The organism is Streptomyces sp. NPDC001606 (assembly GCF_053596835.1).
Genome location: NZ_JBSFHC010000012.1, coordinates 169,990 through 258,866 on the forward strand (window position 1 = coordinate 169,990; position 88,877 = coordinate 258,866).

At 72.3% G+C, this 88,877-nt stretch carries 95 protein-coding genes, 1 rRNA gene, 1 pseudogene and 1 riboswitch (1 of these 98 running past the window's edge); of the genes and pseudogenes, 42 read left to right on the top strand and 55 right to left on the bottom strand.

Annotated elements, in window-relative coordinates; genetic code table 11:
- The 4 genes from ACWCV9_RS22475 to ACWCV9_RS22490 all read left to right on the top strand — a co-directional run.
- Positions 1 to 659 carry the 3' portion of a hypothetical protein gene (locus ACWCV9_RS22475; protein ID WP_450788953.1) on the top strand. It extends 19 nt beyond the left edge of the window, so the window shows 659 of its 678 coding nt (coding positions 20-678); its start codon lies off the left edge, out of view; its stop codon occupies positions 657 to 659.
- 168 nt (positions 660 to 827) lie between these two features.
- Entirely contained in the window at positions 828 to 1,058 is a 231-nt protein-coding gene (locus tag ACWCV9_RS22480; RefSeq protein ID WP_385844208.1) for a ferredoxin, read from the top strand.
- Complete coding sequence (locus tag ACWCV9_RS22485; protein ID WP_450788955.1) at positions 1,048 to 2,439, top strand: NAD(P)/FAD-dependent oxidoreductase; 1,392 nt, start codon at positions 1,048 to 1,050, stop codon at positions 2,437 to 2,439. The genes ACWCV9_RS22480 and ACWCV9_RS22485 overlap by 11 nt, the downstream gene beginning before the upstream one ends.
- 33 nt (positions 2,440 to 2,472) lie before the next feature.
- Complete coding sequence (locus ACWCV9_RS22490; RefSeq protein ID WP_450788957.1) at positions 2,473 to 3,711, top strand: cytochrome P450; 1,239 nt, start codon at positions 2,473 to 2,475, stop codon at positions 3,709 to 3,711.
- 12 nt (positions 3,712 to 3,723) lie between these two features.
- Here the strand turns inward: ACWCV9_RS22490 and ACWCV9_RS22495 are convergent, their stop codons facing one another.
- Positions 3,724 to 4,239 (bottom strand): immunity 21 family protein, encoded by a 516-nt coding sequence (locus tag ACWCV9_RS22495; RefSeq protein WP_450788958.1) that lies wholly within the window; start codon positions 4,237 to 4,239, stop codon positions 3,724 to 3,726.
- A 26-nt stretch (positions 4,240 to 4,265) separates the two neighbouring features.
- On the bottom strand, positions 4,266 to 4,742 hold the full coding sequence (locus tag ACWCV9_RS22500; RefSeq protein WP_450788960.1) for a rhodanese-like domain-containing protein: 477 nt from the start codon (positions 4,740 to 4,742) through the stop codon (positions 4,266 to 4,268).
- Between the two features lie 94 nt (positions 4,743 to 4,836).
- Between ACWCV9_RS22500 and ACWCV9_RS22505 the strand changes: the two genes are divergently transcribed.
- A complete protein-coding gene (locus ACWCV9_RS22505) occupies positions 4,837 to 5,283 on the top strand; it encodes an Lrp/AsnC family transcriptional regulator (RefSeq protein WP_450788962.1) in 447 nt (148 codons plus the stop codon).
- A 9-nt stretch (positions 5,284 to 5,292) separates the two neighbouring features.
- Here the strand turns inward: ACWCV9_RS22505 and ACWCV9_RS22510 are convergent, their stop codons facing one another.
- The 5 genes from ACWCV9_RS22510 to ACWCV9_RS22530 all read right to left on the bottom strand — a co-directional run bounded on the left by ACWCV9_RS22510 (position 5,293) and on the right by ACWCV9_RS22530 (position 11,588).
- Positions 5,293 to 8,295 carry an AAA family ATPase gene (locus tag ACWCV9_RS22510; protein ID WP_450788964.1) on the bottom strand — a complete coding sequence of 1,001 codons (3,003 nt, stop codon included), beginning with the start codon at positions 8,293 to 8,295 and terminating at the stop codon, positions 5,293 to 5,295.
- Complete coding sequence (locus ACWCV9_RS22515; RefSeq protein ID WP_450788966.1) at positions 8,292 to 9,455, bottom strand: exonuclease SbcCD subunit D; 1,164 nt, start codon at positions 9,453 to 9,455, stop codon at positions 8,292 to 8,294. Before ACWCV9_RS22515 ends, ACWCV9_RS22510 begins: the two co-directional genes overlap by 4 nt.
- A 107-nt stretch (positions 9,456 to 9,562) precedes the next feature.
- On the bottom strand, positions 9,563 to 10,189 hold the full coding sequence (locus ACWCV9_RS22520; protein ID WP_450788968.1) for a YigZ family protein: 627 nt from the start codon (positions 10,187 to 10,189) through the stop codon (positions 9,563 to 9,565).
- Positions 10,190 to 10,228: 39 nt separating this feature from the next.
- The gene (locus ACWCV9_RS22525; protein ID WP_450788970.1) at positions 10,229 to 10,771 is read right to left on the bottom strand and encodes a SixA phosphatase family protein; all 543 of its coding nucleotides are present in this window, start codon (positions 10,769 to 10,771) and stop codon (positions 10,229 to 10,231) included.
- An 85-nt stretch (positions 10,772 to 10,856) separates the two neighbouring features.
- A complete protein-coding gene (locus ACWCV9_RS22530) occupies positions 10,857 to 11,588 on the bottom strand; it encodes a hypothetical protein (RefSeq protein WP_450788972.1) in 732 nt (243 codons plus the stop codon).
- Between the two features lie 140 nt (positions 11,589 to 11,728).
- On the opposite strand from ACWCV9_RS22530, the gene ACWCV9_RS22535 reads away from it, so the two are divergent.
- The gene (locus ACWCV9_RS22535) at positions 11,729 to 12,139 is read left to right on the top strand and encodes a CoA-binding protein (RefSeq protein ID WP_450788974.1); all 411 of its coding nucleotides are present in this window, start codon (positions 11,729 to 11,731) and stop codon (positions 12,137 to 12,139) included.
- A gap of 199 nt (positions 12,140 to 12,338) precedes the next feature.
- Positions 12,339 to 13,979 (top strand): APC family permease, encoded by a 1,641-nt coding sequence (locus tag ACWCV9_RS22540; protein WP_450788976.1) that lies wholly within the window; start codon positions 12,339 to 12,341, stop codon positions 13,977 to 13,979.
- Between the two features lie 112 nt (positions 13,980 to 14,091).
- Here ACWCV9_RS22540 and ACWCV9_RS22545 read toward each other — a convergent pair whose 3' ends face one another.
- Entirely contained in the window at positions 14,092 to 14,442 is a 351-nt protein-coding gene (locus ACWCV9_RS22545) for an ArsR/SmtB family transcription factor (RefSeq protein ID WP_450788978.1), read from the bottom strand.
- A 61-nt stretch (positions 14,443 to 14,503) separates the two neighbouring features.
- Here ACWCV9_RS22545 and ACWCV9_RS22550 point away from each other — a divergent pair, with 61 nt between their 5' ends.
- Complete coding sequence (locus tag ACWCV9_RS22550; RefSeq protein WP_450788980.1) at positions 14,504 to 15,646, top strand: cation diffusion facilitator family transporter; 1,143 nt, start codon at positions 14,504 to 14,506, stop codon at positions 15,644 to 15,646.
- A 36-nt stretch (positions 15,647 to 15,682) separates the two neighbouring features.
- Here ACWCV9_RS22550 and ACWCV9_RS22555 read toward each other — a convergent pair whose 3' ends face one another.
- A complete protein-coding gene (locus ACWCV9_RS22555; RefSeq protein WP_450788982.1) occupies positions 15,683 to 16,255 on the bottom strand; it encodes a helix-turn-helix domain-containing protein in 573 nt (190 codons plus the stop codon).
- Between the two features lie 122 nt (positions 16,256 to 16,377).
- Here ACWCV9_RS22555 and ACWCV9_RS22560 point away from each other — a divergent pair, with 122 nt between their 5' ends.
- Complete coding sequence (locus ACWCV9_RS22560) at positions 16,378 to 17,235, top strand: EamA family transporter (RefSeq protein WP_450788984.1); 858 nt, start codon at positions 16,378 to 16,380, stop codon at positions 17,233 to 17,235.
- Positions 17,236 to 17,246: 11 nt separating this feature from the next.
- Here ACWCV9_RS22560 and ACWCV9_RS22565 read toward each other — a convergent pair whose 3' ends face one another.
- Positions 17,247 to 18,011, bottom strand: a complete 765-nt coding sequence (locus ACWCV9_RS22565) for an acyltransferase (protein ID WP_450788986.1) — start codon at positions 18,009 to 18,011, stop codon at positions 17,247 to 17,249.
- 118 nt (positions 18,012 to 18,129) lie between these two features.
- On the opposite strand from ACWCV9_RS22565, the gene ACWCV9_RS22570 reads away from it, so the two are divergent.
- The gene (locus ACWCV9_RS22570) at positions 18,130 to 18,657 is read left to right on the top strand and encodes a gamma carbonic anhydrase family protein (RefSeq protein WP_385844184.1); all 528 of its coding nucleotides are present in this window, start codon (positions 18,130 to 18,132) and stop codon (positions 18,655 to 18,657) included.
- Positions 18,658 to 18,693: 36 nt separating this feature from the next.
- Here ACWCV9_RS22570 and ACWCV9_RS22575 read toward each other — a convergent pair whose 3' ends face one another.
- Positions 18,694 to 19,341, bottom strand: a complete 648-nt coding sequence (locus ACWCV9_RS22575; protein WP_450788988.1) for a DedA family protein — start codon at positions 19,339 to 19,341, stop codon at positions 18,694 to 18,696.
- 153 nt (positions 19,342 to 19,494) lie between these two features.
- Positions 19,495 to 20,559, bottom strand: coding sequence for a hypothetical protein (locus ACWCV9_RS22580; protein ID WP_450788990.1), 1,065 nt, complete (start codon positions 20,557 to 20,559; stop codon positions 19,495 to 19,497).
- 412 nt (positions 20,560 to 20,971) lie between these two features.
- On the opposite strand from ACWCV9_RS22580, the gene ACWCV9_RS22585 reads away from it, so the two are divergent.
- The gene (locus ACWCV9_RS22585) at positions 20,972 to 21,292 is read left to right on the top strand and encodes a hypothetical protein (protein WP_450788992.1); all 321 of its coding nucleotides are present in this window, start codon (positions 20,972 to 20,974) and stop codon (positions 21,290 to 21,292) included.
- 201 nt (positions 21,293 to 21,493) lie between these two features.
- Here the strand turns inward: ACWCV9_RS22585 and ACWCV9_RS22590 are convergent, their stop codons facing one another.
- Complete coding sequence (locus tag ACWCV9_RS22590; protein ID WP_450788993.1) at positions 21,494 to 21,946, bottom strand: DUF4442 domain-containing protein; 453 nt, start codon at positions 21,944 to 21,946, stop codon at positions 21,494 to 21,496.
- Positions 21,947 to 22,074: 128 nt separating this feature from the next.
- Between ACWCV9_RS22590 and ACWCV9_RS22595 the strand changes: the two genes are divergently transcribed.
- Both ACWCV9_RS22595 and ACWCV9_RS22600 read left to right on the top strand, forming a co-directional pair.
- Complete coding sequence (locus ACWCV9_RS22595) at positions 22,075 to 23,109, top strand: hypothetical protein (RefSeq protein ID WP_450788995.1); 1,035 nt, start codon at positions 22,075 to 22,077, stop codon at positions 23,107 to 23,109.
- Positions 23,110 to 23,158: 49 nt separating this feature from the next.
- On the top strand, positions 23,159 to 24,457 hold the full coding sequence (locus tag ACWCV9_RS22600; RefSeq protein ID WP_450788997.1) for an MFS transporter: 1,299 nt from the start codon (positions 23,159 to 23,161) through the stop codon (positions 24,455 to 24,457).
- A 41-nt stretch (positions 24,458 to 24,498) separates the two neighbouring features.
- On the opposite strand, the gene ACWCV9_RS22605 is transcribed toward ACWCV9_RS22600, so the two are convergent.
- Together ACWCV9_RS22605 and tuf are read right to left on the bottom strand one after the other, a co-directional pair.
- Positions 24,499 to 25,344: a spermidine synthase gene (locus ACWCV9_RS22605; RefSeq protein WP_450788999.1), complete on the bottom strand. Its 846-nt coding sequence runs from the start codon at positions 25,342 to 25,344 to the stop codon at positions 24,499 to 24,501.
- A gap of 57 nt (positions 25,345 to 25,401) precedes the next feature.
- Positions 25,402 to 26,577 carry an elongation factor Tu gene (gene tuf, locus ACWCV9_RS22610; RefSeq protein ID WP_450789001.1) on the bottom strand — a complete coding sequence of 392 codons (1,176 nt, stop codon included), beginning with the start codon at positions 26,575 to 26,577 and terminating at the stop codon, positions 25,402 to 25,404.
- A gap of 315 nt (positions 26,578 to 26,892) precedes the next feature.
- Between tuf and ACWCV9_RS22615 the strand changes: the two genes are divergently transcribed.
- Positions 26,893 to 27,633: a TVP38/TMEM64 family protein gene (locus ACWCV9_RS22615; RefSeq protein ID WP_385844175.1), complete on the top strand. Its 741-nt coding sequence runs from the start codon at positions 26,893 to 26,895 to the stop codon at positions 27,631 to 27,633.
- A 53-nt stretch (positions 27,634 to 27,686) separates the two neighbouring features.
- Positions 27,687 to 28,157, top strand: a complete 471-nt coding sequence (locus ACWCV9_RS22620; RefSeq protein ID WP_450789004.1) for a winged helix-turn-helix transcriptional regulator — start codon at positions 27,687 to 27,689, stop codon at positions 28,155 to 28,157.
- 22 nt (positions 28,158 to 28,179) lie between these two features.
- On the opposite strand, the gene ACWCV9_RS22625 is transcribed toward ACWCV9_RS22620, so the two are convergent.
- Genes ACWCV9_RS22625 through ACWCV9_RS22635 form a run of 3 tightly spaced genes read right to left on the bottom strand, consistent with a single transcriptional unit; the run spans position 28,180 to position 30,976 of the window.
- Positions 28,180 to 28,905 carry a cupin domain-containing protein gene (locus ACWCV9_RS22625; protein ID WP_450789006.1) on the bottom strand — a complete coding sequence of 242 codons (726 nt, stop codon included), beginning with the start codon at positions 28,903 to 28,905 and terminating at the stop codon, positions 28,180 to 28,182.
- Complete coding sequence (locus ACWCV9_RS22630; RefSeq protein ID WP_450789008.1) at positions 28,902 to 29,831, bottom strand: DUF6807 domain-containing protein; 930 nt, start codon at positions 29,829 to 29,831, stop codon at positions 28,902 to 28,904. The genes ACWCV9_RS22625 and ACWCV9_RS22630 overlap by 4 nt, the downstream gene beginning before the upstream one ends.
- Complete coding sequence (locus ACWCV9_RS22635; protein ID WP_450789010.1) at positions 29,828 to 30,976, bottom strand: Gfo/Idh/MocA family protein; 1,149 nt, start codon at positions 30,974 to 30,976, stop codon at positions 29,828 to 29,830. The genes ACWCV9_RS22630 and ACWCV9_RS22635 overlap by 4 nt, the downstream gene beginning before the upstream one ends.
- A gap of 388 nt (positions 30,977 to 31,364) precedes the next feature.
- On the opposite strand from ACWCV9_RS22635, the gene ACWCV9_RS22640 reads away from it, so the two are divergent.
- Positions 31,365 to 31,880 carry a GNAT family N-acetyltransferase gene (locus ACWCV9_RS22640; RefSeq protein ID WP_450789012.1) on the top strand — a complete coding sequence of 172 codons (516 nt, stop codon included), beginning with the start codon at positions 31,365 to 31,367 and terminating at the stop codon, positions 31,878 to 31,880.
- A gap of 337 nt (positions 31,881 to 32,217) precedes the next feature.
- Positions 32,218 to 32,397 carry a hypothetical protein gene (locus ACWCV9_RS22645; RefSeq protein WP_385844167.1) on the top strand — a complete coding sequence of 60 codons (180 nt, stop codon included), beginning with the start codon at positions 32,218 to 32,220 and terminating at the stop codon, positions 32,395 to 32,397.
- Positions 32,398 to 32,433: 36 nt separating this feature from the next.
- Here the strand turns inward: ACWCV9_RS22645 and ACWCV9_RS22650 are convergent, their stop codons facing one another.
- Positions 32,434 to 33,072, bottom strand: coding sequence for a DUF4291 domain-containing protein (locus tag ACWCV9_RS22650; protein ID WP_450789014.1), 639 nt, complete (start codon positions 33,070 to 33,072; stop codon positions 32,434 to 32,436).
- 95 nt (positions 33,073 to 33,167) lie between these two features.
- On the opposite strand from ACWCV9_RS22650, the gene ACWCV9_RS22655 reads away from it, so the two are divergent.
- Positions 33,168 to 33,650 carry a nuclear transport factor 2 family protein gene (locus ACWCV9_RS22655; RefSeq protein WP_450789016.1) on the top strand — a complete coding sequence of 161 codons (483 nt, stop codon included), beginning with the start codon at positions 33,168 to 33,170 and terminating at the stop codon, positions 33,648 to 33,650.
- A gap of 6 nt (positions 33,651 to 33,656) precedes the next feature.
- Here ACWCV9_RS22655 and ACWCV9_RS22660 read toward each other — a convergent pair whose 3' ends face one another.
- A complete protein-coding gene (locus tag ACWCV9_RS22660) occupies positions 33,657 to 34,070 on the bottom strand; it encodes a GNAT family N-acetyltransferase (protein WP_450789018.1) in 414 nt (137 codons plus the stop codon).
- A gap of 134 nt (positions 34,071 to 34,204) precedes the next feature.
- Here ACWCV9_RS22660 and lnt point away from each other — a divergent pair, with 134 nt between their 5' ends.
- Positions 34,205 to 35,797, top strand: coding sequence for an apolipoprotein N-acyltransferase (gene lnt / locus ACWCV9_RS22665; protein ID WP_450789020.1), 1,593 nt, complete (start codon positions 34,205 to 34,207; stop codon positions 35,795 to 35,797).
- Here the strand turns inward: lnt and ACWCV9_RS22670 are convergent.
- Positions 35,715 to 36,626, bottom strand: a complete 912-nt coding sequence (locus ACWCV9_RS22670) for a Gfo/Idh/MocA family protein (protein WP_450789022.1) — start codon at positions 36,624 to 36,626, stop codon at positions 35,715 to 35,717. The two genes, lnt and ACWCV9_RS22670, sit on opposite strands and share 83 nt — an antisense overlap.
- Entirely contained in the window at positions 36,623 to 37,816 is a 1,194-nt protein-coding gene (locus ACWCV9_RS22675; protein ID WP_450789024.1) for an FAD-dependent monooxygenase, read from the bottom strand. Before ACWCV9_RS22675 ends, ACWCV9_RS22670 begins: the two co-directional genes overlap by 4 nt.
- Before the next feature lie 84 nt (positions 37,817 to 37,900).
- Here ACWCV9_RS22675 and ACWCV9_RS22680 point away from each other — a divergent pair, with 84 nt between their 5' ends.
- The 3 genes from ACWCV9_RS22680 to ACWCV9_RS22690 all read left to right on the top strand — a co-directional run bounded on the left by ACWCV9_RS22680 (position 37,901) and on the right by ACWCV9_RS22690 (position 39,680).
- On the top strand, positions 37,901 to 38,491 hold the full coding sequence (locus tag ACWCV9_RS22680; RefSeq protein ID WP_450789026.1) for a TetR/AcrR family transcriptional regulator: 591 nt from the start codon (positions 37,901 to 37,903) through the stop codon (positions 38,489 to 38,491).
- Positions 38,492 to 38,549: 58 nt separating this feature from the next.
- A complete protein-coding gene (locus ACWCV9_RS22685; RefSeq protein ID WP_450789028.1) occupies positions 38,550 to 39,062 on the top strand; it encodes a DinB family protein in 513 nt (170 codons plus the stop codon).
- 114 nt (positions 39,063 to 39,176) lie between these two features.
- Positions 39,177 to 39,680 (top strand): hypothetical protein, encoded by a 504-nt coding sequence (locus tag ACWCV9_RS22690; RefSeq protein ID WP_450789030.1) that lies wholly within the window; start codon positions 39,177 to 39,179, stop codon positions 39,678 to 39,680.
- Between the two features lie 31 nt (positions 39,681 to 39,711).
- On the opposite strand, the gene ACWCV9_RS22695 is transcribed toward ACWCV9_RS22690, so the two are convergent.
- The 7 genes from ACWCV9_RS22695 to ACWCV9_RS22725 all read right to left on the bottom strand — a co-directional run bounded on the left by ACWCV9_RS22695 (position 39,712) and on the right by ACWCV9_RS22725 (position 45,816).
- The gene (locus ACWCV9_RS22695) at positions 39,712 to 40,212 is read right to left on the bottom strand and encodes a hypothetical protein (protein ID WP_450789032.1); all 501 of its coding nucleotides are present in this window, start codon (positions 40,210 to 40,212) and stop codon (positions 39,712 to 39,714) included.
- A 169-nt stretch (positions 40,213 to 40,381) separates the two neighbouring features.
- On the bottom strand, positions 40,382 to 41,065 hold the full coding sequence (locus tag ACWCV9_RS22700; RefSeq protein WP_450789034.1) for a uracil-DNA glycosylase: 684 nt from the start codon (positions 41,063 to 41,065) through the stop codon (positions 40,382 to 40,384).
- 91 nt (positions 41,066 to 41,156) lie between these two features.
- On the bottom strand, positions 41,157 to 42,734 hold the full coding sequence (locus ACWCV9_RS22705; RefSeq protein ID WP_450789035.1) for an ABC transporter substrate-binding protein: 1,578 nt from the start codon (positions 42,732 to 42,734) through the stop codon (positions 41,157 to 41,159).
- 188 nt (positions 42,735 to 42,922) lie between these two features.
- Positions 42,923 to 43,681: an SDR family oxidoreductase gene (locus ACWCV9_RS22710; protein WP_385844153.1), complete on the bottom strand. Its 759-nt coding sequence runs from the start codon at positions 43,679 to 43,681 to the stop codon at positions 42,923 to 42,925.
- 12 nt (positions 43,682 to 43,693) lie between these two features.
- Positions 43,694 to 44,455: a 3-oxoacyl-ACP reductase FabG gene (gene fabG / locus ACWCV9_RS22715; protein WP_385844152.1), complete on the bottom strand. Its 762-nt coding sequence runs from the start codon at positions 44,453 to 44,455 to the stop codon at positions 43,694 to 43,696.
- 150 nt (positions 44,456 to 44,605) lie between these two features.
- Positions 44,606 to 45,055 (bottom strand): DUF3037 domain-containing protein, encoded by a 450-nt coding sequence (locus tag ACWCV9_RS22720; RefSeq protein ID WP_450789038.1) that lies wholly within the window; start codon positions 45,053 to 45,055, stop codon positions 44,606 to 44,608.
- Positions 45,052 to 45,816 carry a HipA family kinase gene (locus ACWCV9_RS22725; protein ID WP_450789040.1) on the bottom strand — a complete coding sequence of 255 codons (765 nt, stop codon included), beginning with the start codon at positions 45,814 to 45,816 and terminating at the stop codon, positions 45,052 to 45,054. Before ACWCV9_RS22725 ends, ACWCV9_RS22720 begins: the two co-directional genes overlap by 4 nt.
- A gap of 150 nt (positions 45,817 to 45,966) precedes the next feature.
- Here ACWCV9_RS22725 and ACWCV9_RS22730 point away from each other — a divergent pair, with 150 nt between their 5' ends.
- Positions 45,967 to 46,395 (top strand): Rieske (2Fe-2S) protein, encoded by a 429-nt coding sequence (locus ACWCV9_RS22730; RefSeq protein WP_385844149.1) that lies wholly within the window; start codon positions 45,967 to 45,969, stop codon positions 46,393 to 46,395.
- Here the strand turns inward: ACWCV9_RS22730 and ACWCV9_RS22735 are convergent.
- On the bottom strand, positions 46,382 to 47,023 hold the full coding sequence (locus ACWCV9_RS22735) for a cysteine hydrolase family protein (protein WP_450789042.1): 642 nt from the start codon (positions 47,021 to 47,023) through the stop codon (positions 46,382 to 46,384). The two genes, ACWCV9_RS22730 and ACWCV9_RS22735, sit on opposite strands and share 14 nt — an antisense overlap.
- A gap of 88 nt (positions 47,024 to 47,111) precedes the next feature.
- On the opposite strand from ACWCV9_RS22735, the gene ACWCV9_RS22740 reads away from it, so the two are divergent.
- On the top strand, positions 47,112 to 47,582 hold the full coding sequence (locus tag ACWCV9_RS22740; protein WP_450789044.1) for a pyridoxamine 5'-phosphate oxidase family protein: 471 nt from the start codon (positions 47,112 to 47,114) through the stop codon (positions 47,580 to 47,582).
- 4 nt (positions 47,583 to 47,586) lie between these two features.
- Here the strand turns inward: ACWCV9_RS22740 and ACWCV9_RS22745 are convergent, their stop codons facing one another.
- Positions 47,587 to 48,495 carry a LysR family transcriptional regulator gene (locus tag ACWCV9_RS22745; RefSeq protein ID WP_450789046.1) on the bottom strand — a complete coding sequence of 303 codons (909 nt, stop codon included), beginning with the start codon at positions 48,493 to 48,495 and terminating at the stop codon, positions 47,587 to 47,589.
- A gap of 38 nt (positions 48,496 to 48,533) precedes the next feature.
- On the opposite strand from ACWCV9_RS22745, the gene ACWCV9_RS22750 reads away from it, so the two are divergent.
- Positions 48,534 to 49,544: a DMT family transporter gene (locus ACWCV9_RS22750; RefSeq protein WP_450789048.1), complete on the top strand. Its 1,011-nt coding sequence runs from the start codon at positions 48,534 to 48,536 to the stop codon at positions 49,542 to 49,544.
- 29 nt (positions 49,545 to 49,573) lie between these two features.
- Here ACWCV9_RS22750 and ACWCV9_RS22755 read toward each other — a convergent pair whose 3' ends face one another.
- Positions 49,574 to 50,905: an aminotransferase class I/II-fold pyridoxal phosphate-dependent enzyme gene (locus ACWCV9_RS22755; protein WP_450789050.1), complete on the bottom strand. Its 1,332-nt coding sequence runs from the start codon at positions 50,903 to 50,905 to the stop codon at positions 49,574 to 49,576.
- Positions 50,906 to 50,952: 47 nt separating this feature from the next.
- On the opposite strand from ACWCV9_RS22755, the gene ACWCV9_RS22760 reads away from it, so the two are divergent.
- Entirely contained in the window at positions 50,953 to 51,633 is a 681-nt protein-coding gene (locus tag ACWCV9_RS22760) for a pyridoxamine 5'-phosphate oxidase family protein (protein WP_450789052.1), read from the top strand.
- 87 nt (positions 51,634 to 51,720) lie between these two features.
- On the opposite strand, the gene ACWCV9_RS22765 is transcribed toward ACWCV9_RS22760, so the two are convergent.
- Entirely contained in the window at positions 51,721 to 52,725 is a 1,005-nt protein-coding gene (locus ACWCV9_RS22765; protein ID WP_450789054.1) for an EamA family transporter, read from the bottom strand.
- Positions 52,726 to 52,807: 82 nt separating this feature from the next.
- Complete coding sequence (locus ACWCV9_RS22770) at positions 52,808 to 53,407, bottom strand: Clp protease N-terminal domain-containing protein (protein WP_450789056.1); 600 nt, start codon at positions 53,405 to 53,407, stop codon at positions 52,808 to 52,810.
- Between the two features lie 226 nt (positions 53,408 to 53,633).
- On the opposite strand from ACWCV9_RS22770, the gene ACWCV9_RS22775 reads away from it, so the two are divergent.
- Together ACWCV9_RS22775 and ACWCV9_RS22780 are read left to right on the top strand one after the other, a co-directional pair.
- Complete coding sequence (locus tag ACWCV9_RS22775) at positions 53,634 to 53,828, top strand: hypothetical protein (RefSeq protein ID WP_450789117.1); 195 nt, start codon at positions 53,634 to 53,636, stop codon at positions 53,826 to 53,828.
- Positions 53,829 to 53,926: 98 nt separating this feature from the next.
- Positions 53,927 to 54,355 (top strand): type II toxin-antitoxin system Rv0910 family toxin, encoded by a 429-nt coding sequence (locus ACWCV9_RS22780; RefSeq protein WP_450789058.1) that lies wholly within the window; start codon positions 53,927 to 53,929, stop codon positions 54,353 to 54,355.
- Between the two features lie 70 nt (positions 54,356 to 54,425).
- Here ACWCV9_RS22780 and ACWCV9_RS22785 read toward each other — a convergent pair whose 3' ends face one another.
- On the bottom strand, positions 54,426 to 55,073 hold the full coding sequence (locus tag ACWCV9_RS22785) for a PadR family transcriptional regulator (protein WP_450789060.1): 648 nt from the start codon (positions 55,071 to 55,073) through the stop codon (positions 54,426 to 54,428).
- A gap of 120 nt (positions 55,074 to 55,193) precedes the next feature.
- Positions 55,194 to 55,649: a nuclear transport factor 2 family protein gene (locus ACWCV9_RS22790; protein ID WP_450789062.1), complete on the bottom strand. Its 456-nt coding sequence runs from the start codon at positions 55,647 to 55,649 to the stop codon at positions 55,194 to 55,196.
- On the opposite strand from ACWCV9_RS22790, the gene ACWCV9_RS22795 reads away from it, so the two are divergent.
- Positions 55,624 to 56,463: an AAA family ATPase gene (locus ACWCV9_RS22795; protein WP_450789064.1), complete on the top strand. Its 840-nt coding sequence runs from the start codon at positions 55,624 to 55,626 to the stop codon at positions 56,461 to 56,463. The genes ACWCV9_RS22790 and ACWCV9_RS22795 overlap by 26 nt on opposite strands.
- A gap of 31 nt (positions 56,464 to 56,494) precedes the next feature.
- Positions 56,495 to 56,911 carry a DUF6193 family natural product biosynthesis protein gene (locus ACWCV9_RS22800; protein WP_450789066.1) on the top strand — a complete coding sequence of 139 codons (417 nt, stop codon included), beginning with the start codon at positions 56,495 to 56,497 and terminating at the stop codon, positions 56,909 to 56,911.
- Positions 56,912 to 56,945: 34 nt separating this feature from the next.
- On the opposite strand, the gene ACWCV9_RS22805 is transcribed toward ACWCV9_RS22800, so the two are convergent.
- Entirely contained in the window at positions 56,946 to 57,311 is a 366-nt protein-coding gene (locus ACWCV9_RS22805) for a MerR family transcriptional regulator (protein WP_450789068.1), read from the bottom strand.
- A gap of 92 nt (positions 57,312 to 57,403) precedes the next feature.
- Between ACWCV9_RS22805 and ACWCV9_RS22810 the strand changes: the two genes are divergently transcribed.
- Together ACWCV9_RS22810 and ACWCV9_RS22815 are read left to right on the top strand one after the other, a co-directional pair.
- Positions 57,404 to 57,838 (top strand): hypothetical protein, encoded by a 435-nt coding sequence (locus ACWCV9_RS22810; protein WP_450789070.1) that lies wholly within the window; start codon positions 57,404 to 57,406, stop codon positions 57,836 to 57,838.
- Positions 57,839 to 57,882: 44 nt separating this feature from the next.
- Positions 57,883 to 58,698, top strand: coding sequence for a PhzF family phenazine biosynthesis protein (locus tag ACWCV9_RS22815; protein WP_450789072.1), 816 nt, complete (start codon positions 57,883 to 57,885; stop codon positions 58,696 to 58,698).
- Between the two features lie 20 nt (positions 58,699 to 58,718).
- On the opposite strand, the gene ACWCV9_RS22820 is transcribed toward ACWCV9_RS22815, so the two are convergent.
- Together ACWCV9_RS22820 and ACWCV9_RS22825 are read right to left on the bottom strand one after the other, a co-directional pair.
- The gene (locus ACWCV9_RS22820; protein WP_450789074.1) at positions 58,719 to 59,519 is read right to left on the bottom strand and encodes a CPBP family intramembrane glutamic endopeptidase; all 801 of its coding nucleotides are present in this window, start codon (positions 59,517 to 59,519) and stop codon (positions 58,719 to 58,721) included.
- Between the two features lie 225 nt (positions 59,520 to 59,744).
- A complete protein-coding gene (locus ACWCV9_RS22825; protein ID WP_450789076.1) occupies positions 59,745 to 61,262 on the bottom strand; it encodes a glutamate--cysteine ligase in 1,518 nt (505 codons plus the stop codon).
- Positions 61,263 to 61,829: 567 nt separating this feature from the next.
- On the opposite strand from ACWCV9_RS22825, the gene ACWCV9_RS22830 reads away from it, so the two are divergent.
- Together ACWCV9_RS22830 and ACWCV9_RS22835 are read left to right on the top strand one after the other, a co-directional pair.
- The gene (locus tag ACWCV9_RS22830) at positions 61,830 to 62,432 is read left to right on the top strand and encodes a hypothetical protein (protein WP_385844130.1); all 603 of its coding nucleotides are present in this window, start codon (positions 61,830 to 61,832) and stop codon (positions 62,430 to 62,432) included.
- A gap of 323 nt (positions 62,433 to 62,755) precedes the next feature.
- Complete coding sequence (locus ACWCV9_RS22835; protein WP_317447797.1) at positions 62,756 to 62,962, top strand: DUF5999 family protein; 207 nt, start codon at positions 62,756 to 62,758, stop codon at positions 62,960 to 62,962.
- A 52-nt stretch (positions 62,963 to 63,014) separates the two neighbouring features.
- Here ACWCV9_RS22835 and ACWCV9_RS22840 read toward each other — a convergent pair whose 3' ends face one another.
- The 4 genes from ACWCV9_RS22840 to ACWCV9_RS22855 are packed head-to-tail and all read right to left on the bottom strand — an operon-like array spanning position 63,015 to position 67,259.
- Positions 63,015 to 64,073: an endo-1,4-beta-xylanase gene (locus ACWCV9_RS22840; protein WP_450789078.1), complete on the bottom strand. Its 1,059-nt coding sequence runs from the start codon at positions 64,071 to 64,073 to the stop codon at positions 63,015 to 63,017.
- A 29-nt stretch (positions 64,074 to 64,102) separates the two neighbouring features.
- Positions 64,103 to 64,933 carry a carbohydrate ABC transporter permease gene (locus tag ACWCV9_RS22845; protein WP_450789080.1) on the bottom strand — a complete coding sequence of 277 codons (831 nt, stop codon included), beginning with the start codon at positions 64,931 to 64,933 and terminating at the stop codon, positions 64,103 to 64,105.
- Positions 64,930 to 65,928 (bottom strand): carbohydrate ABC transporter permease, encoded by a 999-nt coding sequence (locus ACWCV9_RS22850; protein WP_450789082.1) that lies wholly within the window; start codon positions 65,926 to 65,928, stop codon positions 64,930 to 64,932. Before ACWCV9_RS22850 ends, ACWCV9_RS22845 begins: the two co-directional genes overlap by 4 nt.
- 38 nt (positions 65,929 to 65,966) lie before the next feature.
- The gene (locus tag ACWCV9_RS22855; RefSeq protein WP_450789084.1) at positions 65,967 to 67,259 is read right to left on the bottom strand and encodes an extracellular solute-binding protein; all 1,293 of its coding nucleotides are present in this window, start codon (positions 67,257 to 67,259) and stop codon (positions 65,967 to 65,969) included.
- 437 nt (positions 67,260 to 67,696) lie between these two features.
- On the opposite strand from ACWCV9_RS22855, the gene ACWCV9_RS22860 reads away from it, so the two are divergent.
- From ACWCV9_RS22860 to ACWCV9_RS22890, 7 genes are all read left to right on the top strand, one after another.
- Positions 67,697 to 68,227 (top strand): universal stress protein, encoded by a 531-nt coding sequence (locus tag ACWCV9_RS22860; RefSeq protein ID WP_385844125.1) that lies wholly within the window; start codon positions 67,697 to 67,699, stop codon positions 68,225 to 68,227.
- 419 nt (positions 68,228 to 68,646) lie between these two features.
- Positions 68,647 to 70,605, top strand: coding sequence for an amino acid transporter (locus ACWCV9_RS22865; protein ID WP_450789086.1), 1,959 nt, complete (start codon positions 68,647 to 68,649; stop codon positions 70,603 to 70,605).
- 100 nt (positions 70,606 to 70,705) lie between these two features.
- A complete protein-coding gene (locus ACWCV9_RS22870; RefSeq protein ID WP_385844123.1) occupies positions 70,706 to 71,101 on the top strand; it encodes a TOBE domain-containing protein in 396 nt (131 codons plus the stop codon).
- A gap of 237 nt (positions 71,102 to 71,338) precedes the next feature.
- Positions 71,339 to 72,154 carry a molybdate ABC transporter substrate-binding protein gene (gene modA / locus ACWCV9_RS22875; protein ID WP_450789088.1) on the top strand — a complete coding sequence of 272 codons (816 nt, stop codon included), beginning with the start codon at positions 71,339 to 71,341 and terminating at the stop codon, positions 72,152 to 72,154.
- On the top strand, positions 72,151 to 73,020 hold the full coding sequence (locus ACWCV9_RS22880; RefSeq protein ID WP_450789090.1) for an ABC transporter permease: 870 nt from the start codon (positions 72,151 to 72,153) through the stop codon (positions 73,018 to 73,020). The genes modA and ACWCV9_RS22880 overlap by 4 nt, the downstream gene beginning before the upstream one ends.
- Positions 73,017 to 74,159, top strand: coding sequence for an ABC transporter ATP-binding protein (locus ACWCV9_RS22885; protein ID WP_450789092.1), 1,143 nt, complete (start codon positions 73,017 to 73,019; stop codon positions 74,157 to 74,159). The genes ACWCV9_RS22880 and ACWCV9_RS22885 overlap by 4 nt, the downstream gene beginning before the upstream one ends.
- A 26-nt stretch (positions 74,160 to 74,185) precedes the next feature.
- Entirely contained in the window at positions 74,186 to 74,605 is a 420-nt protein-coding gene (locus ACWCV9_RS22890; protein ID WP_385844120.1) for a TOBE domain-containing protein, read from the top strand.
- Between the two features lie 67 nt (positions 74,606 to 74,672).
- On the opposite strand, the gene gcvP is transcribed toward ACWCV9_RS22890, so the two are convergent.
- Positions 74,673 to 77,558, bottom strand: a complete 2,886-nt coding sequence (gene gcvP, locus ACWCV9_RS22895; protein WP_450789094.1) for an aminomethyl-transferring glycine dehydrogenase — start codon at positions 77,556 to 77,558, stop codon at positions 74,673 to 74,675.
- A gap of 166 nt (positions 77,559 to 77,724) precedes the next feature.
- A riboswitch (glycine riboswitch) is annotated at positions 77,725 to 77,819 on the bottom strand.
- A gap of 119 nt (positions 77,820 to 77,938) precedes the next feature.
- Here gcvP and ACWCV9_RS22900 point away from each other — a divergent pair.
- On the top strand, positions 77,939 to 78,310 hold the full coding sequence (locus ACWCV9_RS22900; RefSeq protein WP_385844118.1) for a PRC-barrel domain-containing protein: 372 nt from the start codon (positions 77,939 to 77,941) through the stop codon (positions 78,308 to 78,310).
- Here the strand turns inward: ACWCV9_RS22900 and ACWCV9_RS22905 are convergent.
- The 11 genes and pseudogenes from ACWCV9_RS22905 to rrf all read right to left on the bottom strand — a co-directional run.
- A pseudogene (locus ACWCV9_RS22905) lies at positions 78,232 to 79,828 on the bottom strand (DNA polymerase IV). The gene ACWCV9_RS22900 and the pseudogene ACWCV9_RS22905 overlap by 79 nt on opposite strands.
- A 70-nt stretch (positions 79,829 to 79,898) precedes the next feature.
- A complete protein-coding gene (locus ACWCV9_RS22910) occupies positions 79,899 to 80,582 on the bottom strand; it encodes a MerR family transcriptional regulator (RefSeq protein ID WP_385844117.1) in 684 nt (227 codons plus the stop codon).
- A gap of 259 nt (positions 80,583 to 80,841) precedes the next feature.
- Positions 80,842 to 81,315: a bifunctional nuclease family protein gene (locus tag ACWCV9_RS22915; RefSeq protein ID WP_026253112.1), complete on the bottom strand. Its 474-nt coding sequence runs from the start codon at positions 81,313 to 81,315 to the stop codon at positions 80,842 to 80,844.
- An 85-nt stretch (positions 81,316 to 81,400) separates the two neighbouring features.
- Positions 81,401 to 82,138, bottom strand: coding sequence for a transcriptional regulator FtsR (ftsR, locus tag ACWCV9_RS22920; RefSeq protein WP_450789097.1), 738 nt, complete (start codon positions 82,136 to 82,138; stop codon positions 81,401 to 81,403).
- A 42-nt stretch (positions 82,139 to 82,180) separates the two neighbouring features.
- The gene (locus ACWCV9_RS22925) at positions 82,181 to 83,011 is read right to left on the bottom strand and encodes an FHA domain-containing protein (protein WP_450789099.1); all 831 of its coding nucleotides are present in this window, start codon (positions 83,009 to 83,011) and stop codon (positions 82,181 to 82,183) included.
- A 190-nt stretch (positions 83,012 to 83,201) separates the two neighbouring features.
- Positions 83,202 to 84,047 (bottom strand): DUF881 domain-containing protein, encoded by an 846-nt coding sequence (locus tag ACWCV9_RS22930; RefSeq protein ID WP_450789101.1) that lies wholly within the window; start codon positions 84,045 to 84,047, stop codon positions 83,202 to 83,204.
- 5 nt (positions 84,048 to 84,052) lie between these two features.
- Complete coding sequence (locus tag ACWCV9_RS22935; RefSeq protein ID WP_003988855.1) at positions 84,053 to 84,385, bottom strand: small basic family protein; 333 nt, start codon at positions 84,383 to 84,385, stop codon at positions 84,053 to 84,055.
- Entirely contained in the window at positions 84,382 to 85,290 is a 909-nt protein-coding gene (locus tag ACWCV9_RS22940; RefSeq protein ID WP_450789103.1) for a DUF881 domain-containing protein, read from the bottom strand. Before ACWCV9_RS22940 ends, ACWCV9_RS22935 begins: the two co-directional genes overlap by 4 nt.
- 166 nt (positions 85,291 to 85,456) lie before the next feature.
- The gene (locus tag ACWCV9_RS22945) at positions 85,457 to 87,952 is read right to left on the bottom strand and encodes a sugar phosphate nucleotidyltransferase (RefSeq protein WP_450789105.1); all 2,496 of its coding nucleotides are present in this window, start codon (positions 87,950 to 87,952) and stop codon (positions 85,457 to 85,459) included.
- A 114-nt stretch (positions 87,953 to 88,066) separates the two neighbouring features.
- The gene (locus tag ACWCV9_RS22950; RefSeq protein WP_385844111.1) at positions 88,067 to 88,675 is read right to left on the bottom strand and encodes a CDP-alcohol phosphatidyltransferase family protein; all 609 of its coding nucleotides are present in this window, start codon (positions 88,673 to 88,675) and stop codon (positions 88,067 to 88,069) included.
- A 107-nt stretch (positions 88,676 to 88,782) separates the two neighbouring features.
- Positions 88,783 to 88,877: ribosomal RNA gene (gene rrf, locus ACWCV9_RS22955) — 5S ribosomal RNA — on the bottom strand; the annotation flags it as partial.

Below are 88,877 nucleotides of genomic sequence, written 5' to 3' on the forward strand. Positions count from 1 at the left end.
GGCAGCGCCAACTGGAGACGCCGCGTGCCGCCGGGCTGGCGGGAGTCGTCTTCGCGCTGCTGCTGGCGGCGGCGATCGTGCTGATCCGGCTGGCCATTCCGCAGGGCGCCGACGCGGTCACCGCCCAGGGGTTCACGAACTCCACGCGGCGCAGCGCGGTGCAGACGGCCCTCGCGCTGGTGCCGTTCGCCGGCATCTTCTTCCTGTGGTTCATGGGCGCCGTACGGGCACATGTCGGGGCGGCCGAGGACAGGTTCCTCGCCACGGTGTTCCTCGGCAGCGGTCTGGTCTTCACGGCCACGCTGTTCGGCGCCGGCGCGGCGGCCGATGCCGTCCTCTCGCTGGCGCACCCGAGCGGCAGCGCGCCGCCGACCGCTGCCTGGGACTTCGGCCGCCACTTCGCCTACACGCTGATGGTGGGGTACGGGATGCGGATGGCGGCCGTCTTCGTGTCCGTCGTCTCGGCCATCGGCCGCCGGCTCGGCGTGCTGCCGCGCGGGCTCACCGTCCTGGGCTACGTCACCTCCCTGACCCTGCTGTTCGTCTCGCCGAACGTGCCGTGGGCGGAGCTGGTCTTCCCGGCGTGGTCCCTGGTGCTCAGCCTGTACATCCTGGTGGCGAGCGGCCGTGACCGGTCGGGTGGCGCGGGACGGGCGTGACGGGTCGGGGGTGCGTGCCCCCGGTGGCCGTTCGTCCGGCCGGGCCTCCCGGCGCGCGATCTCGCCGTACCCGGCTCATGCTGGCCAACGGGACATGACCGCCGTCCGGAAGCGCCCGCGCGACAGGGTGGCCCGCACCGGACCTGGCCATCGGAAGGCGGAGCGCCGATGAGGCTCGTCGTCGATCTCAACAAATGTCAGGGGTACGCCCAGTGCGCGTTCCTCGCCCCGGACGTCTTCGCCATGCACGGCGACGAGGCGCTGGTGTACAACCCGCACGCCCCCGAGGAGCAGCGGGAGCGGCTGGCCCGCGCGGTGGCCGCGTGCCCGGTGCAGGCGATCACGGCGGACGGCCTGGACGGCGCGGGAGACGCAGCGGGGGCGTCCGATGGCCGCTGACTACATCGACTGGCTCAGGCGCGAGGGCCGGATCGTGATCGTGGGCGCCTCGCTGGCGGGGCTGCGCGCCGCCGAGACGCTGCGCGCCGAGGGCTTCGCCGGGGAGCTGACCCTGATCGGCGACGAGCCGCACGAGCCGTACGACCGGCCGCCGCTGTCCAAGTCCGTCCTGCTCGGCATGGCGTCCCCGCACCACACCGAGCTGCCGCACCGCTGGGACATCGACGCCAAGTGGCGGCTCGGCGTCGCCGCGACCGGCCTGGATCTGACGGCCAAGCGGGTGCGGCTGGCGGACGGGGACGAGGTGGAGTACGACCGGCTGCTCATCGCGACCGGTGTCCGCGCCCGTCCGTGGCCGAAGGAGGAGGAGGCCCGGCTGGACGGCGTGTGCCTGCTGCGCACCCGGGAGGACGCGGCGGGGCTGTACCGGCGGCTGAAGGCGGGGCCGCGCCGGGTGGTGGTGATCGGCGCCGGGTTCGCCGGGTCGGAGGTCGCCTCGGCGTGCCGCGAGATGGGACTTCCGGTCACCGTGGCGGAGCGTGCGGGGGCGCCGCTGGTGGGCGCGCTCGGCGGGGTGGTGGGCGCGGTCGCGGCCGACCTCCAGATCGAGAACGGTGTCGATCTGCGCACCCATGTCACGGTGACCGCGCTGGAGGGCGATTCGGTCGGCCGGGTCCGGGCCGTCCATCTGTCGGACGAGAGCACCGTCGAGGCGGACGTGGTCGTGGTCTCGCTGGGCTCGCTGCGGAACACGGACTGGCTGGCCGGGTCGGGGCTGGGCGCCGGGCCCCGCGGCATCGCCTGCGACGCGGGCTGCCGGGCCTTCGACTTCCGGGGCATCGTCACCGACGACGTGTTCGTGGCCGGTGACGTGGCGCGGTCGCCGCACGCGCTGTTCGGCTACCAGTTCCTGTCGCTGGAGCACTGGGGCAATGCCGTCGCCCAGGCGGAGACGGCCGCGCACAACATGATCTGCCACGGCCCCGACCGGCGCCCGCACCTGTGGATGCCGGCCTTCTGGTCCTCGATGTTCGGTGTGAACATCAAGTCGGTCGGGGTCCCGCCGATGGGCGACCAGATCATGATCACGCAAGGCTCCCCGACGGAGCGCCGGTTCGTCGGCGTGTACGGCCACCAGGGCCGGGTCGTCGCCGCCGTGACCTTCGACAACGCCCGGTGGCTGGAGTTCTACGCACGGCAGATCGAACGCGGCGCGCCGTTCCCGGTGGAGTACCCGACGATGGACCGCCGTCCCGAGGGCAGGCAGCCGGTGTCCGCCGACTTCCCCGACCCGTCCTTGCCGACCCATGGCCCGACCGTGACCCTCAGCGGTTACTCACCGGCCGAGCAGCAGCTGGTCTTCCACCCCGCCCGGCACTGACCGCCGTCCGGCCCGACGCCCCAAGGACCCGTCATGACGCAAGCCTCACTGGTGCGCCAGATCACCGACTTCGCCCACCGCGCCAACCCGTATCCGCTGTACGAGGAGCTCCGCAGGACTCCGGTGCTGCACGAGGAGGAGGGCGGCCCCTACGTCATCAGCTCCTACTACGACATCGAGGCCCTGCTGCACGATCCGCGGATCAGCTCCGACGCCGCGAATCTCGCTGCCGCCGGGGACGACGAGACCGGCCAGGCGGAGGACACCGGGCTGCCGCCGTCCTTCCTGCGGCTCGACCCGCCGGAGCACGACCGGCTCCGGCGCATCGCCAACAGCGCCTTCGGGCCGCCGCACCGGCCGCGCCGGGTCGAGAACATGCGGGATGACATGGCGGCCGTGGTCGGCGGTCTGATCGACGGGTTCGGCGAGGCGCGGGAGATCGATCTGGTCGACCAGTTCGCGTATCCGTTCCCGGTGACGGTGATCTGCCGGCTGCTGGGCGTGCCCCGGGAGGACGAGCCCCGCTTCCGCGCCTGGGTCGACCCGCTGGTCGCCAGCCTCGACCCGGAGACGCGCCAGAACGCGGACGCCGAGTCCGTGAAGACGGCGCAGGAGGCGCGGATGCAGCTCGGGATGTACCTGGCGGGGCTGGTCGAGCAGCGCACCAAGGACCCCCAGGACGACCTGCTGTCCGACCTGGTCAACAGCCGTGGCCCGGACGGTGCCATGACGATGATGGAGGTGCTCAGCACCGCGGTGCTGCTGCTGATCGCCGGGCACGAGACGACGGTCAACCTGATCACGAACGGCATGCTGACGCTGTTGCGCCACCCGGACGTGCTGCGGCGGCTGCGCGAGGACCCGGCGCTGTCGGTGCGGATCGTGGAGGAGCTGCTGCGCTACGAGCCGCCGGTGCAGATCGTGCCCCAGCGCACCTGTATCGCCGACATCGAGGTGCGCGGGGTCACCATTCCCAAGGGCTCGCGGCTCTGGCTGGTCCTGGCCGCGGGCAACCGCGACCCGGAGCGGTTCAAGGACCCGCAGCGCTTCGACCCGGACCGCGAGGACATCCAGCACCTGGGCTTCGGCAGCGGCATCCACAGCTGCTTCGGCGCTCCGCTGGCCCGGCTGGAGACCCAGATCGCCCTGTCCGAACTGGCCCGGCGGCTGGAGAATCCGCGGCTGGTCGAGGACCCGCCGCCGTACCGGCAGAACGTGGTGCTGCGCGGTCCCCGGCATCTGACCATCGCCTTCGACGGTCTCAGGCCCTGAGCGGCCGGACGCTCAGCCGGTGATCCTGCTGATCTGCACCAGTCCCAGCCAGGTCTCCGGGCCCGGCTGGGCGTAGGCCGCGCGGACCGCGTAGCTGCCCGCGGTCAGCGGGATGCGCAGGTGTTCGGTGCCGGGGGCCTCGGCGCCCGGCCAGGCCGAGTCGAACAGCAGCACCGGGCCGGGTACGTGCCAGCGCAGCTCCGCTTCCCAGGCGGCCGTCCGCAGCGCGGCGGGGACCCCGGCGAGGAGTTCGTCCTCGGAGTTCGCGGCCGACCAGCGGACCAGGGTGCCGTGCTCGGGCAGATAGGAGGTGGCCGCCGGTTCGTCGCCGAGGACGAGGGCCGCGCTGTCGCCGACCGGGAGCAGGCCGGCGAATCCGGCGACCTCGCATGCCCGGTCGTAGTCCGTGTCGAGATCCTCGCTGTCGGCGCCCGCCCAGAACGGCAGCACCGCCTCCGGGACGGCTATCAGCGGGCCGCCGCCCGACTCCACCCACTCCAGTACGCCTGGGTCCGCATATCGCGCCATGGGCCCAGAACCTACACGGCCCGGCGTCAGCAGCCGCACTCGCCGTCGACGGGCGCGGTCAGCGGGTCGGCGTCGCGGCGCGCCGGGCCCTGCCAGGTCTCGTACGCGAAGCCCTCGCGTGCCCAGTACTCGAAGCCGCCGAGCATCTCCTTGACCTGGTAGCCGAGTTCGGCGAGGGCCAGGGCGGCGCGGGTGGCGCCGTTGCAGCCGGGGCCCCAGCAGTACGTCACCACCGGCACGGATCTGTCGAGGAGTTGTGCGGCCTGCTCGGGGATGAGTGCGGTGGGCAGGTGGACGGCGCCGGGGACGTGGCCCTGGTCCCAGGACTCGGTGGAGCGGGTGTCCACCAGGACGAAGCCGGGGTCGCCGCCGGCCGCGAGGGCGGCGGCCACGTCGGAGACATCGGCGTGGAAGGCGAGGCTCGCCCGGAAGTAGGCGGCGGCCTCGGCGGGGGCGGCGGGAGCGACCCGCAGCACGGGGTTCACGGAGTTCGTAGTGATCATGGCTTAAATTCTGCGAGCGGACCGCGGCCCGTTGAAGGGGCGATCCCCGGGCCTGCTCTTGATCGGCCGGTGATTTCCCTGCTATCCATCCCGGATGACCGTGTATTCCCCGGACGCCACCGACTGGCGCATACTCGACGTCCTCCAGCGCGACGGCCGTGTCAGCTACGCCGAGCTGGCGCGGGCCGTGTCGATGTCGCCGAGCGCCGTCACCGAGCGGGTCCGCCGGCTGGAGGAGGCCGGGGTGATCCAGGGCTACGCGGCGGTCGTGGACCCCGAGCGGCTCGGCCTGCCGATCCTGGCCTTCGTGCGGCTGCGGTATCCCAACGGCAACTACAAGCCGTTCCACGACCTGGTGGCCGCCACCCCGGAGATCCTGGAGGCCCACCATGTCACCGGGGACGACTGCTTCGTCATCAAGGTCGCCGCGCGCTCGATGCCGCACCTGGAGGAGATCTCCGGGAAGATCGGCGCGCTGGGCTCGGTGACCACGAGCGTCGTGTACTCCTCTCCCCTGCCCCGGCGGCCGCTCGGGCACTGACCCGGGCGCTCAGCCGGTGCCGCGCTGTCTGAGTGTGGAGCCGGAGCGGCCCTTGACGACCTCCAGCTGGGCGTGGACCCGGCGGCGCAGATCGGCGACATGGCTGACGATGCCGACGCTGCGGTCGCGTTCGCGCAGGGAGTCGAGAACGTCCAGGACCTCGTCCAGGGTCTGGTCGTCCAGGCTGCCGAAGCCCTCGTCGATGAAGAGGGTGTCGAGGCGAACGCCGCCCGCCTCGTCGGTGACCACGTCGGCGAGGCCGAGGGCGAGCGCCAGGGAGGCGAAGAAGGTCTCGCCGCCGGACAGGGTGGCGGTGTCGCGTTCGCGGCCGGTCCAGGCGTCGACGACATGGAGTCCCAGTCCGCTGCGGCCGCGTCCGGTGCGGTCGTCGGAGTGGACGAGGGTGTAGCGGCCGGAGGACATCCGCTGGAGCCGCACGGTCGCGGCGGCGGCCACCTGTTCCAGGCGGGCGGCCAGCACATACGACTCCAGGCGCATCTTGCGTTCGTTGTCGGCGGAGGTGCCGGCGGTGAGCGCGGCGAGCCGGGCGACCCGGTCGTACTCCTCGCGCAGCGGCGCCAGTCGGCGTACGGCCTCGGCGGCCCGCGCGGAGAGGCGGTCGAGTTCGGCGCACGCGCGGGCGGCGGCGTCGCGCGCGGAGGCCGCCTCACGCAGCCGGCGCTCCGCGTCGGCCGCCGTCCGTTCGGCCGCGGCCAGGTCGGCGGGCGGCTGCCGGTCGGCCGCGGCGGTGTCGGCCTCGGCCAGCAGCGTGCGGACGGCGGCCTCCTCCGTCTGCCAGGCGTCCAGCCGGTGTTGCAGCTCGCGGTGGGCCGCGGGGTCCAGCAGCGCGGCGGCCGCGGCCTGCGGGGTGTCGAAGCCGGCCCGGTAGGCGGCGTCGGCGAGGCGGGCGTCGGCGGCCTTCAGACGCTGGGCCGCGTCCTCGGCGGCGCGCGCGGCGTCGGCGGCCTCGGTGAGCAGCGCCGCCTGCCGTTCCAGCTGCGCGGCGCGCGCGGCCACGCTCGCGGCGGTGCCGCGGGCCTCGGCCAACTCGGCTTCCAGCAGCGCCTGTTCGCGTTCCAGGGTGTCGCGCCGGGTGAGCCGGGAGGCGGCCCGTACGGCGGCCTGCTGGCGGTCGGCGAGGCGTTGCTCGCGCTCCTGCTCGGCGCGCCGCAGCTCCTCGTGGGCGGCGTGCAGCGCGGAGGCGGCGCGCCGGGCGCGGGTGTACTCCTGCTCCAACTCGGCCGCTTCGGCTTCGAGTTGCGCGGTCGTGGTGTCTCCGGCCTCGGCGCTGGCGGCGGCGAGGGCCTCCCGTACGGCGCCCAGCCGGCCTTCGTCCTCGGTGTGCCGCTCCTCGGCGCGCCGGCAGGCGGCCAGGGCGCGGTCCTCGGTCTCCCGGTCGACGTGTCCGGCGACCTTGCGGGCCGGTGCGGGGTGTTCGGTGGCGCCGCAGACCGCGCAGGGCTCGCCGTCGCTCAGGTGGGCGGCCAGCTCGGCGGCGATGCCGTTGAGTCGCTGTTCCTTGAGGTCGAGCCAGTGCGCGCGGGCGTCCAGGGCCGCTTGCGCGGAGATGCGCGCGCGTTCCCGGGCCGCGTCCAGGTCGGCGGCGAGGGCGTCGCGGGTGCGGGCCGCCGCGAGCCGCTGCTCCATGGGTTCGCGCCGGACGGCGAGCTGCTCGGCGCGGGTGGCGGCCTCCTGGGCGGAGTCGATGCGGGACTGGAGAGCGGCGCGGCTGGTGTCCCAGCCGTCGAGCCAGGCGTCGGCCTCGCGCAGGACGTCCTCGTCGGCGCGCTCCTGCCGGTCGAGTAGGGCGCGCTCCTCGGCGAGGCGGTCGAGGCGCCGCTCGGCGCGCCGGGCCGCGTCCAGTCCGCCCAGTTCCTCGGCCGCCCGGCGGGCGGCGGCGGCGAGTCCGGCCGCACCGGCGTCGGCGTGCGCGGCGCAGGGGCCGTCGAGCATGCCGCGCGCGCGTGCCTCGGCGCGGGCGGCCCCGCGGTGCTCCTGCTCGGCGGCCTCACGCAGCTCCAGCGCGGGGGCGACCGCCTCCGCCCGGCGGGCCCGCTCCATCCGCTGGCGGGCCTCGGCGTGCGCGCCGGCCCGCTCCTGGAGCCTCGCGGCGCGCTGCCGGGCCTCGGCGAACCGGGCCTGGAGCCGGGCGAGTTCCCGGGTGTCGTCCAGCGCGACGCGAGCCTGGGCGTGGGCGGCCTCGGCGGCGGTGAGGCGGCAGTGGGCGAGGGTGAGGCGTTCGCGGGCGGTGCTGCGGGCGACGGCGGCGGCGCCGAGCACGGCGTCGGCGAGGCCCGGGTCGCCGGGGGCCAGGTCGGGCAGCTCCATGGCGTCGCCGGCCTCCTGCTGCATGCGGTGGGCGTCGGCGAGCAGCGCCGCGTCGCCCTCGCGCACGCGTGCCTCGGTGGCGCGGCGGCGGTCGGCGAGGCGCTTCTCCACGTCGGCGAAGCGCTGGGTGTCGAAGAGGCGGCCGAGCAGCCGGCCGCGGGCCTCCGCGTCGGCGCGCAGGAAGCGGGCGAAGTCGCCCTGGGGCAACAGCACCACCTGGCAGAACTGCTCGCGGCTCATGCCGAGCAGCTGGGTGATCTCCTCGCCTATCTCCTGGTGCGAGCGGCTGCGGTCCTTCCAGACGCCCGCCGTGCTGTCGTACTCGCGCAGCCAGGTCTGGGCCTTGTCCACGGTGGTGCCCTTGCCGCGCAGCTTGGGCCGCTCCCAGGGCGGCTGCCGGGTGATCTCCAGGCGGCGTCCGGCGACGGTCAGGTCCAGGCGGACCTCGGTGCGGGTGCGGGGCTCGGCATGGTCGCTGCGCAGGTTCATGCCCTGGCCGGTCTGCCGGGCGCCGGGGACGGCGCCGTACAGGGCGTAGCAGACGGCGTCCAGGACGGAGGTCTTGCCGGCGCCGGTGGCGCCGTGCAGCAGGAAGAGCCCGGCGCCGGAGAGGGCGTCGAAGTCGACGCCCTGGGTGCCGCCGAAGGGGCCGAAGGCGGTGAGGTCCAGCCGGTGCAGCCTCATCGGGCCACCTCCCGTACGGCGTCGTCGGCGCGGGCGGCGTCGAAGGCGTCGCGGAGCACGGCCGTCTCCCGCTCGTCCGGTCCGGCGCCGCGGACATGGGCGACGAAGTCCTCGGCGATCTGCTGGTCGCTGCGGCCCGCGAGGCGGCGGGCGTAGGAGACCTGGGGGTCGTCCGGCGCGCGCTCGGGGGCGAAGACGAGGCTGAGGGTGTGCGGGAAGCGCTCGGTGAGCCGGGCCATCGGGTCGGCGGGGCGGACCGGGTCGGTGAGGGTGGCCTCGACCCAGGCGTCCTCGTGGCGGGCGAGCGCGGGGTCGGCGAGCAGGTCCTCCAGGGTGCCCCGGAGGCGGGCCAGCGGGCGGGGCACCGGGCAGTCGACGCGCTCCGCGGTGACGGATCCGTCGGCGCCGAGGTCGACCAGCCACATGGTCTTGCGGTGCTCGGCCTCGGAGAAGGAGTAGGCGAGCGGGGAGCCGGAGTAGCGCACCCGCTCGGTGATGGTCTGGCAGCCGTGCAGATGGCCGAGGGCCGCGTAGTCGACGCCGTCGAAGACGCCGGCCGGTACGGCGGCGACCCCGCCGACGGTGATGTCGCGCTCGCTGTCGCTGGCCCGGCCGCCGGTGACGAAGGCGTGGGCGAGGACGACGGAACGCGTGCCGGGCGGTCGGGCGGCGAGGTCGGCGCGGACACGGTCCATGGCGGCGCCGAGCACGGCCTCGTGCCCCGCCTTCTCCACCGCGAACTCCTCCCGCACCAGGGCGGGTTCGAGGTAGGGCAGGCCGTAGAAGGCGACGTCCCCGTGGGCGTCGCGCAGCACGACCGGGGTGCCGACGGCGGCGGGCTCGGTGCGCAGATGGATGCCGGCGCGGCCGATGAGTCCGGCGCCGACGCCCAGGCGGCGGGCCGAGTCGTGGTTGCCGGAGATCATCACCGTGGGCACGCCGAGGTCCGCGAGACGGTGCAGGGCGTCGTCGAACAGCTCGACCGCGGCGAGCGGCGGCACCGCGCGGTCGTACACGTCGCCGGAGACGACCACCGCGTCGACCTCGCGCTCACGCACGGTGGTGACGAGGTGACCGATGAACTCGGCCTGGGCCCCGAGCATGTTCACCCGGTGGAAGGCCCGGCCGAGGTGCCAGTCGGACGTGTGCAGCAGTCTCATGGCCCCCGAGACTATCGGCCGGGTCCGACATCACGGGCCGTCACTCCGGTACCGGGCCGTCACACCCCGTTGAGATTCGCCCTGTTATGTCCGATCCGAGACGAACATCACGCGTCGCCGTAGGCCTCTCCGCCCAGTGCGAAGCCGGCCGTGCCCGCCGTCACATCGGCGAGCCAGGCGCGGAAGGCGTCCACGTCGGCGTCCGGCAGGCCGATCTCGATGGTGACGGCCTCGCCGTAGCGGACGTCCCGCACCTCGCGGCCGGTGGCGCGCAGGTCGTTCTGCACCTTGCCCGCACGCTGGTGGTCGACGGTCACGGTGGCCAGCCGGAAGCGGCGCCGGGTGAGGGTGCCGAGGGTGTCCAGGGCCTCGCCGACGGCTCCGCCATAGGCGCGGATCAGCCCGCCGGCGCCGAGCTTGACCCCGCCGTAGTAGCGGGTGACGACGGCGACCACGTACCGCATCTCACGGCGCAGCAGCATCTGGAGCATGGGGACACCGGCGGTGCCGCCCGGCTCGCCGTCGTCACTGGCCTTCTGCACGGAGGCGTCGGCGCCGATGACGTACGCCCAGCAGTTGTGGGTGGCGTCGGCGTGCTCCTTGCGCACGGACGCGATGAAGTCCTGCGCCTCCTGCTCGGTGGCGGCCGGGGCGAGCGCGCACAGGAAGCGGGAGCGATTGACCTCGGTCTCGTGCACGCCCGCGCGGGCGACTGTGCGGTACTCGTCCTGCATCCCGTAAGCCTAGGGCCTTGACCGGTGCACCCTGCCCGGTCAGCTCTTCCTGCCGCGCGGCACCGTGAACCAGGTCAGCAGGGCCACGCCCGGGGCGAGGGCCGGCCAGCCGGTGCCGCGCCAGGCCAGGACGGCGAGCGCGGCGGTCGGGAACTTGGTCCGCACCCGGTCCAGGGTGTCGTCCAGGCCGTCCCCGGCCAGCGCCAGGACGAGGTCCTCCAGGCCCGGGTTGTGTCCGATCAGCAGCAGCGTCTCCACCTCGGCCGGCACCTCGCGCACCACCTCGAGGAGGTCCGGTACGGCGGCCCCGTACAGCCGGCGGTCGTAGCGCACCGGCGGCGGGGTGCCCCACTCGGCCGAGGCCAGCTGCCAGGTCTGCCGGGCGCGTACGGCGGTGGAGCACAGGGCGAGGTCGGGCAGGAAGTCGGCCTCGGCGAGGGCCCGGCCGGCCGCCGGGGCGTCGCGCAGACCGCGCGGGGCGAGCGGTCTGCGGTGGTCCTCCACGCCCTCGGGCCAGGCGGACTTCGCATGCCGCAGCACGATCAGCCGCCGCAGCGGCCCCGCACCGGCCCGCTCCCTCACCTGCGCCTCCCGAGGCCGGCGGAGCGCACGCGTGCCTCGGCAGTCACCCCGCGCCTCCCGCTCGCCGGCGAGGCCGTCGCCCGGCTCATGCGGGCCTGCCGAGGTCGCCGGTCAGGTCCAGGGCGAGGAGACGGTCGGCGTAGGCGTAGGTCTCGAAGCGGGCGCCGTCGGGCAGGTCCGGCGTGTGCGCCACGTCGTGCAGCACGGCCAGTACGGCGGGCAGGTCCAGGTCGTCCTGCCAGGCGGCCCGCAGCCGCCCCCGTACCTCGTCGGGCACCGGCCGGGAGGGCCGGCGCGCCCACTCGGCCACGGCTCGCCGCCACCCGCCGAGCCGGAGCGCGGCCTCGTCCAGCGCGGCGGTGTCCAGCCGGGCGGGTTCGCCGCGCGGGACGGCGAGGAGGGCCAGGCGCAGCGCGGCGGGGTCGCCGAGGAGGACCGGGAGGGGGCAGGCGGTGACCACGGGGGCCACGGCCGCGACCGGGCCGGCATCGGAGACCTCCTCCGTGTCCTGGCGGACCACGTGGATGGCCTGGGCCTCGCCCAGTCCGGAGGCGAGGTCGTGCCCGTCCTCGAAGGGACGGATGGCGAGGGCGGTACCCGCCGCACGGAGTTCCGGCTGGTCGCGGGGGGCGGTGAGGGTCGCCCAGACCGGGGTTCCGCCCAGTTCCAGGGCACGGACGAGCAGATCGGCGGTGAGCAGCACCCGCAGGGCCGACGGGTCGAGGCCGAAGGCGTGGGCCTCGATACGGGTCAGGCCACGGCGGGCGGGCGCGGCGGCGATGTGCTCACCGGTTCGGGCGTCGAGGATGCGCAGCACGGGCCGAGCGTAGGCGGGCGGACGGCCGTGCGCAGGCACCTTGCGCCGATTCCGGTCACCGTGGCGGGGTACCGGGGGGAATCGGCACCGCCGGAGCGCTGTTGCCCAGGCGAAGGATCCCCCGACACGAGGAGGCGGCCATGTACGGCGACGAGGCGACGATCCGCAGGATCCTGACCGAGCTGGGCGACACCTGGGCGGTGGTCGGCCTGTCCGGCAACCGGAACCGGGCCGCCTACGGGGTGGCGCAGGTGCTCCAGCGGTTCGGCAAGCGGATCGTGCCGGTGCACCCGAAGGCCGAGACGGTGCACGGCGAGCGCGGCTACGCGTCGCTGGCGGACATCCCCTTCCCCGTGGACGTGGTCGACGTCTTCGTCAACAGCGAACTGGCGGGTGCGGTGGCCGACGAAGCCGTGACAAAGGGGGCCAAGGCGGTCTGGTTCCAGCTGGGGGTCGTCGACGTCGCGGCCTACGAGAGGACCCGCACCGCCGGACTTGACATGGTCATGAACCGCTGCCCGGCGATCGAAATTCCGCTCCTGGCTGGCTGATACTTCTCCTACATCACAATTACGCGCTGAATATCTACATTCGCAGAGCGTGCCTGACCTGTACGAAGACTTGTGTATAAGACATGTAAGATCCAGGGTCAAGATTTGGTATCACGTCTTCTGCCAGGGCCTCACGCCTACCTAATCTGTGGCCTCCTTCCCCGTTAAATCTCCGTTCACATGTGAGAGGCCACTTGACATGGCGAATGTCGACCAGGCTAAGCCCTCGGTAGCCACAAGCGACACCGGTGGGCTCCGCCGCGACGTCGGACTGATCGGCCTGATGTGGGCCTCCGTGGGGTCCATCATCGGTTCAGGCTGGCTCTTCGGCGCCGAGAAGGCCGTGGTGGCAGCAGGCCCCGCCGCGATCATCTCGTGGGTGATCGGCGCGGTGGCCATCGTGCTGCTGGCGCTCGTGCACGCCGAACTCGGCGGCATGTTCCCGGTCGCGGGCGGCACCGCCCGTTATCCCCACTACGCCTTCGGCGGCCTGGCCGGCATGTCCTTCGGCTGGTTCTCCTGGCTCCAGGCAGCCACCGTGGCCCCGATCGAGGTCGAGGCCATGATCGGCTATGCCAAGCACTGGAAGTTCGCCGAAGGGCTCCAGAACGCCAACGGCACGCTGACGACCAGCGGCATCGTGGTGGCAGTACTCCTCATGGCCGTGTTCGTCGCGGTCAACTTCCTCGGTGTCCGCGTCCTCGCCCACACCAACAGCGCCGCCACCTGGTGGAAGATCGCCGTCCCGCTCGCCGCGATCTTCGTCATCGCCATCGGCAACTTCCACCCGGCCAACTTCACCTCCGAGGGCTTCGCACCGTTCGGCGCCAAGGGCGTCCTGACCGCGATCAGCTCCAGCGGCATCATCTTCGCGCTGCTCGGCTTCGAGCAGGCGATCCAGCTGGCCGGTGAGAGCCGCAACCCGAAGCGTGACCTGCCCCGCGCGACGCTCGGCTCGGTCGCCATCGGTGCCGTGATCTACGTCCTGCTCCAGGTCGTCTTCATCGCCGCCCTGCCGCACGCCTCCTTCGCGAAGGGCTGGGCGCACCTGAACTACGCCGGCATCAGCGGCCCCTGGGCCGGTCTCGCCACGCTGGTCGGTCTGGGCTGGCTGGCCTGGATCCTGTACGCCGACGCGATCATCTCCCCCGGTGGCACCGGCCTGATCTACACCACCGCCACCTCCCGCATCTCCTACGGCCTCGCCAAGAACGGCTACGCGCCGAAGGTGTTCGCCAAGACGGACTCCCGCGGTGTGCCGTGGTTCGGTCTCGCCATCTCCTTCGTGACCGGCGTGATCTGCTTCCTGCCCTTCCCGAGCTGGCAGACCCTGGTCAGCTTCATCACCTCGGCGAGCGTGCTGATGTACGCGGGCGCCCCGCTGGCCTACGGCGTCTTCAAGGACCGGCTGCCGAACCTGGAGCGCCCGTACCGGCTCCCCGGCGGCAAGTTCATCTCGCCGCTGTCCTTCGTGGTCGCCAACCTGATCATCTTCTGGTCCGGCTGGGACACCCTGTGGCGGCTGGGCTGCGCCATCCTCATCGGCTACGTCCTGCTCGGCTCCTACGCCGCGTACGCGATCAGCAAGAACCTGCCCAACGCGCCGCGGCTGGACTTCAAGGCCGCGCAGTGGCTGCTGCCCTACCTGCTGGGCATCGGCGTGATCTCCTACCTGAGCACCTTCGGTGGCACGGGCACCCTGCCGCTGTGGTGGGACATCCTGGTCGTGGCGGTCTTCTCCCTCGGCATCTACTACTGGGCCAAGGCGACCGCCTCCGCCCCCGAGGCGATCGAGCGCAGCATCGACGAGGTCGTGGTCACCGACGCTCCGGCGCACTGACCACCCCCCTCACCCAACTCCGGTGTCCCGTCAGCAGAGCCCTGCTGACGGGACACCGTCGTGTTTACGGGGGATTGCTCACCGAGACCCGGCCACGCATGGGCGGTCCTGATCAGCGCCCTTCGGTGAGCAGGTGGTCGGCCGTCCGCAGCGCCTCCTGGACCAGCCGGGGCACATGCGCGTGCCGCAGCGAGTAGATCACCCGGCGGCCCTCCTTGCGGGTGCCCACGAGACCCGCGAGGCGCAGCCTGGCCAGATGCTGGCTGACGGCCGGGCGGGCGGCGCCGCAGGCCTCGGTGAGCGTGCCGACGTCGGCCGGGCCGGCGGTCAGGGCATGCAGCAGGGCGAGGCGGGTGCGGTCGCCGAGCAGGGCCAGGAGGTCGGCGGCGAGCGCGAACTGCTCCTCGCCCGGGGTGCGCGGATGCGCATGGTGCGCAGGTGATAGGTGCATGCGTGCGCTCATACGCACATAATGGCTCCGTGGACGTCTCGCGTCCACTCCCGCACACCGGAAGGGGACCGACGTGAGCGACCGGCAGCCGCACCGGCACGGGTCGGACGACCACGGGGCACAGGGACGCGCAGCTCATGGCCAGGAGCGACAGCAGCACCAGCACGCGCACGGCGAGGACGGACACTCCCACGCGCACCAGCACCCCCACCCCCACCAGACCGGCCGCCCCGGGCTCAAGCACCGGCTCGGCCATCTCCTCACCCCGCACTCCCACGAGACCGCCGACAAGCTCGACCCCGCGCTGGAGTCCTCGGCGCGCGGGATGCGGGCGCTGTGGGTGTCCCTGCTCGTGCTGGGGGCGACCGCGCTGGCGCAGGGGGTGGTGGTGGCCCTCTCCGGCTCGGTGGCGCTGCTCGGCGACACGGTGCACAACGCCGCCGACGCGCTGACCGCCGTACCGCTCGGCATCGCCTTCGTGCTGGGGCGGCGGGCGGCGACCCGGCGGTTCACCTACGGCTACGGCCGCGCCGAGGACCTGGCGGGGCTGGCGATCGTGCTGACCATCGCCGGCTCGGCCGCGTTCGCCGCCTGGGCGGCCGTGGGACGGCTGCTCGAGCCGCGCCCGGTCGCGCAGCTGCCGGCGGTCGCGGTGGCCGCGCTGGTCGGCTTCGCCGGCAACGAGTGGGTGGCCCGGTACCGGATCCGGGTGGGGCGGGAGATCGGCTCGGCCGCGCTGGTCGCCGACGGGCTGCACGCCCGTACCGACGGGTTCACCTCGCTGGCCGTGCTGCTGGGCGCGGGCGGATCCGCGCTGGGCTGGCAGGCGGCCGACCCGGTCGTGGGGTTGGCGATCACGGCCGCGATCGTCCTGGTGCTGCGGGACGCGGCGCGCGAGGTGTTCCGGCGGATGCTGGACGCCGTCGACCCGGCGCTGGTGGACCGGGCCGAGCGGGCGGTGCGGGCGGTGCCCGGCGTGCGTGGGGTGGGTGAGCTGCGGCTGCGCTGGATCGGGCACCGGCTGCGGGCCGAACTGGCGGTGATCGTGGACGGGGAGGCGACGGTACGGCAGGCGCACGCGATCGCCGTCGAGGCCGAACACGCCCTGCTGCACGCCCTGCCCCGGCTGACGGCCGCCCTGGTGCACGCGGACCCGGCACCGGTGCCGGGCGGGCCGGATCCGCATCTGGCGCTCGCCCACCACCTCACGACGTGATCAGGCGCCGCCCGGGTCCGAGGGTGAGCAGGGCGTTCAGCGGACCGGGGGAACCGAGACGGCCATCACCATCTCCATCGGGACCTCGCCCTCGTTGCCGTACTCGTGCGGGACGTCCGCCTCGAAGGAGGCGCTGGCGCCCGCCGGGACGAGGTGCCGTACCCCCTCGACGGTGAGGGTCAGTTCGCCGGCGGTGACATGGAGGAGTTCCACCGTGCCGGCCGGGTGCGGGTCCGAGGGGCTCCGCTCGCCGGGCATCAGCCGCCAGTCCCACATCTCCAGCGGGCCGGGGGCCTCCGCGCCGGCCAGCAGCCGGTTGTAGCCGCCGGCCTCGCTGTGCCACAGCCGTACGGCCTGGTCGGCCGGGACGACACGGACCCGGGGGCCCTGTTCGTAGTCGAGCAGGGTGGTGATGCTGACGCCGAGCGCGTCGCCGATCTTGACGACGGTGCCGATGCTCGGGTTGGTGCGGGCCTGCTCGATCTGGATGAGCATGCCGCGGCTGACCCCGGCCCGGGCGGCCAGCGCGTCCAGGGTGAAGCCGCGCTCGGTGCGCCAGCGCTTGACGTTGCGCGCAAGGGACTGGGTCAGCAGGTCGAGGTCCGACACATTCCGTCCAGGGTCCGGGGTCCAGTATACGAGATGGTCCACTGCGATGGATGACGGGGTTCAGTTCATTGAACTACCGTGGGGCGTACCCCTTCGTCCAACAAACTGTACTGCGAGGTGCCGTGACAGCATTCTTCGCCCTGACCACCAGCCTGTTGTGGGGGCTGGCCGACTTCGGCGGCGGGCTGCTGACACGGCGCACCCCGGCGCTCACGGTGGTGGTGGTCTCGCAGACGGTCGCGGCCGCCGTGCTGGGCGCGATCGTCGTCGCCACGGGCGGCTGGGGCGAGGCCGGGCCCCGGCTGTGGTTCGCCGCCGCGGCCGGCGTGATCGGCCCGGTGGCGGTGCTCTGCTTCTACCAGGCGCTCGCGCGCGGCCCGATGGGCGTGGTGTCGCCGCTCGCCACGCTCAGCGTGGCCGTGCCCGTCGGCGTGGGGCTGGTGCTCGGCGAGCGTCCGGGGCTGCTCCAGGTCGCGGGCATCGCGGTCGCGGTCACCGGGGTCGTGCTGGCCGGCGGCCCGCAGCTGCGGGGTGCGCCCGTCCAGCGGCGGACGATCCTGCTCACCCTGGTCGCGGCGCTCGGCTTCGGCGCGGTGTTCGCGCTGATCTCGCAGGCCTCGACGAATGTCACCGGGCTGTTCCTCGCCCTGTTCGTGCAGCGGCTGACGAACATCGCGGTGGGCGGTGCCGCGCTCGCCGTCTCGGCCCGGCGGGGCGTCCCCGTCGTACCGCAGGGCGGTTTCCCCTGGACCTCGCTGCCCGCGCTGGCCTTCGTCGGCCTCGCCGATGTGGCGGCCAACGGCACCTACGCCGTCGCCGCCCAGCACGGCCCGGTCACCGTGGCGGCCGTCCTGGCCTCGCTGTATCCGGTGGTCACGGCGCTGGCCGCGCGCGGCTTCCTCAGCGAGCGGCTGCGCGCCGTCCAGGCGGCGGGAGCGGGGCTGGCGCTGCTGGGCACCCTGCTGCTGGCGACCGGCTGAGCCCGGCCGGGTCAGCCCTCGGGCTCCAGCTCGGCGAGGCGGGCGACGGCGGCCTCGTCCAGCTCCGCCAGGGAGCGCAGCTGCTCCGGCGTCGTCCCGTCCGGGATCGGCACCGGCGCCGGGGTCCGCAGGGGCGGCTGCCAGCCGTCGTCGGGGGTCCAGCGCCGTACGACCCGGGCCGGGGCCCCGGCCACCACGGCATGGTCGGGCACCGTGCCGCGCACCACCGCACCGGCCGCCACGACCACGTTCCGGCCGATCCGGGCGCCCGGCAGGATCACCGCGCCGGTGCCGATCCAGCAGCCCGGGCCGATCTCGACCGGCTCCATCCGCGGCCACTGCTTGCCGATCGGCTCGTGCGGGTCGTCGTAGGAGTGGTTGGTGGAGGTGACGTAGACGTACGGGCCGAAGTAGCAGTCGTTGCCGATCGTGACCGTGGTGTCCGCGATGACATGGCTGCCGCGGCCGAGGACCACGCCGTCGCCGATCCGCAGGATGGGGTCCGGACCGAGGTCGAGGTCCGGCATCAGACCGGCGGTGAGGGTGACCCGTTCGCCGATGATGCAGTAGGAGCCGATGCGGATCCACGGCTCGCCGAAGACCGTGCCGAGCGGGAAGGCCAGACGGGTGGCCTCGCCGAGCGCGCCGAAGCGGAAGGCCGCCGGGTGCTCGGCCGTGACGGAACCCGCGCGCTGGGCCCAGGCCCAGGCCCGGTGGACCGCGCGCTGGGCGAGGCCCCGGCGCCAGGATGAGAACGTGTTCTTGCGCTTCGGCACGGGGTCACGTTACTCATCGGTCGCCCGGGGCGAGAGGCCGGGCTGCTGTGATCTTTGCCCCAACCGGTGCCGTACCGTTCACCCCACGTTCGCGGGCTACGGATGCGAGGAGACGGTGATGACCCGGCAGGCGCTGATCGTGGGTATCGGGGGCAGGGAGCCCCAGGTCGATCCGGAGGCGTTCGTCGCGCCCACGGCCTCGGTGATCGGAGACGTCACCCTGCACGCGGGGGCCAGTGTCTGGTACGGCGCGGTGGTGCGCGGTGACGTGGAGCGGATCACCGTGGGCGCGGCCGCCAACGTCCAGGACAACGTCACCCTCCATGCCGACCCCGGGTTTCCGGTGAGCGTCGGCGAGCGGGTGTCCATCGGGCACAACGCCGTGGTCCACGGGGCGACGGTCGAGGACGACTGCCTGATCGGGATGGGGGCCACCGTGCTGAACGGCGCGGTGATCGGGGCCGGGTCGCTGGTCGCGGCGCAGGCCCTGGTGCCGCAGGGGATGGTGGTGCCGCCGGGGTCGCTGGTGGCGGGGGTGCCGGCGAAGGTGCGGCGGGAGCTGAGCGAGGAGGAGCGCCAGGGCGTGACCCTCAACGGCACGATGTACGCGGAGCTGGCCCGGGCACATCGGGCGGTGCACGAGTAGTCCGGCCGGGCCGCGGGCGGCCGTCCCCGTTACGCCTTACTCCCCGGCGCGCACGGCTTCCGCCTCCGGGGCGGGAGCCTGGGCGGCCTTCTTCGCCTTGCGCTTGACGATCAGCACGGACGCCAGGCCGATCAGGACCGCGACGCCCAGGCCCACGTAGGAGAACTTCTTCAGCCAGCCCTCGGCGACCACGCCGACGTAGTAGATGACGGCCGTCGTACCGCCCGCCCAGCAGATGCCGCCGAGGACGTTGGCGATCAGGAACTTCCAGTACGGCATGTGCAGCACGCCCGCGAGCGGTCCGGCGAAGATGCGCAGCAGGGCGACGAAGCGGCCGAAGAAGACGGCCCACATGCCCCACTTCTCGAAGGACCGCTCGGCGGTGGCGACATGGCCCTCGCCGAAGTGCTTCGGGAACTTCCTGCCGAGCCAGGCCAGCAGCGGCCGGCCGCCCTTGCGGCCGATCGCGTAGCCGATGGAGTCGCCGATCACCGCGCCCGCGGTCGCACAGGCGCCGAGGACGACCGGGTTGATGCCCGAGTTGTGGGAGGACATCAGCGCGGCCGAGACCAGGATGATCTCGCCCGGCAGCGGGATGCCCACGCTCTCCAGACCGATCACCAGGGCCACCACGCCGTAGACGGCCACCGCGGGCACCGAGTCGAGCCATTCCTGCACGTGCACCGCAGGTTCCTCCCCTGTCGCCGTCCCTGACTCGTGGACCGCCGCGCGTAAAGGGCGTCCCAAGGGAAGGCTACCTGCTCGGCCCGGAAGCACCGCAGGCGTACGGCGGCCACGGCACCGCGGGCGGAGCAGGGCGGGCCGGCAGGGTGCGGGTCAGCAGGGCGGCGGCCCCGGTGAGCAGGAGTGCGCGGCGCAGCTGCGGCCGGGCGTGGGGACAGCGTTGTCAGCGGACCAGGCACGGGCCACGAGGACGGTGGCGAGCAGGACGAGCGCGGTGAGCCCGGCACCGAGGACAACGGCCGTGCGATGCCGGCTCACCGTTCCACGGCCTCCGGCTCCATGGCCGCCGGGGTGTGTGCCCGACGGTCGGGGCGGCGGTGCGGGCCAGTCCCGGGCGGCACCGCGGCCGGGCCGTGTGTCGAGATAGCGGCGGGCGCCCCAGCCGAGCACGGTCTCGGCCAGCAGCAGGCCCAGTTGCTCCTCGAAGGCGCCGAGCTGTTCGGCGGCGTGGCGGCAGTGGGCACAGCCGGACAGATGGCGTCGTACGTCCGGCAGCAGATCGCCGCCGCGGCGCAGGGGGATGTCGAGGAGGCGGTTGTAGAAACGGCATTCTCTGGAGGGGGCGAGTTCCAGGTGGGCGCGTACACACCCGGTCCGGAATTGCTCACGTGCCCGCTCCAGGGCGGCCGCGGCGGTGGCCGGGTCCACACCCAGAAGAGCGGCGGGTGTGTTTATGGGTTCGGCTTCGACCTCGGTGTGCCAGAGAAGGCATCGAGAGGCGGCGGGAAGCGAATGGAAAGCGCGTTCGGCCAGCCGCCGCCTTTCCGGTGTCCCGGCGTTTGCCGCGCGCAGTCCGCGGGCTCCGGTGGTACGGCGCAATTCCGGCAGTGCGACACAGGCCGCGGGGTCGGCGGCCCAGGTGCGGGCGGTGTCGCGGACGGCCACCAGCAGCCGGGGGCGCAGCGCCCCGTCCACCGGCCGGCCGAGCACCTGGTGGAAGGCGGCGATGGCCACGAGTTGGGCCGCGGAGCCCGCGGAGGCCAGGCAGACCATCGCGTAGTCGTGGGTGGCCCGCCAGTGCCGGGTGAGCAGCAGGGCGACGGCATGGTGGTGGGCGTCGTCCGGGCCGCGGAGCCGGGCGACGAGATCACGGTCGGACTCCCCCGTCGATCCGGGGCGAGGCGGGTACGGCGGGCGTGGGGGGTTGGAGGACTGCACGGACTTTTCCTTTCCAGCCGCAGGGCGGGGCGAATTGGCGCCCTGTGGAAAGCAGTGCGTGATTGGTGCGTACCTTCGGGGCCGGCCTTTGCCGCGCGATGCCGGCCTTTGCCCTCCCGCGGGGTGGCTCACTTTCGCACACGCGCGTCACGGGAAACAAGGAGTTGGAATGACGGAACGTCAAAGAGACTTGTACGCCCGATGGTTACCGCCGGTATCCCTATCAACTCGCACGGGAAAAGCGGATGGACGAGAACTCTCCGGGCGAATTCCCGGTTTTCCGCCGCGGCCCAGCTCGGCGACGACCTGATCGACGCGCACGTCCGGCGAGGGGGACGCCGTCCGGCCGGCCGACGCCCGCCAGGCCGCGGCCCCGAATTCACCGACCGACTCAGGGGGTTCGTGGCCGGATTTGACGGACGGCGACCTGCCACGGAAGGGCCGCAGCGGGCCGCGTGAGGCGCTGCGGCGCAGGCGTGCGGCGGCCGGACGGGACCGGCGGGGTCCGGTTTGTAACGGGGGTGACCCGCATCCGCTCCAGCTGCATGCCGCCTACGGCACGGTCGCGCTCCCCCTGAAGAGCGCCACCTTCTCCGTGATCGGCCGCGCCCTGCCCGCACATGTCCGCGCCCTCAACGACGGTGGCCACACCTGGGCGCTCTACGCCCTCGCCATCGGCGCCACACTCGTCGCCGTACGCCGGCTCCGGCTCGCCCCGCCCTCGGCCCGCTAGTCCGCCCTCGTCCGGCGCGACGGCGGCGCCCACCGCCTGAGCCGGCGCATCCCGGGGCCTGCACCTGGACCGGCACCCGGCCGCGCTGTCCATCCCCGAGACCACCCCCGGCACGCCCCGCTCACTCGGCCTGGATGAAACCCGGCTCGCCGACGTCCGAGACACCCCGAGACCCCGCACGGTCTCGGGGCCGGGCCTGCCTCAGCCGTTCAGGCGCAGCGTCCAGACGACGGTCATCTCGCCCGTGACCGCACCGTCCGCGCGCTGGAGGGCGATCGCCACCGGGAACTCCGGCCGCCCGCCCGCGTCGAGTTCGGCGACGACCTCGGCCGCCGGGCGCCCCAGGGTCGCGGTGGCCGTCACCGCGCCCATCGCCAGCTTCTTGTAGTCGATCTCGGCGCGCACCGCGAGCGGCACCGCCCGGGAGAGCTGGTCGCCGAAGGCCTCCAGGACGATGGCCCCGCTGGCGGACTCGGCCAGGGTGAACATGGCGCCGGCGTGCGGGCCGCCGATGTGGTTGTGGAACTCGGACTGGTCGGGCAGCCGCAGGACGGCACGTTCCGCGGTGACCTCGATGAATTCCAGGTTCAGGGTGCGCACCATGGGGACGGCGGCGGCCAGCATGTTGCCTCGCGAGGCGTTCTCAACGGTCATGCGCGCGATGTTACCGATGAGTAGCCACAGCTGGCCAGCATGGTTTCACTCGCTCTCTCCCTTTTCGCTACGACTCTGACGAGATCCGGTGACCGAACCGTGCCGCCACGGCACTAGGGTTGTCGGCCATGTGGCCAGATCAGCAGCCGCCCGGGGGCGCGCAGAACCCGCAGCAGAACCCGTACCAGCAGCCGGGTTACCAGCAGCCGAACCCGTACCAGCAGCCCGGGTACCAGCAGTACCCGCAGGCAGGGCAGTACGGGCAGCAGGCCGGACCGTACGGACAGCAGTCCGAGTGGACGCAGGCGCCCACCATGGCCGGCGGTCCGCAGCCTCCGCAGGGCGGCGGTGGCGGCCGTACCAAGCTGATCGCGATCATCGCCGCCGCGGCGGTCGTGGTCGCCGCCGGTGTGACCGGCTTCCTGGTACTCGGCGGCTCGAAGGACGACAAGGCGGAGAACGGCAAGGGCGCCCCGCACCCGAGCCAGTCGGCGACGCAGAAGCAGCCCACCGCGACCGCGTCCACGACCGACAACCCGCGCGGCAACGAGACCGAGAAGCCGACCGTCGCCGGCTGGCAGGTGGTGGTGAACCCCAAGTGGGGCATCGCCTTCGACGTGCCGGCCGACTGGGAGGTGCAGTCCCCCGGCCTGGAGATCGGCTTCGAGGACAAGAAGTCCACCAGCCTCAAGCCGATCATCGTGATGTCGGGCACGGCCAAGGACAAGCCGCAGTGGTGCACGTCCGACGACGACAAGGACGGCCGTACCGACGACACCCCGCTGGCGGTCGTGGGCACCAAGGGGGCCAGCGGCGCCAAGAGCGCGGACCAGATCGCGATCAACACGCCGGCCTGGTGGGTCTACGGCGGCTACACCCAGCCGGACAAGAAGAGCGTCTCCTTCGACAAGAAGGCCACGCCCTTCACGACCGCCTCGGGCATCAAGGGCAGCTACGCGTGGGCCCGGTCGACCAACACCCCCAGCAAGGGCAAGTGCGCGAGCGACGGCAAGGCGCTCACGTTCGGCTTCCAGAACTCGGCGCACGACTATGTGTCGTTCAACTTCTACGGGGCCAAGGGCGTGAAGGACGAGGTCCCCAACGCGACCGTGCTGAAGATCCTCAGCACCGTCCGGCTGCACGGCACCCCGACCGGCAGCTGAGCACCGCAATTGGTTTGAAAGCACGGCCCGGGCGAGCCATAGTCGCCCGGTGAAGTCCACCGCCCCCCGCCCCCGTCACCCGCGCCCGCCCCGCTGGGCAGGCCGCAACTACTCGCTGCTGACCGCGGCGGCCGTCATCACCGGTCTCGGCGCGAGCGGCTCGCTGGTCGCCGCCGCGTTCGCCGTACTGGACGCGGGCGGCGACGGCGGGGACGTGGGGCTGGTGGCCGCGGCCCGCACCCTGCCACTGGTGGTGTTCCTGCTCATCGGCGGGGCGCTCGCGGACCGGGTGCCCCGGCACCGGGTGATGGTCGCGGCCAACGTCCTCAACTGCCTCTCCCAGGCGGCCTTCGCCGCGCTCGTGCTGCTCGGGGAGCCCCGGCTGTGGCAGATGATGCTGCTCAGCGCGCTGGCCGGCACCGGCCAGGCGTTCTTCGGCCCGGCGGCCGAGGGCATGCTGATGTCCTCCGTCGAGGGCGAGCAGGCGGGCCGGGCGTTCGCCGTCTTCCGCATGGCCACCCAGGGTGCAGCCCTCGCCGGCGCGGCGCTCGGCGGCGCCCTGGTCGCGGCCGTCGGCCCCGGCTGGGTCCTCGCGTTCGACGCGGCCGCCTTCGCCGTCGCCGGCGCCCTGCGCTCCTGCCTCGACGTCTCCCACATCCCGGCCCGCACTCCCGGCGGGGGCATGCTGGCCGACCTCCGGGAGGGGTGGCGGGAGTTCATCGGCAGGCCGTGGCTGTGGGGCATCGTCGTACAGTTCTCGATCGCCAACGCGGTGGTCGCCGCGGCGGAGGCGGTCTACGGTCCGCTCGTCGCCCGCGAGAGCCTCGGCGGGGCGCGGCCCTGGGGGCTGGCGCTGGCCGCGTTCGGCGCGGGCACGGTGGCCGGTGCCCTGCTGATGACCCGCTGGCGGCCCCGCCGGCTGCTGCTCGCCGGCACCCTGTGCGTCTTCCCGCTGGCGCTGCCCTCGGCCGCGCTGGCGGTACCGGTGCCGGCCGGCGTGCTGTACCTGGTGATGTTCGCCGCCGGTACGACGGTGGAGGTGTTCGGCGTCTCCTGGATGACCGCGCTGCACCAGGAGATCCCCGAGGAGAAACTCTCCCGGGTCTCGGCGTACGACTGGTTCGGCTCGGTCTCCTTCATTCCCCTGGCCACCGCGCTGGCCGGCCCGGTGGAGAGTGCCGTCGGCCGGACGGCCGCCCTGTGGGGCTGCGCCGGTCTGGTCGTCCTGGTCACGGCGCTGGTACTGCTGGTCCCGGACGTGCGTACGCTGACCCGCCACAGCCGCCCGGTCACCGCCACCCCGGCCGCCTCGGCCGACGCCGAACACGCCGTCGGGGGGCACGGGTAAAGGCACCACATCCGCCCCCCGGCCTCAGGACGGCCCCCGGCTCAGCCGATACCGAACGCCCCGTCCGGAGGCACCGGTGAAGGCACCGCGTCCGCGTCCTCGACCGGCCGCGCCGAGCCGATGAACTCCCGTACCGCCGACCCGTGTTCCACCCGGGCCGGGAACGCGTCGGCCGCCGTCCGCCGGGACAGCGCGGCGATGTCGGTCTGCCGGTGGGCGGCGACGAGCACCGCGTTGCCGAACCTCCGGCCGCGCAGCACGCCCGGCTCGGCGATCAGGGTCAGCTCCTCGAACACCGCGGCCAAGTTGGCCAGTTGGGAGCGGAGGAAGCCGAACGGCGCCCCGTCGGCGAGGTTGGCCACATAGACCCCGCCGGGCCGCAGCACCCGCTCGGCGGTGCGGGCGTAGGCGAGGGTGGTGAGGTGGGCCGGGATCCGGGAGCCGCCGAACACGTCACCGACGAGCACGTCGGCCGAGTCGTCCGGCGCGCCCTCCAGCCAGGCCCGGGCGTCGGCCGCGTGCAGCGCGATGCCCGAGCCCGCCGGCAACGGCAGCTGCTCGGTGACCAGCTCCAGCAGCCCACCGTCCAGCTCGACGACGTCCTGCCGGGAGCCGGGCCGGGTGGCGGCCACATAGCGGGGCAGGGTCAGCGCACCCCCGCCGAGGTGCACCACGTCCAGCGCCCGTCCCGGCTCGGCCACGACGTCCAGCACATGCCCGAGCCGCCGCGCGTACTCGAACTCCAGATGCGTCGGCTCGTCCAGGTCGACGTACGACTGCGGTGCTCCGTCGACCGTGAGCAGCCAGGCCCGCTCACGGTCGACGTCGGGCATGAGCTTGACGGTGCCGTGGTCGGTGGTGCGGAGGACGGGGATGGCTTCGTTCACCGCACCATTGTCACCGGCGGGCGCCGGCACCGGGCACCCGGAACCGGCGCCGGCCCGCTACGCCTCCACGGAGACGACCGTCCCCGCTCCGACGGTCCTGCCGCCCTCCCGGACGGCGAACCCCAGCCCCGGCTCCAACGGCACCTCCCGCCCCAGCTCGACGGCCATCTCCACCGTCTGCCCGGGCCGGGCGACACCCGCCTCGCCGAGGTCCACGGAGCCGACCACGTCCGCCGTGCGGATGTAGAACTGCGGCCGGTACCCGGTCACGATCGGCGTCGTACGACCGCCCTCGCGCCCGGACAGCACATACACCCGGGCCGTGAACCGCCGGGCCGGCACCACGCTCCCCGGCGCCGCGACGACGTGCCCGCGCCGGACGGCGTCCCGCGGCACACCCCGCAGCAGCACGGCGACGTTGTCCCCGGCCTGCGCGTCCTGCATCGGCTTGCCGAAGGTCTCCAGCCCGGTGACGACGGTCTCCACGTCCGCGCCGAGCACCGACACCCGGTCGCCCAGGCGAAGCGTGCCGCGTTCCACGGCGCCCGTGACGACCGTGCCCCGGCCGGTGATGGTGAGCACGTTCTCCACCGGCAGCAGGAACGGCGCGTCCAGGTACCGCTCGGGCATCGGCACATAGGTGTCGACGGCGTCGAGCAGCGCCTCGATGGACGCCGTCCAGCGCGGGTCGCCCGCCAGCGCCCGGAGGCCGGAGACCCGTACCACGGGAACCGAGTCGCCCGGGTAACCCTGCGCGGTGAGCAGGTCGCGGATCTCCAGCTCGACCAGGTCGGTCAGCTCCTCGTCGGCCGCGCCGTCGGCCTTGTTGAGGGCGACGACGATGTGGTCGACGCCCACCTGCCGGGCGAGCAGCACGTGTTCGGCGGTCTGCGGCATGACCCCGTCGAGCGCGGAGACGACGAGGATCGCCCCGTCGAGCTGCGCGGCGCCGGTGACCATGTTCTTGACGTAGTCGGCGTGGCCGGGCATGTCGACATGGGCGTAGTGCCGGGTGTCGGTCTCGTACTCGACGTGCGCGATGTTGATGGTGATGCCGCGGGCGGCCTCCTCCGGGGCGCGGTCGATCCGGTCGAACGGCACGAAGGTGCCGGTGCCGCGCTCGGCGAGGACCTTGGTGATGGCGGCGGTCAGGGTGGTCTTGCCGTGGTCGACATGACCCATGGTGCCGATGTTCAGGTGCGGCTTGGTGCGCACGTAGGCCGTTTTGGACATGGGTGTACCTCGGAGCCTCTCCGGTCGTACGGGATGCGGGACCCCAAGGAGTGGGCCGACCCTCCCCCTGCGGGGTCCGCCGGTCTGTCCGGAGAGGGTCAGCTTCGGGCGCCGTCGACAGCGGCCGGCAGAAGCGGGACGGCAGCCTTCGGCGCATCCGCGACGGCGGACGCTGCGAGGAGGAAGGCATACCGGAACATGGCGTCGATCATCGCCGACACCGCCCCCCGCGTCGAACGGTTTTCCGCGGTGCGCCAGGGTCGCCCCGCCCCGACCCGGCGGCGATCACGGCCCGGTGTCGGTTAGTGTCACCGGATGCTCGATGCCACCAGCACCGTCGCCGAGGCGCCCGCTCCGGCGGCGATACCGCTCCCCCGCACCGGGTTCGCCGCCCGCTGCACGCGTGCGCTGCTGTCGCCGTACGCCCGGCTGTCGCTGCTGCTGGCGCTGCTCGCGGGGGCGGCCGTGGCCGTGCTGGTGTTCGAGCCGCAGCGGCTGCTGACGCGGGGCTGGCCGCCGCAGCTGAGCGGGGCCGCGGCGGCGCTGGTGTTCGCGGGGGCGTACGGGCTGTGCAGCGTGGCGTTCGTCCCGCGTCCCCTGCTGAACCTGGCGGCGGGCGCGCTGTTCGGCGCGCCGCTCGGGCTGGCGACGGCGCTGGCGGGGACGGTGCTGGGGGCGGGCGTGTCGTTCGGTCTGGGCCGGGTGCTCGGGCAGGACGCGTTGCGCCCGCTGCTGCGCGGCCGGTGGCTGAAGGCGGCCGACGGACAGCTCAGCCGGCACGGTTTCCGGTCGATGCTGGCGGCGCGGCTCTTCCCGGGGCTGCCGTTCGCGGCGGTGAACTACTGCGCGGCCGTGTCCCGGATGGGCTGGCTGCCGTTCCTGCTGGCCACGGCGCTCGGCTCGGTCCCCAACACGGCCGCCTACGCGGTGGCCGGGGCCCGCGCCTCGGCGCCGACGTCCCCCGCCTTCCTGCTCGCGCTGGCGGGCATCGCCGTACCGGCGCTCGCGGGGGCGCTGGTGGCCTGGCGCAAGCGCCACCAGCTGCGCGCCCGCTGAGCACACCGACCCTTCGAGGGTTGGAAAACCGAACCCGCCACTAGACTGGGCGCATGGCCGCCACGAAGGATCCGCGCCCCTGCTCCATCGCCGACGCCCTCGCGCTCGTCGGCGAGAAGTACTCCCTGCTCGTGCTGCGCGAGGTGTTCCTGGGCAACGGCCGCTTCGACCAGCTCGTGCGCAACATCGGCGCCCCGCGCGACATCCTGGCCACCCGGCTGCGCCGCCTGGTGGACGCCGGGATCCTCGCCAAGCACGTCTACAGCGAGCGCCCGCAGCGCTTCGAGTACCGGGCGACACCGGCGGGCCTGGAGCTGGAGCCGGTCCTGATGACGCTCAAGGAGTGGGGCGACCGCCATCTCCGCAAGGGCGTCGACCTGCCCATGGTCGTCGAGCACAGCTGCGGCGCCGAACTGGTCCCGGCCGTCACCTGCCGGGCCTGCGGGGAGGAGGTCCGGCACGAGGACCTCACGGCACATCCGCAGGCGCCGGGCTGGACACTCACCGGCCCGACGGCGGCCTGACGGCACGGCGGCGCCACCGCGCCTACAGCGGCGGCCCGTACACGTCCAGCCGCCCGCACATTCCGAACCGGCCGCGCTCGGCAGGCAGTTCGGCCCGTACGACGGCCTCGGCCAGGTGTCCGGGATCGCCCTCCGCCAGCCGGTCCAGATGCCGCCCCGTGGCCTCGGCCGCCGCCAGCGCACCCTGGCGCCACCGCTCTCTCCACTCGGCGACCCGGGGCCGTACGAGCGCCACAGCGGCCCGGTGGAAGGCGGCCAGCGCTTCCGGCTCCCGAGCGGCCCGCAGGGCTCGGTATCCCTCCAGAGCCAGGTCGCGCCGAGCCCGGGCGACCCGCTCCCGCTCCGCCTCCGGCGCGTCCGCCGGGATCGTGGTCGCGGCGGCGTACCGCTCCGGGTCGGCGAGGTACTCGGGCGGCAGTGTGAGCACCGCGTCCCCGGCCTCGGGCAGCCCGCTGTTCTGCATGAGGACGGTGATGCGCAGATCGCCGTCGTTGACCAGCCGGTGGATGGTGCCCGGCGTGAACCAGGCCACCGTGCCGGGCGCGAGCGGGGTGACCTCGTAGCCGGACGTGGTCAGGGTCTGCACGGCACCCCGGCCGCCGGTGACGACGTACGCCTCCGAACAGGCCAGATGCACATGGGGAGTTCCGCCACGCGCCCCGTCGGCGGCGGGCCAGTCGTACACGCACAGCCGGGACACGGCGACCCCGCCCGGCAGGCCCGGGAACCCGCTCCCTGCGGCGCTCACCACGGGTGCGCCGCCAGGTACGCGACGACGTCCTCGCGCTGCCAGGCGCCGTCCGCGACGACGACCCGGTAGCGCCGGCGGAGGGTGTCGCCGGGGGCGAGTTCCAGTTCCTCGAAGAAGGCCCAGGAGGGGGCGACGGCGGCGAACGGGTCGTTGCGGACGAACCAGTGCGCCGGGTGGGTGCCGGCGGCGCCGGAGTGGTCGTTCTCGGGGGCGTGGGCGAACACCAGGGTGGCGTGGCCGTCGGTGCCGTCGTGCTCGCCGGAGTACGCCAGCCACGGCGCCCGGGTGCCCATCAGGTCGGGCCCCTCGCCCTCGGGTGCGAGGATCCGGCCGTCCCGGAAGGATCGCGGGCCGCGCCAGAACAGGCCGGTGTAGCCCGCGAGTTCGCGTCCGGCGGTGGTGGGGCTGCCGAACCGCAGCGGCTCGGCACGGCGGTTGGTGATCGCGCTGGTCCAGGTGAGCGCCCAGGAACCGGCGTCCGGGTCGACGTCGTGGACCTCGATCCGCCGTTCCTCCTCGGCCCACAGCTCACCGTCGTGCGGGTGCCAGGTCAGCCGCTCGGCGATCAGTGCCCGGCCGTCGTCCGCAGCGATCTCGTCGAAGCCGGCGTGCCGCATCGAGCCGACCCGCTCGGGGAGTTCCAGATAGCCCTGCCCGGGCACATAGGTGTTGCCGCCCCACAGGTTGGCCCCGGACAGGTGCGAGGCGGTCAGGGACAGGCCCTTGTGCCAGCGGTGGTCGTGCGGGCGGTAGCCGGTGACCACGTCACCGGCGAGGGTGCGCACCGGGTGGAGATAGGGCCGGGGTGCCTCCCAGGCCGCCTCGGGACGGTAGACGTAGGCGAACAGCTCGACACCGGTGGCGGGTTCGGCGACCGTGATCCGGTCGCCGAGGACGTGCGCCGTGCGCAGTCCGCCGCTCACGCCAGGGCCCCCTCGGCGGTCACCGGCGCCCAGCCGGGGGCGCCACCGTGCAGGGCGGCGTAGTACGGGTCGCCGGGCCCGATCTCCCCCGCGCGCACGGTCGTGTCCGTGAACGCCGCCTTGTACAGCGCCGTGATCAGCTCCAGGCTGGTCCGGCCGTCCGCGCCGCTGCTGCGCGGGCGCTCACCGGCGCGCATGTCGGCGATCAGCTCGCGCAGCTGGGCGAGGTGCGAGCTGGGCACGTCCGGCCCGAAGTCCCGCCACTGCTCAGCCTGTTCGGCGGGGACACCGGGGGCCGGGGTGATGCGCCAGTCGTCGTTGGCGTGGCCGTAGAGGTGGGTCAGCTCCACCGTGGCGCGCTCGCAGTCGATCCGGATCCGGCTGACCTCGTCGGGGCTCAGCACGCTGTTCACCACGGTGGCGAGGGCGCCGTTGTCAAACCGGACCAGCGCGGTGGAGACGTCCTCGGTCTCCACGTCGTGCACCAGCCGCCCGGCCATCGCCCGCACCTCGCGCCACGGCCCGAGCAGATCGAGGAGCAGGTCCATCTGGTGGATGCCGTGGCCCATGGCCGGTCCGCCGCCCTCGGTGTGCCAGCGGCCCCGCCAGGGCACGGCGTAGTAGGCGGTGTCCCGGTACCAGGTGGTCTGGCAGTGCGCCACCAGCGGCCGCCCGAAGGCGCCTTCGGCGAGCAGCCGGCGCAGATGGGCGGAGCCGGAGCCGAAGCGGTGCTGGAAGACGATCGCCGCGTACGGACCCCCGTCGGTGCCCTCCTCGGCCTCGATCGCGTCGAAGTCGGCGAGCGAGGGCACCGGCGGCTTCTCGCACCACACCCAGGCACCGGCGCGCAGCGCGGCCACGGTCTGCGCGCGGTGCAGGGTGGGCGGGGTGCAGATGGTGACGAGGTCGGGCCGCTGCTCGGCGAGCATCCGGTCGAGGTCGGTGTAGGCGTGCGGAACGCCGGCCTCGGCGCAGAGGGCTTCGACGGCGTCCCGGTCGATGTCGACGGCGGCGACGACCTCCGTCTCGCCCTCCTCGGCGAGCCGCGCCAGCGCGGGCAGATGGGAGCCGCGCCCGATGGCACCGGCGCCGACGACCGCGGCCCGGATGCGCCGGCCGGCGAAGGGAAGTGAAGAGCGGGGCATGGGCGGGTTCAGCACTCCTCCGAACGCGGCGGGCGCGCAGCCGGCCCAGAGACCCAGCAAGCGCTTTCTCCTGCGCTGCAACGTAAGCGGCGGCGCCCGGAACGGTCAACAGCGCGGACCGCTTTGCAGGCCAGGGGCGTCGTCGGCGTCTCCGTAGACTAGGGGCTGTCTTTCGGATCAGGTCGGCTGCGGCGCCGGCGCCTTCTGACCGACCCGAGCGGGCTCTGGTGCGTGCAGATGCAAGGCGGAGGAGGGAAGCGACGCGGAGCGATGGGGGTCCCCCCGCGCGAGCGCAGCCGAGCGTGGGGGAGACCGACGACAACGCAGCAGATGTGCGTGCCAGAGCCCGCGACGCCGGCAAGATCCGAAAGAGAGGCCCTAGGGGCTCGTGATCACTCTCCGGCCCGGCCTCATCCGTACCGAGCGGCTGACCCTGCTGCCCCTGCGGGTCGAACACGCCGAGGAGATGGCCGCGGGGCTGTCCGATCCCGGCCTGCACGCCTTCATCGGCGGCACCCCGCACACCGCTAGGTCGCTGCGGGCCCGCTACAAGCGCCTCGTCGCGGGCTCGCCCGACCCGGCCATCTCCTGGTGCAACTGGGTGATCCGGCTGCGCGACGCGGCCTGCCTGACCGGCACGGTCCAGGCGACCGTCAGCGGCGACGACCGCGGAGCCGTCGCGGAGATCGCCTGGGTGGTGGGAACTCCCTGGCAGCGGCGCGGTATCGGCACCGAGGCGGCCCGGGGTCTGGTCGCCTGGCTGCGCGGGCAGCCGGTGCACACGGTCACCGCGCACATCCACCCGGACCACACGGCGTCCGCCGCCGTCGCCACCGCCGCGGGCCTGGCCCCGACCGACCAGTGGCACGACGGAGAGGTCAGGTGGCAGATGGCGGTCGGCTGAGCCCCGGGGCGCGCCCCCCGTCCGGCTCCGCCGCCGTTTCCGGACATCTCCCGGGCGCCGGGGCGGCGCCGCGACGACAGGCCCAGGGAGACGGCCGCGACGGTCCGCGCGGTGGCCGCCGCCTGCGGATACGCGGCTCCAGGGGTGGCGTACGGGCCGGTCGCCCGGCGCGGCCGGCCTCCGCCTGCGCCGGACCCAACGGGCGGTCGCGTCGGGCATATGCACCCTGGGCTGGTTCGACCCCGCGCGTGGCCCTCCCTCGGCGGTGACCAAGCCCATACGGTCTGCGTAGCCGAGCGGTAGCGCAGTGTCAGTGCTTGCCCCTAGGCTGGCCCGCATGTCCCCCGATTTCATGCCCCTTGGTTCCGTGCGGTCTGCCGCCGAAGTGAACGAGCAGATCCGGGCGTTATGGCTGCGTGCGGGCGGCACCCTGTCGGCCCAGGAGCGCGCGGAGTACGAGTTGTTGGTGATCGAGTGGGCGAGGGCGGTCCGCGACGGGATCATCGAGGCGGCCTGAGATGAGCCGACGACTCCGGCCGGCCGGGCCGCGGGGTCACGCCCGCAGATGCGCGAGCGCCTCCTCGGCGATCGGGTACGGCCGCTCCTCGGGCAACAGCCATGCCGCCGCCTCCTCTTCACCGGCCCGCACCAGCGCGTGGATCTCCGTGGCCAGCGGGGTGACGTCCTCGATGCCGACGATCCACTCGTCGGCGTACCGGGCCGCCGCGGCGCCGGCGAGGCCGAGCTGCAAGGAGCGGTACGGCAGCGGGTTGTGGTGCAGATCGCGCTCGGGGTCCCACTGGACCCGCGCCGGGGACTGCCGCAACTGCCGCTGCCAGTCGGCCTTCTCACCGTGCAGCTCCGCGACGTGATGCGACAGGCAGGCGTGGCGCAGCGCCCACTCGAAGCCCCCGCGGTCGATCTCGACGGCCAGGACCGTCTCCTGGCCCTCCTTGGTGCCCCAGCCGCAGCGGTACATCATCCACAGGAAGGACGGCTTGATCCAGGTCATGCGGTCCCGCTTCCAGGAGGCCGGGAAGCGACCGGTGCGGGCCGCCGGCCCGCCGATCTCCGGGCGGTATGCCTGGTAGACGGTGACCGTGGACTCGGTGTGCCGGGCCCGGATGCGGAACGTCGGTTCGGGGGCGACGGCTTGGTCGTTCGTGGCGTTCGTGTCGTTCTGATCGTTCACAGGGACAGGTTCGGCGCTCGGCGCCGCCCCGCACCACCGAATATCGGGCGCGCACGCCTCTTGGCTCCGCGCCGCGCGTGCCCAACACTTGGCCGATGACGCAGCGTGTGGAACTCGCGACCGTGCGGGACCGGATGGCCGTGGACGAGCTGATCACCGAGTACGCGGCGGCGGTGGATGACGGTGACTGGGCGGCGTACCGGGGGCTGTTCACGGCGGACGGGCGCGCCGACTACCGTTCGGCGGGCGGCGTCGAGGGCGACGCGGGGCAAGTCGCCGGATGGCTCGCCGAAAGCCTGGGGCTGTTCGCCGTACGGCAGCATCTCATCGTCAATCGCCGCATCCGGTTCGAGGTCCTGGAGCAGGACACCGGGGACACGGCCCGGGTCCGGGCCGACTATGTGAACCCGATGCGGTTCACGGACGCCGGCCGGTCCGGCGCCCCCGACCTGGTGTGCGGCGGCCGGTACGCGTTCGCGCTGCTGCGCACGGCCGAGGGATGGCGGCTGCGTGAGGTGGTCGTGCAGGAGAAGTGGCGCCGGCTGCCGGACCGTGGCGCCGCGCCGCTGCCCGGCTGAGCGCAGCTACCCGGCCGCCGTCGCCGAAAGGTCGAGCAGCCCCGCCTCCGTCGGCCGGAAACCGCAGCCCTCCAGATAGAAGGGGCGCAGGTGGGCCTCGTAGTCGGCGTGCAGCCAGGCGCAGTCCGCCGCACGGGCGGAGCGTGCCGCGGTGGCCACCAGGCCGCTGCCGACACCGCTGCGGCGCAGGTCGGCGGCGACCATCGTGTCGAGCAGAAAGGCGTGGGCGCCGCCGTCCCAGGCGACGTTGACGAATCCGACCAGTCGGCCCTCCGCCCGGGCGCAGACCCAGCCGAGGCTGTGCCGGTGCAGGCGCGTGTGCCAGTCGACGGGGGCCGGAGGATGCCCGAACGCCTCGGCGTGCAGGGCGTCGACGGCGGCGTTGTCGAAGGCGCCGCGCCATTCGTACATGATCGTCATGGGCCGCATCGTAGAGCGCGGCCGGTCCGCGCCGGCGGGGATTCCCGCAGGTCCCGGGCTGTCCCACCGGCCCCTCTGTCGGAGATCGGCGTGGGCGCGCACACTGGGAACCTGCCTGGGTAGGGAGAGTCCGTATGAGGATGATCGACCACTGGCTGACCTCCCCCTGGCGGCGCTCCTGCGCCGCCGCGCTCGCGGGCGCGCTGCCCGTGCTCGCGTTCCCGGCACCGGCGCTGTGGTGGTTCGCCTATGTCGCCCTGGTCCCCTGGATCCTGCTGGCCCGCTCGGCGCCGACGGGGCGGCGGGCGGCGTACGACGGCTGGTGCGGCGGCTTCGGCTTCATGGTCGCCATGCACCACTGGCTGCTGCCGAGTCTGCACGTCTTCATCTTCCTGATCGGCGCGCTGCTGGGCGCGCTCTGGGCGCCGTGGGGCTGGCTGGTGCGCCGGTACCTCGGCGGGCTGCCCTCGCCGGGCCGGTGCGCGGCCGCGCTGCTGGTGCTGCCCTCGGGCTGGCTGCTGGCGGAGCTGGTGCGGTCCTGGCAGGGGCTCGGCGGGCCGTGGGGGCTGCTGGGCGCCAGCCAGTGGCAGGTGGGCCCGGCGCTGCGGCTGGCCTCGGTCGGCGGGGTGTGGCTGCTCAGCTTCCTGGTGGTGGCCGTGAATGTGGCGGTCGCGGTGCTGCTGGCCGTGCGCGCCGCGCGGCTGCCCGCCGTGGCCTCGCTGGTCGCCGTGGCGTCACTGGTCGCCGCGGCGGCCGCGACCTCCGCGGTCTGGGCGTGGGCGCCGCGTCCCCGGATCGACGGGCGGGTGCGGATCGCCGTCGTACAGCCGGGTGTCGTGGGCGGGCGGGACAGCGCCGAGCGGCGGTTCGACCGCGAGGAGCAGCTGACCCGGCGGCTCGCCGGGCGGGGCGTGGGCCTGGTGGTGTGGGGCGAGTCCAGTGTCGGCTTCGATCTGGCGGACCGGCCCGACCTGGCCCGGCGGATCACCGCGCTGTCCCGGCGGACCGGTGCGGACGTGCTGGTGAACGTGGACGCCCGCCGCTCCGACCGGCCCGGCATCTACAAGAGTTCGGTGCTGATCGGCCCGGACGGCCCGACCGGCGCGCGGTACGACAAGATGCGGCTGGTGCCGTTCGGGGAGTACATACCGGCGCGTTCGCTGTTCGGCTGGGCCACCTCCGTGGGCAAGGCGGCCGGCGAGGACCGCCGGCGCGGCACCGCGCAGGTGGTCATGGAGGCCGGGCACGGGCTGCGGATCGGCCCGCTGGTCTGCTTCGAGACCGCCTTCCCCGACATGAGCCGGCATCTCGCCGCGGACGGCGCCGACATCCTCCTCGGCCAGTCCTCCACCTCCACCTTCCAGGACAGCTGGGCACCGGCGCAGCACGCGTCGCTGGCCGCGCTGCGCGCCGCGGAGACCGGCCGGCCGATGGTGCACGCGACCCTGACCGGGGTCTCCGCCGTGTACGGGCCGGGCGGGCAGCGGCTCGGACCGTGGCTCGGTACCGCCGCGAGCACCGCCCGGGTGTACGACGTACCGCTCGCGCACGGTGTCACGCCGTACGTCCGCTACGGCGACTGGCCGGTGCACGGCGCGCTGCTGGTGCTGGTGGTGGTGTGCGCGGCGGAGGGGACACGGGCGCTCAGGCTGCGCCGGAACGCTCCTGAACCGCTCGTACCACCCGCTCGCACAGCTCATGGGTCGCCAGCGCGTCCCGGGCGTTGAGCACCTTGCCGGCCCGCACGGCGTCCAGGAAGGCGAGGACCGCCTGCTCGATGCCGCGCTGCCGGGCGACCGGCACCCAGTCGCCGCGCCGGCGCACGGTCGGCTGGCCCTTGTGGTCGACGACCTCGGCGAGGTTGAGCACCTGGCGCTTGGTGTCCTGGCCGGAGACCTCCAGGATCTCCTCGGTGGAGCCGCTGAGCCGGTTCATCACGCCGAGCGCGGTGAAGCCGTCCCCGCCGAGCTGGAGCACCACGTGGTGCAGGAGACCGTCCCGGACGCGGGCGCGGACCGTGATGTCGTCGACCGGGCCCGGCACCAGGAAGCGCAGGGTGTCGACGACATGGATGAAGTCGTCCAGGATCAGCGAGCGCGGCTCCTCGGGCAGTCCGATCCGGTTCTTCTGCATGAGGATCAGCTCGCGCGGATGGTCCAGGCACTGCGTGTATCCGGGGGCGTGGCGCCGGTTGAAGCCGACGCAGAGGGAGACGCCGCGCCGCTCGGCGAGGTCCACCAGCCGTTCGGAGTCGGCGAGTTCGTAGGCCAGCGGCTTGTCGACGTAGGTCGGGACGCCCGCCTCCAGCAGCCGGGTGACGATCTCGGGGTGGACGGCGGTGGGCGCGTGCACGAAGGCGGCGTCGAGGCCGGCGGCGAGCAGCGAGTCCAGGTCCGCGTGCCGCTGCTCCCGCGGCAGGTGCAGGGCGTCGGCGACCCGGTGGAGGGTCGCGGGGGTACGGGTCTGGAGGTGGAGTTCGGTTCCCGGCTGGGTGCCGAGCACCGGCAGATACGCCTTCTGGGCGATGTCCCCGAGTCCGATGCAGCCGATCTTCACCTGTGTCTCCCCTGCCGCTGTCCGGCGTGTGCCTGCTCGGAAGCATACGGGGGCCGCCAGTCGGCGATGCCGTCGAAGCCACGCAGGAACAGCGCGGGTCCGGCCACCGACAGCGCGGCGATCGCGGTGTCGCGTACGGCGACGGCGGCGCGGCCGCGGGCCAGGTTCACGCGGGCGACCCTGACGGCCCGGCGGGCGATCCCGGTGGTCCGCGGCAGCCGGTCCGCGCTGTAGGCGGCGAGGTCGGGCGCGTGATGGGCGAGCACCACCGCGTCCTCGATGGCCTGGTTGCCGCCCTGGCCGAGGGTGGGCGGCATGGCGTGGGCGGCGTCGCCGAGGAGGGCGGTGCGGCCCAGGTGGTAGGCGGGCAGGGGCGTGGCGATGTGGTGGACGTCGTGCCGGAGGACGTCCTCGGGGCGGGCGGCGGCGAGGACGGCGGGAATCGGGTCGTGCCAGTCGCCGAAGCGGCGCAGCAGTTCGGCCCTCTCGTCGTCGGCGGCCCGCTCGCCGGCCGGGGCCAGGGCGGCCGCGTACGCGTAGACCCGACCGTCCTTGAGCGGGTGGGTGCCCCAGATCCGGCCGCGGCCCCAGGTCTCGTGGGAGGCGAATCGCGCGCCGGGCAGGGGGAGCAGCAGCCGCCAGGTGGTGAACCCGGCGTAGGCCGGCCCGGGGTGGCGGGGGAACAGTGCGGCGCGCACCCGGGAGTTGATGCCGTCCGCGGCGACGACGAGGTCCGCTTCCCGTTCGGTGTCGCCGGTGGTGACCCGGGCGGGCCGGTCGCGGTCGCCGGGGTCGGTGAGGGTCGCGGCGGAGGCGGTCCGGACGGCGCCGGGCGGTAGCAGGGCGGCGAGCCGGTCGACCAGGGTGGCGCGGGGCAGCAGGACCAGAGGTCCGCCGAAGCGGTCGGCGGCGGCCCGGGCACTGGACCGGGACAGCCAGCGGCCGCTCGGGGTGCGCAGCCCGCCGTCGCCCTGCCAGGCGGCCAGGTCCCGGATCTCCTCGCCGACGCCGAGGACGTCCAGGGCGGCGAGGGCGTTCGGGGCCAGCGAGATGGCCGCGCCGACGGGCTCCAGCGAGCGGGCCCGCTCCAGCACGGTCACCTCCCAGCCGCGCCGGTGCAGGGCCGCGGCGGCGGTCAGGCCGCCGATCCCGCCCCCGATGACCACCGCACGCGCCGACCGCTTCGCCATGACCCCTCCACGCAATCACTACAGATGTAGTTAACCGATGTGTCGACCGTACTACAGAAGTAGTGACTCGGGTAGGGTCACCCCATGCCCGCAAGCAGCCCGAACGCCTCCCGCGCCGAACTCGTCGCCGACGCCGCCCTCGCCCTGCTCGCCGAACGCGGGATGCGCGGGCTGACCCACCGGGCGGTGGACGAGACGGCCGGTCTGCCGTCGGGCTCGACGTCGAACGTGGCGCGCACCCGGCAGGCCCTGCTGGAACTCGCGGTACGGCGGCACGCCGAGCGGGAGGCGCGGGTGCTGGCCCTGGACGAGACCCCGGACCCCGGGGACGGACTCGACGCGCTGGCCGAGGGGCTGGCCCTCGCGCTGCACCGCTCCCTGACCCGCAACCGCGAGCTGCTCATCGCCCGCTACGAACTGGCCCTGGAGGCCACCCGCCGCCCCGAACTCCGCGCCTTCTACGACGCGACCGGCGCCGTCTTCAAGGAGCAGCTGGCCGCACTGCTCACCGCCGCCGGCTCCCCCGACCCGGACCGGCATGTGCTGTCGCTGGTCGCCTGGGCGGACGGGCTGATGTTCTCCTGCGCGGCGGGCTCCTTCGGCGCACAGACCCCGGGCCTGGCCGAGATCCGCACCGGCCTGCGCGAGCTGCTCACCGGCATGCTGGGCCGCTGAGCCCTGGAGCCGATAAATCCGGTGGTTTCCCCTGTCCGCACCGGGTGAGGATGCCGTCATGACCATGGAACGCCGGGAACCCGCGACCACCGCCGACGAACGCACCATGCTGGAGGGCTGGCTCGAATACCATCGCCAGACCCTGGCCCACAAGTGCGAGGGCCTGACCGACGCCCAGCTCCGGACCGCATCCGCCGAGCCGTCCATGCTGTCCCTGATGGGGCTGGTGCGGCACATGGCGGAGGTCGAGCGGGCCTGGTTCCGCAGGGTCCTGGCGGGCGAGCAGGCCGGGCCGATCTACTACACCGAAGAGGACCCCGACGGCGACTTCCGCGTCACCGAGTCGGACACCTGGAAGGACGCCCACGCCACCTGGCAGGCCGAGATCGAGGCGGCCCGGCGGCACGCGGCCGACTTCGCTCTGGACGACCTCTCCAAGGGCCGGCACCGGCGCAGGAACGAGTCGTTCAACCTGCGCTGGATCTACACGCACATGATCGAGGAGTACGCCCGGCACAACGGCCACGCCGATCTGCTCCGCGAGCGCATCGACGGCGTCACCGGCGACTGAACGTCAGCCCCGAGCCTCTAAAACCCCTCGTCCGGGGCACGCAATCACCCGTGCGGGGGCCTGAACCATCGCTCCCCGGTGCGAAACGAGGGGCCGACCCAGCATTCTTGCGCGGTGCACCGAACGACCATCACCGCAGCGCTCCTGGTCACCGTGGCCGTATCGGCCCTCACGGGCTGTGTGACGGTACCGCGCCCGGCACCTCCCGGGCCTCCGCCCGCATCGGCGACCTCGCTGCCGCCGGTGCCCCGGCCGGACGGCAGCGGGGAGCCCCGGGTGGTGCAGGCACCGGCCCGTGAGGCGCTGGAGATGGTCGGGCCGTACCCCCCGCCCCCGAAGCGCTCCGCGCCGGCGACTCCGCACCGGCCCGCCGCCGCGCCCCCGGCCGCCCACCGCCCGCGGATCCCGGCGGCTCCGGCCGCTCCGGCGGCACCGCCGCGCCCGCGCACTCGGCGGCATCACCCGTACCACCACCACCGGCGCACCCACATCCGCGTTCCGGGCCTGCCCCGGACGATCCCGAAGACCCCGGACGTCTGCGCGCTGGGCAAGCAGTACGGCGGCTGGCGCAAGGACAGCCCGGAGGCGGTGATCTGCGAGGAGACCTACGGCCGCTGACCGGCGCCGCCGATCGGCAGCGCCCCGCCGGCTACCGCTGGCGCGGCGGCCCGCAGCTGCCGTCGCCGTCCTCCTCCAGCCGCACCGCCAGGCGCCTGATCGCCGCCCGCACACCGGCCCCGTACCCGTCGTCCGTGAGCGTGCCCGCCGCACTGCGGGCACGGCGGAGGTGGCTGCGGGCGGCCTCGGTGCGGCCCAGCTTGGCGTAGTCCGCGGCCAGGTTCAGATGCAGGGAGGGAAAGAAGCCCCGGACGGTCAGCGGATCGCCGCCGCGCCCGTCGGCCAGCTCCTCCGCCGCGGACAAGGCCCGCAGGTCCCAGGCGAGTTCGTCCGCCGGATCGTCCTGGGTGTCGGCGAGGTAGTGGGCGAGGGTGCAGCGGTGCAGCGGGGCGCCGTGCTCGCCGACCTCCGCCCACAGGTCGAGGAAGCGACTGCGGGCCTCCTCCCGGTCGCCGCCGTGGTGCAGCATCACGACCTGGCCGATCCGCGTCAGCAGGGCGTCCGGCGCCGCCTGGTCCTGTCGCTCCGCCACCGCGTCCTCCGGGCCGTCGTCAGGTGTCTGTCTCCGACGCTAGATGGCGCCGCCGGTTTTGCGAGGCAGGCGGCGCCGTCGTGTCCGGGGGCAGTGGTCGACCGCGACGCCGTCGGAGCCGCATATCGATACAGCCCCGCGGCCCTTCGGGCGCTCAGCCTCGGGGCGATCAGCCCAGGTTCGGGATGGTCCAGTCGATCGGGGTGTGGCCCTGGCGGGCGATCGCCTCGTTGATCTGGGTGAAGGGGCGGGAGCCGAAGAACTTCTTCGCGGAGAGCGGGGAGGGGTGGGCGCCCTTCACCACCGCATGCCGCTCCTGGTCGATCAGCGGGAGCTTCTTCTGGGCGTAGTTGCCCCAGAGCACGAACACCGCCGGGTCGCTGCGGTCGGCCACCGCGCGGATCACCGCGTCGGTGAACTTCTCCCAGCCCTTGCCCTTGTGCGAGTTCGCCTCGCCCTCGCGCACGGTGAGCACCGCGTTGAGCAGGAGCACGCCCTGGCGGGCCCACGGCATCAGATAGCCGTTGTCCGGGACCGGCAGGCCAAGCTCCGCCTGCATCTCCTTGTAGATGTTCCGCAGCGAGGGCGGGGTCTTCACCCCGGGGCGCACCGAGAAGCACAGGCCGTGACCCTGGCCCGGGCCGTGGTACGGGTCCTGGCCGAGGATCAGCACCTTGACCTGGTCGTACGGCGTGGCCTCCAGCGCGGCGAAGACCTCCTCGCGCGGCGGGTAGACGGGACCCTTCGCCCGCTCCTCCTCGACGAACTCGGTCAGCTCCTTGAAGTAGGGCTGTTGCAGTTCGTCGCTCAGAACCCCGCGCCAGGACTCGGGCAGCATGGCGGTGTCGGTCACGTCAACGTCCTCACGATGTGCGGTCACTTGCTCGCCTCAGAACCTACAGGCGACCACTGACAACCGGCACGACAAGGGTCGGGCACCGGGCTCACCAGCTGGTCTTGCGGTGCAGCATCCACATCATCATGATCGTCGACGGGTCGAGGGCCTGCTCGCCGCCGGAGATGTCGTCGCTCGCGGCCACGTACTGCCGGCCCTGCCACAGCGGGATCAGCCGGGCGTCGTTCACCAGGATCTGCTGGGCCTGTTCCACGTCCTTGACGGTCTGCGCGCGGTCGCTCTGCGCGCGCGAGTGGGGCAGCAGCTTGCCGGTGATCTCCTTGGCCGGGTACGGCGTGCCGAGCGCGTTGTGCTCGCCGACGAAGGGGGCGATGAAGTTGTCCGCGTCCGGGAAGTCCGGGAACCAGCCGCGCCCGAACACGGGGTACTCGCCCTTCTGGTAGCCGACCACGTAGCTCTTCCAGGGGCGGCTCTTGAGGGTGATGGTGAACAGCCCGGTGGCCTCCAGCTGCCGCCTGAGCTCCTGGAACATCTGGGCCGTCTCGGAGCCGTAGCGGTCGGTGGTGTACCAGAGGGTGAGCGGGACCGGCTGGTGGATGCCAGCGGCGGTCAGCAGGGCGCGGGCCTTGTCGGCGCTGGGGTCGCCGTAGTCGTCGAAGAAGCCGGTGGTGTGCCCGGTCAGGCCCTTGGGGATCATGGAGTACAGCGGGTCGACGGTGTCCTTGTAGACCTTGTGGGCGATGGCGCCCCGGTCGATGACCTGGGCGACGGCCTTGCGCACGGCGGGCTGCCTGGCCCAGGGGTCCTTGGGGTTGAAGACCAGGTAGCTGATGTCGGTGCCGGCGCCGTCGACGAGCTGGAGGTCGGTGGTGGCGTGCTGCTGGAGGGCGAGGATGTCGTCGGCGGCGAGCCCGCGGTAGGTGACGTCGATCTGCTTCGCCCGCAGGGCCTTGACCATGCTGGACGAGTCCTGGAAGTAGCGGATGGTCACCGCGTCGTTCTGCGGCTGGGCGAAGCCGTGGTAGTTGCCGTTGCCGACGAGGACGGCCTCCTTGTCCTCCTCGTACGACTGGAGCTGGTAGGGCCCGGAGCCGAAGACCTTGCCGTCCGTGCGCAGCGAGCGGGCCGGGTAGTCGTCGGGGTCGACGATCGACATGGCGGGGGTGGCCAGCACGAAGGGGAAGGTGGCGTCGGACTGGTTGAGATGGAAGACGATGTTCCGGTCGCCGCTCGTCTCCACCCGGTCCAGGCTGTCGAGCAGGCCCGCGGGGCCGCCGGGGGCGTTGATGGTGCGGATGCGGTTGATGGAGTAGGCCACGGCCCGGGCGGTGAGCGGGTCGCCGTCGGCGAACTTCAGGTTCGCGCGCAGGGTGCAGCGGTAGGTGCGGCTGCCGGAGTCGGTGAAGGAGCAGCTCTCGGCGGCGTCGGGCTGCGGGGTGGTCGCGCCGTTCGGGTAGGCGAGGAGCGTCTGGTAGATGTTGCGGTACAGCTCCCAGGAACCGTCCCAGGCCCCGGCGGGGTCCAGGGTGCTCGGCGCACTGGTGGTGCCGACCACGATGGGCCCCTTGCCGTCCGGGTCTCCGCCGGAGAACAGACCGCATCCGGCCAGCAGGGATATGGACGCGATCGCCGCGACTCGCCGCAGGAATCGGTTCCGGTTGAACACGCGCACGCTCCTCGATCTGCCGTACCAAGGGTCGGCAGACCATACCGCAGCGTCCGGCTAGTCGAACCACCCCTGGAATCCCGGCTCTTGATCGATTGCGCTGTGACGACGTTGTCATCCCACTGGGTGGATCGTGTACGGCGTTCCGGGCGCCGATCCGTCGGAAGTTCGGCGCCCGGAACGGACGATCAGCTGACGCCGGCGTTGAGGAAGATGCCGCCGTCCAGGACGAGCGTCTGGCCGGTGATCCAGTCGGACTGCCCGGAGGTGAGGAAGGCCGCGGCGCCACCGATGTCGGAGGGCAGGCCGAGCCGGCCGAGCGGGTAGGCGGCGGCCGCCTCGTCCTCCCGGTTCTCCCACAGCGCCTGGGCGAACTTGGTCTTGACCACGGCCGGGGCGATCGCGTTGACCCGGACCTTGGGCGCGAACTCGTGCGCCAGCTGCTGGGTCAGGTTGATCATCGCCGCCTTGCTGACGCCGTAGGCGCCGATGAACGGCGAGGGCGCGAGGCCCGCGACCGAGGCGATGTTGACGATCGCGCCGCCGTTCTCCTTCTGCCAGGCGTGCCAGGCCTTCTGGGCGAAGCCGAGCGCGGAGATCACGTTGGTGTCGAAGACCTTGCGCGCGACGTTCAGGTCGAGGTCCGCGAGCGGCCCGAAGACCGGGTTGGTGCCCGCGTTGTTGACCAGGAAGTCCAGGCGGCCGAAGGCCTCCATGGTGCGTTCGACGGCCTCGGTCTGGTGGTCCGGGTCATGGGCCTTGCCCACGACGGCGATGACCCGGTCGGCGCCGAGCCGGTCGACGGCCTCCTTCAGGCTGTCCTCGGTGCGGCCGGTGATGCAGACCCGGTCACCGCGCGCGACCAGGGCCTCGGCGATGCCGTACCCGATGCCGCGGCTGGCGCCCGTGATGAGGGCGACCTTGCCGGAGAGTTCCACGGAAGTCATGGTGCGTGTTCCTTAGTTGAGCGGGCCGCCGGCGACGTACAGCACCTGGCCGGAGACGAAGCCGGCCGCCTCGCCGGTGAAGAAGGCGATGGCGTTGGCGATGTCCTCGGGCTCGCCGACGCGCTGCACCGGGATCTGGGTGGCGGCGGCCTTCTTGAAGTCGTCGAAGCCCATGCCCACCCGGTCGGCGGTGGCCTTGGTCATCTCGGTGGCGATGAAGCCGGGGGCGACGGCGTTGGCGGTGATGCCGAACTTGCCCAGCTCGATGGCGAGGGTCTTGGTGAAGCCCTGGAGACCGGCCTTGGCGGCGGAGTAGTTGGCCTGGCCGCGGTTGCCGAGCGCCGAGGAGGAGGACAGGTTGACGATCCGGCCGAAGCCCGCGTCGACCATGTGCTTCTGCACGGCCTTGGTCATCAGGAAGGAGCCGCGCAGGTGCACGTTCAGGACGGTGTCCCAGTCCGAGACGCTCATCTTGAACAGCAGGTTGTCGCGGAGCACGCCGGCGTTGTTGACCAGGATGGTCGGCGCGCCCAGCTCCGCGGTGATGCGGGCGACGGCCGCCTCGACCTGCGCCTCGTCGGACACGTCGGCGCCGACCGCGATCGCCGTGCCGCCGGCGGCGGTGATCTTCTCGACGGTGTCCTTGCAGGCGGCCTCGTCCAGGTCGATCACGGCGACCGCGCGACCCTCGGCGGCCAGCCGTACGGCGGTGGCGGCCCCGATGCCGCGCGCCGCTCCGGTGACTACCGCGACCCGCTGTTCAGTGGTGGACATTGCTGCTTCTCCTCGCCCTTGAGAGAACCTGTCGGGCCCCTCGGCAGGGACCCCTCGTGCGCGGTGAGCGACCGCTTAGTACCTTCAGCACCCGTGACGCTAGAAGGCCTGGCACCCGGTGTCAACGGGGCGCCCGGCCGGTGTGATCCATTACCTCACCAGGAGGTCCAGCAAGCGCTCCGCCTCGGCCGCCGGGTCGGTGGTGAGTCCGGTGTGCACCGGACCCGGCTGGACGACGGTGGAGCGGGGCGCGATCAGCCAGCGGAAGCGCCGGCCGGCGTCGTCCCGGGCCGCCTGCCCGGCCTCCTCGCCGCCCGCGCAGATCCTCTCCACGGCACCGAGGGCGGCCCGGATCCCGTCCGCGTCCGCCGCCGGGTCCAGGGCCCGCAGCCGGGCCTCGTCCAGATGGGTGCGGGCCCCGACGTAGCCCTGCGCCCGGCAGTAGAGGATCACGCCGGCGTTGATGCACTCGCCGCGCTCGACCCGCGGGACGACCCGCAGCAGCGCGTACTCGAACACGTCCCGGTCGCCGCCCTGGCCGGCCCGGGTGATGTGCCGCTCGGTGACATGGCCGGCCACGTGGATGTGCCGCTCGCTCACTTGCCCTCCTCGATACCGGTGATGCGCTCGGCGATGACGGCCGCCCGGGCCAGCAGCGGGCGCGCATAGGCCCGCCGCAGCTCGTCCGGGGTGTCGAAGCCCGGCTCGTCGGCCAGCCAGGCGTCGGGGATCTCGGCGGTGACCTCGGCGAGCAGGTCCTCGGTGACCAGGGGCGCCAGCTCGGCCGCGGCGGCGGCGACGTCCGGGGCGAAGCGGGCGAGGGCGTGGTCCGAGGCGTCGTAGGGGCGGGCGGCGGAGGCCGCGGCGGAGGGCCAGTTGTGGTGCCAGATCATGGTGGCGCCGTGGTCGATGAGCCAGAGTTCGCCGCGGTGCACCAGGAGGTTGGGGTTGCGCCAGGAGCGGTCGACGTTGTTGACGAGCGCGTCGAACCAGACGATCCGGCCGGCCTCCTCGGGGCGCACCGGGAAGGCGAGCGGGTCGTAGCCGAGGGCGCCGGAGAGGAAGTCCATGCCGAGGTTGGCGCCGCCGCTGCCGCGCAGCAGGTCCTGCACCTGCTGTTCGGGCTCGCCGAGGCCGAGGACCGGGTCCAGGCGCAGGGTGACCAGCCGGGGCATCCGGAACCCGAGCCGCCGGGCCAGCTCGCCGCACACCACCTCGGCCACGAGCGTCTTGCGGCCCTGTCCGGCGCCGGTGAACTTGATGACATAGGTCCCGAAGTCGTCGGCCTCGACGAGTCCCGGCAGCGATCCCCCCTCCCGCAGCGGCGTGATGTAGCGGGTTGCGGTGACTTCCTTGAGCATCGCCCCAGGTTACTGGGGTGCGGCCGGGACCGGCCGACAGCTCGCGCACAGCCGGGCGGCGAGCATCGGGGTGCCCCCTCTGAACAGGTGGCGCCCGGGGACCGTACCCCTCGGCGGACCACGAACCGCACCGCGGAAGGGAACCCCCACATGACCAGCGCATCGCTCAACTCCCCCGCCGGACCGGCCCGCCGTACCGTCGTGGCGGCGGCCGGAGCGGCGGGGCTCGCCGCCGCGCTGACGGCCTGCGGCTCGGGCGACGACTCCTCGAAGAGCGTGACCACCGGCTCCGGCACCGCACTGGCCAAGACCTCCGACATCCCGGAGGGCGGCGGCAAGGTCTTCAAGGACCAGGGGGTGGTGGTCACGCAGCCGACCGCCGGCCAGTACAAGGCCTTCTCGTCGAAGTGCACCCACCAGGGGTGCGCGGTGAGCAGCGTGGCGAACGGTGTGATCGTGTGCCCGTGCCACAACAGCCACTTCTCCGCCGAGGACGGCAGTGTGAAGCAGGGTCCGGCGACCCGGCCGCTGCCCGCGGCGAAGATCACCGTCTCCGGCGAGGACATCACGCTGGCCTGACCCGTGCCAGATGGCCGAGGACCTCGTCGGTGGTCGTGACCGTGGCGACCAGCGCGAGGGTGTGCCGGACCAGCTGGGGGGTGTAGTCGGCGGGCACCCCGGCGATGGCGTCGGCCGGGACGACGACCGTGTAGCCGAGGTTGACGGCGTCGAACACCGCGTTGGGCACGGCCACGTTCGCCGAGACACCGGTGACGACCAGGGTGCGGCAGCCGAGATTGCGCAGCAGCGGGTCGACGTCGGTGCCGTGCAGCGGGGACAGACCGTGCAGCCGCCGTACGACGAGATCCTCCTCGCCGACCTCGATCGGGGGCGCCACGCGCACCGCCGTACTGCCGCTGAGCTGCTGCACCGGGAGGCGTTCGGCGGCCCGGAACAGCCGGGCGTTGCGGCTGGCGCCGCGGCCGTCCGGACGGCGCTCGGCGATGGCGTGGATCACCTGCACACCGCTCGCGTGGGCGGCGGCGACCAGCCGGGCGACATGGTGCAGGGCGCCGGAGGCCCGGGCCGCGCGGGCGAGTTCGGGCAGTGCGCTGTCCGGTCCGACGACCCCGCGCTGGCACTCCACGGTCAGCAGGACGGTGTGCACGGGATCGAGCAGCTCGGCGAGCCGGTCGTACGACGGCATGAGAGCCCCCTTGATTTTCTGACGGAATGTCAGAGGATCGCCCTGACACGATAGTTGGCCGGTAACAGGGGACAGAAGAGGGGGCCGCATGAGCGTCAGTCAGCAGCGCAGGGGCCGGAGGATCATGATGACGCCCGGCGAGCTGGACGCGTTCCTCACCACGCAGCGCACCTGCCGGGTCGCGACCGTCTCGGCCGACGGCACCCCGCATGTGAGCGCACTCTGGTTCGCCTGGGACGGCACCTCGCTGTGGCTGTACTCGGTGGTGCGCAGCCGGCGCTGGGCACAGCTGCGGCGCGATCCGCGCGTGGCCGTCGTGATCGACTCGGGCGAGGAGTACGACGAGCTGCGCGGGGCCGAGCTGTCCGGGCGGGTCGAGTTCGTGGGCGAGGTGCCGCGCACGGGTGAGCTGTGCGCCGAACTCGACACGCCGGAGACCCTGTTCGCCCGCAAGAACTTCGGCCTGGAGGAGATGCCGCACGACGGCCGGCACGCCTGGGCCCGGCTGACCCCGGAGAAGATCGTCTCCTGGGACTTCCGCAAGCTGGGGTCCCGCTAGGGGGCTAGGGCCGGCTCACTTGGCGGGCGGCTGCCTGGAGGGCGTCCACGGCCGCGCGGATCGAGGGCCGGCGGTCGGCGTCCGCCCGCCAGATCACGTAGACATGGCGGCGCACGCGGGGCCGCACCGGTACCAGGACGACTCCCTCGGGTACCGGGTGGCGGCCCAGCAGGGGGGCGATGCACACGCCCAGCCCGGCGGCCACCAGCCCGAGCTGGGTGTGGGTCTCCCCGGCGCGGTGGCCGACGATCGGCTCGACGCCCTTGGAGCGGAGCGTGAACATCAGCCACTCGTGGCAGAACTCGCCCTCGCCCCAGGTGATCCACTCGTCCTCGGCGAAGTCGGTGAGGTCCACCTCGGCCCGGTCCGCGAACCGGTGCCCGGCGGGCATCGCGACATCGGCCGGGTCGTCCAGCAGGGGCGCCTTGACCAGGCCGTCCGGCACCGGCATCGGCTTGTTGTACCAGTCGAGGACCACGGCGAGGTCGAGGTCGCCGCGGACGACCGCCGCGATGCCGCGCTCCGGCTCCAGCTCGCTGGAGCGCACCCGCAGCCCCGGGTGCGCGCTGCGCAGCGCGCCCAGGGCGGCCGGGAAGAGGCCGCGGGCGGCGGTGGGGAACGCGGACAGCCGCAGCTCGCCGACGACCTGGCCGCGGTGCGCCTCGAGGTCGGACTCGGCCAGCTCGACCTGGGAGAGGATGCGTGCCGTGTGCTCGGCCAGCAGCCGCCCGGCGTCGGTGAGCCGTACCCCCCGGCCGTTCTTGGCGAGCAGCTGCTGACCGACCTCCCGCTCCAGCTTGCCCAGCTGCTGGGAGACGGCGGAGGTGGTGACGTGCAGCGCGTCGGCGGCCGCGCTGACCGAGCCGTGCCGGGCGAGGGCGTCCAGGGTGCGCAGGCGCTCCAGGTTCAACATGTAAGTGATTCTAAGAGGTATCCGGGGGGAAATCTCGATTGTGCTACGAGATGGCCCAGGGCATCGTGGAGGGCATGAGCACCCCCGCCCCGAGGACGGCCCCCGCGCCGCGACCACAGTCCCTCAAGTCCCCCACCCGCACCCCCGCCTCCGCCCCGGCCGGCCCGCGCGCCCGTCTGGACTGGCGGCTCCGTTTCGGCGCCCTGTCGCTGATCTGGGGCTTCAGCTTTCTGCTGATCAAGGTGGGCACGGAGGGCTACGCGCCCTTCCAGGTCACCCTGGGGCGGCTCGTGTTCGGTACGGCGGTCCTGGCGGCGACGATGGCCGTCAAGCGGGAGCGGCTGCCGCGCGGAGCGCGCCTGTGGGGCCACATGGCGGTCGCCGCGTTCTTCCTCAACGCCCTGCCGTTCTCCCTCTTCGCCTACGCGGAGCTGACGATCCCGTCCACGCTGGCCGGCATCTGCAACGCGACCTCCCCGCTGTGGGGCATGGCGCTGTCCCTGGTCGCACTGTCCGAGGACCGGCCCACCCGGGTCCGCGTCGCCGGGCTCGGCCTCGGCTTCCTCGGGGTGCTGACGGTCCTCGGGGCCTGGCAGGGCTTCCACGGGCTGGACGCCACGGGCACCGCGATGGCGCTGCTGGCCTCGCTGAGCTATCCCGTCGGCTGGATCTACGTCCGGCGCACCCTCGCCGGCACCGGGAACTCGCATCTGTCCATGACCGGCGGCCAGCTGCTGCTGGCGACGGTCCAGCTGGCCCTGGTCACCCCGTTGTTCACCGACCTCCCCGCCCATGTCCGGCTCGTCCCGCTGCTGGCGATCGCCGCGCTGGGGGCGCTGGGCACCGGGCTGGCCGTCCTGATCCAGTACGGCCTGGTCGCCGAGGTCGGGCCGACCACGGCACAGATGGTCACGTACTTCATCCCGGTCATCGCCACCGCCGCGGGCGTCGCGATCCTCGGCGAGTCGCTGCGCTGGACGACCCCGGTCGGCGCGGTGATCGTCCTGGCGGGAGCGGCACTGACCCAGGTGCGCCGCAAGGCCGGCTGAACCGGCGCCGCCCTCCGGAAGCGCTCCGGTCACCCGTAGACGCGCTCCGGAGACGGCCGTACCGCCGCCGCCACCGCCTCGGCCAGGGGCTCGATGTCCTCGGCGGTCAGGGTCGAGACGGTGATCCGGACGCCCGGGGGGCTGTTCAGCCGGAAGCGGGCGCCCGGTGCGACCGCCCAGCCGGCCTGGAGCAGCCGGGCCACCGCGACCGTCTCGTCGGGCACCGGCACCCAGACGTTCAGACCGCTGCGGCCGTGGGCGGTCAGGCCATGGCCGGCGAGCGCGTCGATCAGGAGCTGTCTGCGGTTCCGGTACGCCGCCGCCACCGCTGCCCGGTCCACCGCGCCCTCGCTCCACAGCCGCACCACCGCACGCTGGAGCAGCAGGCTCACCCAGCCAGGGCCGAGGCGCTGGCGGCCCCAGACCCGGTCCAGCGTGACCGGGTCCCCGGAGAGGACGGCCAGGCGCAGGTCGGGGCCGTAGGCCTTGGCCACGGAGCGGACGAAGACCCAGTGCCGGGTGGCACCCGCGAGGGCGTGCAGCGGCAGGTCGACGATGCCGTAGCCGTGGTCGTCCTCGATCAGCAGGGTCTGCGGATGCTCCCGGAGTACCGCGCGCAGGGCACGCGCGCGTGTGGCCGACACCGCGGCGCCGGTCGGGTTCTGGGCGCGGTCGGTGACGATCACGGCGCGGGCCCCGGACTCCAGCGCGCGGCGCAGATCCTCGGCGCGCGGGCCGTCGTCGTCCACGCCGACCGGGACCGCGCGCAGCCCCAGAGCGGGCACCAGGTCGATGACGCTGCCCCAGCCGGGGTCCTCGACGGCGACGGCGTCGCCCGGCCGGAGGTGGGCGACGAGCACCCGCTCGACGGCGTCGAGGGAACCGGAGGCCACCATGACCGGCCCCTCCGGGACGCCGTCCGCGTCGAGTTCGGCGCGGGCGAGGCGGACGAGGTCCGGGTCGACGGGCTCGGCCCCGTAGAGGACCGGATCACGGTCCGCGGCCTCCGCCGCCGCGGCGAAGGCCGGGCCGAGGCGCGGCATCAGGGCCGGGTCGGGGTTGCCGGCGGCGAGGTCGCGGCCGCCCGGCGGCACCTGGACGCGCAGCTCCCTGCGGCCGGTGGTGGCCGGTTTCGCCCGCACCCGGCTGCCCCGGCGGCCGGCGGTCTCGATCACCCCACGCTCGCGCAGGGTGCGGTAGGCGGCCGCCACGGTATTGGGATTCACCCCGAGCCGGGCCGCCAACTCCCGCATGGGGGGCAGGGGTTGGCCCGGCTTCAGCTCGCCGGAGCCCACCGCGCGCTCGACGCTCGACGCGATCTCGGCTGCGCCGCGCCCTTCGATCGGATATTCTCCTAGCACAAAGCCAATTATGCACTAGTGCAATAACTTTTTCACGGAGGGCCGCCATGCCGGGCACGACCGAGGAACCGCAGTCCGCCTCCTACCCCGCCACCGACCGCACGGTGCCCACGCGCTCCGCGGACCGGGCGTCGTACGACAGGGACGTGGTGCACGCGATACTCGACGAGGGCTACGTCTGCCACCTCGGCTTCGTCCGCGACGGCGCCCCGGTGGTGCTGCCGACCCTGTACGGCCGGGTCGGCGACCGGCTCTATGTGCACGGCTCCACGGGTTCGCGCCCGCTGCGGATGACCGGCCAGGCCGATCCGGGTCTGCCGGTGTGCCTGACGGTCACCCATGTCGACGGCCTGGTGCTGGCCCGGTCCGCCTTCCACCACTCGATCAACTACCGCTCGGTCGTGGTGCACGGCGTCGCGCACGAGGTCACCGACCCCGAGGAGCGGCGGCTCGCCCTGGACGCGCTGGTCGACCATGTCGTCCCGGGCCGGGCCGCCGACTCCCGGCCCGCGAACAAGAAGGAACTGGCCGCCACCGCGGTGATCCGCCTGGATCTGGAGGAGGTCTCCGCGAAGATCCGCACCGGCCCCGCCAACGACGAGCCCGAGGACCTGGACCTCCCGCACTGGTCCGGCGTGGTCCCCCTCCGCAAGGGTTACGACACCCCGATCCCCAACCCCGACCTGGCCCCGGAAGTGACCCTGCCGGACTACCTCTCCGCGCACTAGCCCGCCCGCCCACCCTGCCCCCTCCACCACCGACGCCTCGGCGGCCGAGGGGGTTCGGCCCGTCCACAGGTCCCTCCCCCGGCCCCCTCAGGCCGCCGTGCCCCTCGTGGACAGCTCCCTTTCCGCGCCGCCCGTCGCCACCGGTTCCGCCGCGCCCTTGGCCGGTGTCGAGGACTGGGCGATGAAGGCGCCGATCAGTACGACCGCGCCACCGGCGACCTGGGGAGCCGACAGGTGTTCGCCGAGCAGGACCCAGGCCAGCACCGTCGCGATCACCGCCTCCAGGCAGGCGACGACCCCGGCGACCTGCGGCGACAGCCGCCGCACCGAGAGCACACCGGTCACGTACGCGACGACGGTGGCGACCAGGACGATCCAGCCCAGCAGGGCGAGAGCCGGTACGGCGGTGCCGTCCAGGTCCGCGGAGCCGGTCAGCACCGACCACGGCATGGTCCAGGGCCGGGCGACGACCGTCAGCACGGCCGCGCCGACCAGCAGGCCGTAGGCGATGACGCCGAGCGGGTCCGGTGCCTCCGCGCCCGCGTCGCTGCCCTGGTCGGCCAGGACGAAGTAGCCGACCTGGCAGCACGCGGCGCCGAGCGCGAGCAGCAGGCCGAGCGCGTCGAAGCTCAGTCCCGACCACACCTCGACCACACAGGCGAGCCCGCCGGCCGCGAGGACCACACCGAGCGCGGCGGCCCGCGAGACCGGCCGCCGCTGCACGAACCGCACCCAGCCGAGCACCAGCGCGGGGGCCAGGTACTCGATGAGCAGCGCCACCCCGACCGGGATACGGGAGAGTGCGGCGAAGTAGCAGGCCTGGACACCGGCGACGGCCAGCAGCCCGAACCCGGCGAGCAGCGCGGGGCGCCGGCGCAGCAGGGCGCGGTTCCGGACCGCGACGGGAAGCATCACGAGGGCGGCGCCGGTGACCCGCAACCACACCACGTGCAGCGGGTCGAGGCCCGCCTCGATCAACGGCTTGGCGGCCACTCCCGACCCGCCGAACGCCACCGCCGAGGCCAGCGCGAGACCGAGTCCCGCCCCCTTGCCCCGGCTGCCCTGACTGCTCTCAGACGTATGCACCGGCACATCATGACAGCGGACGACAGGAGCGTCATCCCCCATGACACCTGTCTCAGGGGATGGACGGACACCGGCCCGGCAGGTGGCGTCAGCAGGCGGCGCCCTGGTCGTCCGCGCCCTCCTCCACACCGCGGTCGAGGCGGGTGCGCAGCTCGTGGGCGGGGATGCCGGCCCGCTCGAGCACTTGGACGGCGCGGGACTCCGGGTTCGCGATGAGCGCGGCGAGCAGATCGGTGCCGGCGGCGCGGGGCTCGGCGCGCCGGTGCGCACGCGCCCGGGCCTCGGCGAGCGCCGCGGCCGCGACCGGCGACCAGCCTCCCGCGTCCCGCACCCCACCGCCGGAGCCATCGCAGCCGGCGGAGCCGTCAGGCCGGGCCACGACGGCTATCGCCCCGGAGTCCTCCACGCTCCCCTGCCAGCGCAGCCCGTATCCGATACTGCGCTGCACGAGATAGCCGAACAGCCGGGCGAGCTGCGTCGGTCCGCCGACCGCGGCGCGCACCTCGGGGTCGTACTCCAGCAGGGAGTGGAGCAGATGGGCGGTGTCGATCTGCCGGTCCCCGTCCCGCACGGCCCGGCGGCGGGCAGCGGCGACGATCGCGGCACAGGCCGCGCCGAACCCTGCGGCGTCGTCCGGGCAGGGGCTCGCCTCGTCAGGGGCAGTCGGGCCGACTATACGGGAGTGCACATCGCCTACCCCATCAGTCCCCACGGGCCGGGTCATCCCCGAGCGGAACCATTTTCGCGTCCCACGCAGAGTGGACATCGCCGGTCGGGATCTCCTCCTTGGGGAGGAGATCAGACCGATCCGGCCCACGGGGGCGCACGCCGACCTGCCACGCGCCCTGAAGGCAACCTGCGCACGCCTGGGCACGTCCCACAGGGACATGGAGAGCGTGGACGAGTGCTGGCTCGTGGCGCTGCCGGCGGTGGACGGCAAGCAGTACGTGTACCGGGTCTACGCACCCGGGGACGCAACGCTCGCCGACCTGTTCTGGGAGGCCTGGCACTGCCACGACGAGAGCGCGCTGCCGCGCGCGTGGGACGTGTTCGACGCGGCGGAGATACGGCGCGTGGGCCGGTCCGCGCCCGACGCCGAGCATTCCTGACGGTTCATCAGTATTGAATGTTGGCCGCCCTGCGGCTACGTTCCGCGACACCGTAGCCGGATACACCCGACTCGAACCCGATCCGAAGGGGTGGTCGCATGGCCGAAGTCAGCGCGGAGGCACGCATCCAGGCACCGGCCGAGAAGGTGTGGGGCCGGCTCACCGACTGGTCGTCGTACGGGGAGTGGAACACCACCCACACCGGCTTCCCCGACGGCGGGCCGGCGGACCTGGCCGTGGGCGGCACCTTCCGGGAGAACATGAAGCTGATGGGCTTCCCGGCGGAGGTCGACTGGACCGTCGAGGAGCTGGAACCGGCCCGGGTGCTCGCGATCCGCGGCAAGGGCCCGATGGCGGTCGCGCTGACCACCCGTTACACGCTCACCCCCGACGGCGACGCCACGGCCGTCCGGATCGACGGCGAGTTCACGGGGGCCGCGGTGTCCCTGATGGCGGGCAAGCTGAAGGACTCGGCCGGCGCCGCCCTGACCGAGTCGCTGCGCAGGCTGGCCGCGCTGGTCGACTGAGCGGGGACGAGGACATCCGAAGGCGCCCCGCGCGGTGTGCACGCGGGGCGCCTCGGCCGCCGGTCGGGTCTCAGTGCTCGTCGGCGAGGATGAGGTACAGCTTCTTACGGGCGTCGTTGAGGACCACCAGCGCCTTCTCGCGCTGTTCCTTGCTGCCGGTCTTCCAGACCTGCCCGAAGGCCTCCATCAGACCGAAGCCGGCCTGGCGGATCTCCCCGACCGCCTCCCAGTCGACCCCGCGCGAGGCCTCCTCCCACGGCGCCTCGGCACCCTCCTCGGCGGCGCCGCGGCCGCTCTCGGTGAGGGAGAACAGCTTCTTGCCGCCCTCGCTCTCGCTGGTGATCAGGCCCTCGTCCTCCAGCAGTTGCAGCGTCGGGTAGACCGAGCCGGGGCTGGGCTTCCACGCGCCGCCGCTGCGTTCGGCGATCTCCTGGATCATCTCGTAGCCGTGCATGGACCGCTCCTTGAGCAGGGCCAGGATCGACGCGCGTACGTCACCGCGCCGCGCCCGCCCCCGCGGACCACCCCGCCCTCGCGGACCCCAGGGTCCCGGCCCGAACCCGGGGCCGAACCCCGGACCACCGGGCCCGAACCCCGGTCCGCCCGGACCACCCGGCCCGAAGGGCCCGAAAGCGGCCCGCCGGCCCTCGAATCCACCCATACCGCGCCGGCCGAAGCCCTCGTGCCGGTGCCCACGCTCGTATCCATGGGAACGCATCGCGATCACTCCATTTCCATCGCTGATCTTTCACGTCTGCATCGCGTATCGTTCGCGATGCTTCAACGATATATCGGAACCGATCGCATAACAAGCCCCTGCCCGAGCCGGACCCGGCCCTCAGCGAGTCCCGCCCGGCTCCTTGGTATCGAAGGCGTCGGCGACGGCCAGGCTGTCTTCATAGACGTGATGCCGGGTGACAAGACCGTCTTCGACGGTGAGGTGCAAGGCGAACCGGGCACGGTAGGCCCGTCCGGTGGAGCGGGCGGTCTGCCGGATCTCGCCGAGCACGACCGCGTCGCGGCCGTCGACGAGGATGCGTTCGATCTCGGTCGCCGCCTGCCCGGGCACATGGTGCTCACCGAGTTCGCGGTAGTGGGCGGCGGCATCGGCGCGGGTGGAGCGGTGCCGGATCCATGGAGTGGCGCTCCGACCGTGCTCGGCCTCCGGCCAGTCCAGCTTCCAGTCGCAGGCCACGGCATACATCTCGGCGATGCTCTCCGGATGGCCCTCGCCGATCCGGCGCAACAGCTCCTCCACGACAACGCGCGTGGCCGCGGCAGCGGCTACGGACATGACTCATCACCCCGATCCGACCTGCCGCGTCCGCATGACACGGCAGGTCGGATTCTCACCAGCGCCGGCAGACCGGTGCCATTACCTCCCGCGTAACGGCGCACGCGGCGAACGTGGCTTCCGCACCGGAAACGGGCAATCGGAAGGGGTGGGAGAAGACTGCGAAGAGGTGCCCGACGCCGTGCGGCTCGCGGCGCGGCTGCGGAACGTGTTCTGGATCGGCGGCGGGAGTGGTGCGGGCAAGTCGACGATCGCCCGCCGACTCGCCGACCGCCATGGCTGGCGTCTCTATTCGACCGACGACGTGATGCGCGACCACGCGGAACGGACCACGGCCGAAGACGCCCCGTTTCTGCACGCGTTCATCGCCATGGACATGGACGAGCGATGGGTGAACCGGACTCCGGACGTCATGCTGGAGACGTTCCACTGGTACCGGGGCGAGGGCTTCGGCCTGATCGTCGAGGACCTTCTCCGCCTGCCCCCGGAACCCTGCGTCGTGGCGGAGGGGTTCCGGCTGCTGCCCCACCTCGTGCAGCCTCTGCTCGCCGCTCCCGAGCACGCCGTCTGGCTGCTTCCCACACCCGCCTTCCGCCAGGCCGCCTTCCGGAGTCGCTCGGCACCGGGGGAAGGGTTCCTGTCCAAGACCAGCGACCCCGCGAAGGCCGGTCGCAACCTCGCCGAACGCGACGGTATGTTCACCGGGCGCCTGGAGGAGGAGACCCGGCGCCTCCGGCTGCGCGCCCTCCACGTCGACACCACGATGACGGAAGCGGAACTCACTGATCAGGTGAGCAGAGCGTTCCGGCTCTGACGGGCCGACAGGGATGATGTTGGGTATGGACATGACGACATCGAGCCGGGCCGTGGTCGAAGCAGGCTGGCAGAAGGTCCGCGCCGACGGCCGGGTCCGTCCGGAACTGCTCGAAGCTGCCTACGCCGAACCCCGCCTACGGCAGCTCTTCCCCTGGACCGGGATGGGAGAACTGCACTTCAGCCGCTGCACGGAGTGGCCGGGGACCTGGGACATCCCCTACATCCAGCCCGCGGCGGACGGCCGGTACTGGGTCTCCGGCCCGTCGCGAAGCCAGCATGTGGGACCGGCCGCGACGGCGCAGCAGGCCGTCGCGATGGTGGTCGAACGCCTCCCTGCGGACGCCGGAGCGGCGTTCGTCGGGACCCGGGAGGAACTCGCGGCCCACGAGGCCACGGCCGGGTCCGCGGACGCCGGCTCGCCGGACCGCGACCGCTGCGCGGACTGACCCGAGAGCTGCCGCACCCCCGGGGTGCGGCCGCTCAGCCGGCTCGCTCCGCCGCCCGCAGGGGGCACCCCGTGCCGGCGCGGGCGGCGAGGTCGGCGCGCAGCGCGGAGAGTTCGGCCATGCGCTCGTCGATGACCTGGATCTTCTCCGCGAACAGCGCGGACAGGGCGGTCGCGCTGTCCGGGGCGTCCCGCAGTTCCGCGCCGTGCCGGGCGATCTCGGCCAGCGTGAACCCGAGGGCCTGCGCGGTCCGGATGTAGTGCAGCCAGGGCACCGTCTCCGGCGGGAAGTCGCGATAGCCGTTGGGCCGCCGGTCTCCCTCGATCAGACCGATCCTCTCGTAGAAGCGCAGTGTGTCCCTGGACACCCCGGTCCGCGCGGCCAGTTCACCGATACGCATGACTCCCCCGCCAGGTCGCTCGACTTGACCTTGGAGCGTACTCCGCTGTTTAGCGTGGGCGGCGCCCGAGCGACCCCTGCCGAGGAGCCCCCGTGAACCCCGCCGCCCCCGCCTACCTCCGTCTCGTCCGCGCCAGCGGCTGGTACGACCTGATCGTCACCGCGTCCTTCGCGACTCCGTGGACCTACGCACTGGCCCACCACGCGCTGTCGGCGGCGGGTGCCGCGACCGGCCTCGGCCCCATGCCCGCGCTCACCCCGATGCAGACCCTGTACGCCAACCTGATGGGGTCGGTCGTGGTGGTGTGGTCGGCCTTGCGCGTCGTACGGCCCCTGCCGCTGCACGGTCTCCTCGACGGCACCGCGCGCGCCCTGTTCGCCCTGTGGCAGGCGTACGCGCTGGCGCACGGCGGGCCCGGGGTGCTGTGGCCGTTCCTGGTGCTGGAGGTGTCCTTCGGGGTGGCGCAGCTCCTGCCGTGGCTGCGGCCGGCTGCGGCCACCCTGCGGAATCGAGGCCAGAACGCGTGAATTGGCCTTGGGCCGAGACCGACCGGAGCACCTAGCCTCGGCTCATGCGCATTCGAATCGTGGACGCCTTCGCCGACCGCCCCTTCACCGGCAACCCCGCCGGAGTCCTGCTCCTGGACGACGACGCCTTCCCGGCCGACGACTGGCTCCAGAGCGTCGCCATGGAGGTCAACCACGCCGAGACCGCGTTCGCGCACCGGCTGCCCGGCGGCGGCGAGGCGGACTGGGCACTGCGCTGGTTCACGCCCGTCGCCGAGGTCGCGATGTGCGGGCACGCCACGCTCGCCACGGCCCATGTGCTGCACACCAGCGGCGCCCACACCGGCCCGGTGCGGTTCGCCACCCGCAGTGGCGTGCTGATCGCCACGCCCGGCGCGGACGGCTCGATCACCCTGGACTTCCCCACCGCCCCGCTGACCCCGGTGGAGGCCCCGGCCGGGGTCGCCGAGGCGCTGGGCGCGGAACCGGTGGGCGCCTTCGACACCGGGCCGAACGTCGGCGACCTGCTGGTGGAACTGGCCGACGAGAAGACGGTGCTGGGGCTCGCCCCGGACCACAAGGCCCTGGCCGCCCACTCCAGCCGCGGCATCATCGCCACCGCCCGCGCCGCGGACCCCGCCGCCGGCCACGACTACGTCTCCCGCTGCTTCTTCCCCCGCGTCGGCATCGACGAGGACCCGGTGACCGGCAGCGCCCACACCGCACTCGCCCCGCACTGGTCCGCCCGGCTCGGCCGCGACGACCTCACCGGGCTCCAGGCCTCCCGGCGCACCGGTCTGGTCCGCACCGGTCTGCGCGGCGCACGCACCCTGCTCACCGGCCGCGCGCTCACGGTGATCGAGGGCGAACTGCACGCCTGAGTACGGCCGGTCCGCCGCGCTCAGGCCGTCGGCAGCCAGCCCACCTTGCCGGCGAGCAGGGCGTAGCCGACGAACGCGCCGATGTCGAGCAGGGAGTGTGCGACGACCAGCGGACCGACCCGGCCCCAGCGGCGGTACAGCCAGACGAACACCACGCCCATGACCATGTTGCCGAGGAAGCCGCCGATGCCCTGGTAGAGGTGGTACGAGCCGCGCAGCACCGCGCTCGCCACCAGCGCGGTGCCCGGGGCCCAGCCCAACTGGCCGAGCCGGCGCAGCAGATAGCCGACGACGATGACCTCTTCGAGGATGGCGTTCTGCATCGCGGACAGGATCAGCACCGGGTACTTCCACCACACGCCCGGCAGCGCCTCGGGCACCACGGTCAGATTGAAGCCGAGGCCGCGGGCGGCCAGGTAGAAGGCGATGCCGGTGCTGCCGATCACCGCGGCGACGCCGGCTCCCCGGGCGAGGTCGGGCCAGGGGCGGGTGCGGTCGAAGCCGAGGGTGCGCAGGCTGCGTCCCTCCCGCATCAGGAGGTGGGCGACCAGGGCGACCGGGACCAGGGCGGTGGCGATGCCGAAGAGCTGCCAGGCGAGGTCCAGCCAGGGGCGGCCGGGCGCGGCGGAGGCGTTGAGGGTGGCCGCCTGGTCCTTCAGTCCGCCGGGCTTGGTGACCGAGCCGATGAAGCTGATCAGCGCCGAGACCCCGCTCGCGCCGAGGGAGAGTGCCAGAACCAGCAGCGTCTCGTCCCGCAGGATCCGCCGCGGATCGCGCCCCCGCGCCGAGGAATCGGCCACCGCGTCAGCCTCCACCTGCACCCCTGCCTCCCGCCGGCTCACGGGCCCCTGGCCCACCTTGCCCGCAAGGATCGCAGAAGCGGAGGCGAGGCCGACGCACCGGGCCGCACCCGGGACACACCGCACACCCTGGCGCCACCCGCGCACACCGGCGGCCGGCACCCGGTGCCGGCCGCACCACAGCCCGGACCAGCCCGCACCCGACCCGCCCGCCGACAGCCCGCACCCCTCGTGCGGGCCCTGCACTCAGCCCAGGGGCACCGGCTCCGGCAGGCCCACCGGCCAGGTGTGCACCGGCTCTCCCCCGTGCATCAGCTCGGCATAGCGCCGGGTGGTCGCGGCCAGGGCGGCCTCGCGGGACAGCCCCTGCTCCAGGAGCCGGTGGAAGGTGGCCGCCTGCCAGGACGCCCCGTTGACCCGGCGCCGGCAGCGTTCGTCGATGACGCCCAGGTAGAGGTCCCGGTCGGCGCCTTCGACACCCCACGCGTCCAGCCCGGCCTCGGCCATCGGCAGCAGCTCGTCGCGGATCAGCGTCACCGCGTCGACCTCGCCCGTCCCGCCGTACCGCCCCCGGCGCGGCCAGACGAAGCGCGCGTCGATGCCGTACCGGCAGGCGGCGTCGAAGTTGGCCTCGGCCACGGAGAAGGGGAGGCGGGTCCAGACCGGCCGGGACTCCTCGGCGAGGGCGCGGACCAGGCCGTAGTAGAACGCCGCGTTGGCGATCACATCGGTGATGGTGGGGCCGGCCGGCAGGACCCGGTTCTCCACCCGCAGGTGCGGGACACCGTCCGCGATGCCGTACACGGGCCGGTTCCAGCGGTAGATCGTGCCGTTGTGCAGGACGAGTTCGGACAGCCGGGGCACCCCGCCGGCGTCGATGACCGCCGACGGGTCCTCGTCGTCGCACAGCGGCAGCAGGGCCGGGAAGAAGCGCAGGTTCTCCTCGAACAGGTCGTACGCGGAGGTGATCCACCGCTCGCCGAACCAGGTCCGGGGCCGTACGCCCTGCGCCTGGAGTTCGGGCGGGCGGGTGTCGGTGGACTGGAGGAACAGCGGCGGGCGGGACTCGCGCCACAGCTCGTGACCGAACAGGAACGGGGAGTTCGCGCCGACGGCGATCTGCGCGGCGGAGGCCACCTGGGCCGCGTTCCACACATCGGCGAAGCGGGCCGGGGTGACCTGGAGGTGCAGCTGGACCGAGGTGCAGGCGGCCTCCGGGACGATCGACTTCGAGGTGCACACCAGATGCTCCACACCCTCGATGTCCAGCCGGAAGTCCTCCCCGCGGGCGGCCACGATCTGGTCGTTGAGCAGGGTGTAGCGGTCGACCTCGGACAGGTTGGAGGAGACCAGGTCGTCCCGGTCGAGGGTGGGCAGGATGCCGATCATGACGATGCCGGCGTCGACCTCACCGGCCTTGCGGTCGGCGTACGCGAGCGAGGTCCGCAGTTCCTCGGCGAGCCGGTCGAATACCCGGCCGCCCAATCGGTGTGGGGCTATGTTGACTTCCAGGTTGAACATGGCGAGTTCTGTCTGGAAATCACGGCTCGCGATGCGTTCCAGTACTTGCCCGTTCAGCATTTTTGGCATGCCGTCAGGTCCCGCGAGATTCAATTCGATCTCCACGCCCATAAGGTTCTTGGGGCGGTCGAACCGCTTCTCCCGCAGCAGTCGCTCCAGTCCCGCGAGGCACGTCTGGAGCTTTTCGCGGTAGCGCTGGCGATCGGACAGGTCGAACTGCCCCGCCACGACCTTCTCCCCCATCGAAGCGTCCCTCCTCGGATGGGCGGCCCGGGGTTCCGGCCGCCGGGCTCCCGGGTGCAGGGGGGATGATGCCCAGTGGAAGCGATAGATAACGCCCCGCGGGAACCCGGCACCCGCTACTCTGTCGGAATGTTCCCCGCGGCACATTCACGGGGCATGCGTCAACCTGCACCCCCGTGTTCCCCTAACGCCTCGTGAAAAACACCGACGGCAATCGGCCGAACGTTACCGGTGCGTATGCCGAGGTCAGCGAAGGGGACCGGCCGGGAAATCGGGATGATTCCCGCAAATCGACGCCTGAATAAGGCCTTGCCAGGCCCGCCGGAATCATATAGACGAAACAACAGCCGAACACGCGTCGTATAAACTTCGTCCACAAGGCTGAAGGTAGGCGCCCTCGGTCCCTGGTTCCTGCCGTGCTCCCGCCGTCATCACGACGCGCGGCGGACCGAGCCACACCTCGTCCACCGATCCGGGCCCCCATCCCTTCGGCCTTCCGTGAGCAGACAGCGCCGTCCGCCCCACCCTCCTCGCGCCGCCGCGCCTGTCGAATGAGAGGCGACCCACATGCCGCTGCACGTTCCCCCTGCCCCCGCGCCTGCCCTGCGCTCCGTCCTCGCCGCTCTCGGATCTCCCACCGCGGTCCAGGAGGCCCGCACCCCGTCCCTGCGCGCCGCGCAGGGACCCACGACCCCCGAACTCCCGCTGCCCGTCCATGTGCTGGACCGGATCACCGTGCAGGGCCTGTCGGCGACCCGACTGGCCGGCTGGCGCTTCCTGATCCGCTGCGGCGACCGGGCGGTGGCAGCGGCCGACACCATGCTGACCCCGGACGGCTGGGCCTTCTCGCACTTCTTCGAGGGCCCGTACGTCGCCTCCACCGAGCGCGCGCTGCACCAGGCCGAGGCGCTCCAACAGCCTTACCAGGCACGCCTGTTGTCCGTACCCGGTCTGTACATGCTCACCCTGTGGCTGCACGGCGACCCCGCCGCCGACGGCGCCGACGGGCACCCGGCGGCCACCGATCTGCTCGTCCCGCTCGCACCGGCACCGCCCGGCATCCCGGCGCACCGCCCCTTCCGGGTCGCCGAGCTGCTTCCGGTGCTGACCCGTCGCATGACCCGGCTGCCGCTGCTCGACTCCCCGGCGCTCGACTCCCCGGCGGCCTGACCCCGCTCACACCGCATCCGTACCCCGCCGTCCGCCCGGCCGGCGGGGTACGGTCGTCTTCAGCGGCGGTGCCCGCAGCACCCGCCGGCACCCGCGGGGAGGGCTCCGCTCTCGTCCGGACTAGCCCTTTGTGACCACTGCAAACCACCCGAAGTGGCGGTGCGGTTGGACTGAACCGTCCGCCCGGGTGACGCGTCCTGAACCTGTGAGAAGCGGTGCTGCCAAATGCCTGCGGAACGACGTCCAGAGGGCAACACTGGGTTCCGACCGACTCATCATCACGGGGGACGGACATGACCAAGACAGAGCGAAAGATCCCGCCCATGTGCCAGCACCAGCCACCGTGCCCGCCAGCAGAATCCGCCGACCGGGAGTCCGCCCGCCTTGTGGCGCACCACCCGGAGCAGGGGTGGAGCCTGCTGTGCAACGGTGTCCTGCTCTTCGAGGACACCGGTGAGCTGCTGCCCGACGGCCGGGTCATCGCCCCGCACCGTCCGCTCGGTGCGGACCGGGTGATGACCGCGGCCTGAGCACGACCCGGGCGGTACCGCCGTACCGCCCGGCGCCCTGGGCCGCCCCCGGCTAGCGCAGCGCCTCCCGCAGCGCCTGGTAGGCGGGCTTGGGGTTCAGCTGCTCGTCCCAGGGCAGCGCCGCGCCCTCGCCCGGGAACACGGCGGGGATCCAGGAGTACTTGTCGGTGTAGTCCCAGATGGTCACGCCCACACAGCGGTGTACGGCCAGGCACGCCTTGGTCAGGTTCCGGTACCAGTCCGCCTGCTCGGCCAGCTTCTCCTGGGTCGCGGGCAGTTGCATCCGCACGTCGACCTCGGTGAGTGCGGTGTCGAGGCCCAGGCGGGAGAAGCGGCGGAGGTTGTCCTCCAGGGTGGTGGGATAGCCGTACTGGAGAGCCAGATGGCTCTGGAAGCCGATCCCGTCGAGCGGGACGCGCTGCGCCTTGAGGTCCTTGGCGAGCCGGTAGTAGGCGTCGCTCTTCGGGCCGATCGCCTCGATGTTGTAGTCGTTCAGGTAGAGCTTGGCGTGCGGGTCCGCCTGGTGGGCCCAGCGCAGTGCGTCGGCGATGTAGCCGGGGCCGAGGGTCTTGTACCAGATGGTCTCGCGGTAGGTGCCGTCCTCGTTGAACGCCTCGTTGACGACGTCCCAGGAGTACACCTTGCCCCGGTAGTGCCGTACCTCGGTGGTGATGTGCTTCTTCAGCACGGCCCGCAGTTCGGTGGCCGTCCACTGCTTCGAGGTCAGCCAGTCGGGCAGCTGGCTGTGCCAGACCAGCGTGTGGGCGCGGACCCGCTGGTGGTTGTGGCGGGCCAGGCGGACGATCTGGTCGCCGGCACTCCAGTCGAAGACACCCTGCTGGGGCTCGGTGGCGTACCACTTCATGCCGTTGCCGGGTGTGATCATGTCGAACTCGCTGCCGAGGATCTTCGTGTAGCCGGAGTCGGTGAGTTCGGGGTTGTCGGTGGCGCTGCCGAAGTAGCGGCCGTGGCGCTCGGCGAGGTCGGCGAGGGTGGGCTGCCGGGTGGGCTGCCGTTCATGGGCCTGGGCGGCGGGGGCGGCGAACCCGGCGGTCATGAGGGCGGCCGCGAGGACGCCCGCCAGTCTGAGACGTGTGCTCTTGCTGGGCATGGTGCGATTCCTGTCTGTCGAAGGGGGGTTCAGCCCTTGGTGGCGCCTGCGGTCAGGCCGCCGACGAGCTGGCGCTCGGCGACCGAGTAGAAGGCGAGGGCCGGGACCATGGCGAGCACGAGGTAGGCGAAGACCCGTGCGGTGTCGGCGGAGTACTGGCCCTGGAACTGCTGGACGCCGATCGGCACGGTCCACCAGGTGCTGTCGGTGAACACCAGCAGCGGCAGGAAGAAGTTGTTCCAGCTGGCGACGACGGCCAGCACCGAGACCGTGCCGAGCGCGGGCCGGGCCATCGGCAGCAGCACCCGCCAGAAGAAGCCGAGCGGCCCGCAGCCGTCGAGGGTGGCCGCCTCCTCCAGCTCGCCCGGGATCTGCCGGAAGAAGCCGCGCAGGATGATGATCGTCATCGGCAGCCCGAAGGCGGCCTGCGGCAGGATCACCCCCAGCGGGTTGTCCAGCAGGTGCATCGAGCGCAGCAGCAGGAACAGCGGCAGCGCCGCGACCGCGAAGGGGAACATCAGCCCCATCGTGAACAGCGTGAACAGCAGCTCCCGGCCGCGGAAGGCGAACCGTGCGAAGGAGAACGCGGCGAGCGCGGAGACCGCGACGACGATGACCGTCGTACCGACCGCGATCAGTGTGCTGTTGCCGACCAGCCGCCAGAAGGACCCCGACTTCAGGATGCCGTCGTAGTTGGCGAAGACCCAGGGGTGCGGCAGCCCGACCGGGTTGCGGGAGAGCTGGTCGGTGGACTTGAAGCCGGACAGCAGGGCGTACAGCAGCGGTACGGCCATGACGGCGCCGACCACGACGAGCACCACGTGCAGCGGCAGCGTACGACCCCGGCGGCGGACACTCATCCTTGCGCTCCCCTCATGTTCGTGGTGGCCCCCTCGAGATCGCGGCGCAGGACGAACCGCTGGTAGGCAAGGGCGAAGACCAGGCTGATCACGAACATGACGACGCTGATCGCACTGGCGTAGCCGACCTGGTAGCGCTTGAAGCCGTACTGGAACATGGTCACGGCCAGGGTCTCGGAGTGGTGGTCGGGACCGCCCGCGGTGACCACCCACACGAGGTCGAACAGCTGGATCGATCCGATCACGGCCAGGAAGACGCTGATCCGCAGGGTGGGCGCGAGCAGCGGCAGGGTGACGTGCCGGAAGCGCTGCCAGGGATTCGCGCCGTCGACGGTCGCCGCCTCGGTCAACTCGGCCGGGATCGCCTGGAGTCCGGCCAGGTAGAGCATCATGTGGAAGCCGAAGTACTTCCACATCATGACCAGGAAGAGGGTCGCCAGCACGGTGGAGGTGCCGGAGAACCACTCGCCGCCGAGGCCGTCGAGGCCGATGCTCTTCAGCACGTGGTCGGTAAGGCCCTCGTCCGGAGCGAAGATCATGCTGAACAGCACGCCGGTGATCGCCTCGGACAGCACGTACGGCGCGAAGAACAGCATCCGGTAGACCGCACGGCCGCGCACCTTCTGGTTGAGCAGCACGGCCATGGCGAGCGCGAACGGCAGTTGCAGCACCAGCGACAGCCCGACCAGCAGCAGCATCCGCCACAGGTCGCCGATGAACACAGGATCCTGGAAGAGGCGGCTGAAGTTCTCGGTGCCGGCGTAGTCGGACGGCATCCCGAAGCCGCCCCAGCGGAAGAAGGAGGCGTACAGCGCGAACAGGATCGGCAGCAGGACCAGCACGCCGAACAGGACGAGGGCGGGCAGTTGCAGGCCCACGGCGGTGAGCCAGTGCAGGACCCGCCGCCGGGCCCTGCCGCGCGCCGCGCGCGCGGCAGGCGGCAGCCGGTCGACGGCGGGGCCGCTCCGCTTGTCCGGGAGGTAGGTGGAGGTCATGGCCCGTCCGGGAGGTAGGTGGAGGTCATCGCCGGCCCTCACGCTTCCTTCGCGGCCTGCGTGATGGACTGCGTGACCTGCTCGGGCGACTTCGAGCCGGCGATCAGCGCGGCCACGCTGTCGTTGATCTCCTGGCCGAGGGCGGGGACGTAGAGCTGGTCCAGGTAGAGCTGGAAGCCGGTGGCGGCCTTCAACTGGGCCTGTACGGCCTTGAGGTTGCGGTCGGTGAGCACGCTCTCGGCGGCCGGGACGACCGGCAGCACGCCGGTCTTCTTGACCAGTTCCCGGTCGGTGGTCTCGGAGGCGAAGAACTTCAGGAAGTCGTAGGCGGCCTGCGGGGCACCCTTGCGCAACGCGTGGGCGCCGCCTCCGCCGAACACCTCGGTGATCTTCCCCTGGCCGCCCTCGACCTCGGGGAAGGGGAAGAAGCCGAGGTCGGTGCCGAGTCCCTTGCCCGAGTCGGCCTCCACGATCGGCGCCCACTGGCCCATCAGCTCCATCGCGGCCTTGCCGTTGCCGACCGTGGCGGCCTGGCCGGTGGGGGTGGAGTAGGCGGCGCCGAGGTAGCCCTTCTGGAAGGGCTGGAGGTCGACCAGCTCCTTCAGGTGGCGGCCCGCCTCGACGAAGCCGGCGCCGGTGAAGTCCTTGGCGTCGGCGGCCTTCTGGAGGGCGTCGGCCCCGGCGGAGCGCATCGAGAGGTAGGCCCAGTAGTACATGCCGGGCCACTTCTCCTTGCCCGCGAGGGCGATCGGGGTGATGCCGGCCGACTTCAGCTTCTGTACGGCGTCGAGGAAGCCGCTCCAGGTGGTCGGGGGCGCGGTGATGCCGGCCTTCTTGAAGAGCGACTTGTTGTACCAGAAGCCGACCATGCCGATGTCGAACGGGATGCCGTACAGCTTGTCCTCGACGAGGTACGGCTGCTTGGCCACCGACAGCAGGCCGGCGGAAAAGTCCTTCGTCCGGTCCGTGAGGTCCTCGACCAGGCCTGCCTCGACCTGCTGCTTCAGTACGCCGCCGCCCCAGGTGTGGAAGATGTCCGGCAGCTTCCCGGAGGCGATGAGCGCGGTCATCTTCGACTTGTAGGCGTCGTTCTCCAGTTGGACGATCTTCACCTTGATCTTGGGGTTCTGCGCCTCGAACTTCTTGGCGAGATTGGCCCAGACGGTCTTGGTCGGCTGCGTGGTCGAGATGTTCCACCACTCGATCGTGGTCGTCCCCGAGGACGACCCCCCGTCCGAGCCGCCGCCACAGCCGCTGAGTGCGGTCATCCCGACACCGGCGGCGACGGAGGCCGCCAGAAAGCCGCGGCGGGACAGTGCAGGGTCGCCCATCTTGCGCTCCTTCGGAAACTTTCGGAGTTGCTTCAGGAAGTGCTGTCCGAAACATTCGAAGAAAATCCCGAACGTTCCGAACCCGGACTCTAGGAAGGCAGGTGATGAGCGTCAAGGTGTTGCGCAGGAGCAGGCAGCACTCGGTCCACCGCAGGGGTGTCACCGGTCGTGCGCCGAAGACGGCTCCGGGCCCGCCGGACCGGGACGGAAGCCGGGGATGACAAGGCCGCCGCCGGTCCCCGCACCCCAGCCGGAGCTGTACCCGGCGCACAAGACCGAAAGTTTCGACTACGACGCCGCCGCCGGGGCGCGGAGCGCGCCCCGCCCGGCTGGTCGATTTCCCGCCGAGGGGGTGGGATGGAAGGAAGGGAACAAGGGCCTCGCAGGCGGGCACGCCCACGAGCGTCGACCGCGGGCGCCCGCGAGGACGGTGGATCATGTCCGGTTACGACGCCTCCGCGACCCCGCGAGTGGTGGTCGGCGTGAGCGGCTCCCTCGGCAGCGTCACGGCCCTGCGCCGGGCCACCGCACTCGCCCGCCGGCTGGGGGCCGAGCTATGGCCGGTGCTGGCCTGGGAGCCGCCCGGCGGAGATCCCGCCACCCGCCGCTGCCCGGGCGCGGACCTGCCGGTCGAGGAGTGGCAGCGCCTGGCCCGCCGGCGACTGGCCTCGGTGCTCGAGGAGATCTTCGGCGCGACGGGTCCCGGGGTGCCGATGTGCGCCGTCATCGTCCGGGGAGCGCCGGGCCCGGCGCTGGTGGCGACTGCGGACCGTGAGGACGACGTCCTGGTCGTGGGCGCGGGGCGACGCGGCCTGCGCCGCGCCTTCTCGGGGCGGGTCCCCCGCCACTGCCTGTCCCACGCGACCTGCCCGGTCCTGGCGGTACCGCCCTCCCCTCTCCAGTCCGACCTCCTCGCGGTCCACCGCAGAAACACATGGCACCTGCGGATGGACACCCGGGGACTGTGAACAGGGGGCTGACCACCAGGACCACCAGGACCCGACTGAGCGCCGGGCACCGCTATCGCGCCTGTCGCGCCTATGGGACCTATCGCGCCAGGAGGAGACGGATGGAGACACCGGACAGGCCACACCGGACCCCCGGATGTGACCCAGAACATAACGCAGGGTGGTCGCCCCCGGCGCGTGTCCCGCCAGGCCCCGCGCCGCTCCCTCTCCCCCCTGGCCTCGGCGCCTTGACCTCACCCTTTCGACGCGAGCCCCGCATCCTCTTCACCGCGTCAGGCATGCCCTCGGGCCATTCTTAACGCAAGATTGACGCCTCCCCGGCCGGGAACCAGGGGCCCGAGCATCACTCTCCGCTTACGCTGATGCGGCCGACCGCAGGACGGCCGGAAACAGCTGAGCTGCACTTCAGGAGCACGCCGATGGCGACCACCGAACACCCTCCCAGTACCAGCCGGTTGCGCACCTGGATGCTGGAGGGCCTGTCCGACATGGGCAAGCACGGCGCGCACACCGGTCCGCACGCCGAGCCGACACCCCCGCACCAGGGCCAGCGCTGGTACCGGGTGATGTGTCTGACCGGCGTGGACTACTTCTCCACCCTCGGCTACCAGCCCGGCATCGCCGCCCTGGCGGCCGGGCTGCTGTCGCCGGTGGCGACCGTGGTGCTGGTGATCGTCACTCTGGCGGGCGCGCTGCCGGTCTACCGCCGGGTCGCGGAGGAGAGCCCGCACGGCGAGGGTTCCATCGCCATGCTGGAGCGGCTGCTCTCCTTCTGGCAGGGCAAGCTGTTCGTCCTGACGCTGCTGGGGTTCGCGGCCACCGACTTCCTGATCACCATCACCCTCTCCGCCGCCGACGCCTCCACCCACCTGGTGGAGAACCCCCATCTGACCAGCGCGCTGCACAGCCACAAGATGCTGATCACCCTGCTTCTGGTGGCGCTGCTCGGCGCGGTCTTCCTCAAGGGCTTCCTGGAAGCGATCGGGGTCGCGGTCGCCCTCGTGGTCACCTACCTCGCGCTCAACGCCGTCGTCGTGGCCGTCGGCTTCTGGCATGTGCTGACCGCCCAGCACGTGGTCACCGACTGGACCAATGCGCTCACCGCCCAGCACGGCAGCATCTTCGCGATGATCGGCGTCTCCCTGCTGGTCTTCCCCAAACTCGCCCTCGGTCTGTCCGGCTTCGAGACCGGCGTCGCCGTCATGCCCCATGTCCAGGGCGACCCGGACGACACCGAGGAAAAGCCCACGGGCCGCATCCGTGACACCAAGAAGCTGCTCACGGCCGCCGCGCTCATCATGAGCGTCTTCCTGATCACCACCAGCTTCATCACCACCGTCCTCATCCCCGCCGACGACTTCAAGGCCGGCGGCCCGGCCAACGGCCGCGCCCTCGCCTACCTCGCCCACGAATACCTCGGCGGCGCGTTCGGCACGGTCTACGACCTCTCCACGATCGCCATCCTGTGGTTCGCGGGTGCCTCGGCGATGGCCGGGCTGCTCAACCTCATGCCGCGCTACCTGCCCCGCTACGGCATGGCCCCGCACTGGGCCCGCGCGGTACGCCCCATGGTCCTCGTCTTCACCCTGGTCGCCTTCCTCGTCACCTGGGCCTTCGACGCCAATGTCGACAAACAGGGCGGTGCCTACGCCACCGGCGTGCTCGTCCTGATGTCCTCCGCGGCCATCGCCGTGACCATCGCCGCCCGGAAGGCGGGGCAGCGCCACTGGTTCATCGCCTTCTCGGTCGTGGCCGCCGTCATGCTCTACGTGACGGTCGTCAACGTCATCGAGCGCCCGGACGGTGTGAAGATCGGTGCCTGCTTCATCGTCGGCATCATGCTGGTCTCGTTCGTGTCCCGGCTCGCCCGCGCCTTCGAGCTGCGCGTGACCAGCGTGACGCTCGACCCGATGGCGGAACGATTCATCCGGGACATGGCCAGCCGGAAGATACGGCTCATCGCCAACCAGCCCGGCCATCGCGACAAGGCCGAGTACCGCGACAAGATCGAGCAGATCCGCGCCGACAACGACATGCCCGAGCAGGAGGACTTCGTCTTCGTCGAGGTCACGGTCACCGACCCGTCCGAGTTCGAGGCCGGCCTGACGGTCCGCGGCGAGGTCCTGCACGGCCGCTACCGCGTGCTGACCCTGGAGTCCGCCTCCATCCCGAACGCCCTGGCCGCCCTCCTGCTGCACGCCCGGGACATGACCGGCTGCACCCCGCACATCTACTTCGAGTGGACCGAGGGCAACCCCTTCGCCAACTTCCTGCGCTTCTTCCTCTTCGGCCAGGGCGAGGTCGCCCCCGTCACCCGAGAGGTCCTGCGCGAGGCGGAACCGAACCGGGTACGCCGCCCCCGCGTCCACACCGGCTGAGCCGGACCCGATCCGAGCCGGCGCCAAGGGGCCGGGGCAGCAGGCCCCGGCCCCTTTCGGCATTCCGCGGTTCGCCGCCCGGGGCCCTATCGTGACCGGCATGCAGTCGTACACGATCGGCCAGGCCGCGCGGCTCCTCGGCGTGAGCCCGGACACCGCCCGCCGCTGGGCCGACGCGGGCCGGATGACCACCCATCGCGACGAGGCCGGGCGGCGCCTCATCGACGGCAGGGACCTCGCCGCGTTCTCCGTCGAGCTGGCCAGGACGGGCGGCGGCGAGGAGGACGTCTCCCACACCTCCGTGCGCAACGCCTTCCCCGGCATCGTCACCGCCATCAAGCTGGGCGACGTCGCCGCCCAGGTGGAGATCCAGGCGGGCCCGCACCGGCTGGTCTCCCTGCTCACCCGGGAGGCCGTGGAGGAACTCGGCCTGGAGGTCGGCATGGAGGCCACCGCACGCGTGAAGTCCACGAACGTGCACATCGACCGCACCTGACGCCTTCTTCCCCTCCCCCCTCACACACGCGCACCTGGCGCCCCGCTCGGCACCTCCACCTCGCGCGGCGACCGCTCCGTGCAATCGCATATGCAAGCTACAAGCGGGGACAGCTCAGCTCATGCGATGCGACAGAAGACTTACGCCTGGCAGATGCGGAAGTATGATCCGGACACGGCCGGGGCTCGGCCGTGGCAGGGCGCGACGTGTGTACCGAGATCCGAGGAGTAGATCGTGATGACCCGTTCCGTGCGCCGGACCAGGCGAATGCTGAAGGTGGCCGGCGCTGGAGCCGCCGCCCTGCTGGCCCTCAGCGCCTGTTCCTCCTCGTCCAAGTCCACCACCGGCACGTCGGACAAGCCCTCCTCCGGAAAGCTGTCCGGCACCGTCACCGTGTTCGCGGCCGCCTCCCTGAAGGAGAGCTTCACGGCCCTGGGCAAGGAGTTCGAACAGCAGCACCCGGGCACCAAGGTCAGCTTCAACTTCAGCGGCAGCGACACCCTCGCCGCCAGCATCACCGGTGGCGCCCCGGCGGACGTCTTCGCCGCCGCCAGCCCCAAGACCATGGCGATCGTGACGGCCAAGAAGGACGCGGCCGGCACCCCGGCCACCTTCGTGCGCAACAAGCTGGAGATCGCCACCCTGCCGGGCAACCCGCAGAAGGTGGCCTCCCTGAAGGACCTCACCAAGTCGGGCCTGAAGGTCGTCCTGTGCGACAAGACCGTGCCGTGCGGCGCGGCCGCCCAGAAGGCCCTGGACGCCGCCAAGCTCAAGCTCACCCCGGTCTCCTACGAGCAGGACGTCAAGGCCGCCCTGACCAAGGTGGAACTGAAGGAGGCCGACGCCGCGGTGGTGTACCAGACCGATGTGAAGGCCGCGGGTGACAAGGTGGAGGGCGTGGAGTTCCCCGAGTCCGCCCAGGCCATCAACGAATACCCGATCGCACCGCTGAAGAACGGGCAGAACGCCCAGGGCGCCAAGGCGTTCATCGCCCTCGTGCGGTCCGCCGAGGGCCAGAAGGTGCTGAGCCAGGCCGGGTTCCTCAAGCCATGACCTCGCTCGACCAGCCCGGTGCCACGGCCGGCCCCCGCACGGGCCGGCCGTGGCGCCGCCGCGTCGGCACGGGGGGCCGACGCGGACGGCTCGCGGTTCCGCTGCCCCTGCTGCTGCCGGGTGTGCTGGCCCTGGCGTTTCTGCTGCTGCCGCTGCTCGCGCTGCTCGTGCGCGCGCCCTGGCGCAGTCTGCCGGACCAGCTGACCAGCCCCGAGGTGTGGCAGGCGCTCCAGCTGTCGCTGGTCACGGCCACCGCGGCGACCGCCGTGAGCCTGGTCCTCGGGGTGCCGCTGGCCTGGCTGCTGGCCCGTACGGAGTTCCCCGGCCGGGGTCTGGTCCGGGCCCTGGTGACCCTGCCGCTGGTGCTGCCGCCGGTGGTCGGCGGTGTCGCTCTCCTCCTCGCGCTGGGCCGCAACGGCGTCGTCGGCCAGTGGCTCGACGCCTGGTTCGGGATCACGCTGCCGTTCACCACCGCCGGCGTGGTGATCGCCGAGGCGTTCGTCGCGATGCCGTTCCTGGTCATCAGCGTCGAGGGCACCCTGCGCGCCGCCGACCCGCGCTACGAGGAGGCGGCCACCACGCTCGGGGCGTCCCGCTTCACCGCCTTCCGCCGGGTCACCCTGCCGCTGATCGCCCCCGGCATCGCCGCCGGCGCGGTGCTCGCCTGGGCGCGGGCGCTGGGCGAGTTCGGTGCGACGATCACGTTCGCGGGCAACTTCCCCGGCCGTACCCAGACCATGCCCCTGGCGGTCTACCTCGCCCTTCAGAACGACCCCGAGGCCGCCATCTCGCTCAGCCTGGTCCTGCTGGCGGTGTCCATCGCCGTCCTGGCCGGCCTCCGGGACCGCTGGATGACAACACCATGACCAACCCGCACACCCCCGGCCTCCCCACCGACGGCGCCGCACCCCGCCACCACGCACCGGCACCCGCCGACGGCGCCGCACCCCACCACATCCCACCCCCACCCGCCCTCGACGCCCACCTCCTCGTCGACCGCACGACCTTCCGTCTCGACGTCCCCCTCACCGCCGCCCCCGGCGAAGTTCTCGCCCTCCTCGGTCCCAACGGCGCCGGCAAGACCACCGCCCTGCGCGCCCTGGCCGGCCTGATCCCCCTCACCGGCGGCCATCTGCACCTCGACGGCGCCCCCCTGCACCACACTCCCCCGGAGTCCCGCCCGGTCGGCGTGGTCTTCCAGGACTACCTCCTCTTCCCCCACCTCTGCGCCCTCGACAACGTCGCCTTCGGCCCCCGCTGCCAAGGCGCGTCCAAGGCGGAGGCCCGCGCCGAGGCCGCCGCCTGGCTGGACCGCATGGGTCTGGCGGCCCACGCCCACGCCAAGCCCCGCCGCCTCTCCGGCGGCCAGGCCCAGCGCGTGGCCCTCGCCCGCGCCCTGGCCACCCGGCCCCGGCTGCTGCTCCTGGACGAGCCGCTGGCTGCCCTGGACGCCCGCACCCGGCTGGAGGTCCGCGCCCAGCTACGCCGCCACCTCGCCGAGTTCGAGGCCGTCGCCGTACTGGTCACCCACGACCCGCTGGACGCCATGGTGCTCGCCGACCGGCTGGTGGTCGTGGAGCACGGCCGCGTCGTACAGGAAGGCGGCCCCACCGACATCGCCCGCCACCCGCGCACGGACTACATCGCCCAGCTGGTCGGCCTCAACCTCTACCGCGGCCGGGCGGACGGGCACACGGTACGACTGGACGCCGGTCCCTCCATCACCACCACCGAGACACTGTCCGGACCGGCCTTCGTGGCCTTCCCGCCGTCCGCCGTGACCCTCTTCCGGGACCGGCCCACGGCCTCCAGCGCCCGCAACCTGTGGCGCTGCGAGGTGGCCGGGCTGGAGACCCACGGCGACCAGATCCGCGCCGATCTGACCGGGGAACTCCCGCTCGCCGCCGACCTGACCACGGTCGCCGCCGCGGAGCTGGACCTGCACCCGGGTGCACCGGTCTGGGCGACGGTGAAAGCGACGCAGACCCACGCATACCCGGCCTGAACCCCCACCCGCACTACCGTCGGGCCATGACTCTGAGCATCCGCAACCAGCTCCCCGGCACCATCACCGCCGTACACCCCGGCGAGGCCATGGCCACCGTGAAGCTCCGCCTGGACGGCGGCCAGGACCTCACCGCGGCGATCACCCTGGAGGCCGCCCGGGACCTCGGCCTCGCCGAGGGCACCGCGGTGCGGGCCCTGGTGAAGGCCACCGAGGTGGCCCTCGCCACCGACCCGGTGGGCCGCGTGTCCATCCGCAACCAGCTGCCGGGCACCGTCACGGACCTGGCCGCCGGCGCCGCGATGGCCACCGTCAAGATCGCCATCGAGGGCGGGGAGCTGACCTCGGCCGTCACCCGCGAGTCCGTCACCGCCCTGGGCCTCGCCACCGGCTCCTCCGTCGTCGCCCTGATCAAGTCGACCGAGGTGTCCCTGGCGACGGCCTGATCCGCCCCCGGACACGGCGAGGGCCCCGCCCGGCACCAGCCGGACGGGGCCCTCGGCCTCGGCTCGCTCAGTCCTCGTACGCGTCCAGCGGCGGGCAGGAGCACACCAGGTTGCGGTCGCCGAAGGCCTGGTCGATACGGCGCACCGGCGGCCAGTACTTGTCGGCGGCCGAGACACCGGCCGGGAAGACGGCCTCCTCGCGGCTGTAGGCGTGCGCCCACTCACCGCCGAGCGCGGCGGCGGTGTGCGGGGCGCCCCGGAGCGGGTTGTCCTCCGCGGGCCACTCGCCGGAGCCCACCTTCTCGATCTCCGCGCGGATGGCGATCATCGCGTCGCAGAAACGGTCCAGCTCGGTGATGTCCTCGGACTCGGTCGGCTCGATCATCAGGGTGCCGGCGACCGGGAAGGACATGGTCGGCGCGTGGAAGCCGTAGTCGATGAGGCGCTTGGCGACATCGTCGACGCTCACACCGGTCGCCTTGGTCAGCGGCCGCAGGTCGATGATGCACTCGTGCGCGACCAGACCGCCGGGGCCGGTGTACAGCACCGGGTAGTGCGGCTCCAGGCGCTTGGCGACGTAGTTCGCCGACAGCACGGCCACCTGGGTGGCCCGCTTCAGCCCCTCGCCGCCCATCAGGCGGACGTACGCCCAGGAGATCGGCAGGATGCCCGCCGAGCCCCAGGGAGCGGCCGAGATCGGTCCGACCCCGGTCTCCGGGCCGGCGGCCGGCTGGAGCGGGTGGTTCGGCAGGTACGGCGCCAGGTGCGACCGTACGGCCACCGGGCCGACGCCCGGACCGCCGCCGCCGTGCGGGATGCAGAAGGTCTTGTGCAGGTTCAGGTGGGAGACGTCACCGCCGAAGTGGCCCGGCTTGGCGAGGCCGACCAGCGCGTTGAGGTTGGCGCCGTCGACGTACACCTGGCCGCCCGCCTCATGGACCTGGGCGCAGATGTCGGCGACGTGCTCCTCGAACACACCGTGCGTGGACGGGTAGGTGATCATCAGCACGGCCAGCTCGTCGCGGTGCTGCTCGATCTTGGCGCGCAGATCGTCGACGTCGATCTCGCCGTCCTCGGCGGTCTTCACGACGACGACCTTCATGCCGGCCATCACGGCGCTGGCGGCGTTCGTGCCGTGCGCCGAGGACGGAATCAGGCAGACGGTGCGCTGCTCGTCACCGTTGGCCCGGTGGTAGCCGCGCACGGCGAGCAGGCCGGCCAGCTCGCCCTGGGAACCGGCGTTCGGCTGGAGCGAGACCTTGTCGTACCCCGTCACCTCGGCGAGACGGTCCTCCAGCTCACGGATGAGCGTGAGGTAGCCCTCCGCCTGCTCGGCCGGGGCGAAGGGGTGCAGCTGGCCGAACTCGGGCCAGGTGACCGGCTCCATCTCGGTGGTCGCGTTGAGCTTCATGGTGCAGGAGCCCAGCGGGATCATGCCGCGGTCGAGCGCGTAGTCGCGGTCGGCCAGCTTGCGCAGGTAGCGCAGCATCGCGGTCTCGGAGCGGTGCTGGTGGAAGACCGGGTGGGCCAGGTAGTCGTCGGTGCGCAGCAGCGCCTCGGGCAGGACCTCGCCGGCGGCCGCGTCCAGCGCCTCGATGTCGCCCTCGACACCGAAGGCGGAGAAGACGGCGGCGAGCTGGGCCCGGTTGGTGGTCTCGTCACAGGCCAGGGAGACATGGTCGGCATCGACCAGACGCAGGTTGACCCCGCCCGCGCGGGCGGCGGCGACGATCTCGGCGGCCTTGCCGGGCACGCGCGCGGTGAGGGTGTCGAAGAAGGCGCCCTGCACCAGCTCGACCCCGCCGGCCGTCAGCCCGGCGGCGAGGACGGAGGCGTACCGGTGCGTGCGCCGTGCGATGGTCCGCAGCCCCTCCGGCCCGTGGTACACGGCGTACATGCCCGCCATGACCGCGAGCAGCACCTGCGCGGTGCAGATGTTGCTGGTGGCCTTCTCCCGGCGGATGTGCTGCTCACGGGTCTGCAACGCGAGCCGGTAGGCCTTGTTCCCGTCGGCGTCGACGGACACGCCCACCAGCCGGCCCGGCAGGCTGCGGGCGAACTTCTCGCGCACGGCCATGTAACCGGCGTGCGGGCCGCCGAAGCCCATCGGCACACCGAAGCGCTGGGTGGTGCCGACGGCAATGTCCGCGCCCAGCTCACCCGGCGAGGTCAGCAGGGTCAGGGCGAGCAGGTCGGCGGCGACGGTGACCAGCGCGCCCAGCTCGTGCGCCTGGTCGATGACCGGCTTGATGTCCCGTACGGCACCGGAGGCGCCCGGGTACTGGAGCAGCACGCCGTTGATCTCGCGGGCGGCGAGGTCGGCCGGGATGCCCTCGCTGAGGTCGGCGACGACGATCTCGACGCCGGTCGGCTCGGCACGGGTCTCGATGACGGCGATCGTCTGCGGCAGCGCGTCCGCGTCGACGAGGAAGAGACCCTTCTTGTTCTTGCCCATCCGCAGGGACAGCGCCATGGCCTCGGCGGCGGCCGTGCCCTCGTCGAGCAGCGAGGCGCCGGAGGTCGGCAGCCCGGTCAGCTCCGCGACCATGGTCTGGAAGTTCAGCAGGGCCTCGAGGCGCCCCTGGGAGATCTCCGGCTGGTACGGCGTGTAGGCCGTGTACCAGGCCGGGTTCTCCATGACGTTGCGGAGGATGACGGGCGGCGTGAAGGTGCCGTAGTACCCCAGGCCGATCATCGATCCGAGCACCTGGTTGCGGTCCGCGAGGGAGCGCAGCTCGGCGAGCACCTCCGCCTCGGTGCGGGCACCCGGCAGATCGAGCGCGTCGGCGTTCTTGATCACATCCGGGACCGCGGCGGCGGTCAGCTCGTCCAGCGAGCCGTAGCCCACCTGCGCGAGCATCTTGGCCCGCGCCTCCTGGTCGGGCCCGATGTGGCGCTGCTCGAAGGGGATGCCCGCTTCGAGTACGGAGAGCGGAATGCGATGGGCGGTCATGGCGGAGGCCTCCTGGTCTGACGCGACCTTCGAGGGCACCACGGCGCGGGTGCCCGGACGGCCTCCCCCTCTGTCATCTCAACCTGAGAGTTTCACCGGGCACGCCCGGTTTTCACCGTCGGTGAGAGCGGAAGCCGTCGACACCCGCCCTGCTTTCCAGAGTGACCTCGTCCGTGCGGTACGTGAGCCTGAGAGATTCCGGGGAGGATTTGCTCCTTCGGCGCCTCCGACGTGGTCGGAGGACTCTCCCGCACGGGGTCAGCAGCCGCTGTCAGCCTACCAGCGAGGTCAACGCCTGGGCCCTCGAGTGGCCGCCTCGTTGAATGTGCTCTTTTGTAGTGCTTACGGATGAGTTGCGACCAAGTGGAGGGAGAGGGACCGTGCAGACCGACATCGATCCGCGCAACCTGATCGGCCGCAAGGCGTTCGACCGCGATGGCACCAAGATCGGCACCATTGACGAGGTCTACCTCGACGATGCGACGGGCGTGCCCGAGTGGGCGGCCATACGCACCGGCCTGTTCTCCCGGGACGCCTTCGTCCCCCTGGAACCGAGCGAACTGGTCGACGGCTCCCTCCGCGTCCCCTTCGAGCGCGCCCTGATCAGGGACGCCCCCGACTTCGGGGTGGGCCGCCATCTCTCCCCCGAGCAGGAACTCCAGCTCTACCACCACTACGGTCTCGACACATCGCCCCACCCCCCACTTCCGGACCACGACTTCGGCAAGCTGGCGGGCACGGAGGAAACCTGACCCGCCCCACGAATCCTTGATCCCACCCCGTCCTCGAACTCACCCGGAACCGGGCTGGACCCCGACCGGACCTACGGGCTGCCGGGTTCCGGGGTCCGGCGCGGAGCCGGCCCGATGGCCACCGTCCGCCGCTGGGACCCCGGCCGGCGGGTCGGCGACGCCCAGCACCAGCGGCAGCGGGTCGACCGCCTCCAGCGCGGCATCCCCGACGAGGAAGGTGCGCACCCGCCCCGGCTCGGACTGCGGCGTCTCGAACCGCACGGTGACCCGTCCCACCCCGCTGCCCTGCACCCACCCGTACCCGTACTCGGCGTGCCGCACGTCCTGCCCCGGCCGCCACAGCCGCTCCGCGGGCTCCGCGCCCCGCTCCGCCCCCTCGGTCTCCGCCTCGGCCTCGGCACCGTCCGCCTCCCCCTCTTCCTGCCGCTCGCCCTCCTCCGCGGCCCATGCCGCCTGCGCGAACAGGTCCTCCTGCGTGTAGTCGGCCAGCCCCGACACGCCCACCCCGAGCAGCCGCACCCCGCCCGTGGTGTCCACGGAGTCGAGCAACCGCGCGGCCGCCTCCCGCACCACCGCCGGATCGTCCGTGGGCCCGCGCAGCGTCTCCGAGCGGGTCAGCGTCGAGAAGTCGTACCGCCGCACCTTCAGCACGATGGTCCGCCCGGACAGCCCGGCCCCGCGCAGCCGCCCCACGCACCGGTCGGCGAGCCGCCGTACCTCCAGACCGATCCGCAGGCGGTCGTGGATGTCCACGTCGTAGGTGTCCTCGACCGACACCGACTTGGCCTCGCGCTCGGCCACCACGGGCCGCTCGTCGTGGGCCAGCGCCATCGCGTACAACGCCTGCCCGTGCGCCTTGCCGAGCAGCCGGACGAGCTCGTCCTCGCCCGCCTCCGCCAGCTCATCGACGGTGGTGATCCCGGCCCGCCGCAGATGGTCTCCAGTGGCCGGCCCCACCCCCGGCAGGGTGCGCACCGGCATGGGCCCCAGCAGTGCCCGCTCGGTGCCCGGCTCGATCAGCACCAGTCCGTCCGGCTTGGCCTGCTCGGAGGCGATCTTCGCGAGCATCTTGGACGCGGCGAGCCCGACCGACCCGGTGAGCCCGGTGACCGCCTTGATGTCGCTGCGCAGTCTGATCCCGGTCAGCCGCGCCGACTCCTCGTCCCAGGCCGCTCCCCCGGCCTCCAGGTCCACGAACGCCTCGTCCAGGCTCAGCGGCTCCACCAGCGGGGACAGCTCCCGCAGCAGCGCCATCACCTGCTCGCTGACCGACCGGTACAGGGAGAAGCGCGGCACCAGATACGCCGCGTTGGGCGCCAGCCGGCGCGCCTGGGCCATGGGCATCGCCGAGTGCACCCCGAGGACCCGCGCCTCGTACGAGGCCGTGGCCACCACACCGCGCGGGCCGAGCCCGCCCACGACGACCGCCTTCCCGCGCAGGCTCGGCTTGGATGCCTGTTCCACTGAGGCGTAGAAGGCATCCATGTCGAGATGCAGGATGGTGGGCGCATTTCTCACATCTCCGATGCTGCACCACACCACTGACAATGCCCGCGGCCCGGGACCGGAGCCCCGGCCGGCCGGGCCGTCAGACCGCCCGGTTGCGCCGCCGTGCCAGCTCGTCCGCGGGGTTGTGCCCGACGAGGGTCTCGCCGGTGTCGATGCGCTCTCCGTGCAGCTGTGAGAGTGCGCTTTCCACGTCCCGCCACACCACTCCGACGGCGATGCCGAAGATGCCCTGACCGCCCTGGAGCAGGGCGTGGACCTCGTCCGGCGAGGTGCACTCGTACACCGTGGCGCCGTCGCTCATCAGGGTCATCCGCTCCAGATCACGGAAACCGCGTTCCCTGAGGTGCTGGACGGCCGAGCGGATGTTCTGGAGCGACACACCGGTGTCCAGAAAGCGCTTGACGATCTTCAGCACGACGACGTCACGGAAGCTGTACAGCCGCTGGGTGCCGGACCCGTAGGCAGGCCGCACGCTGGGCTCGACCAGGCCGGTACGGGCCCAGTAGTCGAGCTGCCGGTAGGTGATGCCGGCGGCCGCGCAGGCGGTGGGCCCGCGGTAACCGATCTGCTCGGACGTCATGGCCGCCACCCCTTTGCCGTCCGGCACCACCGTCGGCCGCTGCGGGGCGTGCTCGACCGCGCTGCCGGCATGGGGGTACCCCCTGTCCGAACACAGCTGAGAACCGGGGGGAGGGTACGGACCGCTCTCCCCGAAACCGCGTCCGGGGGCACCCCCAGCCGTACCGTCGCCGCTCGTTCTCACGCCGACCTCCGTCCTTGACCTGCCTTCTCGACGGTAGGCAGTCACCAGGGGTGCGTCAACGATCGCCACACTCGGCACGCCGAGTGATAATCACCCTAGGAGTGGTTTCCCGTGTCCCACCGCGGGGAAAGGCTAGCCGAATGCGCTCACGGGAAGCCGTAGGACGCTCTCAAGGGCCGGTGGCAATTGCCCACCGGCCTGGCCGTACGAACCCACCGCCGGCCGGCACACGCCGCCGGCGGTCACCGCTTCCGGCGCCTCACTGGCTGCTGGTACCGAAGTCCTCGGGCGAGATCTGGTCGAGGAACTCGCGGAACTTCTCCACCTCGTCCTCCTGCTCGTCCGGAATGGCGATACCCGCGTCGTCCAGCACCGTGTCGCTTCCGTAGATCGGCGTTCCGGTGCGCAGGGCCAGCGCTATGGCATCGGAGGGACGGGCGCTGACCTCGACCCCGCTGGCAAAGACCAGCTCCGCGTAGAAGACGCCTTCCCGCAGGTCGGTGATGCGTACTTCGGTCAGCTCCTGGCCGACGGCCTCCAGCACGTCCTTGAAAAGGTCGTGGGTCAGCGGTCGGGCGGGGGCCATGCCCTGCTGGGCGAAGGCGATCGCCGTCGCCTCCCCCGGTCCGATCCAGATGGGGAGGTAGCGGTCGCCCCCCACTTCGCGCAGGAGCACGATCGGCTGGTTGGAGGGCATTTCGACCCGGACACCTACGACATCGAGCTCGTTCACACAGCAACCCTAGGCCGTGCTCGGGACGTTTGGGTAGTCGGGCCGGGAACAGGTGCCCGATCCGGTCGCCCCGGACCCCGCCCGATCAGGGCAGCCGGATCCCGAGCGCGGTCTTCACCAGAGCCGCGTGCAGCTTCACCGTGAGCGCCGCCAGCTCCTTGGTACGAGCCTCGGCGAGCGCCCTGGTCTGCGGGTTGCGGTGGCGCTTGAGCGGGGCCACCACCTGGTCCACCAGGCCGGCCTCGCGATCGGCCGCCGCCTTCATCACCCGAAGGTGGCGCGGCTCGATCCCGAATCCGCCCAGCTCGGCGATGAGGGAGGCCACGGTGACCGCCTCCGCGTCGTAGACGCCCTCCTCCAGCGGAGCGATGAGCCCGTAGGACTCCCACTCCTTCAGCGCGTCCTCGTCGATGTCGGCGGCCGCCAGCAGCTCAGCCCGGCCGACCCGGGCCACCGTGGGGCCCTCCGGCCGCTCCGCTTCATGCTCCGCGGTGCGCTGGCGCCCCACCAGCGGCAGCTGTACGGCCTCCCCGCGCTCCATGGCGTCCAGCTGCTCACGGATGACCTTGAGCGGCAGATAGTGGTCCCGCTGCATCCTGAGGACATGGCCGAGACGGGTGACGTCCTCGGCGCTGAACTTGCGGTACCCCGAGGGGGTCCGCTGCGGCTCGATGAGCCCCTCCGACTCCAGGAAGCGGATCTTGGAGATGGTGACTTCGGGGAACTCGTCGCGCAGCACGTTCAGCACCGTGCCGATGCTCATCAGCCCACTGTCCCTGGCGGCGGTACCGGTTCCGGCACCGCCACTCGGTGTTTGCAGCATGGACCTTCCCTGGGGGATCCCCGGACCGGGTCCGGGGGCGGGTCAGATGCCCTGCCGGCTCGCGTAGAACACCAGCCGGTACTTGCCGATCTGCACCTCGTCGCCGTTCTGCAAGGCGACCTGGTCGATCCGCTCACGGTTGACATAGGTGCCGTTCAGGCTGCCCACGTCGGCCACGGTGAACGAACCGTCCGGGGAGCGCCGGAACTCCACATGGCGACGCGAGACCGTCACGTCGTCCAGGAAGATGTCGCTCTGCGGGTGACGTCCGGCCGTGGTCAGATCGCTGTCCAGGAGGAAGCGGCTGCCCGAGTTCGGACCCCGGCGCACCACCAGCAGCGCCGAGCCGAGCGGCAGGGCGTCCACCGCGGCCTGCGCCTCGGGCGAGAGCATCGGCAGCGGCGTCTGGCCGGTCGCCTCCGCCTCGTAGGCCTCGAGACCGGAGATAGAGATCGTGGACGTGGTCTCGGAGGCACGCTCCGGCACCACACCGGGGCGCAGCGGCGCACCACAGTTGGAGCAGAAGCGGGCGTTCTCCGCATTGCGGTTACCGCACCTCGTACACACCAGGACCGACATCGACGGATCCTCCTGCTGCGGCTGCCCCGCCGGGGCGTTGGACGCGTACGGGCCCGGAGCGAACCCTCCACCCGTACCTGAGGTTGACGGTTGCCCGAAACCTATGCCGCCGGACTGGGCAGGGTCAACAGACGCCGCGCCCTGACCTCCCGAAATGTCACCACCCGGACCAGCGACCTGGTCCCGGAACAGCGGGCGCTGGCCCTCCGCATCAGGCTGTGCGCGATGACGGGCGGTCGCGTTGGCGTTGCCCTCTCGCGCGCTCTTGCCGAACAACTTCGCAAACAACTTCACGGGCGATTCCCCTTGACCGAAACAGACCCGCCCGTGGGGCAGGACGAACCCTGATTGCCTACACCGGCCGACCCGGACATCCTCACAACGTCCGTGCCCACCAGACAGTTTCCACCACGCACCACCTCTTCGGTGCGCCGACCCCCCGCAACCTCATGCCCCTGCCGGATGTCCCCCATGCACCACCGGTTCACTGGGAGGACGACCGAGCGTAGTCAGGCCGCTTCGCCTGTCGCAAGGCGTCCACGACGATCTTGCCCGACCGTGCGACGGTGACCGTGGCCTGCTCCTTCTCCAGAGTCTGCACCACGCCTCCCGGGATGTTCAGCGCCGGCTCCAGATCCTGCGGCTTGCCGATGACCTTGAAACGATAGGGGGCGTTGATCTTGTTCCCGTCCACGTCCACGCTCTTGCCCGAGTCCGCGAAATAGGTGCCGGCCACCACACGCACTCCGTTGACCTCGATCGCCTCCGCACCGGCCGCGCGCAGCTCCTGGATGGTGTCGAGCAGCATGTCCGCCTGGACCGTCCCCTTCGTGTCCTCGATCGTCAAGGTGATGCCGGGACCCTGAGCGCCCACCGTGCCCGCCAGGATGCCGAGTTGCTTCTCCTTCTCGGCGGTCTGCTTGCGCGCCTCGGCGGCCTGGTCGGAACTGCTCTGGAGTTCCTGACGCTGCTTGTCGAGTCCCTGCTTCTCGTCCTGAAGACGCTGTGTGCGCGAATCCAGTTCATCGAGGATGCGTACAAGATCTTCCTGACGTGCGCCGCGCAGCGCGCTGTCGGTGTCGCTGTTGGAGGCGACCTGCACGGCCAGACCGAAACCGAGGCCGAACAGGAGTACCGCGACGATGAGTTGGGCCCGGGTGAAGCGCGGCGGCCACAGTCCCTTGACCAGCCGCTGCCGGCCGGTCAGCCGTTCCTGCGCGGGCTCCGCGGACGCCGGCTCGGTCCCCGGCGCCTGGGCGGGCACCTCGGCCGGCAGCTCCTTGCGCAGCCTGTTCTCCGCCTTCTGCGGCTGCTCTTCCTGATCACTCATGGATGTCACGCCCGGAACACGTGCCGTCGGATCGCCGCGGCGTTGGAGAAGATCCGGATGCCCAGGACCACCACGACACCCGTGGACAGCTGCGCACCCACGCCCAACTTGTCGCCGAGGAAGACGATGAGCGCGGCGACGACCACGTTCGACAGGAACGACACCACGAAGACCTTGTCGTCGAAGATCCCGTCGAGCATGGCCCGCAGACCACCGAAGACGGCGTCCAGCGCCGCCACGACGGCAATCGGCAGATAAGGCTCGACCACCGCCGGAACCTCGGGCCGGACCAACAGGCCGGCCACGACTCCCACGACGAGGCCCAGTACGGCGATCACGATGTGCCCTTCCCAGTCTTCTCGGCATTCGGCTGTGCTGTGCGTACGATCACGCTGGGAGCGGCGGGCAGCCGCACGTCACCCTCGGTGGAGATGGTGGCGCGGATGCCGTAGTTCTGCTCCAGGGCATGCAGATACAGGCCGTCGGCGCTGTTCTGGAACCCGGTGCTCAACCTTTCCCCGTCCCCCACCGCCAGCACCGTGTACGGCGGCACCAGCGGCCTGTTGTCGACCAGTATCGCGTCACCCGCGGCCCTGATCGCGGACAGGGCGGTCAGCCGCTGCCCGTTGATCGAGACGGCCTCGGCTCCGGAGGCCCACAGACCGTTCACCACACGCTGCATGTCACGGTCGCGCACCCGGCCGGTGTCGGAGAAGCCCGCGGTCTCCCGCGGATTGGTCCCGTCACCGCCCGTGGTGGCCTCCTTGGCGTCGTTCACGACGAGCTTGACGCCGGGGCCGTGCACCGCGGTGGCGCCCGACAGAAGGCTCACCAGGTCCGCCTCGGCGCTGCCGCCGCTCGACCGCAGCGCGGCCCGCTGCCGGGCCGTCACCTCGTCGCGCAGCTTGTCGACCGTGCCCTCCAGCTTGTCCGCGTCGGCGGTCTCCTTGTCGACGCGGTCGATCAGCTCCTGGCGCTCCTTGGCCACCACGGGCGCCGCGATCCGCGCCTGGGCCGCCCCCACCGTCACGACCAGCGCTGCGAGGACGAGACCGGCCGCGAGGCCCAGCTTCGCCCGCAGGGTCTTCGGCAGGCCGCCCTCGCCCTGGGACTTCTTCCGGGCGGCGGCCTCGGCGTACCCGTCGTCGAGGCTGTGGTCCATGACGTTGTTGATCAACGACATGGAGGCGTCCGGGCGCTGCGGCCGCGCGGGGCTGCTCCGAACGGGGGGTTGCTGCGGCATGCCGCACATCGTCGCATGTCGCGAGGGATACCTCCGAATGGCCCCACCGGCGTGCCGGACAGGCCCCTCAAGGACACGTGTCCGGCACGCACGCGTGCAGCGCATTTCCCCACATCACGCCGCCGTACGGCAGCGCCCCGGGCGGTGCCGCCCGGGGCGCTCCACGTCACCGTCCGGCGCTGTCGACGACCCCCGACCACTCGTCCAGCAGGGCCTGCGCGGAGGCGTCGTCGGGCCCCTCGGCCCACAGATGGGTGACCGCCTCGGCCGGGTCCGGCAGCACCATGACCCAGCGTCCGTCGGTCTCCACGACCCGGACACCGTCCGTCGTGTCGACAAAGCGATCCCCGGCGGCCTCGACCACCCGTCGCATCACCAGTCCCTTGACGGCCCACGGCGTCGCGAGGTCCCGCTTGAGGACGTGCGCCCGCGGGATACGTGCGTCGATCTGGCTCAGGGTGAGCTGGGTCCGCGCCACCAGACCGATCAGCCGTACGAAGGCCGCCGTACCGTCGTAGACACTGCTGAACTCGGGGACGATGAACCCGCCCTTGCCGTCACCGCCGAAGATGGTCCCTTCCTCGCCGCCCACGCGCGTGAGGTCGTCGGGCGAGGTGGTGGTCCACTCGACCTGGGTGCCGTGGTAGGCGGCGACCTGCTCGGCGATCCGGGTCGTGGTCACCGGCAGCGCCACCCGGCCGCTGCGCCGCTCCGCGGCCACCAGGTCCAGCATCACCAGCAGCGCCCGGTCGTCCTCGATGATCCGGCCCTTCTCGTCCACCAGGGAGAGCCGCTCGCCGACGGGATCGAACCGCACACCGAACGCGGCACCGGAGGACGCCACGATCTCGCCCAGCCGCACCAGACCCTTGCGCCGCATCTCGCCCGTCTCCGTGGGCCGGGACTCGTCCAGACCGGGGTTGATGGTCAGCGAGTCCACGCCGAGCTTGCCGAGCAGGCTCGGCAGCACCAGACCGGCGCTGCCGTTGGAGGCGTCGACGACGACCTTCAGCCCGGCCTCGGCGATCCCGGTGGTGTCCACGTTCCGCAGCAGCGATCCGGTGTACGAGTCGAAGACGCTCGCCGGGAAGTACAGGTCGCCGATCTCACCGGGGAACGCCCGCCGGTACTCCTGCCGGGCGAACACCCGGTCCAGCTTCCGCTGGCTGCCCTGCGACAGGTCGGCGCCGTTGCCGTCGAAGAACATGATGTCGACCGAGTCCGGCACGCCCGGCGAGGTCCGGATCATGATGCCGCCGGCGCTGCCCCGCGCGGTCTGCTGCCGGGCCACGGGCAGCGGTACGTTCTCCAGGTCGCGTACGTCGATGGCGCTGGCCTGAAGCGCGGAGATGACCGCCCGCTTGAGCGCCCGGGCGCCTCGGGAGTGGTCGCGGGCCGTGGTGACGGTGGCACCCTTCTTGAGGGTCGTCGCGTAGGCGCCGGCGAGCCGCACGGCCAGTTCGGGTGTGATCTCGACGTTCAGGATGCCGGACACCCCGCGGGCGCCGAACAGGTTCGCCTGTCCTCTGGACTCCCAGATGACGGACGTGTTGACGAAGGCACCGGCCTCGATGGTCTTGAACGGGTAGACACGGACGTTGCCCTGGACGATCGATTCCTCACCGATCAGGCACTCGTCACCGATGACCGCGCCGTCCTCGATCCGGGCGGCCCGCATGATGTCGGTGTTCTTGCCGACGACACAGCCCCGCAGATTGCTGTGCTGCCCGACATAGACGTTGTCGTGCACGACGGCCTTGTGCAGGAACGCGCCGCTCTTGACGACGACGTTCGAGCCCACGACGGTGTGCTCCCGGATCTCCGCGCCGGCCTCGACCTTGGCGTAGTCACCGATGTACAGCGGTCCGCGGAGCACGGCGTCGGGATGCACGTCGGCGCCTTCGGCCACCCACACTCCGGGCGAGATCTCGAAGCCGTCGATGTCGACGTTGACCTTGCCCTCGAGGACGTCCGCCTGGGCCTTGACGTAGCTCTCGTGCGTGCCGACGTCCTCCCAGTAGCCCTCGGCGACAAAGCCGTAGATCGGCTTGCCTTCCTTCATCAGCTGCGGGAACACATCGCCGGACCAGTCGACCGGAACATCCGGTTCGACGTAGTCGAAGACCTCGGGCTCCATGACATAGATGCCCGTGTTGACGGTGTCGGAGAAGACCTGCCCCCAGGTCGGCTTCTCCAGGAACCGTTCGACCTTGCCTTCCTCGTCGACGATCGTGATACCGAACTCCAGCGGATTGGGCACCCTGGTCAGACAGACCGTGACCAGCGCGCCCTTCTCCTTGTGGAAGTTGATCAGCTCAGTGAGGTCGAAGTCGGTCAGGGCATCACCGGAGATGACGAGGAAGGCATCGTCCTTCAATGCCTCTTCCGCGTTCTTGACGCTTCCGGCGGTACCGAGTGGCTTCTCCTCATTGGCATAAGTGAGCTCCATCCCGAGCTCTTCGCCGTCACCGAAGTAGTTCTTGACGAGCGAGGCCAGGAACTGCACGGTGACCACGGTCTCGGTGAGCCCGTGCCTTTTGAGCAGCCGTAGCACGTGCTCCATGATCGGGCGATTCGCCACGGGCAGGAGCGGCTTGGGCATGCTCGAGGTCATGGGGCGCAGGCGAGTGCCTTCGCCCCCGGCCATCACGACGGCCTTCATGTCGGAAGCGTCCTCCTCCAAGAGACGACGGTCTAGCCGACTTCACCCGTCCAGATTGTCCCGCACTTTTCCACAGTGGGCCATCGAGGCGCTACGTCCGGACAATCACCGAGCTCAATCGGCTATGGCATCCGCACGAACCAATCGGCGGACTTGTACTACGTAGAGCACTCCTGCCCACCAGTAGAGGGTTGTACCCCATCCGGCGAACGCCCATCCGAAAATAGCAGCGAGTGACCCGATCCAACCACTCCAGTCACTGAGGAGCAACAGCGGGAACGCGTACATCAGGTTGAAGGTGGCCGCCTTGCCGAGGAAGTTCACCTGCGGCGGCGGATACCCGTGCCGGCGGAGGATACCCACCATCACCAGCAGAACCAGTTCTCTCGCCAGCAACACGGCGGTCAGCCAGAGCGGCAGGATCTCGCGCCAGGTCAGGCCCAGGAGAGTGGAAAGGACATAGAGCCGGTCTGCGGCGGGATCGAGGAGCCGGCCGAGGCTGCTGATCTGATTCCAGCGGCGGGCGAGCTTGCCGTCCAGATAGTCACTGATGCCGCTGAAAGCCAGGATGAGGAGGGCCCAGCCATCACTGTTGGGCCCACCGAACTCGGGCCGGAGAATCAGCCACAGGAAGACGGGTACGCCGACGAGCCGCGCCATGCTGAGGATGTTGGGGATGGTGAGGACCCGGTCTGTCTGGACACGGGTCTCCTGGACCTCCACCCGGGGGCCTCCTGTGCGAAACGAACCAACGATGCCCCCTGACCTTACCTCAACGCAAAAAAGCTCCGGCCCCTGGGCAGTGCCCAAGAGCCGGAGCTGTAAAAGGAGTTCGGCGGTGTCCTACTCTCCCACAGGGTCCCCCCTGCAGTACCATCGGCGCTGTGAGGCTTAGCTTCCGGGTTCGGAATGTAACCGGGCGTTT

What these genes read in the sequence shown, in the direction of transcription:
- ACWCV9_RS22490 (WP_450788957.1), top strand. Translation starts at nt 2,473, where the DNA reads ATGACGCAAGCCTCACTGGTGCGCCAGATCACCGACTTCGCCCACCGC.
- ACWCV9_RS22645 (WP_385844167.1), top strand. Translation starts at nt 32,218, where the DNA reads ATGTCCCCCGATTTCATGCCCCTTGGTTCCGTGCGGTCTGCCGCCGAA.
- ACWCV9_RS22570 (WP_385844184.1), top strand. Translation starts at nt 18,130, where the DNA reads ATGACCCGGCAGGCGCTGATCGTGGGTATCGGGGGCAGGGAGCCCCAG.
- tuf (WP_450789001.1), bottom strand. Translation starts at nt 26,577, where the DNA reads ATGTCCAAAACGGCCTACGTGCGCACCAAGCCGCACCTGAACATCGGC.
- ACWCV9_RS22830 (WP_385844130.1), top strand. Translation starts at nt 61,830, where the DNA reads ATGCCGCTGCACGTTCCCCCTGCCCCCGCGCCTGCCCTGCGCTCCGTC.
- ACWCV9_RS22860 (WP_385844125.1), top strand. Translation starts at nt 67,697, where the DNA reads ATGTCCGGTTACGACGCCTCCGCGACCCCGCGAGTGGTGGTCGGCGTG.
- ACWCV9_RS22845 (WP_450789080.1), bottom strand. Translation starts at nt 64,933, where the DNA reads ATGAGTGTCCGCCGCCGGGGTCGTACGCTGCCGCTGCACGTGGTGCTC.
- ACWCV9_RS22880 (WP_450789090.1), top strand. Translation starts at nt 72,151, where the DNA reads ATGACCTCGCTCGACCAGCCCGGTGCCACGGCCGGCCCCCGCACGGGC.
- ACWCV9_RS22535 (WP_450788974.1), top strand. Translation starts at nt 11,729, where the DNA reads ATGTACGGCGACGAGGCGACGATCCGCAGGATCCTGACCGAGCTGGGC.
- ACWCV9_RS22870 (WP_385844123.1), top strand. Translation starts at nt 70,706, where the DNA reads ATGCAGTCGTACACGATCGGCCAGGCCGCGCGGCTCCTCGGCGTGAGC.
- ACWCV9_RS22505 (WP_450788962.1), top strand. Translation starts at nt 4,837, where the DNA reads ATGACCGTGTATTCCCCGGACGCCACCGACTGGCGCATACTCGACGTC.
- ACWCV9_RS22760 (WP_450789052.1), top strand. Translation starts at nt 50,953, where the DNA reads ATGCCGGGCACGACCGAGGAACCGCAGTCCGCCTCCTACCCCGCCACC.
- ACWCV9_RS22785 (WP_450789060.1), bottom strand. Translation starts at nt 55,073, where the DNA reads ATGCGTTCCCATGGATACGAGCGTGGGCACCGGCACGAGGGCTTCGGC.
- fabG (WP_385844152.1), bottom strand. Translation starts at nt 44,455, where the DNA reads ATGTCCACCACTGAACAGCGGGTCGCGGTAGTCACCGGAGCGGCGCGC.
- ACWCV9_RS22800 (WP_450789066.1), top strand. Translation starts at nt 56,495, where the DNA reads ATGACGACATCGAGCCGGGCCGTGGTCGAAGCAGGCTGGCAGAAGGTC.
- ACWCV9_RS22825 (WP_450789076.1), bottom strand. Translation starts at nt 61,262, where the DNA reads ATGGGGGAGAAGGTCGTGGCGGGGCAGTTCGACCTGTCCGATCGCCAG.
- ACWCV9_RS22940 (WP_450789103.1), bottom strand. Translation starts at nt 85,290, where the DNA reads ATGCCGCAGCAACCCCCCGTTCGGAGCAGCCCCGCGCGGCCGCAGCGC.
- ACWCV9_RS22735 (WP_450789042.1), bottom strand. Translation starts at nt 47,023, where the DNA reads ATGCCGTCGTACGACCGGCTCGCCGAGCTGCTCGATCCCGTGCACACC.
- ACWCV9_RS22850 (WP_450789082.1), bottom strand. Translation starts at nt 65,928, where the DNA reads ATGACCTCCACCTACCTCCCGGACAAGCGGAGCGGCCCCGCCGTCGAC.
- ACWCV9_RS22545 (WP_450788978.1), bottom strand. Translation starts at nt 14,442, where the DNA reads ATGAGCGCACGCATGCACCTATCACCTGCGCACCATGCGCATCCGCGC.
- ACWCV9_RS22865 (WP_450789086.1), top strand. Translation starts at nt 68,647, where the DNA reads ATGGCGACCACCGAACACCCTCCCAGTACCAGCCGGTTGCGCACCTGG.
- ACWCV9_RS22740 (WP_450789044.1), top strand. Translation starts at nt 47,112, where the DNA reads ATGAGCGTCAGTCAGCAGCGCAGGGGCCGGAGGATCATGATGACGCCC.
- ACWCV9_RS22500 (WP_450788960.1), bottom strand. Translation starts at nt 4,742, where the DNA reads ATGATCACTACGAACTCCGTGAACCCCGTGCTGCGGGTCGCTCCCGCC.
- ACWCV9_RS22520 (WP_450788968.1), bottom strand. Translation starts at nt 10,189, where the DNA reads ATGCAGGACGAGTACCGCACAGTCGCCCGCGCGGGCGTGCACGAGACC.
- ACWCV9_RS22655 (WP_450789016.1), top strand. Translation starts at nt 33,168, where the DNA reads ATGACGCAGCGTGTGGAACTCGCGACCGTGCGGGACCGGATGGCCGTG.
- ACWCV9_RS22835 (WP_317447797.1), top strand. Translation starts at nt 62,756, where the DNA reads ATGTGCCAGCACCAGCCACCGTGCCCGCCAGCAGAATCCGCCGACCGG.
- ACWCV9_RS22945 (WP_450789105.1), bottom strand. Translation starts at nt 87,952, where the DNA reads ATGAAGGCCGTCGTGATGGCCGGGGGCGAAGGCACTCGCCTGCGCCCC.
- ACWCV9_RS22710 (WP_385844153.1), bottom strand. Translation starts at nt 43,681, where the DNA reads ATGACTTCCGTGGAACTCTCCGGCAAGGTCGCCCTCATCACGGGCGCC.
- ACWCV9_RS22615 (WP_385844175.1), top strand. Translation starts at nt 26,893, where the DNA reads ATGCTCGATGCCACCAGCACCGTCGCCGAGGCGCCCGCTCCGGCGGCG.
- ACWCV9_RS22780 (WP_450789058.1), top strand. Translation starts at nt 53,927, where the DNA reads ATGGCCGAAGTCAGCGCGGAGGCACGCATCCAGGCACCGGCCGAGAAG.
- ACWCV9_RS22680 (WP_450789026.1), top strand. Translation starts at nt 37,901, where the DNA reads ATGCCCGCAAGCAGCCCGAACGCCTCCCGCGCCGAACTCGTCGCCGAC.
- ACWCV9_RS22510 (WP_450788964.1), bottom strand. Translation starts at nt 8,295, where the DNA reads ATGAGGCTGCACCGGCTGGACCTCACCGCCTTCGGCCCCTTCGGCGGC.
- ACWCV9_RS22590 (WP_450788993.1), bottom strand. Translation starts at nt 21,946, where the DNA reads ATGACCGTTGAGAACGCCTCGCGAGGCAACATGCTGGCCGCCGCCGTC.
- gcvP (WP_450789094.1), bottom strand. Translation starts at nt 77,558, where the DNA reads ATGACCGCCCATCGCATTCCGCTCTCCGTACTCGAAGCGGGCATCCCC.
- ACWCV9_RS22485 (WP_450788955.1), top strand. Translation starts at nt 1,048, where the DNA reads ATGGCCGCTGACTACATCGACTGGCTCAGGCGCGAGGGCCGGATCGTG.
- ACWCV9_RS22885 (WP_450789092.1), top strand. Translation starts at nt 73,017, where the DNA reads ATGACCAACCCGCACACCCCCGGCCTCCCCACCGACGGCGCCGCACCC.
- lnt (WP_450789020.1), top strand. Translation starts at nt 34,205, where the DNA reads ATGAGGATGATCGACCACTGGCTGACCTCCCCCTGGCGGCGCTCCTGC.
- ACWCV9_RS22675 (WP_450789024.1), bottom strand. Translation starts at nt 37,816, where the DNA reads ATGGCGAAGCGGTCGGCGCGTGCGGTGGTCATCGGGGGCGGGATCGGC.
- ACWCV9_RS22855 (WP_450789084.1), bottom strand. Translation starts at nt 67,259, where the DNA reads ATGGGCGACCCTGCACTGTCCCGCCGCGGCTTTCTGGCGGCCTCCGTC.
- ACWCV9_RS22620 (WP_450789004.1), top strand. Translation starts at nt 27,687, where the DNA reads ATGGCCGCCACGAAGGATCCGCGCCCCTGCTCCATCGCCGACGCCCTC.
- ACWCV9_RS22815 (WP_450789072.1), top strand. Translation starts at nt 57,883, where the DNA reads ATGCGCATTCGAATCGTGGACGCCTTCGCCGACCGCCCCTTCACCGGC.
- ACWCV9_RS22730 (WP_385844149.1), top strand. Translation starts at nt 45,967, where the DNA reads ATGACCAGCGCATCGCTCAACTCCCCCGCCGGACCGGCCCGCCGTACC.
- modA (WP_450789088.1), top strand. Translation starts at nt 71,339, where the DNA reads ATGACCCGTTCCGTGCGCCGGACCAGGCGAATGCTGAAGGTGGCCGGC.
- ACWCV9_RS22635 (WP_450789010.1), bottom strand. Translation starts at nt 30,976, where the DNA reads ATGCCCCGCTCTTCACTTCCCTTCGCCGGCCGGCGCATCCGGGCCGCG.
- ACWCV9_RS22840 (WP_450789078.1), bottom strand. Translation starts at nt 64,073, where the DNA reads ATGCCCAGCAAGAGCACACGTCTCAGACTGGCGGGCGTCCTCGCGGCC.
- ACWCV9_RS22495 (WP_450788958.1), bottom strand. Translation starts at nt 4,239, where the DNA reads ATGGCGCGATATGCGGACCCAGGCGTACTGGAGTGGGTGGAGTCGGGC.
- ACWCV9_RS22890 (WP_385844120.1), top strand. Translation starts at nt 74,186, where the DNA reads ATGACTCTGAGCATCCGCAACCAGCTCCCCGGCACCATCACCGCCGTA.
- ACWCV9_RS22725 (WP_450789040.1), bottom strand. Translation starts at nt 45,816, where the DNA reads ATGCTCAAGGAAGTCACCGCAACCCGCTACATCACGCCGCTGCGGGAG.
- ACWCV9_RS22595 (WP_450788995.1), top strand. Translation starts at nt 22,075, where the DNA reads ATGTGGCCAGATCAGCAGCCGCCCGGGGGCGCGCAGAACCCGCAGCAG.
- ACWCV9_RS22685 (WP_450789028.1), top strand. Translation starts at nt 38,550, where the DNA reads ATGACCATGGAACGCCGGGAACCCGCGACCACCGCCGACGAACGCACC.
- ACWCV9_RS22515 (WP_450788966.1), bottom strand. Translation starts at nt 9,455, where the DNA reads ATGAGACTGCTGCACACGTCCGACTGGCACCTCGGCCGGGCCTTCCAC.
- ACWCV9_RS22745 (WP_450789046.1), bottom strand. Translation starts at nt 48,495, where the DNA reads ATGTTGAACCTGGAGCGCCTGCGCACCCTGGACGCCCTCGCCCGGCAC.
- ACWCV9_RS22790 (WP_450789062.1), bottom strand. Translation starts at nt 55,649, where the DNA reads ATGTCCGTAGCCGCTGCCGCGGCCACGCGCGTTGTCGTGGAGGAGCTG.
- ACWCV9_RS22930 (WP_450789101.1), bottom strand. Translation starts at nt 84,047, where the DNA reads ATGAGTGATCAGGAAGAGCAGCCGCAGAAGGCGGAGAACAGGCTGCGC.
- ftsR (WP_450789097.1), bottom strand. Translation starts at nt 82,138, where the DNA reads ATGCTGCAAACACCGAGTGGCGGTGCCGGAACCGGTACCGCCGCCAGG.
- ACWCV9_RS22805 (WP_450789068.1), bottom strand. Translation starts at nt 57,311, where the DNA reads ATGCGTATCGGTGAACTGGCCGCGCGGACCGGGGTGTCCAGGGACACA.
- ACWCV9_RS22540 (WP_450788976.1), top strand. Translation starts at nt 12,339, where the DNA reads ATGGCGAATGTCGACCAGGCTAAGCCCTCGGTAGCCACAAGCGACACC.
- ACWCV9_RS22480 (WP_385844208.1), top strand. Translation starts at nt 828, where the DNA reads ATGAGGCTCGTCGTCGATCTCAACAAATGTCAGGGGTACGCCCAGTGC.
- ACWCV9_RS22660 (WP_450789018.1), bottom strand. Translation starts at nt 34,070, where the DNA reads ATGACGATCATGTACGAATGGCGCGGCGCCTTCGACAACGCCGCCGTC.